Genomic DNA, 113,140 nt, shown 5'->3' on the forward strand with positions numbered 1-113,140 from the left:
ACGAAGCCGAACTTCACATCGACTCCTTCGCGAAGTAGGCCGCGGCTTTTTTCAAGATGTCGCGCTCCATCTTGAGTTTGGCCACCTCCTTGCGCAGCCGCGCTATCTCAGCGTCCTGTGCCTTTTGCTTGCCATTGCCGGGAAACGCCTCTTGCGGTTCTTCCCGCAGTTCGCGGACCCATTTACGCAGAACGTTCTCGTGAATGTCCAAATCTGTGGCCGCCTGGGGGACCGATACCCCACGCTGCGTGACCAGTTTCACCGCCTCAAGCTTGAACTCGCGGCTGAACTTCCTTCTCGTGACCATCTGCCACCTCCCGTTTCATCTTCCACCTTAACAAGGTGTCAGCGAAACCGGCAGCAGCCCAAACAGTACGTTGCGGTTTTCCAGATCGGCCTTCTTTGTTGGGTCGCCCACGTTGAGTAGGTCGGCGAACTTGGTTGGTTCAACTTTTTTCAGACTACCTCAGTATTGCATATGGCAGTTTTTTCCAAGTAATTTAGCTAGGCCTCAGCAGGTAAAAAACCATAGAATTCGTGGTAGAGACTTTTCTTGTTTAAATAGTCGCCTAGACAAGTAAACTCTCGCTCCAACTCCTTTCTCAAATATCCCGGAATTACCAAAAACTCTATTTCTTGACAGATATCAATACGCTCATCTAGTGAGGTTGATATACCATCCCACGTATCCATATCCCCCTCAATAAAACATTGCAACATCTTTTTAGGTGAAGCCGGCTCATAAGAAGTTTTTCCACGACAGAATATATCGGAGATGGCATAAGGGCCATGCGTAAGGGCTGTTTCCTTACCACTTCTATGCATACTCTGCACTACAACCTCTCCAAGCAATTCTGGTTGCCTAGTAATGATAAGATGGTAGATTGAGTAATGGATGTGATACTCATTCAAGAAACTTATTTGACCTAAGCCGTAGTCTCTAAATGGCGGATAATCCATATAGTCTTTATCGGATGTTTTCCACTTCCAGTATTTATCGATTTCACAATTAAAAATCTGCAGAATATTGGAATTTTGTTTTGCGTACAAAACGCCTAATTCAATACCATCTTTTGCTTCTTCAAAGTAATTGCGCCCTTTCTCGTCCCTACGGGTAAATGTTACGTTTGTATAGCCAGCCAACGAGGCGCCTGTTGAATAAATAAAATTCTTGTACAAGGACACTTCTTCAAAGTCATGCCTGAGAAAAATAGTGCTCGTATCTAGATAAACACCACCATATCTTTCTAAAAGCCTAAGCCTAATAATGTCACTATGATTTCCATGCTGAACACTAGGGTCGCCAGTCTTCTCTATCAGTTGATGGAAGTATGGCGGGAGGGATATGTAGTTTTCAATGTAATCAGGCGCGCGCTTGTCTAATGTGGTAACGATAACAATCCAATCACTGCCACTTAACCTGGACTCTAAATTTTTTATATTTAACGCATGACCGATAGGCATGTCCTCTTTAGAAGAGTGCCAGTATAAGAAAACGACTTTTTTATTTTCCAGCCTATCACTGTTCTTAATTCGGTTTAACGCATAATCGATATCTACGTTTTCGAATTGATTCATATCCTTAATGCTTCCAAAGTCAACCATGCCCTTACTTTGAATAACTTCAAGGTTTCTATCTGTTTTCGGTTGCCAAATATTAAAATACTTAGTCTCAGGGTAGATGGCAACAACACCTTTCTTTAATACCTTAGAAACATGGACAAGAGATGTATCTACTGAGATCAATAGTCCTGATTTGCGAATTATCGGAATAACGCTTTCAAAATCTGTTATTCCTTTTACCAACTCAACATTAGACAAACTCAAGTCATCAACCAACCGCGAGGCTGATATTACAGAATTAGGAGAGTGCATAACTCCAAAGCTACTATCACGATGAGACGTAGCTAGATGCCTTATAAGAGACTTAGTTTTGTCGATAGAAATTGACTTGTCTTCCCGACTCCCGTAAGGGTTGATCAGAAAATCATAGCTTTTGGAAAAATAGTCTTTCTCTACACAAAATGAAGCTCCAACCAAAGTGTTGTTCCCACTAATTGCCATATCGACAATCGACTGGTAAATTCCGTAGATATCATTGTTTTTCGACTTATCTATGAATACCTTACTTGACATCTTTAAGGCGCTATCTGTGCTAAAAACGACTCGAGGGTTCAAGAGGAAAACACACAGAGCATCCTTAACCCCAAGCTTGCCAAAGAGTGGGACAACTGCATCACACCTTTTTACATTGAATGCGACCTTAACTAGATCAAGCCATCCAAAATTTTTCTCAATTACGTGAACTGAATCTACTTGTATCACCGAGCAATAGAGCGCACGCAGTGGTTCGTTGGTAATTACACTAACTCTTACACCGCAGTGAGAGGTTAGGAATTCGATGATGGGAGCCGAAGCGATAGCGTCACCGTACTTCCCATTCCAGTTAACGAAAACAATATGCCTGACGTTGCTATTTTTTTTCGTAAGCCGCTTGATGAATACAAATGACCAATCAAAAAGCCGTACCAGGAGTTCACTAAGCACAGGCAATAGAGTCTTCATTTAGAGCTGGCTCCGGTTGTTAGGACAGTTCTTTCCTGGCCGATAAGTGGACGCCGGCGGGTAGTTGCCCAGTCCCGGACGATTAATTTCGCGTTCATTGAATAATGCGGCTTGTTTGTGCAGTCGAACGATCATGATTTCTTGGCCTTGAGGTTTGCCAGAAGATTACCTATAACAAAATCTCGCGTGCCGTTGCAATTTTCAGGATGCGGTGATAAATATGATCATACGGAACTAGACACCGCCTTTGGCTCGGATCGTCTATAGTCGGCAAGACGCTGGTCAAATTCGGCGCACCGGCAAGAAGGATATGAATGCGTTCTCGACTGAGGCTCTGTTGGACAATCTTCACGAGTTGTTAGCCATTACGCCCGAAACTGAGCGAATCCATTCGCTCAAAGCACGGCTAGTACCCGGCCTAGGCGTGGCGCAGGGAACTCTCGCTCGCCAGTTGCCACTGATCAGCCAAGGCTTTCCCGAGGTCGTAGGCTGTTACCCTGGGACCATAAATATGGAGCTCGAATGTCCTCTCGAAGTGACGCAGCCCGATCATCGTACTGCTCCGCTCGCTTGGACTCCGAGCGGACGAACGACTGAAGTATTCGACCTGGTACGTATTGAGCTCGAGTTCGGCCCACTACCGACGCGCGTGCCCGCATGGTTGTACATTGCCCACGCATCCCCTCACCGTGGCACCCCGACCGTACATGAGGTGATAACTCAGCAGTTAAACCTGAGTGAGATCAGTGAGTGCCAAATTCATCTGCGCGCAAGCGCAGTAACACTGACACCCACACATTAACAAACGGTGCCCATCAGCCGCTCGCTCTCTCCCAACCAATAGCCACGATCAGCCTCTATGTGCAGGCACAATTTGGCCAACAAGCCTCAAGGCAGCTGTTCACGGGTGAATCGCCATACCATTGGTACTTAACAACCCGGCATTTGTCAGGTACTCCCTCAGCAACACCAAGGAAGGAGCACATTGCGGCTGACTTAGAAACTCGTTACCCAAGGCGGACTTGTACAGACGCAGCCAAGTCGGCGCAGGCACCTTCAGCAGGAATGCTGCGAGCGACTCTCGGTTTTCTTCCCCGAACAACAGGCGCAGGGTGCGCAGGATTGGTTGATAGTCCCTCGCAGACAACAGCTCCGCAACGGTATCATCCAGCCGCTGCTCGACCACCACGCTATTCAGTCGGTCCTCGACTGAGGCATCGCCGAGCGCCACACGGGGATCAATCGCCACCGGGTAAATCGCGTGGAACGACTTGGCACCGCTACGCATGGATTCATAAAGCACTTTGTCGGCGGTAGATCCGGTGACCAGCACATCGTCGCCGAAAATCACATGCACACCGCCCCATCGGTAGAAATTCTCAGCCGGAATGACATGATCCTGGACCAGATTGACATGCTCGCGCTCGTCGGTGCTGAGGCTGGCGTAGTCCTCGCAGGGCGGCGCAATCCTGGGTAGCTTGACGTTGATGATGGTCGGCAACGCCATATGCGCCAGTTTGACGTTGACCTCCTCGACCACGAACTCATAGAGCACGTTCGCCGTGGACGGCACGTTGCGCCAACCAGTGGTCATCATCACCACGTTGTCACCACAGGCCTTGGCGTTTTGGAACAGGTGTGACCATTGCGAGTCTGGCCTATCCAGCTCGCCACAGAGGTAGTCGATCAGTTGTCTTGCGAAATACCGGATGTCATGCACACCGCCGTATTTTGCACGGCTGTAGATCCCAGCCAGTGCTGTGGCATCGCTGCCCGTGGCCATGTCGCGGAACAACCCCGACTCGGCAGGTGTAAGGCAGTACAGGGCAGTACCCCCAAAAATCGAAACATACTCGGTCATGCTGATCAGGTCACGTGCAAACAGCTCGGCCGCGAACGTGCGGAATCCAGTTTTCACATCATTCGCACGGGGCTGAGCGGAAGCCTGCCGAAACATCGCCAACTGGACATCAACCGGGCTCTTAAGTACCTCGAACCATAGCGGAGAATTTCCGGGGTAAATCATGTTCAAGGCCGTTCAAGTCCTGCTGTCAAAGTTGCAGGTGTGCCCGGTAACGCCAGGCTGTCGAGGGCGACATCGATTCGTCGGCGCCTCTCGTAGTAACTAATGCTCTTCAGCCCCAAAGGCCTCAGGGCCTCAAGTAGTTCGGCAATGCCCGCACCGGCATCACTCGGGTCATGGGCATCAGACCCAATCGTGAAGGGCACTTCGTGCGAGATGAGTTGTGCCACCAATTCCCGAGACGGATAAGACCAAAAGCCTTGGACCTCCCTGCCCGTTGCAGGATCCAGGCTCGACTTTCGAAGACCTGAGGCATTGAGTTCGAATGCGATACCGCTTCTGGCGAGCGGTGCCAGTAAAGGTTCGAAACGGCGCAGGAAGATGTCTTCCGGCACGCCACGCAGCAAGGTGTCAGCGTGCCCTACAGCATCGAACAACCCACTGTCTAACAGACCTTCGAGATTGGCGAAGTAGCGATCTAGAAACACCTGCCCGGCAAGGCGTGGCAGCTCCCAGACCTTCACCATCGCTTCATCTGGAACTTCCACGTAATGAATCGAGCCGATTACAAAGTCCATTGGGTAACGAGCAAGCAGCTCGCGATTGAAGGCGTCAGTGCCTGGCATGTAGTCGAGCTCCAGGCCACACAGGATGGTGATCTGCCCCTGATAAATCTCCCGCGCCCGCTCGATGTCGGCGAAATATCGATCAAGCTCGGACGCAAGTAGACGATTGTCCGTGTCCACGGGGAACGGCGCGTGGTCGGTGATGGTTAGGACAGTCACGCCTGCGGCGACCGAGGCGCGAACTAACTCGTCGACAGTACCGATCGCATGCTTCGAATAAGAGGTGTGGCTGTGTGAGTCGATCATGCAGCGTCCCACTGTTCAAGCAACCCAGCATGACCTGCCAGTTCCTTCATCAGCCAGTAGGGGTTATTTGCCTTGGCGATGATCGAACGAAGCAGGTCGGTGTTATCAAGCCGCCCCAGCAACTCGGTAAAGGGGTGCGTATAAAGTGCTCGGGTTAACGGTGTTTCCCGCACGTAATCGACCAGCCGTTGCCAGTCGATCTGGTCAAAGTGAATGTTTCCCAAGCGCTGATTCTCGATGCCATACAGGTATATGTCACCGCTAGGCTTCACCGTTACATCCAAGCCGTTGGCCTGTGGTGGTTTGTTCAGGCTGCCGAAGGTGAAGGGCTTGTTAACCTTTGACTCGATCGCCTCGATGTAGCCCAACATATCCAGATAGCCGGGGGCGGTTCCTGGAGCTGGGTGTACGAGGTTCTTGTAGTCGATGCCGAAGCACTCACCGCCTGCGACCAGTACGTCTTCCAGCACACTGCGTGGCTCAATGGCTGCCTCAAGCCCCCAGCAGGCCAGTTCGGACTTTAGGTACTCGCGAGTAAAATTGCGATCGGTATCGATTGAGCGGAACGAGAAACTCAGCCCAGACGGTCGCCGACGCCGCAGGAAGTCCAAGCTGAAACCATGGGCTCGCCATTTGACCTTCTCGATATGATGGCTGTCTGCACTGAGGCGGATGTTGCAGGTGTCGCCATTGGCCAAGACAATCCGGTTTGTCGTGTCGTAGAACTCCTCCATCTTGTCATGTGGGTAGAACCCACTGGTGATGAATTCGAAGCACTTGCCACCTTTGGACAACCCGAGAATCTCGTGGAACACTTTGGCGTTGTTGAGTGGCTCGCCTTCACCACTGATGGAGATGCGCTTGACCTCCGAAGCATTGATCAACCTGGCAAGGTTTTCCCGCGCCAACGTTGATAGCTCCATGCTAATGCCCACTTTGTGCTTGTCGGCGTACATACAGAAGGCACAGCCGATGCCACATATTTGTGTAATGTCGATGTATAGGAGGTGCCCCTGAAGATGCATTAAAAACCTCAATCCAACCTTGCGCCAATGCATAGGTTTTTGTTGTAAACAATTTTCAATGGCTGCGATGACGGATGAAATCTATGCAAACCAATACCGGGCACCTCGAAAAACCCCTGCTTTGACAAAAATCGACCACGTAACCTTTTGATTTGTATTGATGTCGTTTTCTAGAAATGAGGTTTTTCGAGGTGCCCTACCGTCTGTCAGCGCCAAATCATTCAGCGCAATACTTTTTCTGGCCATCCATTTATAAACATCGAGCCATCAGTTCTCAGACGAACTTCAAGCACACGTTCAACTTCACCATCAATTTCAATTCGATCGTCGTAACGCGCTGTCAGATAATGGAATTGTTGATTCGTAGAACCCGCCCAACGACGACTATGCTCCGGCAAATTCGCTTCATACGGGCCATCCACCAATACATCCGTATATTGAAGTAACTGAACACTGCCAGGCAACTGCTGAATCGGACACAGGCTCGGAACTGCGGAGAAAAAATCTGATCTCTATTTCGTACTCTTCTGGGAACAAAACAGTACAAAACAACATTAGCTTTTAGCGTTAGCGTTCCGGCGCCAATCGGCTTGCTTAGCCTCGGAATAGCTATCCATTTGACCATCAAATCTCGGCACTTCCCCAAGCTCAGCTCACTCGAAAAGTGCAACCGCCTCAAACCAGGTGTAGTTCCCCAGCAGCCCTGGCTCAAGAAGATCTCTGAGCGCTGCTGCCGCGTCAAGCATGTTTTTTTGCCGCTTCGAATGGTTCACTCGTGCCTCCCTGTCACCTCTACTCGCATCGTTCTTGCGAAAAGCCCCCTGGCAAGGCAAATACGGCGTCGTTGAGATTCACCACTGTTTCAACGAATGGTTCCGGTCAATTGCAGGACGCCCCGCCCACTTGGCGTTATACCTATGGAACTATCCTGTAGGCTTTCTGTACCATTCCCTGTTTACTTTCAGGATTGACAATAGTGCTGTTGATCCAGATTACCCCACCGCCGTGCCGCTCATGCAGGTGCCGCAGATGACCGCGCCGAAGATGCATCCGCGGACTGGCATGGGTGCCGGCACCGCCTTCACTTCCAACTGTGCCGGTGGTTGGCCCTACTTCAAGGACCTTGTATTCGAAGAAGGGAATTTTGCCCTTCTTGCGCCGCTTTTCATTGAGAAGACGGGGTGCTGACTCGCTGGCCACCGAGACATTTCGGCAATTGAGCACTGCCAGGGCTTCATAAACCACCAGAGTCTCGTCATTGGTATCCAACTGCAAGCTCTTCACGCCGGCATCATGGTCGATTTCCAGCAACTCAAAGAGAGTCGAGAAGCTCAGCGCGCCACGCAACATGGCATGTTTGGTCTTCTCCCGATCTTTTAATGTGGTCTGGGATACCTCTTCCATAATTCTGCGCTCTCTATCGCCCATCCCATTCATGATGGCGTCACGATCAGCACTGGGAGGCGGGCCATCGAGGTTGGTGAAGGCCAGTCCCAGAGACGTATTCCAGGTATTCATTTCAGGAGAATCAAAAACCGCCTGAATGGCAATGCAGCGGGCTGGCAAGGTGGAGACGACGTCATCCTCGCCACAAAGGTAGTTCAACAGCAACTTGCGGTCGAGCGACAGGGCATGCGGATCGAAGGCCAGTGCGATGCGGCGCTTGGAAAGGATCGTGCCTTCCGCCGGCACATGGGAGGAATCATCTGCCATGAACTCGAAAGCACAAATCGGGTAGGGCAGCCGCTGGAGGTCGAACATCCGGGGATCGTAGTCCTGATCCTCGAAAAGCATGCCGTTGTCGGGAAGCACGAATTTCACGGCATCAACCAGCATCCCGGTTAGCCATCCGTACAACGAACGGATAGGGAGAGGTAGCCGATCACTGCCGGTTGATGCCAGGAAAAATTCTGCGGCGTGTGTACAGTAATGAGGCAAGTTTTTCATGGATTTCATCTCAGAATTATCCATCCTTCGCAGGGGCTTCCCCTGCCGGTTACTGAAGCAGCCTGTTTGTCACGGCCCCCATCCAGTGCGGGAGAAGCCATCCGGCCACTTACGGAAAGGCCGGTACAATAGCATCGCTTTGTCATGGAAATTAATGGCGCCAGGTGTGGGGTCGGACAAAGCAGTGCTCAAGCGGCGCAGGCCATGGCCATCAGTTGCCGGGAAACCGACAAGGGCCGGTAGGCCGGGCTGTCGACGGTGCCGGCAAGTTCCTCTGCCGTCACCATCGCCACCGACCACCGCTGGCTCGCCTCCATCCAATTGTCCGGGGTATAGCGCAGGCGGAAATGGAGGGTGACCGTTTTCGTGTCCACCGTCTCCGTCTCGCTGACCAGGGACATCGCAGACCCGGCGGCGAACTCGACGCTGAAGAACGAGTTGTAACGTCCCCGCTTGCCCAGGAAGACGATGCTGGGGAACAGGCGGGCCAGGACGGCACGTAGGCGCTCCGGCGGTAGCTCGCTGTCGAAGAACCCTTCAATGGTCCCTCGCGGGTCGACCCGAAGCTGCGCCTCGACGGCCTGGGCGTCCAGCTTGACTATCCCCGCTTCGAGCCGCTGGAGTCGTGCCTTGGCCTCCCTCACTTGCTGTCGGCACTCCAGATAACGCTTCTCCAGCACCTCATCCTCGGTGTCGCCTGCCAGTAGCCGCGAGTAGCGTTCCTGCTGGGTCTCCAACTGCCGCAATCGCTTGCGTAGCGCCTCCAATTCCGGCTGCGGGTTGCCCTCGAGCTTTTGCCGTAACGAGGCCCGAAAGGCCTCGATGAATTCCGTGGTCAGAAAATAGCTCAGCGCTTCCTTCAGCAGGCGCTCAACCCCGACCGTCGCCACTGTCACCGTCTGCCGCTCCCCTTCATCGAAGCTGGCCTTCGCTACGGTGCATTGGGCACAGTAAAGAGAACGGCACCGCTTCTGGGTGCTCAGCACCAGGGTACTGCCGCAGCAGCCGCAGGTTAGCAACCCCGACAAGGCGTGCTTGCCGCCACCGTAGCCGGATCGGCTGATACCCCCAGTGTTGCAACGATACCAGGTCTCGTTGCTGACCAGACGCAGATGCGGGCGCGGGTAGGCCGTGACCTCATCATCCAGTCCTTTCTTCTTGGCCATGGCCTGGTAGTTCGCCGAGTTGTGCCATTGAAATTCTCCCCGATAGATGGCATTGCTCAACAAGCCGCGCACACGGGACGGGCGCCAGTAGCCGCCGCTGTTCTTACGCGCCTTGCGGCTGGTCGGCACTTGGTTTTCGTTCAACCAGCGGGCGATCTGGTGCATCGACTGCCCTTGTTCCCGGCGCGCGTAGATTTCGCGGACGATAGCAGCCTGGGCCTCGTTGACCACCCAGTGCGTGCCGACGCGGCGCCCAGTGCCGTCGTACTCGTGCTGGAGGTTGTAGCCGAAGACCGCCGAGGCCACCATATAGCCGCGTTCCAGTTGGCCGACCATGCCGCGTGTAACGCGGTACTGGGTGTCGCGGGTCGATTGCTGGCCCACCATGCCAAAAAGGGCGGCGACCAGCTGCCAATTTGGTAGGTTGGTATCCAGGCCGTTGCCGGTAATGAGTCGGATGCGGCGGTTGTCCTCCAGGCGCTGGACCATCTTGGCGTGTTCAACGCCCTCGCGGGTCAGGCGGCTCCATTCATCGACGATAAGTACATCGAACTGGCCGGCTTCCCAGGCCGCGATTAGCCGCTGATACTCGGTACGTTTGGCGTCGTCCTTGCCGGTGGCGGAGAGAGCATCGTCGGAAAAGACCTGGACTTGGTCGGTCGACAGGCCATAGCGGCGGGCCAGCTCGTGGCAACGCCGAAGTTGGTCCTCACAGGAGGTCGGGGATTGTTTGTCGCAGGAGTAGCGCAGATAGAACGCTATGCGGATTGCACTTAGTAATGTAGGTAGAGTCATGAAACTTCTCCTGGCCGCTCGGGATGCTGCTGCTCGGCGCTCTTAAGCCGGCGGAAGGCAATGTCGGCCAGCAATTCGGCCAGATCCTGCACGGCGGGTAGTAGTGGCTCCCGGGGCTGGCAGTTACCTCGTATAGACGATTTCTGGTTTTTCGGTAAAAAAGGTGGCGATCTCATTTGTCTTCGGTCCTGTAGAAAAGCGCATGGCTCAGCCTTGATGCCGAGCCATGCCAAAACAGGGGAAATGCCTACTTAGGCGCAGTGCTTGACGGTCGAGCGACCGAACAAGGAGATAACCTTGGCCGGTCGCGGCGAAGACGGCTGCTCAGGTTCACTTCCCTTGGCCGCCCCAGAGAGAATGGCTGTAACCTTCTCCACACGCCGACGGCGACCACGGTGAACGTAGTCCTTCGTGGTCCGTTCAGCAGCAATGCCATCCATCTTTTGGGCCAAGCTGCCACAGCAAAGATGGGCGTAACGCAGCAGCATACGGGTATCTCGATGCCCAGAAATAGCTTGCAGCTCGATGAGTTGAAACTGCCCGGATTCGGCTAGACGGCTGATTGCCTCGTGACGCAGGTCATGGAAGTGCAGGTCCTTGATACCACTGGCCGGCACAACTCGACGGAAGAAGGCAATCTTCAGGGCATTGGCGGAAATCTTGAGGAGCCGCTCGTCATCGGAGACACAATCGGCCATCAACGCGGCCACAACCCCCAACGCCCGGCTGGTCAGCGGCACTTTGCGCGGACGGCCATTCTTGGTTTCCCGCAGTAGGACATAACGGGCGTCGAGAAAAACATCGTCCTTGCGGATGGACAATAATTCGCCGCGCCGAGCCGCTGTTTCGAGAGCCAGGATGATGGCCGGTTCTACATAAGGATTCTCGTCGGCCTGCGCCGCTTCAAGCAGACTGCTTTCTTCGGAAGGCGTGAGCCGGAGGTCCCGTTCGTTGAAATATTTGGGGCGCCGCAAGCCGATGAAGGGACTCTCGACCGCGGCAATCTTCCACACATCCGCCGAATAGCGGATCACCTGGGAGAGGACATCCAGGTCGCGGTCTACGGTTGCTGGCGCGACCTCCGTCAGGCGGTCGGTGATGAAATCCTGAAGGTCCTCAGTGCAGAGCGCAGCGAGCTTCTTGTCCACAAAGGACTCGCTGCGCAACATGCGGTTGATGCGATTGCTTTCGACATCGGCTCCCTTGTGGCCAGGGACCACCTCATCCCGGTAACGGACCATGATGTCGCGCAGGGTTGTCTGGGCGGCACTCGCGTAATCGCGAATGATGGAGACGGACAGCTCCGATTCGATTTTGAGACGGGCCTGCTCAGCCTCTTCTCGGGTATCGAAGGTGATGAACTGCACCCGGGCCCCTTGGCGACGCAGCCGAAGTTGGAAGGAGGTTTCGAGCTGAATCAGTTTTGCTTTGATCCCCTGGTCGCCAAGCGACCGAAGGTACGCCTCGGCATCTTGCTGCCGGTTATAAGCGAACTGCTTGTCGAGATGGGGTTTTGACCGTGCTTGAACCCGCCAGGGAGAGCGGTTCTGGATGTTGCTTCCGATGGAAGACCTGGACGGCATTGCAGCAACTCCTTTATTGAGAGTCACCGTATAGGTCAAAAGTTGTTTTTGACGCACAGATTTGAACGGATCGTGCGCCGAACCTCATCGGATTCGATTGGAGCACAAGTGGAGCACAACCAAAAACTTATGCTCCAATGCAACGCAACAAAAGAAAAAAGGCCTTGATTATCAAGGCCTTTTTTCAGGTTTGTTGGTCGGGGAAAGAGGATTCGAACCTCCGGCCCCTGCGTCCCGAACGCAGTGTATTCGTGCTGTACACCTCCCCGTTTCGCGCGGTAAATCAAGGCGTTAGAAACAGAGGAGACTAGCCGGGGCACCCTACTTGTCACCCTACTGTCACCCAAGGACGGTAGATCATGGCAACTATTCGGCAGAGAGGAAGTAGCTGGCAGGCAATCGTAAAGCGCAAAGGCTACCCCACCCAGTCCAAGAGCTTTGAACTCAAAAAGGATGCGGAGAAGTGGGCACGACACCAAGAGCGCCTACTTGATGCGGGAGCCTGGGTAGATCAGACAGAAGCCAACCAAACCACCCTTGGCGTCCTTCTCGACAGGTACGCACGAGAAATAAGCATCACCAAGCGGGGGGCTGAGATTGAATCTATCCGGTTGAAGGCCCTTTGTCGGTCCAAGCTGGCCCAATACTCGGTAGCAGCCATTACCGGGCAACTACTGGCCCAATGGCGGGACCAACGCCTAACCACTGTCTCCCGTAGCACCGTCACCCGGGAGCTACAGCTACTGAGCCATGTCTTCACCGTAGCTATCCAAGAGTGGGGCTATGGACTCAACAGCAACCCCGTCAGCCTGATCCGTAAGCCCACCCCCAACAAGGCCAGGGACCGGGTGCTGTCCAATGCTGAGAAGGCGTCCCTGCTGGATGCCCTGGACTCCTGCCGTAATCCCTGGATCAAGCCTGTAGTCATCTTCGCCATGGAGACGGCAGCCCGGAGGGGGGAAATCCTCTCATTGACCTGGGACTGTGTTGATCTTCAACGTGGGACAGCCAAGGTTGATGGCAAGACCGGAGCTAGGGCCATCCCCTTGTCTCCATCCTGTGTTGCCCTCCTGAGAAGCCTTCCGCGCTCCCTTGATGGTCGGGTATTCCCGGTGACCGTCGAGGCCCTCAAGCAAGCCTACGAGAGGACTGTGGCCCGGGCAGGGATCAAGGATTTCACCTTCCATGACCTGCGCCACGACGCCCTTACCCGACTCGCCAAGAAGGGCCTATCGGTCTTGGAGCTACGGGCCATCTCAGGCCATACCACGGCCAACATGCTGCAACGGTATGTCTCCATTGATGCCGGAGAACTGGCCGAGAAGTTGGCCGCCTTTGGCTGATCCCCTGCCCTTCTGACTATCTGTAATTTTTCCCACTAACCTACTTTAGGAGACCCTGATGTACTGCAAGCTGTTCGGTGTCGAGTTCTTCTTTGATCGTCGCCTGGATACCACCGGCCCCAACTTCCACCTGTTGAAGGAAGGCCCCGGAGAACTGGAGTTCTTCGTCCCCGGGTGGAGTCTGGTAGTGAGCTACTGAGGAAGGGCCTGGGAATGAGCAGTAGCCCATAACCAACACCCCAGCACAGGAGGCCCCCTTAGTGGGGCCTTTTTGTTGCCCCTGGTGGGGAACACCATCACCCGGGAAACCGGCACCTATTGGATGGAGACGGCACCACGGAGCAGTCCCGCCGCCCCTTCCTGCATTCCCCCTTAACAACCCGGAGAGTCTCCCATGGCTGGCCCTGTGTCATGCCGTGGTGGCCTCCTATTGCTTGAAGAACTGATGATGATGATCGAACTACCTCCCCCGCACGTGTCCCGCTTGTTCATCCTGCCCATCCCCACCTTCGACTACCTCAAGCGGTATCAACGTGCTGTTGCTGCCAGGACTGGTCAGAAGTTGGACAACAGCCAAGTGATTACCCAACTCCTGGCTGAACATGAGCAGTTCATCGGCCTGACAGGGAAGCCCTCCGCTGCCCCCAAGGCTGCACTGTTGATGCCTCCCAAGGTGAGCGCCAAGGAGGGCCAGGAGTGAGCAATAGCCGGTCCTATGATGGCGATGGAACTACGGAGGATCGGCTGACGGACTTGGTGGTGCTCTCTTGCGAAAGGCGAGGAAGCAAACTCAACGTTACCGAGTATCTGGACCTAGCTACGGGTGAAGTTCTCAACACCGAGGAAGCAAGAAGCAGGGGTGTCACCAGCATACGCCCTGATGCGATGGTGAGACGGGAAAGGAAACTTGAAACCCTGAGAGTCGAACCCAAGAGATTTGCCCAGTTCCTTCTCAGGTTCAGGGATCAACGGTGTGGGTTCCTCGTTGGTGTTGATACCCTGGTGAAATGGTATTCACGCCTTACGGGGATGGCATCCAAGAACATCCGCCGATACTTCGATGCCCTTACCAAAGCAGGGATTCTTGACCACGACCACGTGCTGGACAGGGACTTCATGGTGAGGAATCCCAACGCGGGGAAGGTAGAAGCCCGAGGTGCCACCTTCAAAGCATCCTGCATGTTCTCCCTGATGCTGCTAGGAAGTGAGCAAACGGCTCACTTTTGACCACAACTTATCCTTTTATTTCAATTAGTTAATCAATTTTGCCTTTAGATATAAAGGAAACACCCAGGGAGTTCCTTCCCCAGGGCAACCTATAGAAAACACGAGGAAGCCCTTGGGAAGGTCCAGGGGAGAATTAACCTTGGTCATCTTCATCAATGGCAAGACAGGGCAAATCCTTCTCTGTTGAACACCAAGGATGATGATTGACCACGGTCATCCCCTGCTCAACTACAGGACAACCATAGGCACTCTCCCATCACCTCCCGATGGGGGAGTCCTATGGCTGTCGTGTAGTTAGCAGCCCTGGGGGGATGCCTTCTTCTGTGTTCAACAGCCAGACCGCCAGCCCCCCGATTACCTCTCGATCCTGCCCCCTGGTTTCCTCATGTTGTCGTGTCCCACCGTTCCCCAAATTGTGGGGACATTGTGGGTAATCCGGCACCTATTGTGGGTGGCTACTAAAGGTGTCCTATAGGAGTCCAGCGAGGCTGGCCTATAGGGCATTTTTCTTGTGCCCACCTCTTCAACCATCGCTTTTCAGTGAGGAAAACATGACCAACCAACTCATCACCATCGACAACATCACCATTCGCCAGGACAGCGAGGGTCGTTACTGCCTCAATGACCTGCACCGGGCAGCTGGCGGTCTGGAGAAGGACAAACCGGGTAACTGGCTGATGCTGGACAAGACCGTAAAGCTGGCTGACCTCGCTGGTTCAACTGCTGGGATTCCAGCAATTAGCTCGAAAGCTGGCCGCTATGGCGGCACCTTCGCTGTAAGGGAACTGGTCTATGCCTACGCTACCTGGATCAACGAGGGGTTCTACCTCAAGGTTCTCCGCTTCTTTGACCGGGGTGTGACCCAGGGTGTGGCCGTGGCTGACCACGCTGCTGCTGACCTCCTGAAGAACCCCCTCAAGTACCTGGAGGCCATCATCGGTCAAGCCAAGGAACTCCAGGCCCGTCTTGAGGTGGTTGAACCCAAGGCGGCAGTCTTCGATGCCACCGTGGCGGTACGGAAGGTGACCCTGGGGGACTTCGCCAGACGCCCAACATGACCAACAACGTGATCACCTTCAACTTCAACTCCCAGCCCATCCGTGTGGTGGAAATCGACGGGAACCCCTGGTTCGTAACTAAGGACATCACTATTGCCTTTGGCTGGACCTACCAGAACCTGAAGGCCCACCTGAGCCGTAACATTGGAGAGGACGAACGGGGGCAAACCAGGATTGCCACCCCTGGTGGGATTCAGAGTATGAGCATCGTTTCCGAGTCCGGCCTCTACAAGCTGGTGATGCGGAGTGACAAGCCCCAGGCCAAAGCCTTCCAGGACTGGGTGGCTCGTGAAGTGCTCCCTTCGATCCGTAAGACGGGGGCCTATGTGATGGGACAACCGAGCATCCAGCAGAACCCCACCATGGACCACTTGGAACTCGCTGCTGCCCAGGTGGTGGCCCTACAGAAGATCATTGCCCCAGGTTTCACCACAAAATTGGGAGAGGCTTCCTGATCGCGGTCTGGGATCAATTTCCCCCCTTGGCCCCCTCGCGATGACCCTGGATGGTCATGGCCCCAAGTCTCCCCTACCCCTTGGCCTTCTTCCTGACCTGCCCCTGGACTACGGGAGGCCATAAAGGACGCTCCCAGGCCCTACAGGAGCAGCCAGGGACAAAGGAAGGGGAACCCTACTGTGAATCCCCAGGCAGCCACTACAGGGCCACTACAGGGCCTTGGTGAGGCACCAGGGGGAATGCGGGGTGTTGTGAACGTGGGCGGTGTCGTGGTAGCTTGGAAAAAGGTAACAGGGGGTGATTGTGTCACCCTGCTGTCACCCGAGCGTCACCCTGAAACCCAAGTAGTGGGGACAGCGTAGTGACCCTGAGCTAACGGCACAAAAGAAAAAAGCCCTGATTTCTCAAGGCTTTTCTCTTCTCGAATTGGTCGGGGAAAGAGGATTCGAACCTCCGGCCCCTGCGTCCCGAACGCAGTGCTCTACCAGGCTGAGCTATTCCCCGTACAGCGGCGCGGGTGAAACTCGGGAAGGAGCCTCACCGCAAATCTTGCGGTTTTGACTCAATAAGACCGCGCAACTGCGAAGGACGACAATTCTAACAGCGAATCCTTGTAAGTGGAAGGGGGCAACGCAGCAATTGCTGCTTCTGCCTTGGCCACTTCCACTTTGGCCTGAGCCCGGGTGTGCTCCAGGGCGCCGGTGGCGCGGATGGCGGCGAGCACGGCTGGAAAATCATCCCGGCCGCCTTCCTCGATGGCATGGCGCACCGCCGCCGCCTGCTCGGTGGTGCCGTGCTGCATGGCATAGATGAGCGGCAGGGTCGGCTTGCCTTCGGCCAGGTCGTCGCCCAGGTGCTTGCCGGTCTCGGCTTCCTCGCCGGAATAGTCGAGCACGTCGTCGATCAGCTGAAAGGCGGTACCCACGTGCATGCCGTAGGCGGCGAGGCCGGCCTCGATCTCGGGAGACGCGCCGCCCAGGATGGCGCCGAGCTGGGTCGCCGCCTCGAACAGCTTGGCCGTCTTGTAGTGGATGACCTGCAGGTAGCGCACTTCGTCCACGTCGGCGTCGTGGCAGTTCATCAGTTGCAACACCTCGCCCTCGGCGATGATGTTGGTGGCGCTGGATAGCACCTCCATCACCCGCATGTTGCCCACCGTGACCATCATCTGGAAGGCTCGGGAATAGAGGAAGTCGCCCACCAGCACGCTGGCGGCGTTGCCGAACAGGGCGTTGGCGGTATCGCGGCCGCGGCGCAGGGAGGATTCGTCCACCACGTCGTCGTGCAGCAGGGTGGCGGTATGGATGAATTCGACCACCGCCGCCAGCTCGTGGTGGCGGGTGCCCTGGTAGCCCAGGGCGCCGGCGGACAGGAGGACCAGCGCCGGACGCAGGCGCTTGCCGCCGCTATTGACGATGTACTCGGCCACCTGGCGCACCAGCACCACGTCGGAATGCAGTTGCTGGCGAATGACGGCGTCCACCGCCTTCATGTCCGGCGCGATGAGCGCATAAAGCTGGTCGAGATTCACGATTGTTCTTCGAAGGAGCGGGCAAAGACGCCGAAACCGCGGGATAGTAGGCGGCCCGCCGCGCCAGCGTCAAGCACGCGGCCGGGAAAACGGCGGAAGCCTTTGACGCAGCTTGAAAAATACGTATAATCGCGGGTTCTTTGTCTGACCCCCGGCGCTCTTCATGGCGATTCGGGATTTTTGTTTGGAGTCCAACATGTACGCGGTCGTAAAAACCGGTGGCAAGCAGTATCGCGTGTCCGCCGGCGAAAAACTTAAAGTAGAACAGATACCTGCAGACGTTGGCGCCCAGATCACCCTCGACCAGGTCCTCATGGTAGGCGAAGGCGAGTCGGTGAAGATCGGCGCCCCGCTGGTTGCCGGGGCCAAGGTCACCGCCACCGTGGTTTCCCACGGTCGCCACGACAAGGTCAAGATTTTCAAGATGCGCCGCCGCAAGCACTACCAGAAGCACCAGGGCCATCGCCAGAATTACACCGAGCTCAAGATCGAAGCGATCTCGGCTTAATTAAGGAGCTACCAACATGGCACACAAAAAGGCAGGCGGTTCTTCCCGCAACGGCCGCGACTCAGAAGCTAAACGACTGGGCGTAAAGCGCTACGGCGGCCAAGTGGTTCTCGCTGGCAACATCCTGGTGCGTCAGCGTGGCACCCAGTTCCACGCCGGCGAAGGCGTGGGCGTGGGCAAGGACCACACCCTGTTCGCCCTGGTCGACGGCAAGGTGCAGTTCTCCGTCAAGGGTGAAAAGCAGCGCCGTTTCGTGAGCATCGTTCCCGCCCAGCAGTAAGCGGCAACCGCTCTGAAGAAGCCCTATCCTTGCGGTAGGGCTTTTTCGTTTCTACCTTTCCGCCCCCCAGCGTTCCACCGCTTCCCGCCGCCCCACTGGGGCCGCCGCGCACCGAGACCGACCTCATGAAATTCATCGACGAAGCCAAAATCGAAGTCATCGCCGGCAAGGGCGGCGACGGGTCCGCCTCGTTCCGCCGCGAGAAATTCATCCCCTTCGGCGGCCCGGATGGCGGCGACGGCGGCCGGGGCGGCAGCATCTACGCCGTGGCCGACCGCAACATCAATACCCTGGTCGATTACCGCTACACCCGCAAGTTCAAGGCCAACAACGGCGAACGGGGCCGCGGCTCCGACTGCTACGGCAAGGGTGCCGACGACCTGATCCTGCGCGTGCCGGTGGGCACGGTGATCTCCGACCTGAATACCGGCGAGATCGTTGCCGACCTGGCCAGCGACGGCCAGAAGGCGCGCATCGCCCGGGGGGGCCGCGGCGGCCTGGGCAACCTGCACTTCAAGTCCAGCACCAACCGGGCGCCGCGCCAGTTCACCCGGGGCGAACCCGGCGAAGAGCGGGAACTCAAGATGGAGCTGCGCGTGCTCGCCGACGTGGGCCTGCTCGGCCTGCCCAACGCCGGCAAGAGCACCTTCATTCGTTCGGTTTCCGCCGCCAAGCCCAAGGTGGCCGACTACCCCTTCACCACCCTGCACCCCAACCTGGGGGTGGTGCGCACCGACGAGAACCGCAGCTTCGTCATCGCCGACGTGCCGGGCCTGATCGAAGGCGCCGCCGACGGCGCCGGCCTGGGCCACCGCTTCCTCAAGCACTTGCAGCGCACCCGCATCCTGCTGCACCTGGTGGACCTGGCGCCCCTGGACCCGGAAGCCGATCCGGTGCACGACGCCGTAGCCATCGTCGCCGAGTTGGACAAGTACGACCGGCGCCTGGCGGACAAGCCCCGCTGGCTGGTGCTCAACAAGCTGGACCTGATCCCCGAGGAGGAGCGGGACCAGCGCGTCGCCGACTTCCTCGCCGCCTTCAAGGCCGCCACAGGCCAGGACGAGCTGGGCCCGGTGTTCCGCATCTCCGCCATCAGCGGCGACGGCACCCGTCCCCTGGTCTATGCCATCCAGGACACCCTGGACGCCATGGGCCCGGCCCTGGTCGAAGCCTGGGAAGAGAAGGACGACGATTACGGCGACACCCTGCCCGGCCCGATCGAGGAGCTGCCGCTGGACGACGAGGAGGATGCGGAATGAGCTCCGCCACCCGCCTCGCCGACGCCACCCGCCTGGTGGCCAAGGTCGGCTCTGCCCTGGTCACCGCCAACGGCCAGGGGCTGGACGAAGCCGCCATCGGCGAATGGGCGCGGCAGATCGCCGCCCTGGTGGCCAACGGCCGCCAGGTGGTGCTGGTCTCCTCCGGCGCCATCGCCTGCGGCATGCAGCGCCTGGGCTGGAGCAAGCGCCCCAGCACCGTTCCCGAACTCCAGGCCGCCGCCGCCGTGGGCCAGATGGGCCTGGCCCAGATCTACGAAAGCGCCTTTGCCAACCACGGTCTGAAGACCGCCCAGGTGCTGCTCACCCATGAAGACCTGGCCGACCGCACCCGCTACCTGAACGCCCGCTCCACCCTGACCACCCTGCTCTCCCTGGGGGTGGTGCCGATCATCAACGAGAACGACACGGTGGTCACCGCCGAGATCAAGTTCGGCGACAACGACACCCTGGGCGCCCTGGTGGCCAACCTGGTGGAAGCCGACGCTCTGGTCATCCTCACCGACCAGATCGGCCTGTTCACCGCCGATCCGCGCAAGGACCCCAACGCCACCCTGATCCGCGAGGCCAGCGCCGGCGACCCGGCCCTGGAAGCCATGGCCGGCGGCGCCGGCACGGCGGTGGGCACCGGCGGCATGATCACCAAGGTGCTGGCCGCCAAGCGCGCCGCCCGTAGCGGCGCCGCCACGGTGATCGCCAGCGGCCGGGAAAAGGACGTGCTCGCCCGCCTCGCCGCCGGCGAATCCATCGGCACCTTGCTGGTGGCCCAGCAGGCGCCCCTGGCGGCACGCAAGCAATGGCTGGCCGACCACCTGCAACTGGCCGGCCGTCTGCGCCTGGATGCCGGCGCCGTCAGCGCCCTGGCCGAAGGCAAGAGCCTGCTGCCGGTGGGCGTGATCGAGGTCGAAGGCGAATTCGAACGGGGCGCCGCCGTGGCCTGCATCGGCCCGGACGGCCGGGAAGTGGCCCGGGGCCTGGCCAACTACGGCTCCAGCGACGCCCGGCGCATCGCCCGGCGCGGCAGCCACGAGATCGCCGACCTGCTCGGCTACGTGGACGCCCCGGAACTGATCCACCGGGACAACCTGGTCACCCTCTGACCCCGGTCACTGCCGCACACCCGGATCAGGCGCCCGCCGCCGCAGTCCGGCCGGGCCGCGCCGCCCGATCCGGCGCCCCAGGGCGGCGGCGGGCAGTTCCACCCAGCGGTAGAACAGCCGAGCCAACGCCAGGCTGAGGCCAAAGGCCAGGCCCAGGGCGAGGACCGCCAGCTCCGGCGAATCCCATTCGAGCCTGGCCCACAGGGCGCCGACAAACACCAGCACCGGAAAGTGCACCAGGAAGAGGCTGAAGGAAATCCGCCCCACCCCCAGCACGGCCTTGTGCCGCGGCCAGCTGGCGCCCCAGCCGCGCCACTCCCCGTGCCACAGCAGCGCCCCCACCAGCAGGGCACTGAGCAACCGCCAGCGCCACTCGAACCCCATGGCGGCCACCAGCAACAGGGCATAGAGCCAGAAGGACCACGGCGAGCGGGCGCGATGAACCGCGTGGTGGATGACGATGCCCATGAAGAAATAGGGGAAGAAGTACAGCCACCAGCTATCCCAGTCGGGATTCAGGTTGAAGTGGAACAGGGAGAAGGCCGCCAGGGGCCAGCCGAGCAGCAGGGGCACGTTGAGACGCCCCCGGCCTGGGCCGTCCCGCAGCCACAGCCCGGCCGCATAGACCAGGGCCAGCTGGAAATTGACGCAGATAAACCAGAACCCCGCCGACAGGTGCTCGTAGCCGAGGATGGCCTGGAGGAAAAAGAGGTGGGCCAGCACCTGGGGCACGGTCACGGGGGCCCCGGTCAATTCCTCCGGCAGCCAATCCCGGCCGTACAGGTAGGCCAGCCCCACCAACCCCATGGCCGCCAGATAAGGCAGGCCCAGGCGGCAGTAGCGCCGCACCACATAGCGCCCCAGGACGGGCAGGCGCCAGTCCCGCCCGCTCATGCTCAAGGCCATCACGTAGCCGCCGACCACGAAGAACACCTGGGTGGCCCGGCCGTGATCCGCCAGCCAATCGAGCAGATTGCCCATCACCGGCGCCGCCCAATCCCTGAGCGGCGGGTAGAGGGCGAAGTGGTGCCAGGCAATGACCACGGCCGCCACGGCCCGCAGGGCGATGACGAAATAGCGGGTATCGACGGCCGACCGGGGCGGCGAGGCGTCGGCACAGGGAAGAGCGGCGGGGGGAGCAACCATGGACGTACAACCTGGCCGGTAAAACGAATGGGGCGAACTGGCCGACGATTCCGGCAGCGATTGGCATGGCTGGCACCACTGGCATGGCCTGGATGCCGATGGTCTACCCCGGTAAAAACGACGAAGCCTTCGCAATGGAAGGCTTCGTTGGTGGATCGCGCGCCCGGCAAGGCGCCGCGTTCAGCCCGTGCGGATCAGCTCCGCCCCAGGCTGCGGCGCGCCACCGCCGCCAGGGCGCCCACGTAACCGACGAAGGCCACCAGGGACCAGTGGGCCATGGACAGGCCGAGGAACACCCACTCCTTGCTGCTGCAAAAGCCGGTGGCGAGGAACAGGCGGGGCCAGCGTTCGCCCAGCCACTCCACGGTCTGCTCCATCAGGTTGGGGGGGCCAAAGCCGCACTCCAGGGCCGGGTCGGCCATCCATTGCAGCCAGCCCTGGTAACCCGCCGCGGCGATGCCGCCCAGGGCCGCCATCAGGGCGATCAACAAGCCCCAGGGGCGCAGGGGCCGCCCGGCGGCGGCAATCAGGGCGCCACAGCCGATGGCCAGGTAGAGCACCCGCTGGAAGATGCACAAAGGGCACGGGTTGAGGCGCAGGGCCTCGCCGAGGACCACGCCGACGCCCACCAGGGCGAAGGCGCCGAAGCCGAGCACCAGGCAGGCGGTCCGGTCCGAGATGCGGCCGCAGAGCGACGACAAAGACATGGGGGCTCCCAGGAAAGAAACGGGCGGCGCCAGCCCCAGCCGGGTCCTGGCGCCGCCCGCAGTGTATGCCAGATGGCGTGCTGGGCGCGTTACACCGCGTAACGGCGCAGGCGCAGAGCGATCTCTTCGAGCTGGCGGATGCCCGAGGCCTCGGCCCGCTGGCACCAGTCCTGGAGCTGCTTGACCAGCTGGTCGGAGGAGGCGCTGGTGCGCTCCCACACCTGGGCCAGTTCGTCGCGCATGGCGTGCAGGGTAGCCAGGGCGCGGCTCTCCCGCAGCAAGGTTTCCAGGGCGGCGCGGCGCTCGGCGCACAGTTTGGCCGGATCAACATTGAGCAGGCCGGCCAAGCCGGCAAAGCGCTTGGCTTCCTGCTTGCCCAGGCGCTGCCTGAGGGCTTTCAGCTCCTCGCCGTAGGTGCGGCGCAGGGATGCGGCGTAGCGCGACAGCAGGTCGTAGCGGTGGGTGATCACCGCCTGGAGGCTGTCCAGGTCGAGCACCGGCTTGGGCGCCACGAAGCGGGGCCTGGGGATGACTTTCTTGATGGTGGCCAGCTTGCAGGCGGACAGCACCCGCAGGTACAGCCAGCCCAGGTCGAACTCGTACCACTTGGTGGAAAACCGGGCCGAGGTGGCGAAGGAATGGTGGTTGTTGTGCAGCTCTTCGCCACCCACCAGGATGCCCCAGGGAATCAGGTTGGTGGAGGCGTCGGCGCAGTCGAAGTTGCGGTAGCCCCAATAGTGGCCCACGCCGTTGATCACCCCCGCCGCCCAGAAGGGAATCCACACCATCTGCACCGCCCAGATGGTCAGGCCGATCGGGCCGAACAACACCAGGTTTAGCACCAGCAGGATCGACACGCCCAGGGCCGAATGGCGCGAATAGAGGTGGCGCTCGATCCAGTCGTCCGGAGTGCCGTGGCCGTAGCGGCGCAGGGTTTCCTCGTTCTTGGCCTCGGCCCGGTACAGCTCGGCGCCTTCGAAGAACACCTTCTTCAGACCCTTGGCCTGGGGACTATGGGGGTCCTCGGCGGTTTCGCACTTGGCGTGGTGCTTGCGGTGGATGGCCGCCCATTCCTTGGTGACCATGCCGGTGGTGAACCACAACCAGAAACGGAAGAAATGGGAGACGAGGGGATGCAGGTCCAGTGCCCGGTGGGCCTGGTGGCGATGCAGGAAGATGGTCACCGCGGCGATGGTGACGTGGGTGAGTCCCAGGGTAACCAGCACGTAGCCCCACCAGGGAAGGTCAATCAGACCGGCGTACATCGACAACACCTTCTCGCCCGAAGGCGAAGTAACGAACAAGCCCCTGATTCTACGTGAAAACCCCGCCGCCAACCGTCCCTTGCGGAACGGTCATGACGGCGGGGCAAGGCCTTGCGGCGCAGGGCGCGGCAGCGCCCCTCAACGGGGCCGGCGCGTTACACGATGCCCTGGGCGAGCATGGCGTCGGCCACCTTGACGAAGCCGGCCACGTTGGCGCCGCGCACGTAGTCGCTACTGCCGTCGGTCCCGCAACCCTTGCCGTATTCCAGGCAGGATTCGTGGATGGCTCGCATGATCTCGCGCAGACGGCGGTCCACCTCGTCCCGGGTCCAGGACAGGCGCTGGGCGTTCTGGCTCATCTCCAGGCCGGAAACGGCCACCCCGCCGGCGTTGGACGCCTTGCCCGGGGCGTAGAGGATGCCGGCGCCAAGGAAGGCGTGGACCGCCTCCAGGGTGGACGGCATGTTGGCGCCCTCGGCCACGGCAGTGCAGCCGTTGGCCAGCAGGCGCTTGGCATCGTCGCCGTCCAGCTCGTTCTGGGTGGCACAGGGCAAGGCCACGTCGCAGGGCACGCCCCAGGGACGCTGCCCTTCCAGGTACTGGAGGCCGAAACGGCGGGCGTATTCCTCGACGCGGCCGCGCTCCACTTCCTTGAGGTAGTGCAGGGCCTGCCACTTCTCGGTAGTCATGCCCTCCGGGTCCACCACGGTGCCGCCGGAGTCGGACACGGTGAGCACCTTGGCGCCCTGCTCCATGGCCTTCTGGGCGGCGTACTGGGCCACGTTGCCCGAGCCGGAAATGGCCACCCGCTTGCCTTCCAGGGTTTCGCCCTGGGTCGCCAGCATCTCTTCGAGGAAGTACACCGTGCCGTAGCCGGTGGCCTCGGGACGGATCAGGCTGCCGCCATAGACCCGGCCCTTGCCGGTGAACACCGAGGTGAACTCGCCGGCCAGCTTCTTGTACATGCCGAACATGTAGCCCACTTCCCGGGCGCCCACGCCAATGTCGCCGGCCGGCACGTCGATGTCGGCGCCGATGTACTTGTGCAGCTCGGCCATGAAGGCCTGGCAGAAGCGCATCACCTCACCATCGCTCTTGCCCTTGGGATCGAAGTCGGCGCCGCCCTTGCCGCCGCCCATGGGCAGGGTGGTCAGGGAGTTCTTGAAGACCTGCTCGAAGCCCAGGAACTTGAGGATCGACAGGTTCACCGAGGGATGGAAGCGGATGCCGCCCTTGTAGGGGCCGATGGCCGACGACATCTGCACACGGAAGCCGCGGTTCACCTGGACCCGGCCGGCGTCGTCCACCCAGGGCACGCGGAAGGTGATCACCCGCTCCGGCTCCACCAGGCGCTCCAGCAGGCCCTGGTCGCGGTAGCGGGGATTGCCTTCGAGGAACGGCCACAGGCTTTCCATCACCTCCTTCACCGCCTGATGGAACTCGGGCTGGTGCGGATCGCGCTGCCGCACCGCGGCGAGGAAGGAATCGAGGCTCATCATGGAACTCCAGGAAAAATAAGGGAAAGGCGTTGACGGAAGCCGGCGTGGCGACGGCCACGGGCATCCCTTCCGCGCGGGAAAACGCACCATTTTAGTGCATTCCGTCCCTTTCCCCCAGGTGTGACAAAGTGCCCATCCGCACGCCGCCGGTTCCTCGCCCCCCTTCTTCTTCCCCGGCGGTTTGTTACACTGCACTCTTATATCTAATAGCGGGCGCCCCCAACGCCTTGCAGCACAACGATAAAAACCACCCGTACCGGGAGGAGACGTGACACCACCGCCGACGCTGCACCCCGGCGGCCAGACGGAACCCTTGCTGGCGGCCCTGCGCCGGGCCGGGGAACTGTCCTGCCGCGCCGTCGACCTGGCCGACCTGGCCCGCACCACCTGTGAAACCCTGCTCCAGGGCGGCCTCACCCTGGTCGCCCTGGCACGTCTCGCCCCGACCCTGCCCGAGCCGGTGCTGGTGGCCTGCCGCGACGCCCACGCCGCCGCCGTCGCCGGGCGAGGCCCCGCCGACAGCTGGTCCGACTGCGGCCGCCTGGCCAGCGAGCGCTCCTGGCAGCGCCAATGGCCGTGCAACTGGCGCGGCCGCACCCACGGCCTGCTGCTGATCGGCGGCGACGAGGCCGACAGCGCCGAACTGCCGCCCCGGGTAGTGGACGCCCTGGACACCCTGGCCGCCACCCTGGGCTCCGTCCTCGCCCTGCACTACTGCGAGGAAGAGTCGATCCGCCTGCGCCACGCCCTGGACCGGGGCGACCGCGCCACTGGCAAGAGCGAGACCACCGCCGAGGAGCAGTTGCGCCTCAAGACCCGGGCCCTGGAATCGAGCCTGAACGGGGTGATGATCACCTCCGCCGTGCTGCTCGACCACCCCATCACCTACGTCAACCCGGCCTTCGAACGCATCACCGGCTACCGGGCCGACGAGGTGATCGGCAAGGCGGGCTGCTTCCTGGTGCGCGACGACCTCAACCAGCGGGGCCTCAACGAAATCCGCGCCGCCCTGCGCGACAAGCGCGAGGGCCACGCCATCGTGCGCAACTACCGGCGCGACGGCAGCCTGTTCTGGAACGAGCTGCACATCGCCCCGGTGCGCGACGAATCGGGCACCCACACCACCCATTTCGTCTCGATCATCACCGACGTCACCGAGCGGGTACGCTACCAGGAACAGCTCGAATACCAGGCCCACCACGACGTGCTCACCGGCCTGGCCAACCGGGCCCTGCTGGCCGACCGCATCAGCCAGGCCATCGCCCAGGCCCGCCGCGACAAGAGCCAGGTGGCGGTGCTGCTGCTCGACCTGGACCGTTTCAAGCTGGTCAACGACGGTCTGGGCCACGGCCCCGCCGACGAACTGCTCAAGACCGTGGCCACCCGGCTGATGGCCTGTGTGCGCGACACCGACACGGTGGCCCGCCTGGGGGGCGACGAATTCGTCATCGTGGTGCGCGACATCCGCCACCCGGAAGATGCCGCCGGGGTGGCCGACAAGGTGCTCAAGTCCCTGGCCCTGCCGTTCACCATCGCCGACAAGGAAGTGTTCATCGGCGCCTCCATCGGCATCTCCCTCTACCCCCGGGACGGGGACCACGACGAGATCCTGATGCGCAATGCCGACGTGGCCATGTACCGGGTCAAGGAGCACGGCCGCAACAGCTACCGCTTCTTCCTGCCGGAAATGGGCGGCATGGCCCTGGGCAAGCTGGACATGGAAGGCAACCTGCGCCGCGCCCTGGAGAACGGCGAGCTGGTGCCCTACTACCAGCCCAAGGTGAACATCGCCACCGGCCGCATCGTCGGCGCCGAGGCCCTGGTGCGCTGGCGCCACCCCAAGATCGGCGTGGTCAGCCCCAACGAGTTCATCCCCCTGGCCGAGGAAACCGGCCTGATCCTGCCCCTCGGCGAACAGATGCTGGCCCAGGTGTGCCGCCAGATCCGCTGCTGGGACGACGCCGGACTACCGCGCATCCCGGTGGCGGTGAACATCTCCGCCCGCCAGTTCCGCCAGGACGACCTGGCCCAGCGCATCCGCCACGCCATCGAGGAATCCGGCCTGGACCCGGCCCGCCTCGAACTGGAACTGACCGAGAGCATGGTGATGCACGACGCCGACGGCGCCATCGGCACCCTGCGCGAACTGCGCCTGATGGGCCTGCAACTGTCCCTCGACGACTTCGGCACCGGCTACTCCAACCTCACCTACCTGAAGCGCTTCCCGATCAACACCCTGAAGATCGACCGCTCCTTCGTCTCCGACCTGACCACCAACCCGGACGACGCGGCCATCGCCGCCGCCGTGGTGGCCATGGCCCACCAGCTGGGCCTGACCGTGGTGGCCGAGGGGGTGGAGACCGCCGAGCAGCTCCAGCTGCTCGCCGCCAACGGCTGCGACCAGTACCAGGGCTTCCTCTTCTCGCGGCCCGTGCCCGCCGAGGATTTCGAGCAGCTGCTGCGCCGCGGCCAGAACGCCTGACCTGCGAAACCCCGCGCCCCTGGCCGATCTTGGCGATATGCCCGCCAGGATCGGCCAGGGGCGTGCCTTTTCCGCACAGCGATTCCGGATGCGGCCATGGGCGCGGACTTCCGGGTCATCCACCGCAGCCGGCCCGGCTCGCGTTACACTTCCCGGCATCGCAACTATTCCCGCCCACGCCATGGCACAGCGCATCCTGCTGGTGGAAGACGACGAACGTCTCGCCTCCCTCATCGCCGAATACCTGACCAAGAACGGCTTCGACGTGGCCATCGAGCCCCGCGGCGACACGGCCGCCGAGCGCATTCCCAGGGAAGCCCCGGACCTGGTGGTGCTCGACCTGATGCTGCCCGGCCTGGACGGCTTCGAGGTGTGCAAGCAGGTGCGCAGCAAGTTCGACGGCATCCTGCTCATGCTCACCGCCCGGGACGAGGACATGGACCAGATCCTCGGCCTGGAACTGGGGGCCGACGACTACATCACCAAGCCGGTGCAGCCCCGGGTGCTGCTCGCCCGCATCCGCGCCCTGCTGCGCCGCGCCCCGGCAGCGGGCGGCGAGGCCGGCGACGGCAGCGACGAGGTGATCGACATCGCCGACTTCCACATCAGCCAGGCCACCCGTACCGCCCACCTGGCCGGCGAGCCCCTGGACCTGACCACCGCCGAGTTCGACCTGCTCTGGTTGCTGGCCAAGAACGCCGGCTCGGTGCTGTCCCGGGACGACCTGCTGCAAGCCCTGCGCGGCATCGGCTTCGACGGCCTGGACCGCTCCATCGACGCCCGCATCTCGCGGTTGCGGCGCAAGCTCGGCGACGACCCGGACAATCCGGAGCGGATCAAGACGGTGCGCGGCAAGGGCTACCTGTTCAGCAAGGCCTGACCCGGCCCACCAGCCACGGCGCCCCCTGGGGCGCCGTTTTCGCGTTTTCACCCGCCCAGTTCCCCATGACCGCCGCCTCCGCCCCCAAGCCGGCCAAGCCCCGCATCCGCAGCCGCCTGCCCATGCTGCCCCGGGGCCGCTATTCCCTATCGCGCCTGTTCTTCAACTTCTACCTGTTCGTGATGGGGTCCTTCGTCCTCATCGCCTTCTTCGCCGACATCGTCATCAACACCGCCCTCCAGGGCATCACCGACGACTATGCCCGGCGCTTCATGCGCGGCACCATCCTGCTCATCGAAGAAGAGCTGAACCGGCACCCGGCCGAGGAATGGCCTGTCACCCTGAAGCGCCTCGACGATAAATTCTCCTACCGCCTCGCCCTGATCAAGCGCACCCAGTTGCGCCTGCCCGAATCCCAACTCGACCGGCTCGACAGCGGCGACATCGCCATCGACAACATCCAGGACGTGATGTACCACCGCCTCACCCGCCACCCGGACCTGGTGCTGGAGGTGGGGCCCCTGTCGCCGGACCGCAACCCGGAGGCCAAGCGCGCCATCCCCCTGGAACTGCGCATCCGGCTGCTCACCTGGAGCATCATCGGCGTCGGCTTCGGCGTGGTCGCCTGGCTGTGGCTGCGGCCCATCTGGCGCGACCTGGAATCGATCCGCGAAACCGCCAAGTCCCTGGCCGAAGGCGAGTTCGCCGCCCGGGCGCCGCTGCCGCGCACCCGCACCTTCGCCCTGCTCGCCCGTACCCTCAACGGCATGGCCGAACGCATCCAGCGCCTGCTGGCGACGCAGAAAGAAATGTCCTCGGCCATCTCCCACGAACTGCGCACCCCCATCGCCCGGCTGCGCTTCGCCCTCGACATGCTCGGCGAGACCGAGGAGCGGACCGAGCGTGAACGGCTGTGGGCCGGCATGGAAGCGGACCTGGACGAGCTGGACACCCTGATCGACTCCAGCCTCACCTACGCCCGCCTGGAACGGGAGCAGCCCGCCCCGGTGCTGGAACCCGTGGCCCTGCGCCCCTGGCTCGAAGACCAGCTCGCCGCCCTGCGCCCCCTGGCCGGCCCCCTGCAACTGGAACTGGACGCCCCCCTACTCGACGCCCGCCAGCGGGTGGCCTTCGACCGCAAGGTGATGCCCTTCGCCCTGTCCAACCTACTGCGCAACGGCATCAAGTACGCCCGCCAGCGCATCGTCGTTCGCCCCGAGCTGGACACGGTCAACGGCTGGGTGCGGCTGCACGTGGACGACGACGGTATCGGCATCCCGGTGGACGAGCGGGAGCACATCTTCACCGCCTTCACCCGCCTCGACCGTTCCCGGGACCGGGCGACCGGCGGCTATGGCCTAGGCCTGGCCATCGCCCGCCAGGTGATGGAAGCCCACGGCGGCAGCGCCAGCGCCGACGAATCCCCGGAAGGTGGCGCCCGCCTCACCCTGGCCTGGCCCGGCCTGTCCTGCCTGACCGACACGTCCCAATGCCAGGGCTGAACGGTCACATTACAAATCGTCACAACTCCTCACCCGCCGTCACCCCGGCGGCAACGAATGCCCATAGATGCGGGCGCCACCCCGGGCCTAGACTGGCCCCTGGTATCCCCCTGCCTGCACCGGAGTACGCCATGACCCATCCCGCCCGCCGCACCCTCCGCGCCGAATCCTTCCTGGCCCGGCTCAACCGGGCCCTGGGCGACTACCTTGGCCGCCTGATTTTCCCCGCTCCCCCCCCTGCCCTGCGCCTCCAGCCGGTGCGCGCCACGCAGCCGCAAAAACGCAACCGCCGGGTCTTCGCCACCCACGGCGAGTGGTAAGTGGCCGGCCGCCCCGCCGCCCGCCGAGCCGATCCTCCCGCGAGCGATTCCCCCCCCGAGACGCCGCCGGCCGCCGATACGCAGGCCGGCGACGCACCTAAATCCCGTTGCACCCACCCGATGCGCCTGCCGCGCCCCGAACTGCTCGGCATCGCCCTCGGCCTCTTGGCCTGGGAATGGCTCGACACCGGCGAGAACGAAGCGCTCCAGGTCGCCGTCATCGGCGTGGTCATCGCCCTGGCGGTAATGGTCTACCGCAAATGGAAGGAATGAGGCCGCCGCCTCCCCTTGCCGCATCGCCCCAGGCCCGCTCCGGCGGGCTTTTTTGCGTCCCAGGATTCCGTGCGGCCCCGTGCCCGCTCACACTTGGTTACAACCATGGCATGGGGCGTTACGCGAGCCCCACCCAATCGCCACAGACCCCTTGCCCGGACAAGGGGATACTGCAACGGTGCGTTTCACGCATGCAGACTCCCCCTGAGGCCCGCTCCCCGCGGGCATTCGAAGCCCGCATCCCCCTGCGGGCTTTTTTTTCGCCGGGAATTTTGCTCCCTGGAAACAGGCTCCGCACGGGAGCGGAAACGCCTCAACACCCCGGACGAAAATCGGCCCGAAGCCGCCCTCCCGGCCACCCATGCCATCGATTTACCTCCGGTTACAACCCGGGCATCGGGCGTTACGCGAGCCCCACCCAATCGCCACAGATATTCCCCGGCCAAACGCCGATACTGCGATTGTGCGTTACACGCATGCAGACTCCCCCTGAGGCCCGCTCCCCGCGGGCATTTCGAGGCCCGCACCCCCCTGCGGGCCTTTTTTTATGTCCACGCTCCGTAAGGCCCACGCGCCGGGGGAAGGGGGCGCCATCTCAGCCCGTAATCCCAGCCTGGCCTCAGGCGCGGCGCCGTTCCCAAGGCAGAAGGATGAAGCCGAACAGGGGCACGCCGCCCTCCCCGCCCCGGGCCAGGGCGACGCCGGGCAGGATCAGCGCCAGCCCGGCCAGGTGGAAGCTGTGGGGCGCTTCCCCCAGCAGCGGCCAGGCCAGCAGCGCCGCATAGACCGGCACCAGATACATCGAGGAGCTGGCCCCACCGGCGCCGGCCAGGGCGATCAGCCGGTCGTAGAGGAAATAGGCCCCCAGGCTCGGCACCAGGGCGAGAAAGCCCAGGGCGGTGTAAACCGCCGGGTCGCCGAAATCGGGCCGGCGGCCTGCCAGGGACTCACCCAGAGCGAAGGGCGACAAGGCCAGGACGCCACCCAGCATCAGGGCCAGCAGGCGCACGTCGCCGGGCAGGGGCGGCAGGGGACGGCGCCGCGACAGAAGGGTGTACAAGGCCCAGCCAGCCGCCGCCAGCACCACCCACAGGTCTCCGCTGCCGAATGCCAGACCCACCAGAGCATGGGCCTCGCCCCGGGTCAGGATCACCACCACCCCGGCCAGGGCCATGGCCAGCCCGGCCAGCACCCGGGGCCGCAAGGGCGCTTTCCACAGCAGGGTATCGAGCAGGATCACCAGCACCGGCGAGGCGGCGAAGATCAGGGCCACGTTGGTGGCCGTGGTCGTCCGGGCGCCGAGGTACTGGGGCGCCACCGCCAGGCCCATGCCCAGGGCGCTCAGCAGGGCCAGGCGCGGCGCGGCCTGGCCCAGGGTCCCCCGCAGCGCCCAGAGGCGCCGCCCGGACCAGGGCAGGAGCAGCAGCACCGCCAGCATCCAGCGTCCCCAGGCCAGGAACAGGGGCGGAATGTCGGCCTGTTGGGCCCAGCGCGCCGCCACCATGTTGGCGGCAAAGAGGGCCGGTGCGGCCAGCAGTAGAAGGGGCAGCATGGCCCCGGACGGGGCCGGCAGGACGGCCGGCAACACCGGCGCGAGCGGCGAAGGCGGACTGGCCAGGGAAGCGGGCCTGGAGGGCGTCGGAGCGGCAAGCATGGCGGCGATTTCTGGACGCAGGGTGTCCATGGGAGCGGGGATGACGCAAAAAGTGTAGGCCGCCGCCCCGGGAATAGGCTTCCAAACACTCTTCCAATACGCACTGTTACGAGAATTTCCACCTATCCATGCCACCATCCGCAGATAAAAATTCTTTTACCCGAGTAATCAAAAGAACATGACCCCCATCCCCACCGACGCCCGCCTGGACGAATACGACCGCAAGATCCTGCGCGAGCTGCGCCGCGACGGGCGCATCAGCAACCAGAAGCTGGCCGAGCGCATCGGCCTGTCCCCCACCCCCTGCTGGAACCGGGTGCGGGCCCTGGAAAAAGCCGGGGTAATCACCGACTACGTGGCCATCCTCGACCAGCGCGCCCTGGGCTTGCCGGACACGGTGATCATCGAGGTCACCCTGGACCATCACGACGACAACATGCTGGAGCGCTTCGGCCAGGCTCTGGCGGCCCTGCCGGAAGTGATGGAAGCCTTTCTCGTCACCGGCGAGTACGACTACCTGATCAAGGTGGCGGTGGCCGGTACCGAGGGCTACGAGCGCTTCCTGCGCACCAAGCTGTACAAGCTGCCGGGCGTGCGCCACAGCCGTTCCACCTTCGCCCTGCGCTGCATGAAGCGCTCCCACTCGGTCGAGCCCTGACCCCTGCGCCGTAAACGGCAACGCCCCGCACAAGGCGGGGCGTTCGTTGCGCGCGGGGCGCAGGCCGGATCGGGGTGACTCAGTTGGACGACTCAGCTGCCGCCGGCCTGGGCAACGGCCCGGGCCACCTCCGGCCCGGGAGGAAGGCCGCCCTCCCCCAGCACCCTCACTTCGCGCTGCGGGAAGGGGATTTCCACCTTCATCTCGTTGAAGCGGCGCAGGATCGCCAGGTTCACCGCCGAGCGGACGCTGCCGGTGCCGTTTTCCGGGTCGCCGATCCAGAAGCCCACCTCCAGGTTGATGCCCGAATCGGCGAAGGCCACCAGGTAGGGGAACGGCGCCGGGTCCTTGAGCACCCGGGGCACCGAGGCGGCGGCGTCCACCAGGGCGGCCATGGCCGCCTCCACGTCGGTGCCGTAGGCCACCTGGATGGCGTTCTTGAGGAAGACCCGGGAATCGGTGTAGGTCTGGTTCTGCACGATGGTGGTCATCAGCATCTCGTTGGGCACGATGAACTCGGTGCCGGCCAGGGAACGCAATACCGTGTAGCGGGTGGTGATCTGGGTCACCACCCCGCTGGTGTTGGCGTCCAGGGCGATGACGTTGCCCAGGCGGATCGAGCGGTCCATGAGGATGACGAAGCCCGACAGGTAGTTGCTGGCGATGCGTTGCAGCGAAAAGCCCAGGCCCACGCCCAGAGCGCCGCCGAAGATGGAGAAGGTGGTCAGGTCCACCCCCACCATGGAGATCGCCGCCAGCACCGTCACCACCAGGATCAGGGCCTGGAGGAAGCGGGACATCACCACCCGCACGCTGGAATCGAGCTTCTCGGCCCGGGCCAGGCGCAGCTCCACCAGGTTGCCGGCCCACATGCCCAGAATCAGGGCCATGCCGATGGTGAAGGTGCTGTGCAGGATGTCCCACAGGTTGAAGCGCTGCTTGCCCAGGGCGAAGCTCACCGACTCCAGCCCGTCGATCACGCCGGGCAGCAGGCCGGTGATGTGCAGGGCCACCCCCACCCACACGCAGGTGGCGATCAACCGCTCCCAGGGCGCCAGGGCGTTGGACTGGTCGAAGGCCTGGCGCAGCACGTAGATGGTCAGGCGCACCATCACCGCGGCGAGCAGCAGGGCCGACACCAGGTTGAGCAGGCTGACGTGCATCACGGCCTTGAGGAAGAAGGCCGACGCCGCCACCAGCAGGTAGGCCGTGGCCGGCATGGCCACCCGGGTGGCCACCGAACGCAGGCTCTCCCAGCGCACCGTACTGCCCTTGCTCAGGAAGCGCCGGTAGTGGTAGCGCACCATCCAGCCGACGAACAGGGACGACACCACCACCGCCAGCTGCCATAGCACCGTGGGTTCCTGGATGTCGCGGAAGACCTCGCGCAGGAGGCCCGGGAGCAGGTCCGGATTCATGGGCGGCGCGCTCCTTACTCGGGAGTTTCGGTGGCGGTATCGACAGTGTCGGCGGGTGCAGGTGCAGCCTTGACGGCCTCCGCCCGGACGAACACGGCGGCGAAGAAGCCGTCGCTGCCGTGGCGCTGGGGCAGCAGGGCGAGGCGTTCGCCGGCCTCGGGCACGGCGATGCCCTGGCGCGCCAGCACCTCGGCTGCCGACACCGGGGCGAAGTCCGGGTGGGCCGCCAGGAAGGCGTCGGCCACGGCGCCGTTCTCGGCGTCGAGCAGGCTGCAAGTGGCGTACACCAGGCGGCCGCCCGGCTTCACCAGCTTGGCCGCGGCGGCCAGGATGGCGCCCTGCTTGGCCGCCAGCTCGGCCACGTCGCTCTCCTGCTGGCGCCACTTCAGGTCCGGGTTGCGGCGCAGGGTGCCCAGGCCCGAGCAGGGGGCGTCCACCAGCACCCGGTCGAGCTTGCCGGCCAGGCGCGACAGCTTCACGTCCCGCTCATTGTCGATGCGGATCGGATGGACATTGGATAGGCCGGAACGGGCCAGGCGCGGCTTGAGGTTGGCCAGGCGCTTTTCCGACACGTCGCAGGCGTAGAGGCGGCCCAGGGATTTCATCTGGGCGCCGAGCATCAGGGTCTTGCCGCCGGCCCCGGCGCACAGGTCCATCACCATCTCACCGCGCTTGGGGGCCACCAGGAAGCCGAGCAGCTGGCTGCCCTCGTCCTGGACCTCGATGCTGCCGTCCAGGAACAGGGGATGGCGTTGCAGGGCCGGCTTGTCGGCCAGGCGGATGCCCAGGGGCGAATAGGGGGTGGGCTCGGCGGCGATGCCGTCGGCGCGCAGCCGCTCCAGCACGGCGTCGCGCTCGGCCTTGAGGGTGTTCACCCGCAGGTCCAGGGGGGCGGCCCGGTGCAGGGCGGTGGCCAGGGCGTCGGCCTCGGCGGTGCCGAACTGGGCGTCCAGGCGGGCGTCGAGCCAATCCGGCCAGTCGCGGCGCACCGCCGCGGGCAGGTCCGCGTCCCGGGACGCTTTCAGGGTCGGCAGCCACTCCGCCTCGCCCTTGGAAAGGCCGTTGCCCAGGGCCTCGGCCAGCTCCCGGGTGCTCATGCCCCGGTAGCGCAGCAGGGCGGCCAGGATCAGGCGGCGCGGCGTGGCGCCGCCCCCGTCGGCCAGGCAGGCCGCCTGGAGGCTGCGCAGGCGGCGCAGCACCAGGAACACGGTCTCGGCGATGAAGCCCCGATCGGCATGGCCCAGGGCCCGGTTCTCGCGGAAGTAGCGGGACAGCACCGCATCGGCCGGATAGGCGAAGGTCAGCACCTCGCCCAGCACCATGGCGGTGTGGGACATCAGGGCGACGGGCAGGCGGGCGCCGTCCACCTGCTGGGCCGCCGCATTGCGGCTGGTGGGGCGGCTGGAGCGGGCCTCGCCGGCGGCGCGGGCGCCCTGGCGGCGGGCGGTGTTGCCGGTCTTGCTGGGGTTCGATTTGCGGGTCGGTCGGTTCATGGCTGGGCGTCTGGAGTGGTCGGGGCCGCCCCGTTCGGGACGGCGGGCGGTGAGGCGGACGACGATGGCGCCGGAGTGGCGTCGCCGCTCCGGATATCCACCGCCAGTTGGTCGTAGCGGTCGCCGCGCCGGTCGGTGTAGCGCATCTTCACCGGCAGGGCGTGGTAGTCGAGGGCGAGCCACAGTTCGATGGGTTCGCTGTCCTCGGTCTTGACGTGGAGTGTACGGAAAGTGCCGGCGGGAAGCTCCACGGTTTCCTCGCCCTGCACCACGATCAGCTGCTCCGAGATCTTCTTGCCGGTGGCCACCGTCAGGGTGTACGAGGGCATCAGCGGAAAGCCGGGCAGCCAGGCAAACTGGAAGAACAGGCTGAGAAAGTCCTGGGCGCCCCGGGCCACGGCGGCGTCGCCCTTGGCGTAGCTGACCTGGGCCGTATCGCCGTCCGGGATGCCGGCCAGGGTGTCGCCGCCCCAGTCGAAGTCGGCCCAGTCCTGGCGCCGGCCGTCCCGGGCGGTGAAGAAATGGCGCGGCTTAAGGCCCTCGGGGGTCACGTCCCCCTGGCTCTCCTGGGTGACCCGGACCGGCTTGATCAGGGCCGCCAGGCCGGCGGTCTCGGTGCTCATCCAGGCCCGGTAGCGGCGCGGCCCGTCGGCCTGGGCCGGCGGGGGCGGGCTTTCCCAGTTCAGTTCGGTCTTGCCCAGCTCGAACCCCGGCTCGCCGCGGAACACGGCGTAGCGAATTCGCACCCGGTCGGGCAGGCTGGCGGCGGCCACGGCGTGAAGCGCATCCAGGGCCCCCGCCGAATCGCCGGAATCACCGCCGGCAGTAGCAGAAGCGCTCTCTGCGGCACATCCGGGGGCCTGGACATGCAGCGCCTCGTCCCTGGTGACGGCCGCCAGGGGCGCCGGGCGGGGCGGGTTGGCGCCGTGGGCGGGACGCCCCGAACGGCGCGGCCGGGCCGGCGCCCGGGCGGCGGCCGGCGGGGCGGCCGCCGGCGTCGGGGGCATCAGCTCGGCGCGCAGCGGCGGCGCCTGGGGGGATTCATCGTGCAGGCCGGGCAATTCCAGGGCTTCCAGGTCCGGACCGAACAGCACCGCCGTGTGCAGCCCCAGGGACGCAGCCAGGGCGATGAGCAGGGCGATGGGCATGGACGGCCGCGGACGGCGGGGCGGGGCTCAGGCCCCGCCGGGGGAATGGAAGGCGGCCACGGCGGTAGTCGGGCTACCGGCCACCCGGACCCGCCCCGCCTCCACCCGCAGGCGGTCCTGGGCGAACCAGGCCACGGCGCGGGGGTAGATGCGATGCTCCTCGGCCAACACCCGGGCGGACAGGGTGGCTTCGCTGTCGCCGTCCAGCACCGGCACGGCGGCCTGGAGGATGATCGGCCCGTGGTCGAGCTGGGCGGTGACGAAATGCACGGTGCAACCGTGCACCCGCACTCCTTCCTCCAGGGCGCGGCGGTGGGTGTGCAGCCCGGGGAAGGACGGCAGCAGCGACGGGTGGATGTTCACCAGCCGCCCCTCGTAGCGGGTCACGAAGCCCGGGGTAAGGATGCGCATGAAGCCGGCCAGCACCACCAGGCCCGGGGAAAAGCTGTCCACCGCCTCGGCCAGGGCGGCGTCGAAGGGCGCCCGGCCGGCCTCGCCGGCGGGAAAGTCCTTGTGGTTCACCACCCGGACCGGGATGCCCCGGGCCTGGGCCGTGGCCAGGCCGGCGGCATCGGGCCGGTTGGATACCACCCCCACCACCCGGGCCGGGTAATCGGGGGCGTCGCTGGCGGCGAGGATGGCCTCCATGTTGCTGCCCCGGCCGGAAATGAGGACGACGACGGCGAGCTTGGAACGGTCGGGGGAAGAAGCGGGGGCGGACATGGCAAAGAGAGGGAACGGCGGAAAGGTTGAGAAAAGACGGAAAGAACAGGGGCGGCCAATCGGCGGCCCCGGATCAGAACTTGACCGGCAGGAACACGGCAGAAGCCAGGGTCTGGGTCACCCGGGTGACGGAGCGGCCGCTCTTGTCGGCAACGATCCGGGACAGGGTGTCGAGCAGCCCCACCACCCGCCCCACCTCGCGCTCGAACGACAGGTTGCGCACCGGCCCATCCACGTTGGCGTGGAGCAGGGGCTCGCCGCCCGCATCCCGGGCGGTGTTGAGCTTCCAGGCCGCCACCTCCACGTTGCGGGCGCAGTTGTAGAGCTTCTGGGCGTCCAGGGAATCGAGCAGGTAGAAGGATTCCTTGTGCTCGAAGGCCCCGTCCACCATGTCCATCAGCCCGCCCATCAGGGCCAGCACCCGGTCGCCGGCGTAGTCCTCGCGGAAGGCCAGCAGGGCCGCCTCCCGCTCGCGCCGGCCGCCCAGGGCCTGGCGCGCCGCCGGCAGGTCGAAGACCAGTACCACCGCCGCCTCCAGGCTGGGCTGGCTGCCCTTGCGCCACTCCCGGGGGTTGCGCCGGTAGAGCTTGTCGGTGAGGCGGCGCAGGCTGGCGACCACTTCGGCCCGGTGCATTTCCACCACCCGGTCGATGTCGCCCTTGGCCAGCTGGGACGGATCGAAGGTCGTTTCGCGCCGGCCGTCCGGCAGTTGCCGGGTGGCGCAGGCCCCCATCCCCGCGGCGAGGAGCAAAACGCTCCCCAGCGCCATCAAGCCACGGCGTCGCGGAGGGGAGAAGGAGGCGCCAGCCATGCGGCATCATACCGCAGCGGCGCGCCCCGCTTCAGGCGCTGCGGGCGCGCCGCTGGCGCAGGTATTCCAGGCCGGCGGGCAGGAACGACACCAGGACGATGACCACGATCACCACGGACAGGTTGTTCTTGACCAGGGGCAGGTTGCCGAACAAGTAACCGGCCAGGGTCAGGGACACCACCCAGCCCAAGGCGCCGACCACGTTGAACAGGGTGAAGCGGGCCGCGTTCATGTTGCTCACCCCGGCGACGAAGGGCACGAAGGTGCGGAACAGGGGCAGAAAGCGCGACAGCACCACGGCCTTGCCGCCGTGGCGCTCGTAGAAGGCGTGGGTCTTGGCCAGGTTTTCGGCGTTGAGGAAGCGGCCGCCCCGGGCGAACACCTTGGGGCCGAGCCAGCGGCCGATGGCGTAGTTGGCGCTATTGCCGAGGATGGCGGCCAGGGTCAGGGACACCATCAGGGTCGGCGCGTCCATGCCGCCCACGGCGGCCAGGGCCCCGGCGACGAAGAGCAGGGAATCCCCGGGCAGGAAGGGGAACACCACCAACCCCGTCTCGGCGAAGACGATGAAGAACAGGATGGCGTAGATCCAGGGACCGTACTGCTGCACCAGCACAGCCAGGTGCTTGTCCAAGTGCAGGATGATGTCGACGAAGGCGGCGAGGAATTCCATGGAGGCGCGTCGCGGAAGGAGGGAAAAGCCGAAAAAGGCCGGAGAGAACCGGAAAACGGAGCGAAACCGGCGGCAAAGGGGGGCATTTTACCCGATCCGCCCCGCCGCCCTGTGACGGTGCGTACGTGCCGGAACCGGCCCCCTCGCCTGCTCGTGCGCCCCCTGCCCCCCTGCCCCCCTGCCCCCCTGCCCCCCTGCCCCTGCCTCCGGTCAAGCGCCGATGGCGGCGCGCACCCGGGCCTCGGCCGCCGCCGCCAGATCGGGGCGCAGGCAGTCGAAGGCCTCGTTGGCCAGGGTGTTGGTCAGCCAGGTGATCTGGCGCTTGGCCAACTGGCGGGTGGCGAAGATGCCCCGGTCGCGCAGTTCGCCCGGGGGGATGCGGCCGTCGAGCATGTCCCAGGTCTGACGGTAGCCGACGCAGCGCATCGAGGGCAGGTCCGGGTGCAGGGCGTAGCGGGCGCGCAGACCCTCCACCTCCCCCACTAGCCCGGCGTCGAGCATCTGGGCGAAGCGCTCGGCGATGCGCTGGTGCAGCACGCCCCGGTCAGAGGGCAGCAGGGCTAGGGACAGGATGCGGTAGGGCGGCGGATCGGCGGTCTGTTCGGCCAACAGGGCCGACATGGGCCGGCCGGTGAGGCGCAGGATCTCGATGGCCCGCTGCAAGCGCTGGGAGTCGTTGGGGGCGAGGCGCGCCGCCGTTTCCGGATCGAAGCGCGCCAGCTCGGCGTGCAGCGCCGGCCAGCCGTGGGCGGCAGCCTCGGCATCGATGGCGGCGCGCAGGGCCGGGTCGGCCTGGGGCAAATCCGACAAGCCTTCGAGCAACGCCTTGTAGTAGAGCATGGTGCCCCCCACCAGCAGGGGCACCTTGCCCCGGGCGGTGACGGCGGCCATCTCGGCCAGGGCGTCGCTGCGGAAGCGGGCGGCGGAATAGGCTTCCTCCGGGCTGATCACGTCCACCAGGGCGTGGGGGAAGCGGGCCAGGGTGTCGGCGTCCGGCTTGGCGGTGCCGATGTTCATGTCGCGGAAGACCAGGGCCGAGTCGACGCTGATCAGCTCCACCGGCAGGCGCTCGGCCAGGTGCAGGGCCAGGCCGGTCTTGCCGCTGGCGGTGGGGCCCATCAACAGGATGGCGGGCGGCAGGTCCTCCGGCCCGTTTGCCGGGGCGGCGTGGTGCGGCGCCATGGTTCAGCGGCCGTGTAGGAAGAAGGCGCCCACCTGCTCGGTGGTGAGCTGGACCCAGGTGGGCCGGCCGTGGTTGCAACTGCCGGCCCGCTCGGTGGCCTCCATGCGGCGCAGCAGGGCGTTCATCTCGGGCACGGTCATCGGCCGGCGGCCGCGCACCGCACCGTGGCAGGCGCAGGTGGCGAGCAGCTCGTTGCGCCAGGCTTCCAGCTCCCGGCCGGCGCCATGGTCGCCAGCCTGGCCGAGGGCGTCGAGCACCGCCCGCACCAGTTCCGCCGGGTTGGCCCGGCCGAGCAGCACCGGCACGGCGCGCACCGCCACCTCGCCGGGGCCGGCGGCGGACAGCTCGAAGCCGAAGCCGGCCAGTTCCTCCTGGTGTTCCTCGGCGGCCGCCACCAGCAGGGGGTCGGCGCGCACCACCACGGGAATCAGCAGGGGCTGGGAGGCCACCTGGCGACCATCGAAGGCGGCCTTCAGTTCTTCGTAGAGCACCCGCTCGTGGGCGGCGTGCTGGTCGACGATGACTAGGCCCTGGGCGTTCTGGGCCAGGATGAACATGTCCTGGAGCTGGGCCAGGGCGTAACCCAGGGGCGGCGGGGCGTTGTCGTCGGCAGCGGAGCGAACGGGAGGTGCGGCCTGGGCCGCTGCAACCGCACCATCCACGCCAGCGACGGCAGGGGCGGACGGGACGTCCGCCTGGGCCGGCACCGCCGGCTGTTCCTCCGCACTGACGTAGAGCGCCTCGGTGGACAAGCCCGAAGCGCCAATATCCACGCGGGTTTCCTGGGCGGCATGGACGAAGGCCAGGTAGGACGCGGCTTGCGCCGGGGTCGGCCGGGAGGCCCAGTCCTGGCGCGGGAGTTGGCCCGAAGGCTGGCCCGAGGCTTTCCCCACGGCACCGGCAGGACGGGGCGCATAGGCAGGAGCCGCCGGCTCCCGGATGCCCAGGGCGCCCTGTTGCGGTGCCGGAGCGGCAGGCACCGCCGGAGTCACGGGGGGCCGGGGCGCATAGGCCGCGCCGCCCTGGGCGGCGGCGTGCACGGCGGCCTGGGCGATGGGGGTGGCCAGGGCCTGGCGCAGGGCGTGGAAGACGAATTGGTGCACCGCCCGGCTGTCGCGGAAGCGCACCTCGGTCTTGGCCGGGTGCACGTTCACATCCACCGCCGCCGGGTCGATGTCGAGGAAGACGCACCAGGAGGGCTGGCGGCTGCCGTGCAGAATGTCCCGGTAAGCCTCGCGCAGGGCGTGCTGCAACAGCTTGTCGCGCACGTAGCGGCCGTTGACGAAGCAGTACTGGACCTCCTTGGCACCGTCCACGGCGGTGGGGCGCAGGGCCAGGCCGGTGACGCGCAGGGCGCCGGCATCGGCGTCCACTTCTACCGACTCGGTGAGGAAGGAAGCGCCGAGCAGGTCGGCGATGCGCTGCTTGGGCTCGGCCCGGGCCAGGCGCAGGACTTCCCGGCCGTCCCGGGTGACGGTGAAGGCCACGTCGGCGTGGGACAGGGCAACGCGCTTGACCGCCTCCAGGCAGTGGGCGGCCTCGGTGGCGGCGGCCTTGAGGAATTTCCGCCGCGCCGGGGTGTTGTAGTAGAGGTCGCGCATCTCCACCACGGTGCCGGCCAGCAGCGCCGCCGGCTCGGGCTCGCCCGCCGCGTCGGTCAGCTTCCAGGCGTGGGGAGCCCCCCGCTCCCGGGAAGTGAGGGTCAGGCGCGACACCGCCGCCACCGAGGCCAGGGCCTCGCCGCGAAAACCCAGGGTGGCGACCCGTTCCAGGTCGAGCAGGTTGGCGATCTTGCTGGTGGCGTGGCGGGTCAGGGCCAGGGGCAGCTCGTTCTTGGGGATGCCGCCGCCGTCGTCGGTGACCCGGATCAGGGCCACGCCGCCCTCTTCCAGGTCGATGCGCAGGGCGGTGCTGCCCGCGTCCAGGGCGTTTTCCAGCAGTTCCTTCAACACCGAGGCGGGACGTTCGACCACCTCGCCGGCGGCGATCTGGCTGATGAGGAGGTCGGGCAGGGGGCGGATCGGATTGCGCATGGGGCGGATTATACGTGGCCCCGCACCACCCGCCGGGGTGCCGGCCCACGGCGGTACTGACAGCTGTAACGCGGCGGTGGCAAACTGCCGGCTCCCCATTCCCCGCCATATAACAACATGACAATGTTTGCCTCGGCCCCCATCGGCCAGCGCCTCGGCCTCGGCTTCGCCGCCGTCCTCGCCCTCTTCCTGATAACCAACGGCCTCGGCCTGTGGGAGTTGCACAAGGTGGCCGAATCGACCCGGGTAATGATGGAGGCCCCCCTGCAAAAGGAACGCCTGACCAGCGACTGGAACCGCAACATCACCGCCGGAGTGGCCCGCACCACCGCCATCGCCAAGAGCAGCGACCCGGCCCTGGCCCAGTTCTTCGCCGAGGCCGCCGCCCAGTCCACCAAGCAGTCCAGCGAATTCCAGAAGGCCATCGAGGCCCTGCTCGCCAGCGACGCCGAAAAGGCCCTGTTCGCCGAGGTGGGCGAGGCCCGCAAGGTGTACCTGACGTCCCGGGACGCCATCATGAAGGCCAAGAAGGAAGGCCGCATGGAAGAGGCCGAGCGCATCCTGCAAGAAACCTTCATGCCCGGCTCGGCGCGCTTTCTGGAGAAGGTCCAGGCCCTCACCGAGATGCAGCGCCGGACCATCGACGCCAGCGCCCAGGAGGTCGAAGCGGCCAACGCCCGGGGCCGCCAGATGGTGATGGTGATGGCGGCCCTGGCCATCGCCCTGGGGGTCACCGTCTCCTGGCTGATCGGCCGTAGCATCCGCGGCCCCCTGGACGAGACCGTGGCCGCCCTGGAGCGGGTGGCAGCGGGCGACCTCACCGTCAGCCTGCGTGCCCACCCCACCCACCGGGACGAAATCTCCCGCCTGCAACGGGCCACCGCCACCATGGTGGGCGAACTGTCCGGCCTGCTGCGCGACCTGAAGCGCCAGTCCGGCCAGCTTTCCGATGCCGCCGGCACCCTGTCGTCCGCCTCGCACCAGGTCAAGCGCGGCTCGGAGCAACAGTCCGAGGCCACCGCCTCCATGGCTGCCGCCCTGGAAGAAATGAGCACCAGCATCAACCACGTGGCCGACCTGAGCCGCGACGCCCAGCAGATTTCCAGCGACTCCGGCCGCCAGGCCCGGGACGGCGCCGACACCATCCACCGCATGATGGACGACATCGGCCGCATCGCCGACAGCATCCAGCAGGCCGCCGGCACCGCCGCCGACCTGGGCGCCTCGTCCGAGCGCATCTCCGGCATCACCCAGGTGATCAAGGACGTGGCCGACCAGACCAACCTGCTGGCCCTCAACGCCGCCATCGAGGCGGCCCGGGCCGGCGAGGCCGGCCGCGGTTTCGCCGTGGTGGCCGACGAAGTGCGCAAGCTGGCCGAGACCACCCGCCAGTCGGCCCTGGAAATCACCGAGATGATCACCACCATCCAGCAGGGTTCCAAGGCCATGGCCACCCAGATGGACGTGTCGGTAGACCGGGTCGGCGAGGGCCGCGCCATGGCCGGCCAGGCCGGCGACGCCATCCACGGCATCAACGACGGCACCGGCAAGGTGGTGGACGTGATCGACGACGTGTCCACCGCCCTCAAGGAACAGGCCGCCGCCAGCCAGGAAATCGCCGGCCGGGTCGAGAACATCGTGCAGATGATCGAGGAGAACAACGCCGCCATGGGCGCCGTGGCCGACACTGCCCAGGAGCTGGACGCCCTGGCGGCCCAGCTCAAGCAGGACATCGCCCGCTTCCGCGTCGCCAGCTAACGGGGTTGCGCAGCCTCGACGGCCGCCACGGCGCCAACGACAACGGCCCCCGATTGGGGGCCGTTGTCGTTGACGTTTTTGCGGGAGGCGAGTGTGCGCCCGCCCCCTGGGTGGGCGCGGCATGCGGCCGCCGCTTCACCATCGGCAGACCGGAAAGGCGCCCCAATGCTCATTCTTGGCGCAGCCACCCTGAAGACTCGCGCCCATGGCCGCACTCCGGGCAGGCACCTCGCAGAGCCTTTATCCATGCGCCTTTTCAGCCCATACCCGCGCCGGCCGGGGCAGCCGCCTCACCAGCGCGCCCGCACCTCCGCCGGCCAGCGCATGGCGACGATTTCGCCGTCGCGGCTCAGGGCGTGGCAGCCGTCCACCAGGGGCGGCTTTTCCTCGCCGGACATGCCCTGCCCCGCCGCCTCGCGGCGTTCGGCCAGGAGCGGCCAGATGGTCTGGAAGGCAGTGGTGGCCACCGGGCCGAGCAGTTCGGTGAGGTGGGTACAGCCCTTCACCCCCGCGAACATTTCCTTCACCCGGCGGGTGAAGCCCGGGCCGATGCGCAGGCCCACCAGGGCGTCGTAGGCGGCATTGACCTCGCTGCACACCCGGTAGGGGCTCTGCTCGGTGAGGGCACGGGCGTCGCGGATGAGCAGGTCGTTGTCCACCGTCAGGCACAGGGTCATGCGGTGGATGCCCTCGCCGGCGGGAATGTGGCCCCGGTGCACGGTGTGGAAGGGGTAGGTCTTGGTATCGAGCAGGCTGCCCTCGATCTCCCACAGGCCATCCTCCCGCTCGTAGCCGCGGCACACCACTTCCCGGGTGTGGGTCAGGCGGCGGGGCACGTCCCGGGCGGGACGAGGCTGGGCGGCAGAAGTGGCAGGGGCGTCGGATCCGGCCACCTGGGCGGCCAGTTCCGGGGTGAAGCGAACCTTAGAATCCATGAAAACTCCCGAAGGCGGCCACCGGCTCCCGGGTGCTCACCAGGCGGTTGGCCGGTTCGTCCGGGTCCGGGTGGCCCAGGGCCATGGCGCACACCACGATCTGGTCGTCGGGGATCGCCAGGTGCTGGCGCAGGATGCGGTGGTAACGGGCGAAGGCCTGCTGGGGGCAGGTTTCCAGGCCGTAGGCGCGGGCGGCGATCATGGCGTTCTGCATGAACATGCCCAGGTCGATCCAGCTGCCCACCGACAGGTCCCGGTCCAGGGTGAATACCAGGCCCACCGGGGCGCCGAAGAAGCTGAAGTTGCGGCCGCGCTGGCGGTGCATCTTGTCGTTTTCGCCCCGGGCGATGCCCACGGCGCCGTAGAGGGCCCAACCCAGGTCGCGGCGCCGCGCCAGGTAGGGGTCGCGCCACTTTTCCGGGTAGTAGCGGTATTCGTCCCGGTACTGTTCGCCTGCCGCCGGATCGCCCGCCTCGGCGTCGTGGGCGGCGAGCACGTCGGCGCAGATGGCGTCGCGCACCGGACCGGCGCAGACGTGCACCTTCCACGGCTGGATGTTGGAGCCGCTCGGCGCCCGGCTGGCCACCGCCAGGATGGCTTCCACCGTTTCCCGGGGCACCGGGTCGGGGAGGAAGCCGCGCACGCTGCGCCGCGCCAGGATGGTGGAGAGCACCGCCCGCCCCTCGGGCGGGGCGGCGGACAGATCAAGGCCGGCCGGCAGCAATGCCGACAGGGCGGCCGGGTCGTGGGGATGGCCCATGGGGACTCCTTTGCTTCTGCTGGGGATGCGCCGCCGTGGCGGCGCTTGTAGTGGTTATGTGCAGCTAGGCGGCCGGCCCGGCGCGGAAGCGCTCCGGATCGATGCCGTGGCGGTGGAGTTTGTCGTAGAGGGTCTTCTTCGGCAACTGCAAGCGTTCGGCAGCCCGGGACACCTGACCGCCGCATTGGCGCAGGGCGGCCTCGATGCAGCGCTTTTCCACCGCGTCCATGCGCGCCGCCAGCCCCAGATCGGCGGCCGCCGGCGAGTCCGCAGCGTCGCCCATGCCGCCCATGCCATCCATAACGCCGCCCGATGCCGCATCCCGTGGTGCGGCCGGGGGCAGCAAGGCCGCCAGCCCCAGGGCCAGCCGGTCGGCGATGTTCTTCAACTGGCGCACGTTGCCCGGCCAGTCGTAGGCCTGCCAACGGGCCACCAGCTCCGGGTCGGGATCGGGCACCGGGCGGCCGTAGCGCTGGGCCGCCTGGCGGCAGAAGTGGGCCATCAGCAGGGGGATGTCCTCGCGCCGCTCGCGCAGGGGCGGCAGGTCGATGGTCACCACGTTGAGCCGGTAGTAGAGGTCGGCGCGGAAGCGCCCGGCGGCGCTCTCGGCCTCCAGGTCGGCCTTGGACGCGGCCACCACCCGGCAATCCACCGGAAACAGGGTATTGCCCCCCAGGCGCTCCACCACCCGCTCCTGGAGCACCCGCAGCAGCTTGACCTGAAGCGCCAGGGGCATGGATTCGATCTCGTCGAGGAACAGGGTGCCGCCGCTGGCGTGTTCGATCTTGCCGATGCGGCGCTTGCCCGCCCCGGTGAAGGCGCCGGCCTCGTGGCCGAAGATCTCGCTCTCGAACACCGATTCGGGCAGGGCGCCGCAGTTGAGGGCCACGAAGGGCCCCTTGCGCCCGCTGGCGGCGTGCAGGGCCCGGGCCACCACCTCCTTGCCGGCACCGGTCTCGCCGTTGATCAGCACGTCGACCCCGGTGGGGGCCACCGCCTCCACCAGCCGGCGCACCTGCTGCATGGCTGGGGACTGGCCGATCAGCCCGGCCAGGGGGTGGTTGTCCTGGTCCGCCAGGCGCTCCTTGAGGCGGCGGTTCTCCAGGATCAGGGCGCGCCGGTCCAGGGCGCGGCGGGCCGATTCCACCAGCCGGTCCGAAGGAAAGGGTTTTTCGATGAAGTCGTAGGCCCCCTGGCGCATCGCCTCCACCGCCATGGCCACGTCGCCGTGGCCGGTGATCAGGATCACCGGCAGGTCCGGGTCGCGCTGGCGCAGCTCGGCCATCAGGGACAGGCCGTCGCGGCCGGGCAGGCGCACGTCGGTGACCACCACCCCGACGCCGTAGGCCGAGGGGGCGGTCACCAGGGCGGCGAGGGCGGCCTCGGCGTCGGCGAAGCCCTGCACCGGCAGGTCGGCCAGGGCCAGGGCCTGCTCGCAGCCGTGGCGCACCACCGGGTCGTCCTCGACCAGGAAAACCGCAAGGGCGGTATCGGCGGATGGCGGGGGCAGGGAAACGGCGCTCATGCGGCGGGCAGCTCCAGAATGAATTCGGCGCCGCCCTCGGGGCGGTTGCGCGCCGCCAGGGTACCGCCGAAGCTCTCGGCGATGGTCAGGGAAATCGACAGGCCCAGGCCCAACCCTTCACCGGCGGGCTTGGTGGTGAAGAAGGGCTCGAACAGGCGGGGCAGCACCTCGGCGGGAATGCCCGGCCCCTGGTCGGCGATGGCAATGCGCACCAGGCTGGCGGGCGCCTGGCCCGGCGCGCCCTCCTCGGCCACGTCCCGGTAGGCGGGCACCCGGGCCACGGTCACCGCCAGGCGGCGCGGGGTGCGGGGCGCGGCTCCCTCCCCTTCGCCCTCGGCGGGCAGGTCGGCCAGGGCGTCCAGGCCGTTGCGCAGCAGGTTCACCAGCACCTGCTCGAGGCGCACCGGGTCGGCCAGCACCCGGGGGGCGGGGTCGGGCACGGCCAGGGTGATGGCCGCGTCCAGCTCACGGCGGCGCAGTTCGACGATGAACAGGGCGTGGTCCAGGGCCTCGCGCACCGACACCGGCACCAGTTCGTCCTGGCCGCGCCGGGCGAAAGCTTTCAGCTCGCCGACGATGCGCCCCATGCGCCCGGCCAGCTGGCTGATCAGGCGCAGGTTCTCCACCGCCCCCTCGGGCTTGCCCCGCTGCAAGAAGGCCACGGCGTTGTCGGACAGGGTGTTGAGGGCGGCCAGGGGCTGGTTCAGTTCGTGGGTGATGCCGGCCGCCATCTGCCCCAAGGCCGCCAGGCGGCCGGCCTGGAGCGCCCGGTCCTGGGTGGCGCGCAGGATGCGCTCGGCCTCGGCCTGGGCGTCGAGCTGCTCTTCGAGGCGGACGTTGGTGGCGGTGAGCAGGGCGGTGCGCTCGGCCACCTTGGCCTCCAGCTCGGCGTGGGCCCGGGCCAACTCGGCCCGGGCGGCGCGCCGCTCCTGCAAGCGCGAGTGGCGCTGCCAGGCGAAGAAGCCCAGAGCGAGCAGGAAGGCGGTGGCAAAGCCCAGGGCGGTGGCCCGGGCGGCCGCCAGGCCGTAGGCTCCGGCCAGGTCGGAAAAGAGCACCAGCCGCCAGCCCAGGGGGCCCACCGGCAGGGTCTGCATCAGGGCGTCGCGGCGGCCGCCGGCGTTGTCCCACAGGGTGATCGGCCGGGCTGGGCTGTCGAAGCTCAGGGCCTCGCTGGCCTTCACCGGCAGCAGGGGATAGGGGCCGTACTGGCGGGTTTCGCGCAGCTCGGCCTCCACCGCCGCCCCCAGGGGGGCCAGGGAGCGGTAGCGCCAGTCCGGCAGACTGGCGAGGAACAGCACGCCGTGGGCATCGGCCAGATTGAGGGCGTCGCCGCTCTCGCGCCAGGCGGCCTCGAAGGCGGACAGGCTGACCTTGACCACCACCACGCCACGGATCGTGCCCGCCTCCTGGACCGGCGCCGAGATGAAGTAGCCCGGGTCGCCGGTGGTGGCGCCGACGCCGTAGAAGCGGCCGGGGCGACCTTCCATGGCTTCACGGAAGTAAGGGCGGAAGGTGTAGTGCTGGCCGAGAAAGCTCTGGGGCGTGGCCCAGTTGCTGGCCGCCAGGGTCAGGCCGGCGGCGTCGATCAGATAGGCGGCGGTGACCCCGGCGCGGCCCTGGACCAGTTCCAGGTAGCGGTTGACCGTATCGACCCGGGCCGGGTCGGCGGGATGGTCGAGGAGTTCGTGGAGGCGGTGGTCCTGGGACAGGACGAAGGGCAGGGTTTCGTGCCGGGCCAGGGCGTTTTCCAGGCTGACGGCGTAGGCGCCCAGGCGCTGGGCGTTGGTGTGGGCCAGCTGGTCGAGCTGCCAGACCGCCAGCAGACGGTAGCTGCCCAGGCCCACGGCCAGGCAGACGGCCAGGGCGAGCAGGCCGGCCAGGGCGCTGCCGCTGGGGAAAAAATGCCTCCCCGCCGCGACGCCGCGGGCGGGGAGGAAAGGGGGTAGTCGGAAACGGGGATTCAAGGGGACGGACGGAAATCGGGGGGCCGGAGCGCCGGAACGCGAAGCAGTGGAGCCGGGCCGGAGCCAGGCCGTGAAGCGGCGATTTTACCGCCCCCCGGCCCCGGCGCCCCGACGCCCGTCAGTCCACCGCCGCCAGCTTCAGCTCGTCGGCGGCGTGGCGCTGCTGCTCTTCCATCACCAGGCGGCCCAGCTCGCGCTTCAACTCGTTGAAGGCCGGATCGGCCGGGTCCCGGGGACGGGGGATGTCCACCCACTGGTCGCGCTTGATGGTGCCGGGACGGTAGGTCATGACCACGATGCGGTCGGCCAGGTAGATCGATTCCTCGATCGAGTGGGTGACGAACAGGATGGTCTTGCCGAACGCTTTCCAGATGCGCAGCAGTTCATCTTGCAGGTTGCGCCGGGTCAGGGCGTCCAGGGCGCCGAAGGGCTCGTCCATGAGCATGATCGGCGAATCCAGGGCCAGCACCCGGGCGATGGCCACCCGCTGGCGCATGCCGCCGGACAGGTCCTTGGGGTAGCGGTTGCGGAAGTCCTTGAGGCTCAGGGTATCGAGCAGGCTGTCCACCTTGGCGGCGATCTCGGCCTTGCCCAGGCCCTTCACTTCCAGGCCGAAGGCGATGTTCTGGGCCACGGTCATCCAGGGGAACAGGGCGTACTCCTGGAACACCATGCCCCGCTCCGGCCCCGGGCCGGTGACGGGCACGCCGCTGGCGGTGATGGTGCCGCTGCTCGGCAGGGAGAAGCCGGCCACCGCGTTGAGCAGGGTGGACTTGCCGCAACCCGAGGGGCCGAGCAGGCAGACGAACTGGCCCGGCTCGATGGTGATGTTGATGTCCTTGAGGGCGACGACGTCCTTTTCCGGGGTGCGGAACACCTTGTTCACCCCGGTGACGATGATTTGGCTGGACATGGTTCTCTCTCCTCGGCCGATCAGTGTTCCAGGCCGCGGTGCCAGCGCAGCAGGTAGTTGTTGAGCGTGTTCATGGCCACGTCGAGGGCCAGGCCGAGCAGGCCGATGGTGATCATCCCGGCGATGATCTTGTCGGACCACATGAACTCGCGCGCCTCCAGGATGCGGAAGCCCAGGCCGTCGTTCACCGCGATCATCTCGGAGACGATCACCACGATGAAGGCGGTGCCGATGCCGATGCGCATGCCGGTGAGGATGTAGGGGGTGGCCGCCGGCAGGATCACCCGGGTGAACATGGTGAGGGGCTTGACCCCCAGGTTGCGGGCGGCGCGCAGGTAGATGCCGTCCACGTGGCGCACCCCGGCGATGGTGTTCATCAGCACCGGGAAGAAGGCGCCCAGGGAGATGAGGAAGAACGACGGCGGGTTGCCCAGGCCGAACCACAAGATCGCCAGGGGGATGTAGGCGATCGGCGGGATCGGGCGCAGCACCTGGACCAGGGGGTTGAACAGGTCGTAGATGCGCGGATTGGCGCCCATCAACAGCCCCGCCGGCAAGGCCAGGCCGGCGCCGATGGCAAAGCCCACCAGCACCCGGAACATGCTGGCGTAGGCGTCGTGCAGCAGTTCGCCGGAGAACGCCCAGGCCAGGTAGGTGCCGGCGGCCGGGTCGAAGGGCTGGGCCGGCAGCAGGGACTGCCACCACTTGAGGGCCACCGCCGACGGGGCCGGCAGCACCACCTCCGAGACCAGCCCGGCCCGGGCGCAGGCTTCCCAGATCACGAGCAGGATCACCGGCACGATCAGGCCGTGGAGGATCGTCTTGAAACGCTTCATGGGGTGCCGCTCCTTACTTGACCTTGAGGTCGGCCTTGGCCTTTTGCAGCAGGTCCAGCTTGACCCACTCGGACGCCTTGGGCGGCTTGCTCATGCGGCCCACGCCGTACTTCTGCATGAAGCCGGTGGTGGTGTCGATGTGCTCCAGGGACACGTCGTAGGTGTAGGCGGCGTTATCCATGGCGTCCTTGAAGTCCTGGGGCGAGATCTGACCCTTGAACATCTGCTCGCGCACGTACTTCTCGGCCAGGTTCATGTCCTTGTTGAAGGTGGCGGTGGACTCGACGAAGCACTTCATGACGCGCTGGGCCACGTCCTTCTTGTCGTTGTAGAGCTTCTCGGACATGACCAGCAGGCGGTACGGCTCGCCCATGGCGGTATCGTAGGGCTTGACCACCTCGACGCCGAACTTCTTGTTGATGGCTTGCGACGACTGGGGCTCGGACTGGCACATGGCGTCGATCTGCTTGGCGGCCAGGGCCTGGTTCAGGTCGGCGAAGGCCAGGTAGACGATCTGCACGTCCTTGCCCGGCTTGTCGGACCAGGTCAGGCCGTTCTTCTCCAGCTCGGCCAGCAGCAGCAGTTCCTGGGCGCCGCCGCGGGTCACGCCCACCTTGCGGCCCTTGAGGTCCTTGACGGTCTTGATGCCGGTGTCGGCGCCGGCCACGATGCGGGCGCCGCCCTTGGCGAAGCCGGCCACGGTGTAGATGGGCACGCCGTTGGCGCGGCCGGAGATGGCGCCGTCCGAGGCCAGGGCGGCGATGTCGATCTCACCGGCGACGATGGCCGGCATGATGTCCGGGCCCTTGGGGAACATGCGCTCCTCGATCTTGACGCCGTACTTGCCGCACACCTCCTTCATGTAGGAGACGGCGCCGTAGTGGGCGAACTTGAGGTTGCCCAGGCGCACCACGTCTTCGGCATGGGCGGCGGAAGCGGACAGGCCGGCGGCCGGCAGGGCGATGGCGAGGGCGGCGGCAATCGTGAGCTTGGCGTGTTTGCGCATGGAAATCCTCCTTTGGCGTTGTCTGCAATGTCGGGATAAGGCGCCCGGTTCACGTCCGGGTCGGCTCGACGGGAGGTTCATTGCACGGCCCGTGCCAGGTCTTATAGAAGAGGCACAGAGGATTGTTTCATAAGCATTTCCGTTTTCCTGCAATGCCCGGACCACAGGATTTTGACGCCCGGCGACGGGCGGAATTCCGCAAACCGCGTGCGGATTTCCGCACAACCGCACCGGCCGTGCGGATCGCCGCACGGTTTTTACCCGGGATTTACCCCCCTCATCGCCCCCGTCTTGCGACAGATCAAAACGCTGTCTTGCAAAACCTGGCATAAGCCCAGCAGGGCGATGACATCGCCATCCATACAAAACACTGGCCGAACACGGCCACCCGGGAGGAGACGCCCATGACCGCATTGCCCCCGCCGCCCCAGGGCGGCAGCCCCGGCACGCCCCGTGCCGGCGCGCCCCGTCCGAGGCGCGCTTCCGTTGCCGCCAAACTCAGCCTGATCCTGGCGGCCAGCCTCACCGTGCTGCTGCTGGCCGCCGCCTACGGCCTGTCCCAGTTCCTCAGCGCCAAGCTCGAAGCCCGGGCCCTGGAATCCCTCAAGGCCACCAACCGCACGGTGATCGACATGATCGACGCCTACAACGGCGGCCTGACCCAGACGGTGGAACGGCTCGGCCGGGTGTTCGCCAGCCACTACCCGGACGCCTTCTCCGTGGACGGCGACGGCGTCCTGCATCACGGCCGCACTCCGATCACCGCCCGGGACACCGCCATCCCCGACCGCTTCACCGCCGTGGCCGGCACCCCGGCCACGGTGCTCACCCGGCGCGGCGACGACTTCCTGCGCACCTCCACCTCGATCGCCGACGAAAAGGGCCAGCGGGCCTCGGACGTGCCCCTGGGCGCCAGCCACCCGGCGGTGCCGAGCCTGCTCAAGGGCCAAACCTACACCGGCAAGGCCAAGATGCTGGGGCGGGATTTCATGACCCACTACATCCCGATCAAGGATGCCGCCGGCCAGGTGATCGGCGCCTTCTTCGTCGGGCTGGACTTCACCGACGGCCTGGTGGCGCTGAAGAAAAAGGTGCTGGCGATCCGCATCGGCGACACCGGCTACCCCTACGCGGTGGATACCGCCGGGGGCCGGGCCGTGCTGTCGATCCACCCGGCCAAGGAAGGCACCGACCTGCACGATGCACGGGACAGCGACGGCAAGACCTTCATCCAGGACATGCTGCGCCAGGGCGACGGCGTCATCACCTACTGGTGGCAGAACCCGGGTGAGGCCGATCCGCGGGAAAAAGTGGTGGCCTTCGACCGCTACGCTCCCTGGGGCTGGACCATCGCCTCGGGCAGCTACCTCAACGAATTCAACGAAGAAGGCCGCCGCACCGGCCAGGGCCTGATGCTGGTGGCCCTGCTGTTCGTGCCGCTGGTCTTCCTGATCGTCTGGAGCGCCGCCCGACGCTGGGTGGCCCGTCCCCTGGAAGCGGCGGTGCGGGCTGCCAACCGGGTGGCCGAAGGCGACTTCACCGCCCGGGTCGAAGCCGCCGGCCGCGACGAGATCGGCGACCTGATGGCCGCCCTGGCGGCCATGATCAAGCGGCTGGGCGGCACCATCACCGGAGTGCACCAGGCCGCCGGCGCGGTGGCCAGCGACGCCGGCCAGCTGCGCACCTCCGCCGGCCGGGTGGCCCAGAGTTCGGAGGAGCAGAACGACGCCGCCACCTCCATGGCCGCCGCCGTGGAAGAAATGAGCGCCAGCATCGCCCTGATCGTCGAGCACGCCGAAGAGGCCCACGCCATCTCCAGCCACTCCGCCGAGGTCTCCCAGGAAAGCTCAGCCACCATCCAGCAGGCGGTGGGGGCCATGAACAGCATCGCCGATACGGTGCGCCAGGCCTCCGGCACGGTGGAGCAGCTGGGCCGGGAATCGGAGGACATCTCGGCCATCGTCAACACCATCAAAGAGATCGCCGACCAGACCAACCTGCTCGCCCTCAACGCCGCCATCGAGGCCGCCCGGGCCGGGGAAGCGGGCCGGGGCTTCGCCGTGGTGGCCGACGAGGTGCGCAAACTGGCCGAGCGCACCAGCCAATCCACCCACGAAATCGGCGCCATGATCGAGCGCATCCAGAACGGCACGCGGGCCGCCGTGGCGAGCATGAACCAGGGGGTAGACCAGGTGGCCGGCGGCGTGGAGCTGGCCGCCGCCGCCGACGCAGCCATCAACCGCATCCGTGAAGGCTCGGCCCAGGTCACCGCGGCAGTCGCCACCATCACCGCCGCCATCCAGGAACAGAGCAACGCCAGCGCCAGCGTCGCCCAGGGCCTGGAAAAGATCGCCGGCATGACCGAACGCAACACCACCGACGCCCAGCAAAGCGCGGCGGCGGCGGAAGAACTGAACGCCGTGGCGGCACAACTGCGCAGCACGGTGGAGCAGTTTCGGGTTTAGGCATTGCCAGAAGCGCGCCCCGGAAACCTAGGCAGGGCAAGGAGTTTCATGAGGTCATTTTGAAACCCCGCGCCAGTACTTGGTCTCGGGGCATATGCCCTGCAATGCCAATGGCAAATCTGGTAGCGTGCGCATATGCAGGTCTACATAGCGCGCAACCTCGCCTCCTTTGGTCGTTTGACGTCGCGACAACGCCGGATGGCACCGATTGGCCCTATGTCAGCCACTTCCTTATTTTCAGCTACGTTACTCGACTCATAACTATGTACTGTCCCCATTGCAACGCATCAACGCTTGATACAAGCCAAAAATGCCATCAATGCGGCATGAGCTTAATCGCATCTACAGTAGGCGGTTCAGAATCCATTCTTCTTCTGGACAGAAAAATCCACGCAAGACTAGGGAGAAGAATTGGTAGTTTTCTTGGGCCACTATTCTTCATCGCCTTATCCCAAACAGCTCTTGATTTTCTGTACTTAGATAGACCGCAAATCATTGCTGGAGCAACCGTTAGTGCCGCCATAGGTGCACTTCTTGGCCATTGGCTAGTTCACCGCCATTACCACACTAATTACCTGCTCTAAGCACAGCCAATCGCTCGTGCTCACTTACCCCCACTCTGCGAAACCCGGGGCGATTCGCACCTTCACGTTAGATACAACCAATGGCAATACATTTCTGGAACACACATCGAGTCGCATTGGAATTGGCAGCAGCCCATTCATCGTCACCCCAAGTTCCGGCTGGCTTTATTGGTATGAGTGTGTACTTGTCTTGGTTGTCACCGTATTTGGGCTCATCCGGTGCAGAGAGCAGTATCAAGAGGAGACTGGCACCCGCCTGCTTGAGGCGGTCACCATTCTAGGCGTCCCACTGGGCATCAAACTCATTGCTTTCACATGGCTAGCCTACGCTGGATTCGGCAGGGGACTATCTTGGTTAATCTCTGGAATTCAATTGGAACCAGATTCACCTCGGGCACTAATCGAGTTCTTTATTAAATCGGCCTACAGCTTCTACCCATTCTTAATCCCGGTACTCGGTGTTGCCGCTTACTACATGCGCTTGGCTACTCACCTAAAAACCATCACTACCAAAACCTACGGCACCTAACAATCCGATCAAGCAGACCTGCCGAACACCTACTTTGCGCTTCCTCCTGCACCTCGCACGGCAGTCCGCTTACCTCGGGCACTGAACATTGGCTTTTCCTGATCAGCCAGGTCCGCAGTGGGTCGCAAGCAATCGCCGGACTCAAATCTGAAGCCGTCATTCATCAATGGCTGGCCGCGTAAGGAGAGTGCCCGACCAGGGTCAGCCAGACTGGCAGCCAGCCCCTCCTATTTCTCCACCCTTCCCATCCCCGCCGCCTCAATCAACCTCTCGACGCCCCACCCCACCCCAAGCAGCAGCAATCGGGTGTGCAGTGCATCGCGCACCCGCGGCGCCACCACCCGGCCCAGATAGCGCGGCGGCTTGGTGGAAACGTCCACATAGCCCAGCGGATGGCGCCGAGCCAAGGCGTGCCACAGGGCATGGGCACCAGGGGATTGGCGGGCGCCGCTGAGGAGGCAGATGCCGCGCCCCAGGGCCCATTCGTAGACGGCGCTGCATAGCCCCTGGCGCTGGTAGGCCGGGGCGTATTTGGAGTGGGGGGAGCGCAGGTAGGGGTCGGCGCGGCGGCCCACTTCGATCAGCCGGTTGAACACGGTGTAGCCGGCCAGGCAGCCGTTGCGGGTGTCCTGCACGTAGACGTAGTGCTCGCCGTCGGCTTCCCGGTGGCGCAGCACCAGCCCGGGGGCGGGGCCGGGCAGGGTAGCGCAGTCGTGGAGGGGGTCGCACGGGGTGCCCAGGCGGCGGTGCAGGGCGTCGAGTTCGGCCACCAGGGTGGCCGGGCTGGGCTGCACGTCGATGCGCAGCTCCAGGGGTTTCCAGTCCAGACGAGCCCAGGGCGGCCAGGCGATGGGCAGGGGCGGCAGGGAGTGAAGAAAGGGCAATAGGGTCACGGGCAAGGTAGTCATGGCGGCTCCTGGCAGGGGAAAACAGTTTTGGGGGTTGCGGGGCGGCGATCCGGGGACGAGCGGCGGCGCCGGACCTGGGTCCGGGCGGGGCCGGGCAGTCCCATCGCCCGCCCCCAGTTCATCCCGCGCATCCCGTACATTTCGGACATTCCGCTCAGACCGGGCAGGCGCCGGCCCAGCAGCCGCTCATCAGGGCCTCGGGGCGGGTTGCGGCGCAGACCCGGGCGCTGGCGTCCCAGGCTTCCACCGCTACGTCCAGCCCGGCGAAGATGCCGAAGCCGCTGCCGGCGCGGATTTCGCCCAGGGCATGCAGGCTCTCACCGGCCCGGATCGCGCCCTCGGCCACCATGTCGCCGCCGGCCCGGATGCCCCAGCCGGCTTCCAGGTGCCGGGCGGCGCGGATGTCGCCGCCGGCGACGATGCCGCTGCCGGCGCGCACCGTGTCGGCCCCGGCGATGCTGCCGCCGGCGCGCAGGCTCTTGCCGCAATAGACCGGCCCGGCCACCACCAGGTCCTGGCCCACATGGGCGCTGCCGTCCACCCGCAGATCGCCCCCCACCTGGACGTCCCAGGCGGCGCGCAGGTCGCCGCCCACGGCCAGGTCGGCGGCGCAATCCACGCCCCATTCCACCCGCAGGTCGCCGCCCACCCGGGCCGCACCGTCGCAGCGCAGGCCGCCACCGGCCTTCACGTCCTCGCCGGCCACCAGGGCGGTGCCGGCGCGGATGCTGCCGCCAGCGACGATCGAACGGCCGGCCCGGATCAGGGTGTCGGCCTCGATGTTGCCGCGCACCTCCAGGGTGCCGGCGAAGACGATGGCGTCCGCCCCCAGGCTATCCACCGCCAGCACCCCGTCGGTGGGGCCGAACTGGTCGAGCAGCCAGCAGGCGTCGTTGACTCGGCCGGCGGCGACCAGGGCGTCGAGCAGTTCCTGGTAGTTGCTGCCCTCGTGGTGATGGCGGATGAACCAGCGGAAGCCGTCGGCGCAGGGGCGCTTGGCTTTGACGAAGTTCTTGGTGATGTCGAAGGTTTTGGCGAGATCCATGGCGGTCCCCGTAAGCCCGGTGCGCCGGCCAAAGCAAGGGGCGGCGCGGGGCGGGATGTGGCGGTGGGCAGCCCGGAAGGGATCGGGCGGATCGGGCGGGTCCGGATGGACGGGGGCCGTGGCGGCCAGGGCCGCGGCGATCCGGATCGGGGCGCCGGCGTGGCGGACGCTCCCAGGCTGCACGTTGAACAAGGGGCGGTGCGCGCGAAAGCGGCCGCGGCCTTGGGCAAGGCGCCGTGCGGGGGGAGATGCGGGCCGGTCAGCCCTGGTGGGTGCCCCGCACGGCCTTGGAAAGCACTGCGGGTGACCCTGGAGCGGCGAAGGCAGGTGCGGGGATGAGGCTCCACTGGCGCGGCCGGCGGCAAAGCTGGCGCCCACCGACCGTCACGCCGCGGCGGGCGTACCGGAGGTCGGTGGCAGGAGCGAGGGGCATCTGCGGAGTGAGAGGGGCAAAGCGGGTGAAGCGGAAGGCCGGAGTCTACGCCATCGGCGCCGTTCGGGCCAGCCGGCCCCGGCCATCCCGCCCGCCACCTCCCTAGCTACCCTAGCCGCGCTGCATCAGCTGCGGCAGCGACGAGGCCAGCAGGACCACCCCGGACAGGGCCAGCAGGCCCAGGACGATGCGGCGGAACAGGGCTTCGCTGATGCCGGCGTAGAGCCGCGCGCCCAGCAGGGTCGGCACCAGCACGACGGCAGCCACCACGGCGAAGAGCGGCACCATGCTGGGGGTGACGACACCGGTGGCCAGGTAGGTGCCCATGGTCACCAGGAGCACGGACAGGTTGAAGTTCTGGATGATCGACCGCTGCACGTCCTTTTCGTAGCCGCGCAGGGTGCACCACAGCGTCGGCAAGGTGCCGGAAAGCCCACCCAGGCCGCCCAGGATGCCGCCCGCCAGCCCCACCACGCCGTCGGCCAGGCGCCCGCCGACGCTGATGCCGGGCAGGCGGCCGATCACCAGCATCGCGGGGCTCCAGGTCACCAGCAGCGCCCCGAGGGCGACCTTGAACCAGAGCACATCCAGGCGCGGCAGCAAGGCCACCCCGAGGGGGATGCCCACCAGCCCGCCCAGCACGAAGGGCCACAGGCGCGTCAGGTCGAAACCGCGCCGCACGGTGACGGCAGCCAGAATCTGGCCGACGAGGGAGCCGAACACCACCAGCGTCGCCGCCAGCCGGGGGTCCAGCACCCAGACCCAGAACGACATGGCCACCAGCCCGAAGGCGAAGCCCGACAGCCCTTGCACGAAGCCGGCCACCACCGCGCCGATGACGACGACGAAAAATCCCGATTCCATGACCACTGTCGAATCTGTCCCCTGACCCCGTCCCCATGCCGCCGTGCCGTCCTGGCGCGGACCAGGCAAATGGAACCCCCGCATTCTGACATCCTTCGGCCGCCCCCCGCCGCCCCCGCCTTTGTGGCAGGCCGCGCCCCATACGCCCACAACTCGCCCACAACTCGCCCGCAGCTCCGTGGCCGGCATTGGGGCGGACTCGGTGCCCGGGGCCTGGACTCTCGCCCCGTCCCATTGCACCCCGCCCCATTGCCCCCAGCCCCCTGCGCCTCCGGTTTCAGGTGCCGGCGTCGCGGCCGGCCTCGGCGATGAACCAGGCCTTCACCGCCGCCGCCGCGGGCCGCAGGGCCTGGGTCCGGGGATGGACCAGGTAGTAGCCGTTAACCAGGGGCAGGGGGCAGTCGAACGGCTCGACCAGGGTGCCGGCGGCCACTTCCTCGCGCACCAGCAGGGGGCTGGTGAGGACCAGGCCCTGGCCCTGGCGGGCGGCCTCGATGGCGGTCAGGCTCTGGTCGAAGTGGATGCGCGGCAGGGCCATCGCCTGGGCGCCCCCCAGGCCGGCGAAGCGGGCCAGCCAGCGTTCCCAGTGGGCGTGCATGGTGGTCACCAGCAAGCTGGCCCGGGCCGCGTCGGCCGGCGCCGCCATGGCCAGGGCCGCCGCGTAACCGGGGGCGCAATACACCCGAGCCTCGTCGTCGTAGAGCCGGGCGGTTTCCAGGCGGTGGTCGTTGCCGTCGAAGTAGCGGATCGCCAGGTCGATGGCCTCCCGCTCGAAATCCACCAGGGCGGCGGTGGCGTTGAGGTGCAGTTGCAGGCCGGGGTGGGCGGTGAGCAGCCCGGCCATGCGGGCGGTGAACCACTTGGCGGCGAAGCTGGGGGGCATGGACAGCCACACCCCGGCGCTGCGGCTGTCGCGCAGCTTCTGGCTGGCGTCGGCGATCTGGGCCAGGGCCGGCTGGATGCGCGCCCAGTAGGCCAGGGCCTCGGGGGTGGGGTGGATGGCGCGCACCTGGCGGATGAACAGGGCGGCGCCGAGCCAGGCTTCCAGCTTCTGAATCTGCTGGCCGATGGCCCCCGGGGTGACCGACAGTTCCGCCGCGGCAACAGAAAAACTATTGCTGCGCATGACGGCATCGAAAGCTACTAAGGACTTTAGCGGTGGCAGCGGTTTCATGGCATAGAAAATCTATCGCATAACGCATATTAAATCAGTTGTCGCAGCGCACAACGGCCACCACAATCAGAGCGTCGCCTTCGCGGTTTTCGAGGTCCCCGCATGTTCCACTCACTGCGCCAGCCCCGCGTGCTGGCGGTCACCCTGGCCGCCGCCGGCATCCTCATGGTCACCATGGGCATCCGCCAATCCTTCGGCCTAATCGTCAGCCCCCTCAATACCTCCACCGGCCTGGGCATCGCCACCATCAGCTTCGCCCTGGCCCTGGGCCAGTTTGCCTGGGGGGCGATCCAGCCCATCGCCGGCGCCGTGGCCGACCGCTACGGCCCCCGGGGCGTGCTCATCGCCGGCATCCTCGTGCTCGCCCTGGGCTGCGCCCTCACCCCCTTCGCCACCAGCGGCTTCGCCCTGGCCGTGACCCTGGGGCTGCTCGCCTCCATGGGTTCCGGCGCCGGCAGCTTCTCGGTGCTGATCGGCGCGGCGGCCCAGCGCCTGCCGCTGGAATCCCGGGGGGCGGCCTCCGGGGTGATCAACGCCGGCGGCTCCTTCGGCCAGTTCGTCTTCGCCCCGATCCTGCAAAAGCTGATCCAGTCCTTTGGCTGGATGGGCGCCCTGTGGGCCATGGCCGTCGCCACCCTGGCGGCCCTGCCCCTGGTGGGCAAGCTGACTGGGCCCAGCCACGCCGCCGATACGGCCCACGGCCACGGCGGCGCCAGCCAGGACAAGGGCCTGGGCGCCGCCGTGCGCGAGGCTCTGGCCGACCGCAGCTACCTGCTGCTGCACGCCGGCTTCTTCACCTGCGGCTTCCACATCGCCTTCCTGGTCACCCACCTGCCCGGGGAGATCGACCTGTGCGGCCTGCCCCCCTCGGTGGCCAGCTGGTCCCTGGCGATCATCGGCCTGGCCAACATCGCCGGCAGCCTCTACGCCGGCGGCTGCATCGCCCGCTACCGCAGCAAGCACGTGCTGGCGGCCATGTACGCCTCCCGGGCGGTGCTGATCGGCGCCTACTTGCTGATGCCGCGCACCGAGTGGGCCTATTACCTGTTCGCCGCCGGCCTGGGCGTCACCTGGCTGGCCACCGTGCCGCCCACGGCGGCCATCGTCGGCAAGCTGTTCGGCACCCGCTACCTGGCCACCCTGTTCGGCCTGACCCTGCTCTCGCACCAGATCGGCGGCTTCCTCGGCGCCTGGCTGGGGGGCCTGGCGGTGACCCGCTTCGGCGACTTCACCTGGATGTGGTACGCCGACATGGTGCTGGCGGCCCTCGCCGCCCTGGCCAACCTGCCGATCAAGGAAGCCCCGGTGCTGCGCCCGGCGGCCCAGCCGGCCTGACCGTTCAATTCATCCCCGCCCCACCCCGACAGAGTTATAAGGAGACCCACCCATGAGCCGTCTGCGCCCCGAAATTTCCGTCGCCGAACTCAACGCCCGCGGCGGCGAGTACCTGCCGGGCTTCCTCGGCGTCGAGATGGTCGAGCTGGCGGAAAAGCGCCTCACCAGCCGGATGCCGGTGAAGAAGCTGCACTTCGCCCCCAACGACTTCCTCCACGCCGCCAGCATCGTCGCCCTGGCCGACACCACCTGCGGCTACGCCACCATCGCCCACCTCCCCGAAGGTGCCGAATCGTTCACCACCATCGAACTGAAGAGCAACCACCTGGGCACGGTGCGCGACGGCGCCGTGGCCTGCGTCGCCACCGCCCAGCACCTGGGCCGCACCACCCAGGTGTGGGACGCAGTGGTCTCCGACGAAACCACCGGCCGCACCATCGCCCTGTTCCGCTGCACCCAGATGATTCTTTGGCCGAAGGGGAGAGCTTAAAAACACTACAGCCTGGTCAGAAATAGATTAAAAAAACCCAACTCTTAGCAACCTGGCTATCAACAAGAGGGAAGACCTAATCTACTGCACCAATAACGGCAAAAAATCAGGAGCCCCTACCATTTTTGCAACCATTCTTTTTACTGCTGGGACATAAGCATCGGCAACCTCTTGGCAAGCTTTATAAGCACCAAAAGAAGAGGTTTTGAAGTCGTACTTCTCTCCGATATCAAATTCTTTCCCATTAGACGAAGTTACCTTCACCCTGACCATCCACCATGGATCCGAAAAAGCCCCGGTAGACGTAAAAGCCAACATTTTCACCTCACCAAACAACGCCACCTTCGCCCCCCTTTCATTCGCCAGACCAGAACGCCTAATCTCTTCAGCGAGAGCCGACTGAATGTATGACTCAAAGGTTGCCCTGTCAGGCGGAGCTATTTTTCCAGCAGCCCGACAATTATCATCAAAAAAGGGCGGGGCCTTAAACGGAGCAATTGTAATATTCTCAATGACAATAGGCTTTTCTATTGACTGACGGTCAACATTAAATCGCCTAGAGGGGGATGAGGAACATGCAGAAAGCACTGCCACAACCAAACACAGCGCCACCAATCTAATCATTTTACAGACCCTTTTAAATTGTCATAAAAAATCAAAACAGCTTCAGCACCAGAGAAAAATAAAAAATACTTCACCCCTCCAACCTCTTAACCCTCCAGCAAGCGCCATCGCCCTATAAAACACAAGCATAATTTTAAAGGCAAAGATGGTGCATCAGAACCACTCAAGGTCATAAATACTTAATCGTTTGATAAGTAGAAAAAACGCCAAGGGCGGCCCGGAATTACTTCCGGGCCGCCCTTGGCGTTTGGGGCGCTGCCACGCCGGCCAGGCCGGCGTAGCGTGCAGTCTTGGAGACTGCTTAGCGCACCTGGGTCTGGTGCTCGTCGCCGTTGCGGGCGCGGATGGTGCCGATCTGCCAGACGGCTTCGCCGGCGGCTGCCAGGGCGGCCTGGGCGGCGGCGGCCTGGGCGGCCGGGACCACGATCACCATGCCGATGCCGCAGTTGAAGACGCGGTGCATCTCGTCCTCAGCCACGTTGCCTTCGGCCTGGAGCCACTGGAACAGCTTGGGACGGGGCCAGGCGGACTTGTCCAGGTCGGCCACCACGTTGTCGGGCAGGACGCGGGGTACGTTCTCGGTGAGACCGCCGCCGGTAATGTGGGCCAGGCCCTTGACGGCCTCGGGCATGGCGGCAAGCAGGGCCAGCACCGACTTCACGTAGATGCGGGTGGGGGCCATGATGGCGTCGGCCAGGGTTTTGTCGCCGTCGAACTTGGCATCCACGTCCGGGTTGGAGCGGGCCAGAATCTTGCGCACCAGGGAGTAGCCGTTGGAGTGGGCGCCGGAAGAGGCCAGGCCGAGCACCACGTCGCCGGGGACGATGGTGGAGCCGTTGATGATCTTGGACTTTTCCACGGCGCCGACGGCGAAGCCGGCCAGGTCGTATTCGCCGTCCGGGTACATGCCCGGCATCTCGGCGGTTTCGCCGCCGATCAGGGCGCAGCCGGCCTGTTCGCAGCCGGCAGCGATGCCGCCCACCACCCGGGCGGCGGTGTCCACGTCGAGTTTGCCGCAGGCGAAGTAGTCGAGGAAGAACAGGGGCTCGGCGCCCTGGACCAGGATGTCGTTTACGCTCATGGCCACCAGGTCGATGCCCACGGTGTCGTGGCGGGCCAGCTCGAAGGCCAGCTTGAGCTTGGTGCCAACGCCGTCGGTGCCGGACACCAGCACCGGCTCCTTGTATTTCTTGGGCACCTCGAACAGGGCGCCGAAGCCGCCGATGCCGGCCATGACCCCTTCCCGCAGGGTCTTTTTCGCCAGGGGCTTGATGCGGTCGACCAGGGCGTCGCCGGCGTCGATGTCCACGCCGGCGTCACGGTACGAGAGCGAGGAGGAAGAGGAAGGAGTCTGTTGGGTCATGGCGAAGCGGACGAAAATGAAGTCGGAAGGGGCGCCGCGCGGGCGAGGCGCCCGGCGGGCTGACTGGATGGAAGGATGAACGTGGGAGGCGGGATGTTAGAATCCGGCCCTCGGCGCCCTTGCGGCCAGCCCCCTGAAAACGCGTGATTTTAGCTCAAAACCCCGCTCCCCCCCAGCCAGCCCTCCCCATGCGTCAACTGCTCCTCGACCTGATGCCCGCGGCACGGCCCACCTTCGACAACTTCGTCGCGGGCGGCAACGCCGAGTTGCTGGCCGGCTTTCACAGTTGGCTGGGCGAGCGCAGCCGGGAACCCCTGTTCTACATCTGGGGCGAGACCGGCAGCGGCCGCACCCACTTGCTGCGCGCCAGCGGCGCGGTGTACCTGGATGCCGCCGCCGACCCGGCCCTGGCCGTCTGGCCCGATGATGTTCCCTTCGTCGCCGTGGACAACGTGGACGCCCTGGACGCCACCGGCGAGCAGGCCCTGTTCAACGGCTTCAACCGGCTCAAGGCCGAAGGCGGCAAGCTGCTGGTGGCGGCCCACCAGCCCCCCGCCGCGGTGGGTCTGCGCGAGGACCTGCGCACCCGCCTCGGCTCCGGCCTGATCTACCGGGCCCAGGTGCTTTCCGACGCCGAGAAGGGCGCCGCCATCGCCGCCCAGGCCGCCGCCCGGGGCCTGGCCCTGCCCGATGGGGCGGTGGACTACCTGCTGCGCCACGCCCCTCGGGACATGGGCTCCCTGTCGGCCATCGTCGTCGCCCTCGACCGTTTCTCCCTGGAGCGCAAGCGCCCGATCACCCTGCCCTTGCTGCGCGAAGTGCTCCACTCGACCTGATTCAGACTCAACGCCCCATGGAACTTGCCCTCTTCGACCTCGACAACACCCTGCTCTCCGGCGACTCGGACTACGAGTGGGCCCAATTCCTGATCGGCAAAGGCGCCGTGGACGCCGAAATCCAGGAGGCCAAGAACAAGGCTTTCTATGAGCACTACAAGGCCGGCACCCTGGACATCGACGAATTCCTCGCCTTCCAGCTCGCCCCCCTGGCCCGTCACGAGCGGGCCGAACTGGACGCCTGGCACGCCGAATACGTGGCCAGCCGCATCCGCCCCCTGATCGGCACCCCGGCCCGGGAACTGGTGGCCCGCCACCTGGACGCCGGCCACCTGTGCGCCATCGTCACCGCCACCAATTCCTTCGTCACCGGCCCCATCGCCCGGGAATTCGGCATTCCCCACCTGATCGGCACCATTCCGGCGGTGGACGTGCCCAGCGGCCGCTTCACCGGCGCCCCCACCGGCATTCCCTCGTTTCAGGCCGGCAAGATCACCCGGGTCGAAGCCTGGCTCGAATCCCAGGGCCTGTGGTGGGGCAGCTTCGCCAAAACCTGGTTCTACAGCGACTCCCACAACGACCTGCCGCTGCTGGAAAAGGTCAGCCATCCGGTGGCGGTGGACCCGGACCCGACCCTGCGCGGCCGTGCCGAGCGGGACGGCTGGACCGTGCTCACCCTGCGCGGCTGACCCGCCGGGGTGCATACCGTGCTGCCCACATTGCCGCTTACCAAGCGCCCCGCTCCGGCGTACACTGCGCCCCATTTTGTGCACTGCACGGATCGGCCGCCCGTTACATGCTGACCGGCGCCCCACCGACCCAGAATCCACCACGATGATCCGCAAGCTGATTACCCGTGCCATCACCCGCATCCGCGGCCCGAAAGGGGCCACGGCCCTCGTCACCGAGGCCGCCCGGATTGGCCGGTCCTCCCACGGCATCGACCGGGACCAGCTCTCCTACGGCGGCCGCCGCGTCTGCGAGGTGCTCCAGGAGAACGGCTTCGAGGCCTTCGTCGTCGGCGGCGCGGTGCGCGACCTGCTGCTCAGGCGCGACCCCAAGGACTACGACGTGGCCACCAACGCCACGCCGGAACAGGTCAAGCGCTGCTTCCGCCGCGCCCGCATCATCGGCCGGCGCTTCCAGATCGTGCACGTGGTGATCCGCGACGAGATCATCGAGGTCACCACCTTCCGCGGCCTGCACGATTCCGAGACCGACGAGCACGGCCGGGTGCTGCGCGACAACGTCTTCGGCAGCCAGGCCGAGGACGCGGCGCGACGCGACTTCACGGTCAACGCCCTGTATTACAACCCGGCGGACGAAACCATCCTCGACTACCACCATGGCGTGGCCGACCTGAAGCAGAAGACCCTGCGCATGATCGGCGACCCGGCGGTGCGCTACCGGGAAGACCCGGTGCGCATGCTGCGCGCCGTGCGCCTGGCGGCCAAGCTGGGCCTGGTGATCGACCCGGCGGCGCGCCGGCCGATCCGCGAGATGTCCGACCTGATCGAGAACATCCCGGCGGCGCGCCTGTTCGACGAGATGCTCAAGCTGCTCACCTCGGGCCACTCGCTGCAATGCCTCAAGCAGCTGCGCGACGAGGGCCTGCACCACGGCCTGCTGCCACTGCTCGACGTGATCCTGGAGCAGCCCCGGGGCGAAAAGTTCGTCAAGCTGGCCCTGGAAGCCACCGACCGGCGGGTCAAGGAAGACAAGCCCATTTCCCCGGGCTTCCTGTTCGCCACCCTGCTCTGGCATGAAGTGCTGGCCCAGTGGGACAAGAACCTCAAGCGCGGCGAGCGGCGCATCCCGGCCCTGATGGCGGCCATGGACCAGGTGCTGGAAAAGCAGTGCCAGAAGCTCGCCATCACCCGGCGCATCGCCGGCGACATCAAGGAAATCTGGATGCTCCAGCCGCGCTTCGAATCCCGCGCTGGCAAGCGCCCCTTCCTGCTGCTCGACCAGCCCCGCTACAAGGCGGCCTACGACTTCCTGCTGCTGCGCACCGCCTCCGGCGAGGTGGAACAGGAACTGGCCGACTGGTGGAGCGCCTTCATGGCCGCCGAGTACGACGAGCAGCAAGCCATGCTGGTGCCCGACAAGAAGGGCGAGGGCGATGGCGCCAAGAAGCGCCGCCGCCGGCGCAGCAACAACCGCAAGGGCGGCGGCGACGGCGCCGGCTCCCCCGAGCAAGCGCCCCAGTGAGCCACGGCGGGGCCCGCGGCCCCGCCCGCCACCCGCAGCCCCTCCCCTCCGGCATTGCCATGGCCGATCTTTCCCTTTCTTCCCCGCTCCTGCCCCACCGGGCCTTCGTCGCCCTGGGAGCCAACCTGGGCGACCCGGCGGCCCAGGTGCACGCGGCCCTCGCCGCCCTCGACCAGTTGCCCGGCTGCCGCCTGGCGGCGGCCTCCAGCCTGTACCGCACCGCCGCCATCACCGCCAACCCGGGCGAAGTCCAGCCGGATTACATCAACGCCGTGGCCGAGCTGGCCACCGACCTGCCGCCGCAAGCCCTGCTGGCCGCCCTGCTGGCCCTGGAATCCGCCGGCGGGCGCACCCGCCACCACAGCCATCCGCGCTGGGCGCCGCGCACCCTGGACCTGGACCTGCTGCTCTACGACGGCCTGGCCGGCCTGTGGCCGGCGGTGCCCGCCCCGGCCACGGCGGAGGCGGCCTCCGCCGATAACGGCACCGACCTGGCGGCCGACCTCGCCACCGGCGCCCTGCCCACCCTGCTGCTGCCCCACCCGCGCCTGCACCTGCGCGCCTTCGTGCTCACGCCCCTGGCCGAGATCGCCCCGGACCTGGCCCTGCCCGGCCGAGGCACGGTCGCCGCCTGGCTGCCGGCGGTGCGCCTGCAACAGATCGAACGGCTGCCGGCATGACCCCGTTCCAGAACGCCGCCGCCCTGGTCATGGACGCCCCGGTGATCCTGCGCACCGTGCTGTTGCTGTCGGCGTCCAACGTGTTCATGACCTTCGCCTGGTACGCCCACCTGAAGAACCTGGCGGACCGTCCCTGGTGGCTGGCGGCCATGGTTTCTTGGGGCATCGCCCTGTTCGAGTACCTGCTCCAGGTGCCGGCCAACCGCATCGGTGCCAGCCAGCTCAGTCTGGCCCAACTCAAGATCCTCCAGGAAGCCATTACACTCACCGTCTTCGTGCCCTTCGTGGTCTTCTACATGAACCAGCCCCTCAAGCTCGACTACCTGTGGGCGGCCCTGTGCCTGTGCGGGGCGGTGTACTTCATCTTCCGCTCGTGACTGGAGCGCCCATGGCCGGAATCCACATCCCTTCCTCTCCTTCGTCTCCCCTTGCCCAGGCCCGCCACATCGTGGTGGAAGGCCCCATCGGCGCGGGCAAGAGCACCCTGGCCCGGCGCCTGGCGGAGCACCTGAACGCCCGCCCGGTGCTGGAAGACCCGGAGGCCAATCCCTTCCTCGGCCGCTTCTACCAGGATCGGCACCGCTACGCCCTGCCCACCCAGTTGCACTTCCTGCTCAAGCGCCACGACCAGTTGGCCGCGTTGCAGGAGCACCTGCTGCCGGCGGAGGCCACCCCGGTGGTGTGCGACTTCCTGGCCGACAAGGACGCCCTGTTCGCCCGCATCAACCTGAGCGACGAGGAACTGGCCCTGTACCAGCGCCTGAGCGAGCGTTCGCCCCTGCCCCAGGTGACGCCCGACCTGGTGATCTTTCTCCAGGCCGCGCCGGAAAACCTGATCGCCCGGGTGCGCCGCCGCGCCAGCGCCAGCGAACGCACCGTGGACGACACCTACCTGGTGCGCCTGGCCGACGCCTACAGCCACTTCGCCTACCACTACGACGCCTGTCCGGTGATGATCGTCAATTCCGACAATCTCAACTTCGCCGACCGGGACGACGATTTCCACCTGTTGCTGGAGCGGCTCGGCCAGCAGCGCAGCCACCGTGAATTCTTCAACCTGGGAGGTTGATCCATGTCCGTGCACGTCGATACCCGCCGCCTGACCACCGCCGACCTGGGCAAGATGAAGGCCGCCGGCGACAAGATCGCCATGCTGACCTGCTACGACGCCAGCTTCGCCCGCCTGTGCGACGACGCCGGCGTCGAATCCCTGCTCATCGGCGATTCCCTGGGCATGGTGCTGCAAGGCCACGATTCCACCCTGCCGGTGACCCTGGCCGACATCGCCTACCACACCGCCGCCGTGGCCCGGGGCTCGAAGCGCGCCCTGATCATCGCCGACATGCCCTTCGGCACCTCCCAGGTAACCCCGGAGGACACCTTCCGCAACGCCGTGCCCCTGCTCGCCGCCGGCGCCCAGGTGGTGAAGATCGAGGGCGGCGTGGAAATGGCCGCCACGGTGCGCTTCCTCACCGCCCGGGGCGTGCCGGTGTGCGGCCACATCGGCCTCACCCCCCAGTCGGTGCACCAGCTGGGCGGCTATCGGGTCCAGGGCAAGGGCGACGCCGCCGCCGAGCGGCTCAAGGCCGACGCCTTGGCCCTCCAGGAAGCCGGCGCCAGCCTGATCGTGATCGAAGCCGTGCCCGAGGCCCTGGCCCGGGAACTGACCGACCTGCTGGCCATCCCCACCATCGGCATCGGCGCCTCCGCCGGCTGTTCCGGCCAGGTGCTGGTACTGCACGACATGCTCGACCTGTCGCCGGGCAAGAAGGCCCGCTTCGTCAGGAATTTCATGGTCGGCCAGCCCTCGGTGGGCGCCGCCCTCGCCGCCTACGTGGCCGCGGTGAAGGATGCCTCCTTCCCCGGCCCGGAACACTGTTACTGAGCCGCCAGGCCGCTTTCACCACTTTCCATCATGCAAGTGATCTCCAGCATCCCCGCCCTGCGCGAAGCCCTCGCCGGGCGCGGCCGCATCGTCCTGGTGCCGACCATGGGCAACCTCCACGCCGGCCACATCTCCCTCATGGAGCAGGCTCGCGCCCACGGCGACACCGTGGTGGCGAGCATCTTCGTCAACCGCCTGCAATTCGGCCCCAACGAGGATTTCGACAAGTACCCGCGCACCTTCGAGGCCGACTGCGCCAAGCTGCGCGGGGCGGGCGTGGACATCCTGTTTGCCCCCACCGAGGCCGATCTCTATCCCGAGCCCCAGACCGTCCAGGTGGACCCGGGCCCGGTCCAGGAGCTGCTGGAAGGCGAATGCCGCCCCGGCCACTTCCGCGGCGTCGCCACGGTGGTGCTCAAGCTGTTCAACGCCGTCCAGCCCGCCGTGGCCCTGTTCGGCAAAAAGGACTACCAGCAGCTGATGGTGATCCGCCACATGGTGCGCCAGCTGGCCCTGCCGGTGACCATCGTCGGCGGCGACACGGTGCGCGCCGACGACGGCCTGGCCCTGTCCTCGCGCAACGGCTACCTGAGCGAGGCCGAACGGGCCGAGGCACCGCGCCTGGCGCACACCCTGAACGCCTTGCGCGACGCCGTGCTGGCTGGCGAGCGGGACTACGCCAAGCTGGAGCGTGAAGCCGCCGCCGCCCTGGATGCCGCCGGCTGGCAGACCGACTATGTTGCGTTGCGACAACAGTCCGATCTGCGCGCCCCGGCCCCCGGCACCGCACCAGGAACCGGCGCAAACGCCGCACCGCTGGTGGTTCTCGCCGCGGCCCGCCTGGGCAAGACGCGACTCATTGATAACCTTGAGATTTGATGAGGTTTTTTTGCAACAACTGAGCCGTTGACAGCGAGGGGTAGGCTATTACAATGCCCCCTCCCCAACCTTCGGCATAGGGAAACGCCATGCAACGCACCATGCTCAAGTCCAAGCTGCACCGCGTCACCACGACGCACTCCGAGCTCCATTACGAGGGCTCCTGTGCGATCGACGAGGATCTGCTGGACGCGGCCAACATCCGCGAATACGAGCAAATCGACATCTGGAACATCAACAACGGCGAGCGCTTCACCACCTACGCCATCCGCGCCGAACGCGGATCGGGCGTGATCTCGGTGAACGGCTCCGCCGCCCGTCGTGCCGCCCCCGGCGACCTGCTGATCATCGCCACCTTCGCCGTCTTCGACGAGGCCGAACTGGCCCGTCACGAGCCGGACCTGGTGTACGTCGATTCCCAGAACCGCATGGTGCGCCACAGCAAGCAGATTCCGGTTCAGGCCGCCTGAGCGCCGCCCGGCCCCGCGCCGGGAGACTCACCAGCGCCAGCCGCCCAACGCCCCGCCCCGTGCGGGGCGTTTGCTTTTGGGGATTCCACGCGTCAACGCGTTGCGGCGTCGGCCGGGGGAAAGCGGCCCGCGCCAAATGAGGCGGGCACAGCGAATGCCCAAGCCGCTCACGCCCCGATACTTGAAAAAAATTAATACATCCGACCCTTGGAAAAACCAAGGTCCGCGCCAGTAGCCGAGTTTCCCGAAGCGAGCCCCGGGAAACATGAAGAAAATTCAAGTATCCGGCGATACCCGAACCTGCGGGCGCACCCCGTGTGGGGCGCCCGGCTACGCGGCGCGCAAGGCGTCGACGATGTTCAGCCGGGCCGCCCGGAAGGCGGGCAGGAAGCCGCCGACGAAGCCCATGAACAGGGTGAAGGCCAGGCTCTTGGCGACGATGGCCGGAGTCAGGGTGAAGGAAAAGGCCAGCTCGGCGAAGGACTGCCAGTTCATGGTGGAGATGGTCACCAGCTGCATGAACGAGGCCAGCACCAGCCCGGCGGCCCCGCCCACCAGGGCGAGCAGCAGGGATTCGCCGAGGAAGGCGAAGAGGATGCTGCTGCGGCGAAAGCCCAGGGCGCGCAGGGTGCCGATCTCGCCGACCCGGCTGGCCACGGCGGCGTACATGGTGATCATGGCGCCGATCACCGCGCCGATGGAAAAGATCACCGACAGGGTCAGCCCGAGGATGCTGATGAACTTGGACAGGGTTTCCGACTGGTCGGCGTAGAAGCGGGTCTCGCGCTTGGCCTCCAGGGTCAGACGCGGGTCGGATTCGATGGCCGCCTTGACCGCGGCAAAGCGCCCCGGGTCGGCCAGCTTGAACACCATCGACGAGTAGGCGGTGCGGCGGAAAGACTGCATCAGGGTGTCGGCGTCGCCCCAGATTTCCGAATCGAAGCCGGTGCGGCCGGCGTCGAACACCCCCACCACGCGCCATTCCTGGCCGCCGAAGCGCAGCCGCTCGCCCAGGCCGGCGTTGGTGAAGCGCTCGGCGATGGCCCGGCCGGCGACGATCTCGTTGCTGCCTGGGCGGAACATGCGCCCGGCTACCAGGCGCACCTGGGGACGCAGCTCGTGGCCCAGGGGGCCGACGCCGCGGATGATGACGTTGGCCGGCTTGGTGGTGCCACGCTTGTAGAGGGAGATCAGCACCACCGATTCCTTGGACGCCAGGGACCGGCCGCCGGCCCCCAGGGCCACCTCGGGCAGGCTCTCGACGATGGCCGCCTGGACCCGCTCGACGCCGCTCTGCACCTCGGTTTCCGCCGAGCGGCGGATCACCACCACGTTGTCGTCGCTGCCGGTGGCCACCAGGGTGGTACGCAGGCCCTCGTCGAGCATCAGCACGGCGGCGAAGACGAACACCACTAGGGCCATGCCGCCGGCGGTGAGGGCCGTGGTCAGGCGCCGCGCCCACAGGTTGCGCAGGGAATAAGTGAGGGGCAGGGTCAGCATTCCACGTGCCTCACGCCACCGCCCGCAGGCCGTCCACGATACGGATGCCCATGGCCCGCCGCGCCGGCAGCGCCGCCGCCAGCAGCCCCACGCCCAGGGCGCAGAGCAGTTGCAGGGCCACCGTCTCGGCGCTGACGTTGAACACCGGGAACAGGGTGCCCACGGCCTGGGCGAACACCGCCGCCAGGGGGAAGGTCAGGGCCACGGCGATCAGGCCGCCGGCCAGGGCGATGGCCGCCGATTCGCCGACGATCAACCCGACGACGAAGCCGGGCGAAAAGCCCAGGGCCTTCAGGGTGGCGTACTCGGCGGTGCGCTCGCGCACGGTCATGGCCATGGTGTTGGCCATCACCGCCAGGATGATGACGATGACCAGGTAGGACACGGCGCGGATGGCCACCACGATGGCCTCGGTCATGGAGACAAAGGACAGCTGGAAGGCCTTCTCGGTCTCGGTCAGGGTCTCGGCGCTGGTGTTCTTGAACTCGGCGTCGATGCGGCTGCTGATCTCCGCCGCCCGGGCTGGGTCGTCGATCTTCACCACGTACACGCCGATCTGGTTGGCGCGGCGCGGAATCTGGCGGGTGATGGTCTCGTTCACATAGCTCCAGTGGAAGAGCATCTGGCTCACGTCGGTCTTGGCCTCGCGCCCGTGGTAGATGCCGCGCACGACGAATTCCCAGGTGCCGGGGAAGATGGTGCCCTTCAACTGGATGGTGTCCCCCACCTTGAAGCCGTAGGTGGCGGCCAGCTTGCTGCCGACGATGCAGCCCTTGCGGTCGCGCAGGAAGTCGCGCCGCTCGGCCTCGCTCAGCACGAACTCCGGGTAGAGGTCGAGAAAGGTGTCGGCCTCCACGGCGAACTGGGCGAAGAAGTTCTTCGGCTCCTTGTAGATACCGCCGAACCAATTGGAATGGGTGATGCCCACCACCCCGTCCACCCGGCGGATCTTCTCCCGGTAATTGACGGGCAGAGGGAAGACCAGGGAAATGGCGTTGCGCGTCACCAGCCGGGCGTTGGAGGCCCCCTCCGCCCCGGCGTACCAGGCGTCCACCACGGTGGACAACAGGCCGAAGGCGGTCACCGCCACGGTCAGCCCGGCCAGGGTCAGCAGGGTGCGCAGACGGTGGCGGAAGGCGTTGCGGAAGGCCAGGACGAGCAGCACGTCAGTACGCTCCCCCGCTGCCGTCGGAGGCGCCGGACAGCCCGCCGGCAACGCCATCCCCCAGCTCCTCCCGGGCCGACAGGGCGCCCTTCTCCAGGTGCATGATGGCGTGGGCGTGGCCGGCGGCGTGAGGGTCGTGGGTGACCATCACGATGGTCTTGCCCAGCTCCCGGTTGAGCCGTTGCAGCAGGCGCAGGATGTCGTGGGCCGATTCCCGGTCCAGGTCGCCGGTGGGCTCGTCGGCGACGATCAGCACCGGGTCGGTGATCAGGGCCCGGGCGATGGCCACCCGCTGCTGCTGGCCGCCGGAAAGCTCGCTCGGCGTGTGGTCCATGCGCTCGGCCAGGCCGACCATGGCCAGGGCCGCCGCCGCCCGCTCGCGCCGCTCGGCGCGGGAGAGGCGGGTGAGCAGCAGGGGCAGCTCCACGTTCTCCAGGGCGGTGAGCACCGGCATCAGGTTGTAGAACTGGAAGATGAAGCCGATGGTGCGCGCCCGCCAGTCGGCCAGTTCGGCCTCGCCGTAGGCGGCGATGTCCTCGCCGGCCACCCGGATCTCGCCGCTGCTGGCCCGGTCGATGCCGGCGATCAGGTTGAGCAGGGTGCTCTTGCCCGAGCCGGAGGGCCCCATCAGGGCGAGGAACTCGCCGGCGGCGATGTCGAAGCTGATGTCGGCCAGTACCGGCACCAGCTGCTGGCCGCGCCGGTAGGCCTTGGCCACCCGGCGCAGCTGCACCAGAGGCGGCGCCGGGGGCGTTACCGGGGGCAACGTTGCGCGCTCTTGCGTCACTTGGCTTCCACCTTGACCCGGGCGCCGTCCTTGAGGTCGGCGGCGGGACGGGCCACCAGCCGGGTGCCCGGCGCCAGCGCGTCGCCGCCCCGGGCGCTCACCGCCACCAGGTCGCCGTAGCGGCCGCCCAGGCGCACCGGCCGCTCCCGGGCCTGGCCGTCGCGCACCTCGAACACCACGGCGGCATCGCCCTCACCGCGCACCGCGTCGTGATGCACGGCAGTGAAAGGTTGGCGCTTGTCGTCCTTCATCTCCCGGGAGAGGAAGGCCACCTTGGCGGCCATTTCCGGCAGCAGGCGCGGGTCGGGCTTGCCGTCCGGGGTGACGAACTGGACCTTGGCCAGCACCGTGGCCTTGGCCCGGTCCACCGTCGGCACCAGCCGCGACACCCGGCCGCGCAGGCGCTCGTCGGGGAAGGCGTCGAGCTGGATTTCGCAGGGCTGGCCCACCTGGATCTTGGCCAGGTTGGCCTCGGACACGTCGGCTTCCACTTCCAGGCTGGCCATGTCGGCCATGGTCACCACCGCACCCTTGCTGTCGGTGGCCGAGGAGAAGGGGGTGATGACGTCGCCGACGTTGGCCGCCTTGGTCAACACCACCCCGTCGAAGGGCGCCCGGATCAGGGTCTGGTCCACCGCCACGTCGGCGGCGCGCTTGGCCGCCTGGGCCTGGGCCAGAGCGGCCCGGGCCTTGTTGAGCCGCGCCCGGGCGGTATCCACCGCCGAAGGCGAAATGAACTTCTTGGCGGCCAGTTCCTCGGTGCGGTGAAAGCTCACCTCGGCATCGGCCAGCTCGGCCCGGGCCGACACCACGTTGGCCCCGGCCTGGTCGGCCTGGGCGCGCACGTCGCTGTTCTCCAGCCGGGCCACCACCTGGCCTTCCTTGACCGGCGAACCTTCGCGCACCCCCAGCCATTCGAGCCGGCCGGTGGCCTTGGAGGCCACGGCGGCCTTGCGCCCGGCCACCACGTAGCCGGCGGCGTTGAGCACGGTGACCGCCTGGTAGGGGTAGGCGGTGGTCACCGACAGGGTTTCCACCGGCACGGCGCGCTGGCCGGCCAGGCCGACGGCCAGCACGGCGGCGACGGCCACGGCGCCGGCCACCCAGGGCCAGCGGCGGCGGCGCGGGCGGGCCGCCAGGGCGCCCCGGTCGATGGTCAGGCGGGAAAGGTCGAGCTTGTCGTCGGACATGAAAAGTCACCCGGGCGGGATCATGCCACCGCCCTGAAAGGGAAAAAAAGGGTAGGAAAAGCAGGTGCGCCGACTGCGGCGAAAAACCCTTCGACAAACCCGGGTTTTCCAGGCGCGGCAAGGCTTGGCGGCCCCCCAGCGGCGGCAATCGGCAGGGCTTCGGACGCTTTTGATGGGAGTCAAAGTCGCCGCCGGCCGGCCGGGGATACCGTTCGTTACCTTTCAATCTACAAGGGGGATTTTGTCATGAGTGGTGCATTCACCAAATCCATGGCGCGAAATATCTTCTACGGGGGAACAGTCTTTTTCTTCCTGCTATTTCTCGCCCTATCCTTTGACACCCACCAAGCATTGCCGAAACGCGACCACCGGGCCGAAATCACGCCCCAAATCGCCCACGGCAAGAAGCTGGTGGAGGTCAACAACTGCATTGGCTGCCACACCCTGATGGGGGAAGGAGCCTATTTCGCTCCCGAACTGGGCAACGCCATCGCCCGCCTCGGCGGACGCGAAGGCATCAAGGGCTTCATCAAGAGCCGGCCGGCCGAGGGCATTCCGGGCCGCCGCTCCATGCCCCAGTTCAACTTCTCCGACGACGACCTGGAGGCCATCGCCGCCTATCTTGAGCACGTGAACAAGATCGACGACGCCAACTGGCCGCCCAACATCCAGGGTTGATTCCGACCTCAGCCCCGAACCCATCAGGAGGGAAAGCAATGCCATTCCAATCCCAAGGGGTCGCCAAGTACTACTTCATGGCGGCCATCGCCCTGTTCGCCGGACAGATTCTGTTCGGCCTGATCATGGGCTTGCAGTACGTGTGGGGAGACTTTCTCTTCCCCGCCATCCCCTTCAACGTGGCCCGCATGGTCCACACCAACCTGCTCATCGTCTGGCTGCTGTTCGGCTTCATGGGCGGCGCCTACTACCTGATCCCCGAAGAATCGGAAACCGAGCTGTACAGCACCAAGCTGGCCATGCTCTTGTTCTGGGTCTTCCTGATCGCCGGCGCCCTGACCATCGTCGGCTATCTGGCCGTGCCCTACGCCACCCTGGCCAAGTACACCGGCAACGACCTGCTCGAAACCATGGGCCGGGAGTTCCTGGAGCAGCCGCTGATAACCAAGGTGGGCATCGTCATCGTCGCCCTGGGCTTCCTCTTCAACATCACCATGACGGTGCTGAAGGGCCGCAAGACCGCCATCTCGACGGTGCTGCTGCTCGGCCTGTGGGGCCTGGCGGTGTTCTTCCTGTTCTCCTTCTACAACCCGGTGAACGTGGTCGAAGACAAGTTCTTCTGGTGGTGGACCGTGCACCTGTGGGTCGAAGGCGTGTGGGAACTGATCCTCGGCGCCCTGCTGGCCTTCGTGCTGATCAAGGTCACCGGCGTGGACCGGGAAGTGATCGAGAAGTGGCTGTACGTGATCATCACCCTGACCCTGGTCACCGGCGTGATCGGCACCGGCCACCACTACTTCTGGATCGGCACGCCCGAGTACTGGCAGTGGTGGGGTTCCATCTTCTCCGCCCTGGAGCCGATCCCCTTCTTCGCCATGACCGTGTTCGCCTTCAACATGGTGAACCGCCGCCGCCGCGAGCATCCCAACCGGGCCGCCACCCTGTGGGCGCTGGGCACCGGCGTGATGGCCTTCCTCGGCGCCGGCGTGTGGGGCTTCCTGCACACCCTGGCTCCGGTGAACTACTACACCCACGGCACCCAGATCACCGCCGCCCACGGCCACATGGCCTTCTACGGCGCCTACGCCATGGTCGTGCTGTGCATGATCAGCTACGCCATGCCGATCATGCGCGGTCGCGCCGCCAACTCGAACAAGGCCCAGGTGCTGGAGATGTGGAGCTTCTGGCTGATGACCATCGCCATGGTCTTCATCACCCTGTTCCTCACCGCCGCCGGCATCCTCCAGGTGTGGCTGCAGCGCGTCTCCGACACGCCGCTGCCGTTCATGGTGGTGCAGGACAAGATCTCCCTGTTCTACTGGATGCGCGAATGGACCGGCGTGGTCTTCCTGATCGGCCTGGTGCTCTACATCCTCAGCTTCTTCGTCAAAGGCGAGGAGCAGGCCAAGGCCGCCTGACCCGCCCGGAAAAACCGGATCGATCCATCCACCCGTCCCGAAACCGGCCAGGGGCTCCATCCCCCCGGCCGGCCCCGGACTTGCCAGCGCCCCGTTGATCGGGGCGCTTTTTTTCTTTCGATCAAGGAATCGGGCCGGCGACCTGCCTATCGTTGGCGCCATGAGTACCGAATCCCTCGCCCTGCCGGCCACCACCGGCACCGCCCCTCCCGAACGCCGCCTGGCCGGGGACCTGGCCATCTGGGTCTTCATCTGTGCCGAGCTACTGGCCTTCGCCGTGTTCTTCGTCGCCTACGGGGTGGCCCGGGCCCGGCACGTGGACATGTTCAACACCGGCCAGCTGACCCTGGACCGCAACGCCGGGGCCCTCAACACCGTGCTGCTGATCACCGGCAGCTGGTTCGTCGTCCAGGCCGTGGCCCGCCTGCGCGGGGGCGACCCAGGCGGCAGCGCTGGGCGCCTGTTGCTCGCCCTGGCCTGCGGCGGCGGCTTCCTAGTGGTGAAGGTGTTCGAATACAAGGCCAAGTTCGCCCTGGGCATTTCCCTGTCCACCGACACCTTCTACATGTTCTACATCTCCCTGACCTTCTTCCACCTGATGCACGTGCTGCTCGGCATGGTCATCCTGGCCCTGCTGTGGAACAGCCTGCGCCGGGGCCCCGGGCCGACCACCCTGTCCAGCCTGGAGAGCGGCGCGGCCTACTGGCACATGGTGGATCTGGTCTGGATCATCCTCTTCCCCCTGGTCTACGTGATGCGATGAACGCCCCGGCCCTTTCCCCTGCCCCCTCCCCGGCGACGCCCCGCGCCGCCCATCTGGTCTATGCCTTCCTGCTCGCCGCCACCGGCCTCACCTGGTTCCTCGGCGAAACCGGCGCCGCCGGCCCGGCGGTGATGGCGGTGCTGATGGGTGCCGCCCTGCTCAAGGGCCTGGCCGTGGCCGGCGAGTTCATGGAGCTGCGCCACGCCCCGCGCCTATGGCAAGCGGTAGTGGCCGGCTGGCTGTTCTTCGTCACCGGCTGCCTGGCCGCCGCCTATCTGGCCTGACCCTTCCCGCCCGACGCTCACCTTTTCCGCGAGGCTTCCCATGAACGCCCCCCTGCCCTCCCAGGCCGCCACCGAGCTGCCCTTCTACGCGCCGGCCGGCAACGAGATCGAGCTGTTCGAGCACGCCTTCAAGAACCGCCTGCCGCTCCTCATCAAGGGCCCCACCGGCTGCGGCAAGACCCGCTTCGTCGCCCATATGGCGGCGCGCCTGGGGCTGCCGCTGCACACCGTGGCCTGCCACGACGACCTGACCGCCGCCGACCTGGTGGGCCGCCACCTGATCGAGGGCGGCGGCACCGTATGGTGCGACGGCCCCCTGACCCGGGCGGTGCGCCACGGTGGCCTGTGCTACCTGGACGAGGTGGTGGAGGCGCGCAAGGACACCACGGTGGTGCTGCACCCCCTGGCCGACGACCGGCGCATCCTGCCTATCGACCGCACCGGCGAGGTCCTGGAGGCGCCGGACGACTTCATGCTGGTGGTGTCTTACAACCCGGGCTACCAGAACCTGATGAAGAGCCTCAAGCCTTCCACCCGGCAGCGCTTCGTCGCCCTCACCTTCGACTTCCCCGCGGCCGAGCGGGAAGAGGCCATCCTGATCGGCGAGGCCGACATCGACCGGGACCTGGCGCGCCGCCTGGTGGGCATCGGCCGGGCTTTCCGCGCCCTCAAGGACCGGGATCTGGAGGAAGTGGCCAGCACCCGGCTGCTGGTCTACGCCGCCACCCTGATCCGCGCCGGCCTCTCGCCCCTGGCCGCCTGCCGCGCCGCCTTGGTGGAGCCCCTGTCCGACGACGCGGAAACCGTGGCGGCGCTGATGGAAATCGTCGCCGCCACTTTTGGCCGCTGAACCCTCCTCCCGTTCTGCCACCCCGACCATGTCCGCTCCGGACCATTCCGAGCCCAACGCCGATCCGGCCAACGATCCGGCCAACGACCCGGCGGCCGTCCCCGGCCTGCGCCTGGCCGTGGCCGCCGAGGGCCTGTTCCTCGCCAACCTGCTGGTGGCCCCGGGGCTGGCCTTCCTCATCCTCGCCGCCCTGTGGTGGCGCCATCGCCTGAGCGCCCCACCCCTGGCCCGCCAGCACCTGTGGCAGGCGGTGGCGGTGAGCTTCTGGGGCGGCGCCCTGCTGGCGACCGTCTCGACCCTGTTCATCGTCGCCGGCGGGCTGACCTGGGCCTGGACCTGGGTGGCGGTGATCCTCTATTTCACCTGCATCCACTCCACCCTGGTGCTGTTCGGCATGTTCGGCCTGTCCCGGGCCATGGCCGGTCAGCCCTACCGCTACCCGCTGATTGGGCCGTCCCGGTGATGAAGGACCGCCGCCAGACCCTGCGCGCCCTCACCCAGATGGGCTTCTTCGCCCTGTTCGTGGTGACGCCCCTGTTCGACCTGTTCCGTTACGACCTCACCGCCAACCACGCCTGGTTCCTCACCCTGCCCTGGCACCTGGGCATGGACGACCTGCTGGCCGGGCGCCTGAGCGCGGTGGAGGCCGGCGGACGCATCGTCCTCTTTCTCTTCGCGCCGATCCTGCTGCTCGCCGCCGCGGTGATCTTCGTCGCCTGGAAGTGGGGCCGCCTCTACTGCGGCTGGCTGTGCCCCCACTTTTCGGTGGTGGAGACCATCAACCGGCTGATGCTGCGCGCCACCGGCAAGCACAGCGTGTGGGACCGCCAGCCGGTTCCGCCCTGGCAGCCCGACGGCAGCCCGACCCAGCGCGACGCCCGCTGGTGGCTGCTCACCGTGCCGGTGGCGGTGGGCTTCGCCTTCACCTGGGCGGTGGTCTTCCTCACCTACCTGATGCCGCCGTTCCAGGTCTATGGCGGCCTGCTCGGCGCTGCCGGCCTGGGGGCGGGCGTACTCAGCCGCTACGAGTGGATCTTTCTCGCCGCCGCCACCACGGTGATCAGCCTGGAATTTCTCTTCGCCCGCCACCTCTTTTGCCGCTACGCCTGCGCCGTGGGCATCTTCCAGAGCCTGGCCTGGATGGGCAACAAGAAGGCCCTGGTGGTGGGCTTCGACCGCAGCCGCCTGGCCGAATGCGCCGATTGCCAGGGCGGCAGCAAGGGCAGCCACGGCAGCGCCTGCGACGCGGTCTGCCCGATGCGCCTCAAGCCGCGCAACCTCAAACGCTGGATGTTCGCCTGCACCCAGTGCACCCAATGCCTCACGGCCTGCGCCACCACCAACCGGGACAATCCCCGGGGGCCGCTCTTGACCTGGGTCCAGGACGAGGCGGCGCGGCAGAACGAAGCAGGTTTCAGCGCCCGGGACGGTGTCCGCGAGGACGCCCGCCCTCCCACACCGGCCGCGGAACAAGGCGAAAGGAACTGACATGGAAGAATGGGTCGGCGGCCTCTGGCACCGCTTCATCACCCGCCGCGCCGGCGGCCACTACCCGGAGGCGGCGGTGGCCCTGGGCGAAGTGGACAAGACCCTGGGCATCCTCTTTCGCGCCTTCGGCGGCGACGGCGGGCTGACCGTGAGCGCCGCCGCCCTGGAAAACCATGGCGCCCGCCGCACCTGGCTGAAGCGCCTGGCCGGCAGCGGCGAGCGCACCGCCCCGGCCCGGCGAGACGGCGAGGCCCTGCGCCTGCCGCCGGAGATCGCCTGCTTTCCGCTACGCGAGCACAACCGGGACCTGTACCTCTGGCTCGCCGGCCTGGCCGCCAGCCCCCATACCGAGGATTTTTCCCAACCCTGGATCGTGCGCAACCAGCGCGCCACCGTGGATACCCTGGCCCGCTACCCGGGCCTGCGCCCCCGCTACGAGGCCCTGGTGGCGGCCTGCCTGGCCGAGCGCATCGCGCCAGCGGACCTGCCTGCCGACGAAGCCGCCCAAGAGGCGGCCCTGCGCCAGGCCCTGGCCGACCCCGGCACGGTGGTCGGCCTGCCGCCGCTCACCTCGCGGCAGAGCCGTCCGCCCCAGCCGGTGCCCCTCTGGCTGGGCTGGCCCGGCGACACTCCGGACGACGGCAGCCGCCCCCCCGGTGCCCCCAGCGACGCCCTGCCGCCGGAAGGCGGCGGTGGCCACGGCAAGGCGGACGACGGCAAACGCCGGCACAAGGCCGAGCGGGAAGAGGCGCCGGACAACGAGAATTCGTTGATGCTGTGCTTCCGCGCCGAAAGCCTGCTCTCCTGGGCCGAGTACGTGAAAGTGAACCGGCCCACCGACGATGAGCCCGATCCCCAGGCGGCGCAGGCCGCCAACGACATGGATCAGCTCTCCGTCGCCCAGGACGGCCAGACCACCGCCGGCCGGGTGCGCTTCGACCTGGACCTGCCTTCCGCCGCCGAGGACGATGCCCCCCTGGGCCCGGGTATCCCCCTGCCCGAGTGGGACTACCGCAAGAACGCCCTGCTGCCCGGCCACGTGCGCCTGCAACCCCTGCTCGCCGCCAACGCCGCCCCGGCGCCGCTGCCCGAATCCCTGGTGCGTCCGGCGAAAAAGCTGCGCCAGCAGTTCGCCGCCCTGGCGCCGCAACGGCGCTGGCTCAAGCAGCAGCCCGACGGCCCGGAGCTGGACGTGGACGCCTGCGTGCGCTGGCAGGCGGACCGCCGCGCCGGCCATACGGGCAGCGGGCGGGATGGCCTGTACCTCGCCCAGGTGCCGCAAGCCCGGGAGCTGGCCTGCCTGCTGCTGGCCGACCTGTCCCTGTCCACCGACGCCTGGGTGAGCGACAGCCAGCGCATCGTGGACGTGATCCGCGACGGGCTGATGCTGTTCGCCGAGGCCCTGTCCGGCAGCGGCGACGCCTTCGGCATCTACGGTTTTTCGTCGTTGAAGCGCGGCAACGTGCGCTTCCATGTGCTCAAGGATTTCGCCGAGCCTTACGGGCCAATCCCCCGGGGGCGGCTGCTGGCGATCAAGCCCGGCTACTACACGCGCATGGGGGCGGCCATCCGTCAGTCCGCCAACATCCTCGCCGAGCGGCGCGAGAAGCAGCGCCTGCTGCTGATCATCACCGACGGCAAGCCCAACGACCTGGACGTCTACGATTCCCGCTACGGCCTGGAAGACACCCGGGCGGCGGTGTTCGAGGCCCGGCGCCTGGGCCTGCAACCGTTCTGCGTCACGGTGGACCGGGAAGGGGCAGACTACCTGCCCCACCTGTTCGGGCCGGCCGGATATACGGTAATCCGCAATCCCGACGACTTGCCCCGCCGCTTGCCTCTGCTGTACGCTCAACTCACCCGCCAACCTTAGCCAAAATACTGGCTTTCACAGGGGGGGACGGGTCCGCGCTGCCCCGCTGCCGGCCTCGACACCAATGCCAGATCCACGCCAGACGATAGGGACGCCCTTGGACGCCACCACCCTCAACATTCCCGCCCTGCTCGCCCGCATCCCCCTCTTCAACGGCCTGGCCGAACCGGAAATCGGCCGCATCGCCAAGGGCACCCGGGAAATGGCGGTGCCCCGCGGCGAAATCCTGTTCCACCCCGGGGACCCCTGCCAGGGCATCTTTCTGGTGGTGTACGGCCAAGTGAAACTGTCGGTGGTGTCGCCCCAGGGCAGCGAGAAGGTGGTGGAGATCATCGGCCAGGGCCAGACCTTCGGCGAGGCGGTGATGTTCCTGGAAAAACCCTACCCGGTGCTGGCCCAGACCCTGGCCGATTCAACCCTGCTGCACATCTCCCGCCAGGTGATCTTCGACGAGCTGGAGCGCGACCCGGCCCTGGGTCGCAAGATGCTGGCCGGCCTGTCGATGCGCCTGCACCGCTTCGTCGCCGACGTGGAGAGCTATTCCCTGCACACCGGCCGCGAGCGGGTGATCGGCTACCTGTTGCAGAAGGCCCCCCCTGCCACCGGCAACGAAACCACCGTGACCTTGTCGGTGAGCAAGGGCATCATCGCCTCCCGCCTCAACCTGACCCAGGAACACTTCTCGCGCATCCTCCACGACCTGTCCAGCCGCGAGCTGATCAAGGTGGAAGGCCGGCGCATCCAGATTCCCGACGTCGAGCAACTGCGCCACTTCGAGGGCTGAGGGCAGGCGGGCCTCCCCCCGCCCGCCATCCTGTGCCATATTTCGCTTTCCGGGGCAGCCCCGGGTCTCCTGCCGCCCGCCATATCTAGGGCCGGCAGGGTGCGGACCGCAGGGTTGCCCCGTGCCACCGATTTTGCAAACCCCGCGCCAGTAGGGCGTTTCCGGCCGACCTTCCTGGAAAGCCCATATTGGCGCGTCCTTCCTGAACCGCCGTCGCCGACCGTAATCCGGGAACCTGACTCCGCCCCGGGCACCAGCGCCCGACTCCGCGCCCCGCCACCCTGCCATGGCCACCGAAACCGAACTCAAGCTCGCCCTGGTCCCCGCCGGCATCCCGGCGCTGCTCGCCCATCCCCTGCTCTCCGCAGCGCCGCCCCGGCGGACCCGGTTGGCCAATACCTACTTCGACACGGCGGACCTGGGCCTCCTGGCCCGCCGCTTCGCCATCCGCCTGCGCAAGGCCGGGCGGCGCCGGCTGGTGACGATCAAGGGCGAGGCAAAATCCCCCGGCGGCCTGTCGCGCCGGGCCGAATGGGAAGCGGAAGTCCCAGGGGACGTCCTCCGCTTCGATCACGTGGACGCCCCCGAGCTGCGCGCCGAGTTGACCGCCCTGCTGCCCAGCCTGCGCCCGGTGTTCAGCACCGACTTCCTGCGCCTCACCTGGCAGGTCCGGCGGGGCGTGAGCACCATTGAGGTGGCCTTCGACCGGGGCCGCATCCTGGCCGTGCCGGAGGACGGCGACCCGGCCCACCCTCTGCGCGAAGCCATCTGCGAAGTGGAGCTGGAGCTGCTCGAAGGCCAGGACGACGACCTGCTTGCCCTGGCCGAGGCCTTGGCCGCCACCCTGCCCCTGCTGCCCGCCCCGGCCAGCAAGGCCGAGCGGGGCTACCGGCTGTACCGCCGGGAACGCCCCGTTCCCGTCAAGGTGCGCGGCAACGGCTACCTGACGGCCGCAACGCCTCTGGAGGCCTTCCGCGGCTATGCCTTCGCCTGCCTGGAATCCTTCAACCGCAACGCAGCGGGCTTTCTCAGCGCCCACGGCGGCAAGGGTGCCGGGGCGACCGATCCGGAATTCATCCACCAGGCCCGAGTCGCCCTGCGCCGCCTGCGCTCTGCCCTGCGCCTGTTCGCCGACGCCCTGCCGCCGGATTACCTGGCCCACTGGCAGCCGGCCCTGGCCGCCCTGGCCAACGCCCTGGGGCCGGCCCGGGAATGGCAGGTGCTGGCCGACGACCTGCGCCGCCATCCCTCTTCCGCCCAGCCCCCACGCCAGTTGGCGCGCCTGCTCGCCCACCTGGCCCGCCACGAGCGGCAGGCCCTGGCCCATGCCCGCCAAGTGTTGGCAGCAGCGGACACGACCCATCTGGTGCTCGGCTTTCTGCGCGCCACCCTGGCGCTGCCGCCCGATCAAACCGGGGTGCTCCCGGGAAAAACCACCGGCAAGGACGCCGCCCCTGGCGCGAGCCGTGAAACGGTCACCAGCCGCGCCCTGCGCCGCGCCGGAAAATCGGTGCAGCGCCGCCTGGCCCGGCTGCAAAAAGACGCCGCCAGCGCCGCCGACCGCCCGGAGGCCCTGGCCAGTGACTGGCACCGTCTGCGCATCGCCATCAAGCGCCTGCGCTACAGCCTGGACGCCCTCGCCTCCCAGGTGCGCCCCCGGGATCTCAAGGTATGGAACCGCCACCTGCTACCCTTGCAGGATGCCCTGGGCCAGCTTAACGACAGCGCGGTAGGCATCGCCCACCTGCGCGCAAGCGCGCCTCGCCCGGACGATTCCCTCGTCGCCCCAGCCATCGCCCGGCTGGAAGGCCGCGCCGATGCCTTGTTCCTGATTCTGCCTACGCTGGTAGCACCGCTGGCGAATCTGGAACCGCCTCGATTGAAGAAGTCCGGTGCGAAAAACAGCCTCAACACAGCCGGCTGATACGGGCGGCCACCCGGCTGGTGATCGACGATCAGGCAATCAGCGGAAAAAATGGTGCTGCATCGCAAGCAACGCACCGGTGCGGCTTGAGTGACGCGATGCCGTCGCCGCTTTGCTCTTTGGATGGAACTATATTGATGGCTTGCTGAACCGCCTCCAACGGAAAGACCACGGAGGCGCGGAGAGCTGGAAGAGATGCAAAAAGACTTTTCCCTAATGCTTGGGGCTTTCTCGGCCACTGCATTCAAGCCACTCTCGGCGCGCTCTTCTTTCCACAGTCTCGACGTTGAAAGTGGCTTGCTTTTACGGGCGGCAAGTCAAATACATGCTCCCTTGTGTGCGCCCCCTCCCCCTGCAGGCGCAAGAGAATTCGCATGGATCGACCTGCACACTGGAATCACGGCGAGCTGCCGCAGACGGCACCATAGCCCCCGCTGACACGAAACGCTTGAAGGCGAATCCGACCGGCCCCATGCGGTCGTAATACCCCCATAACCTGCCATGACTACCCTTGCGCCCGCTTCATCCCCTGCCACCGAACCGAACGCGCTCCAGCGCGAGGGAGTCATCATGGATTTGCTGCTCTGGCGCCACGCCGAAGCCGAAGACGGCCCGGTCGACCTGAAACGCCGCCTCACCCCCCGCGGCGAAAAACAGGCCGCCGCCATGGCCAAATGGATCAAGGCTCACGCCCCCAAAGGTCTGCGCGTCCTTGCCAGCCCGGCGGTCCGCACCCAGCAGACCGCCACCGCACTGGAAATGCCCTTCGAAACCCTGAACGCCCTGAAACCCAACGCCAACGTCGCCGACGTCCTGGCCGCCTGCGGCTGGCCAGACGGCAGCACTTACGGAAACGCGGTATTAGTGGTGGGACACCAACCGACCCTAGGCCGCATCGCCGCCCTGCTACTGGGCGGGCACGAGGCGGAGTGGAGCATCAAGAAGGGCGCGGTGTGGTGGTTGACCAAGCGGGTGCGGCAAAGTAAGGGGCAATTAGTACTTCGTTGCGTCATTGCCCCTGATCTCATTGACTCGGCAACTTGATAGGACGTTTGCAGCAAACTCAGCCTGGAGCAGTAAAAGGAGAAGTGAATCGCCCCGGCTTCAGCAGATACTCTCGAGCCGGTTGAAATACTGCTTCTCGAACTCGACGGGGGCCAAGCCGCCGGTGTAACCGTGGCGGCGCTTCGGGTTGTAGAAGAGCTCGATGTAATCAAAGACATCCCGCCGGGCTTCTTCGCGATCGGCGTAGATCTTCCAGCGAATCCGCTCCCGTTTGAGGAGTTGGAAGAAGCTCTCGGCGACTGCATTGTCGTAGCAGTTGCCGCGCCGGCTCATGCTGGCCACCAGGTTGTGCGCCTTCAGGAACGCTTGCCATTCATGGCTGCTGAACTGGCTGCCCTGGTCGGAATGGATCGTCACGGCCGATGTGGGCTGCCGGGCGCCAGACGGCCATCAGCAAGGCATTGAGCGCCAAGCCTGTCTCCATGCGCGCTTGCATCGACCAGCCAACCACCTGCCGTGAGAAGAGATCGAGCACGACGGCTAGGTAAAGCCAACCTTCGTGGGTCCGGATGTAGGTGATGTCCATGACCCAGACCTGATTAGGCGCTTCCACGTCGAACTGCTGTTCCAGCCGATTCGGCGCCACCACGGCCGGCTTGCCGTAGCTGACCTGCTCCCCAATTTAGTCTGCAATCGACATAGAGTCTGCGGTTAAGAAACTGTCTGCAAATTGATTAGGCGTCAGGTAGCCCAGCGAGCTGTGGGGGCGCTGGCCATTGTATTCCTGCCGCCAGTCTTCGATGACCTGCTGGGCATGGCGCATCGACACAAACCAGTGCTCGTTCAGGCATTCATCCCGGAATTTGCCGTTGAAGCTTTCGATGTAGGCATTCTGCTGCGGCTTGCCCAGCTCGATGAAGCTCAAGCGCAGCCCTTGGCTATAGGCCCATTCATCGAGCACCTTGCCGGCGAACTCGGGGCCGTTATCGACAGTGACCGACTTCGGCAGCCCTCGACTCTCTGCCAGCCGCTGCCAATGCGCTTACACTTTCGTTGGCGCACCATCAGGCCGGCTTCGTGATACACCCGGTACGTGCGCTTCCGGTTGATTTCCCAGCCTTCCCGGCAGAGCAAGACATGCAGACGGCGGTAGCCATAGCGCCGCTTCTGCGCCGCCAACTCGCATAGCCGCTCCTTGAGTTCCGCGTCGGCTGGCCGCTTGCCTTGATAGCGATACAGCGACCGGGAAATGCCGATCAGCCCACAAGCCCGCGTGACACCCATCTGCTGCGTTGCCATCAAATGCGAAACTGCTGCCCGCTTGGCTTGTGGGCCTACCACTTTCGGCCCACGACCTCTTTCAAGGCGGCGTTGTCCAGCATCGCTTCCGCCAGCAGTCGCTTGAGCCGACCATTCTCGGTCTCCAACCCCTTCAAGCGCTGTGCGTCCGACACGGTCATGCCGCCGAACTTCGCCTTCCAGTTGTAGTAGGTCGCCTCGCTGATGCCGTGTTTGCGACACAGCTCCGCCACCTTCAGGCCGACCTCGGCTTCCTTCAGGATGCCGATGATCTGTTCTTCGGTGAAACGCTTCTTCATGCTGCCTCCCTAGGAGGCAGACTCTACATCAAGGCCGGACTAATCTCGGGGAGCAGGTCAATGCTGGAAGTGACCCCTGTCCATCGCCGATCCTCCTCGTTTCCCCTTGTCCTTCAATTTAGGTAACCACTTGCAACTACGACAGAACCAAACAAAAATCCCTACGTAGCGGACGTCGCTACGTAGGGATCGACAGATACTTCTTCTTGCGCTGCTAGAAGCCCAGCAGCGCACGAGAGGAACTTAGATCAGGAGCTGGCGGCAGCAGCATTAACGGCATTCGGCAGGCAGGAACTTAGCGTTAATGCTAGAAGCACACGTCCAGCGCAGTTGACCGCTACCAACGTCCGCGGGGGTCAGAGTTACCGTGCCGGTAGCACCAGGAACCGTCGAAGTAATCGTAACGACACCAGTTGTATCCGTAATGGCCACGCCCGAAACATACTTGGTTGCGCCCGGGAAGGTATAGCCGGAGTTTGCGGCCGTAACCTGCGCCAGCCCGCCCAAAGAAGAACTCGTTTCGGCAACGGCAAGTTTGGCGGGCTCGCCCATCACCAAAACCTCGCTCATTTTGGCGCGGGTGGTGTAATCCTGGTAAGCCGGCAGAGCCACGGCAGCCAGAATACCGATGATCGCCACAACGATCATCAGTTCGATCAGGGTGAAGCCGGCTTGGGCTTTCTTCATCATGGTCATGACAGTTCTCCGTTTAGAAATTGGCCTCCGGGGAGGTTGCTTTTTCTTATGCAGCCTCCGTGCCAAGTACGTATCTATGTGAAATATTCCCTTGGAACAAGGGGCTCCGATCCGACACCAAGGGTCACCCTGTAATTTTCACCGCCAAACGTGACGTAAACCGTCACCCCCCCTAACGCATTACGTCACCCCCCACCCTCCAAATACGCGGCATAGCGCTGGGGAAGCCCGGCATCCAGGAAGAGCCAGACCAGATCGGGGTCCAGGTGGCCGTCGTCGCTGAAACGCTGGAGTATCCGCACCGCCTCGTCCATGGACATGGCGGGTTTGTAGGGCCGATCGCCGGCGGTGAGGGCTTCGAAGACGTCGGCGATGCCCATCATGCGGGCCTGCCAGCTCATCTGACCGCGGGTCAGGCCCCGGGGGTAGCCTTTGCCGTCCATGAGCTCGTGGTGGCCGCCTGCGTATTCGGGAACGTGGCTCAGGTGCTTGGGCCAGGGCAGGGCTTCGAGCATGCGGATGGTGGCAACGATGTGGTGGTTGATGATTTCCCGCTCGGCCTCGGTCAGGGTGCCGGGGGGAATCGTCAGATTCTCGACTTCGTCGGCGCTGAGAAAATCGCGCTGCCACCCGGCTGGATCGGCCCCCCCCCAATGGGTCGCCAGGGCGCGCACCCGGGCCTGGCCGGTATGGCTCATGTGCTCTCGCCGCCCCGGTTCGCCCCGCGCAGAAAATCCCGGGCGGAATCGATTTCCGCCACGTCCCGGGCCTGAATCTGCCGGGCCTCCACCGCGTCGGCGCCGGCGGCGATGGCGCGCAAAAAGGCGATTTCGGCATCGCGCTTGAGGACCTCGCAACGGGTCTCGATAAGCTCGATGCTGTCGAACAGGGTTTGCAGCTTGGTGACCTTGTCCACCACATGGACGGGGCTGGTGATCTTGCCGCAGTCGTGCAGCAGGGCGGCGATGCGCAGTTCGTAGCGGTCCCGCTCAGTCAAGTGGAAATCGGCCAAGGGCCCTTCGCCGGCCGCGTCCGCCGCCTCGGTCAGCATCACGGTGAGAATGGGCACTTGCTGGCGGTGGGCGCTGGTGTAGGGGCTCTTATCGTCGATGGCCTGGTTGATCAGGCTGATGAACGACTCGAACAGCTCTTACAGCTGGCCGACCAGTTGCCGGTTGGTCAGGGCCACGGCCGCCTGGGAGGCCAGGGATTTGGCCAGGCGCTGGTCGGCGGCGGTAAAGGGCCAGCACCGCCCGTCCCGGTCTAGGGCGTTGATGAGCTGGAGAACGCCGATCACCTCGTTCTCGTGATCCTTCAGGGGTGCGGTCAGGAAGGAGCGGGAACGGTAGCCGTTGCGCGCGTCGAAGTTGCGCGTGCCGGAAAAATCGAAGCCTGCGGCCGCATAGGCGTCGCTGATATTGACCGTGCAGGCGTTGAGGTCGCAGTAGACGGTCACCAGGTTGTCGTTGGGACTACCGTCGGCGCGGCGTAGCGGCAGATCGGGGAAACGCTCTCCGGGCGCCTCCCGGCGCTACCGCTGAAAGACAGACCCAGGGAGTCGTTACGCGGGATGGCAAAGCGCAGGCGACTGCGATCGTCCGAGCACAGGTAGAAGGTTCCGCCACCGGTGCGGGTGATGTCCTTGGCCGCCACCAGCACGCGCTCCAGCAACCCGGGCAGATCGGTTTGGCTGGAAAGGGCGGCGCCGATGTCGTTGAGGCGCTCCAGCCGGGCGCTCCAGATCGTCGTAGGCACCCACCGAAAGCGCCATATCTACTGGCGAAGCGGTGATGTGATTGCCCAGCTCCACCCGATTCCTCCTTCGTCATGCGCAACCAGTCCGCCAGTCCCCTTGGCCTGAATGCCGGCAAGCCATCAAGCCGGCCGCTTCCCGGGAGTAGTGACGCCCCAGGCTACAGATCGAACGCCTGGTTGTGCCGCAGCATGCGCGGCGCTACGGCGACGGCCAAGGACTCCAGTTCAGCCATGGTTTCCTCGATCTGGCCGCTCTTGAGGTGGGTGACGAAGACTTCGGCGCCCCCCGCGTAGTGCACCAGCTCCTCCGCCAGTAGGGCTGGGCAGAGATGCTTCGACAGTTCGGCCAGTTGCCGTTCCCGGTTGGGGAAGGCGCACTCGATGACCAGTACGCGCAGGTCGGCGATGGCATTCAGCAGAGGCCACAGGGCCGGATTGCGGGTGGTGTCGCCGGTGAACACTAAGCTGCCCCGGGTGCCGGCCAGATGGTAGCCGACCGTGGGCACGGTGTGCTCCGCCGGTAGGGCGGTAACGTGCCGGGCACCGTCAGACCAGGCTTCGCCCGCCTCGATGGGGGCGTAGCAAAGCATGGGAGCAGCCGCAGGAATGGTGGCGAAATCGGGCCACACCTCCCAGTTGAAGATGTGCCGGGCCAGGGTATCGATCACCGCCTGGGGGGCATGAACGGTGATCGGCCGGCCGTCGCGACGATCCATCACCGTGTCGAGCAGCAGCGGCAGGCAGGCAATGTGGTCCAGGTGGGCGTGGGTGAGGAAGACGTGGTCGATGGCCGCCAGTTCGGCCAGGGACAATTCGGCGACGCCGGTGCCGGCGTCGATCAGGATGTCGTGGTCCACCAGGAAGGCAGTGGTACGCAAGTGCCCCCCGCCGATGCCGCCACTACAGCCGAGCACGCGGACTTTCATGCCACACCGCTCCCGGAACCGAGGCGGAAGGCCATGCGCACAGCGGCGATCTCGATGATGTCGCCATTGGCCAGACGTTGGACCGGCGCAGTCACCGGCCGGTCGTTGACCAGGGGGTGGTGCGGGCCTTCCACGTAGCGGAGGGCGTAGCCATCGGGCTCGCGCAGCACCAGCACCACCTGGACCCCGGGCTTGCCCAGGGTGGTCTTGTCCTTGTCGAGCCCGAGCCGGCGCCCCTGGTTGTTGCCGTTGAGCACTTCGAGGTAGGCGCCGCCGGCCGTGGCCGCGCCGGGAGCGGTACCGCTCGGCTGCGATGCAGCCGCCGCAGGCGCAGAGGATTGGGCACGGGTCGTGTAGCTGCGGGCAAAGGCCGACTCGGTCGACTTGCCCTCGCCCCCTGGCACCTGGCTGTCCACCGCCAGGGCCTCGCCGTAGCTGGCCGGGTCGCCCGGCCCCGGCGGCGCATTGAAGAACTTGAGCTTGTACTTGCCCAGTTCGATCACGTCGCCGCTTTGCAGCACCACCTTCTTCACCGGCTGGCCGTTCACCAGAGTGCCGTTGGTGCTGTCCAGGTCTTCCAGAAAGGAATCGTTGAGCACGGTGACGATGGCGGCGTGCTCGCCGGAAATGGCCAGATTCTCGATCTGGATGTCGTTGCTGGGCTTGCGGCCGATGGAAATGCGCTGCGTGCTCAATTCCACTTCCTTGAGCACCAGACCATCCATGGAAAGAACCAGCTTCGCCATATTCCCCCGCTCCATCGGCCCCATGCCGTGCCGGAATTGTGGCAGCGCCCTTCCGGCCCCGTCAAACGGGGAGGGAGCGCCACTGTGCATTCCGTCGCACCGGAAAATTCCCAGTCTCTTCACCCGCGGCCCAGCGCCCGGTACCGCGGCCGCTCATTGTTTTACGCCCCGCTCTTGGCGGGGAGGCAGCCGCCGTTCAGCCCTCGTCGGCCTCTGCGGCGCGCACGTCCTGGCGCCACGCCAGCCAGCGTCCCAGGGCCACCACCAGCACGGCGCCCAGAGCACCACCCAGCCAGTGATGGAACGGCGCGCCAGGCGCCTCGGCGCCGAGCAATTTGTCCAGGTAGGGATGGGTCACCGGATCGGTGACCAGCATGGTGCCGGCCACCCAGCCGAGCAGGCCGCCGCCAGCCATGATGATGGCCGGGTAACGGTCCATCAGCTTCATCACCCCCTGGCTGGCTCCGATGATGAAGGGCACGCTGACCGCCAGGCCGAACACGATCAGGGGCAGACTGCCCTCGGCGGCAGCGGCCACGGCCACCACGTTGTCCAGGCTCATGACGAAGTCGGCGGCGATGATGGTGCGCACCGCACCCCACAGGTGTTCGGAGGCCGGCAGGTCGTGCTCTTCCTCGGTTTCCGGGACGATCAGTTTGATGCCGATCCACAGCAGCAGCAGTCCGCCGATGATCTTGAGGAAGGGCAGGTCGAGCAGGCTGGTGGCGAAGAAGGTGAACAGCACCCGCAACCCCAGGGCGCCGGCCACGCCCCACAGCACGCCGAGGCGGCGCTCGCGCTGGGGCAGGTTGCGGCAGGCCAGGGCGATGACCACGGCGTTGTCGCCCGAGAGCAGGATGTCGATGATGATGATCTGGGCCACGGCGGCCCAGAAGGCGGGGTTGTCGAGGGCGACGCTCATACGCGGAATCGAAGCCTGTTCGCGGGGGAATCGTAGGGATGGGGACAAGCCGGAGCCCGTCCAGGGCACAACGCGCGGCACAACGAAAAAGGGCAGGCACGACGGCCCGCCCTTGCGCGCACCGGGGCCCGTGGCCCCGGCTAGTCGCGATGTTACAGCAGGGACTTGAGCAACCGACCCATTTCGGACGGGTTGCGGGTCACCTTAAAGCCGCACTCTTCCATGATGGCGAGCTTAGCATCGGCGGTGTCGGCACCGCCGGAGATCAGGGCGCCGGCATGGCCCATGCGCTTGCCCGGAGGGGCGGTGACGCCGGCGATGAAGCCGACCACCGGCTTCTTCATGTTGGCCTTGCACCACATGGCGGCTTCCGCCTCGTCCGGACCGCCGATCTCACCGATCATGATCACAGCGTCGGTGTCGGGATCGTCGTTGAACATGCGCATCACGTCGATGTGCTTGAGGCCGTTGATCGGGTCGCCGCCGATACCGACCGCGGAAGACTGGCCGAGACCGATTTCGGTCAGCTGGGCCACGGCTTCGTAGGTCAGGGTGCCGGAGCGGGAAACCACGCCGATGCGGCCCTTGCGGTGGATGTGGCCGGGCATGATGCCGATCTTGATTTCATCGGGGGTGATCAGGCCGGGGCAGTTGGGGCCGAGCAGCAGGGTTTCCTTGCCGCCGGCGGCAACCTTGGCCTTCATCTTGTTGCGCACTTCCAGCATGTCGCGGACGGGGATGCCTTCGGTGATGCAGATGGCCAGATCCAGGTCGGCCTCGACGGCTTCCCAGATGGCGGCAGCGGCGCCGGCGGGCGGCACGTAGATCACGGAAACGGTGGCACCGGTGTCAGCGGCCGCATCCTTGACGGAACCGTAGATGGGGATGTCGAAGATCTTCTCGCCCGCCTTCTTGGGGTTCACGCCGGCGACGAAGCAGTTCTTGCCGTTGGCGTATTCCTGGCACTTCTCAGTGTGAAACTGGCCGGTCTTACCGGTGATGCCCTGGGTGATGACCTTGGTGTCTTTGTTGATCAGGATGGACATTCAATAACTCCTTACTTGACCGCAGCGACGATCTTCTCGGCCGCTTCGGCCATGGTGTCGGCGGCGATGATCGGCAGACCGGAATCCTTCAGAATCTGCTTGCCCAGGTCTTCGTTGGTGCCCTTCATGCGGACCACCAGCGGCACGGACAGCTTCACTTCCTTGGCAGCGGTGACCACGCCGGTGGCGATGGTGTCGCAGCGCATGATGCCGCCGAAGATGTTCACCAGGATGCCCTTGACCTTGGGGTTCTTGAGCATGATCTTGAAGGCTTCGGTGACCTTCTCGGTGGTGGCGCCGCCGCCCACGTCCAGGAAGTTGGCCGGCTCGGCGCCGAACAGCTTGATGGTGTCCATGGTGGCCATGGCCAGGCCGGCACCGTTCACCAGGCAGCCGATGTTGCCGTCCAGGGAGATGTAGGCCAGGTCGAACTTGGAGGCTTCGATTTCGTCGGCGTCCTCTTCATCCAGGTCACGGTAGGCGACGATCTCGGGATGGCGATAGAGGGCGTTGGAGTCGAAGTTGAACTTGGCGTCCAGGGCCTTGATGTTGCCGTTGCCTTCCAGGATCAGCGGGTTGATTTCCGCCAGGGAGGCATCGGTCTCCATGTAACACTGGTACAGCTTCTTGATCTCGGCCTGGGCCTTGGCGACGGAGTCGGCAGGCACGCCGATGCCCTGAGCCAGATTCAGGGTTTGCTGGTCGGTGATGCCGACCAGGGGATCAACGAATTCCTTGAGAATCTTCTCGGGGGTAGCGTGGGCCACTTCCTCGATGTCCATGCCGCCTTCGGAGGAGGCCATCACGGCAACCTTCTGGGTCGCGCGGTCGGTCAGCACGGCCAGATAGTATTCCTTCTTGATGTCGGCGCCTTCTTCGATCAGCAGGCGATTGACCTTCTGGCCTTCGGGGCCGGTCTGGTGAGTCTTGAGCTGCATGCCCAGGATCTGGCTCGCGTACTGACGCACTTCATCCAGGGACTTGGCGACCTTCACGCCGCCACCCTTGCCGCGACCGCCGGCGTGGATCTGGGCCTTGACGACCCACACCTTGCCACCCAGTTCCTCGGCGGCCTTGACGGCTTCATCGACGGAAAAGGCAGGGGTGCCGCGCGGCGTGGTCACGCCGAACTTTCTCAGGATCTCTTTCCCCTGATATTCGTGGATCTTCATGCGATTTCCTTGCTTGAGTTGAGTTGCGGAGCAAATGCAGGCGAAAGCTGTAGGTACCGCTTCCTACCCGACCGATTGGCAGCAGCGCGCCGGATCGTTGCCCGCCTCGCCCTTGCAGGCGGAACGGACCCCGGTCGCCGCGGCCGAAACTGGCGCTGGTTGTTGCAGGGCAACAGCCGAGAGCGAGGCGGAAGCCCCCGCCTCGGAAGGGAGGCCGCCCCGGTACCAGCGCGGATAGTAGCGCCGGACCACCGGGGAGGTGGTCTCCAAAGCATGACACCGGTCGAGCTGGAAAGGCTTCTGACCGGTGTCTTCGTTGTCGGTAATCTCGCTGGCGTAGGTTTGCAGGGCCGCGGTGGGAATCTGCAGGGCCAGCTCGGTGAGGTGGGAACAGCCGAGGGTGCCGCCCAAACGCTCCTTGACCGCCTGACGGAACCCCTGGAACAGGTTCAGGCCAACCAGGGCGCGATAGGCGGGCGTGATGCGGTCGCAGTCGCCCATGTAGGGCGTGGCGTCGGAGGAAGCCGCGGCATCCACCACGAAGAAGCGGGCATCGATGGTCAGGCGCAGCCACAGGTCGTGGACTGCCTCGCCTTGGCGGCGCACACCGGAGGACAACGCGTAGTCGTGGTCCTTGGTGTCGGTCAGGCGCGCCTCGATATCCCACAGGCCATCGTCACGCTTAAAGCCTTCCAGCACCACCTGGCGGAGGTGCATCCGCCGGCGTGGCGCGGACGGAGGAGGCAGGGGCATCGCGTCGATTCCTGGGGCGAGGGTGTTCGATTGGCCCGAAGCACCGGGCGCAAACGCCCTCCGGCCCCCGGGTACGGAGTCCGCCATTCTAACACAAGCCGAAAAACAACCCGCCTGTTTTTGTATGCATAATTATGGAATCAAATTACGCTAACAACATTTCCGTAGCAAAAGCGCCGCCATACTCCGGTCGGCATGCAATCCGCACGAAAAAAGGCGGCCGGCACCCCCCGGCGCCCCGGAAATGGGCGCTATTATTCGCCCTGCAAGCGGCCTGCCCTTCCTGCCCCGCACCGCCCAAGAACGCTCCATTCACGGGAAACAGCGCATGAAAACAATATTCCTGGTGGACGACTCCGCCACCATCCTGCTCAGCATCTCCAGCATCCTCACCAAGGCCGACCTGCTCATCACCGATCTCAACATGCCCGGCATGAACGGCATCGAGTTCATCAAGGAAGTGCGCAAGCTGCCGGCCTGCCGCTTCATGCCCATCCTCTTCCTCACCACCGAGTCGGAGCAAAGCAAGCGCCTCGAGGCCAAGGCCGCCGGCGCTTCGGGCTGGATCGTCAAACCCGCCACCGCGGACCAGTTGCTCAACACCATCAAGCTGGTGCTGCGCTAACCCCTGTCCGCCTAGGAGCTTTACCGATGCCCCAGTCCCTGTTCGGACGGATCACCCTGGTCTACCTGGCCGTGGCCCTGAGCGCGGCGATCATCGTCTTCTTCGCCCACGACTGGTTCCACGACCAGCTTCTGACCGGCCTCGGCATCGCCCAGCCCCTGGGCGACGCGGTGGGCACCGTGGTGATCCTGGCCGCGGCCTTTCTCGGCCAGCGCCTGGTGTCCATCGCCTTCTTCCGCGACTACGCCTACGGCATGGCAACCGCCGCCCAGGACATGACGGCCAAGGGCAGCGCCGTGCGCACCATCACCGACGAGGTGGCGGCCGAACTGGAAGGCGTGCCCGCCTTCAACGACGTGCTGCGCGGCCAACTCAAGGACGTGGTTGCCGAAACCGAGGGCGCCGCCTACCAGATCACCGAGCGGCTGCAATCCATCGACGATGTGGTGACCCGCCTCAACGACTTCGTCCAGGCCAGTTCCGACGAAGCGGCGCAGCGTATCGAGTCGGCCGAGGCCCGCATCTCCGACAACACCCACCTGATGTCGGAAATGCGCTCCTATATCCAGAACCGCCTGGAGGAGGCGGAACGGGACCAGCACCGGGTCAACCAGGTGGTCACCGACGCCCGAGAGCTGGGCACCCTCACCGGCCTGATCAAGGACATCGCCGCTCAGACCAACCTGCTGGCCCTCAACGCCGCCATCGAAGCCGCTCGGGCCGGCGAGGCCGGCCGCGGCTTCGCCGTGGTCGCCGACGAGGTGCGCAAGCTGTCCTCGGAGACCGAGGCCGCGGTACAGAAGATCAACCAGGGCATCTCCGGCGTGGCCGAATCCATCGCCACCCAGTTCCAGGACAAGCTTTCCAACTCCAGCTTGGACAAGGAGCGCAACGCCCTGGAAACCTTCGCCGAGCGGCTCGACGACCTGGGCAGCCGCTACGAGGAACTGATGCGCAGCGAGGCCGTGGTGCTCAGCACCATCCGCCAGTCCAGCGGCGAGCTGGCCCAGATGTTTGTCGAGGCCGTGGCCAGCGTGCAGTTCCAGGACGTCACCCGGCAGCAGCTCGAACAGATCGGCGAAGCCCTGAGCGAACTGGCGGCCCACGCCAAGCTGCTGTGCGAGCGGCTGCGCCAGTCCGACGACGAGACCCTGGCCTACCGCCCCCTGGCCGAACACCTCAACGACCTGTACGGCAAATACGTGATGCAGCGCCAGCGCGAAACCCACGCCAAGGCCCTGGGCCACGCTTCCACCACCGATGGCGGCAAGACCGCCAGCGCCCCGCCCCAGGTCGAGCTATTCTGACCCCCACCGACGCACGCCAAGGCCCGCCATGCCCGCCCCCCTGCGCCTGACCTTCACCGACGACATGACCATCTACAACGCCGCCGCCCAGAAGGCCCAGTTGCTTGAGGCCCTGGACGCCGGCCAGGACCTGGAAATCGACCTCTCCCTGGTGGCCGAAATCGACACCGCCGGTTTCCAGCTGCTGCTGCTCGCCAAGCGCGAGGCCTCCACCCGGGGCTGCGCCGCCCGCATCGTCGCCCACAGCCCGGCGGTGCGCGAGGTCATCGATTTCTACCGCATGGCCGCCCACTTCGGCGACCCCCTGATCATTTCCGCCCGGGAAGGAGAACCCCAGCATGGATGAACTGCTCGCCGTCTTCGCCCAGGAGGCCCGCGAACAGGTGGCCGCCATGGAGGCCGGCCTGCTCCAGCTGGAGGACAACCCGGCCGACCACGACCTGATCAACGGCATCTTCCGCGCCGCCCACACCGTCAAGGGGGGGGCCGGCACGGTGGAATGCACCTTCATCGTGGATTTCACCCATGCCGTGGAAGGCGTCCTGTCGCGCATGCGCGACAGCGAGATTCAGGCCAACGGCGACCTGGTGGCCCTGCTGCTGGCCTGCTCTGACCACATGGCCAGCCTGATCGGCGTGCTCGAGGCCGGCCAGGAGGCCCCGCCCGACGATCTGGCCCTGGAGGGCCGGGACCTGAAGCACCGCCTGGAAACCGACTGGCTGGGCGCCACGGCCGGCCACCCGGCCGAAAAGATCGACCCGGTGCACGCCTCCGGCGGCGGCCCGGTGGCCGGCAGCGACTGCTGGCACATCTCCCTGCGCTTCGGCCAGAACGTGCTGAAGAGCGGCATGGACCCGCTCAACTTCCTGCGCTACCTGGCCACACTGGGCAGCATCGACAGCCTGGAAACCCTGTCCGACGCCATGCCCCCGGCGGCCGAGATGGACCCGGAAAACTGCTACCTGGGCTTCGAGATCCGCTTCCGCAGCGGCGCCGGCAAGGCCGAGATCGAGCAGGTATTCGACTTCGTCCGGGACGAATGCGAACTGCGCATCCTGCCTCCCAACAGCCGCGTCAACGACTACATCGAGCTGATCGCCGCCCTGCCCGAGGACCCGTTGCGCCTGGGCGAAATCCTGGTGCGCATCGGCGCCCTGACCCAGGCCGAGCTGGACGAGGGGCTGACCCTCCAGGCCGCCCCGGCGGATACCGAAGCGGCACCTGCCCACCTGCCCCTGGGTGAAATCCTGGTCGAGCAGAAGCTGGTCCAGCCCGAAGTGGTGGAAGCCGCCGCCGCCAAGCAGAAACAGGTGGCCGACAAGAAGGCCGCCGAGGCCCGGCTGATCCGCATCCAGGCCGACAAGCTCGACCGCCTGATCGACCTGGTGGGCGAACTGGTGATCGCCGGCTCGGCGGTGAACCTGCTGGCCTCCAAGGCCGGGCTGTCCGACCTGGGCGAGGCCACCGAAGTGGTCAGCCGCCTGGTCGAGAACATCCGCGACCAGGCCCTGGCCCTGCGCATGGTGCAGATCGGCGAGACCTTCGGCCGCTTCCAGCGGGTGGTGCGCGACGTCTCCCGGGAACTGGGCAAGGACATCGAACTGGTGATCCAGGGCGGCGAGACCGAGCTCGACAAGAGCGTCGTGGAAAAAATCGGCGACCCCCTGATGCATCTGGTGCGCAACGCCATGGACCACGGCGTCGAATCCGCCGAGGCGCGCCTCGCCGCCGGCAAGTCGGCCCGGGGCCGGCTGCTGCTCAACGCCTTCCACGACTCGGGCAGCATCGTCATCGAGGTGGCCGACGACGGCGGCGGCCTGAATCGGGAACGCATCCTCAAGAAGGCCCAGGAAAAGGGCCTGGTGCCCCCGGGCCAGACCCTCACCGACAACGAGATCAACCACCTCATCTTCGAGCCCGGCTTCTCCACCGCCGACCAGGTGTCCAACCTGTCCGGCCGGGGCGTGGGCATGGACGTGGTCAAGCGCAACATCACCGCCCTGCGCGGCCGGGTGGACATCGAGTCCGAACCGGGCCTGGGCACCCGCTTCGCCATCCGCCTGCCCCTCACCCTGGCGATCATCGATGGCTTCCTGGTCGGCGCCGGGCGCGCCGCCTACGTGGTGCCCCTGGATGCGGTGGTGGAATGCCTGGAGTTGCAGATCGATTCCGACGCCCGCAACGTCATCAATCTGCGCGGCGAGGTGCTGCCCTTCATCCGCCTGCGCGACCTGTTCGGCATCGAAGGCCCCCGGCCCGTCCGGGAGAACGTGGTGGTAGTCAAGATCGCCGGACAGAAGGCCGGCCTGGTGGTGGACCAGTTGCTCGGCGAATTCCAGACCGTGATCAAGCCCCTGGGCGCCCTCTTCCGCAACCTGCGCGGCATCGGCGGCTCCACCATCCTGGGCAGCGGTGAGGTCGCCCTGATCCTGGACGTGCAGGCCCTGGTGCAGATCGCCAGCCGCACCGAGGAACAACGCCGGCCCGCCCCGGCCCGCCCCGACGCCCTGCCGGCGCTGGCGGCCAGCCCGGCCAGCCACTGACATCCGACAGTCCCCCTTCGTTTTCGCCTTACCCAGATTCCCAAACTTCTGATCGGAGCCCTTATGTTCGGAAACCTACGCATCGGTGTGCGCCTTGGCATTGCCTTCGCCACCCTGCTCGCCCTACTGATCGCCATCTCACTGCTGGCCGTCGGCAAGCTGAACCAGGTCAACGGCGAGATCAACCGCATCGTCAACGAGCGCTTCCCCAAGGTGGTGGCGGCCAACGCCATCATCGACCAGCTCAACCTGGCGGCGCGCACCACCCGCAACATGCTGCTGCTCGACAACCAGGAAGCGATCAAGCACGAAGCCGACCGCATCCCGCCGGCCAGCAAAATCATTTCCGAGCAGATGGCCTTCCTGGAGAAGGAAGCCCAGACTGCCGATGAAAAAGCCACCATCGAGAAGGTCAAGACCGCCCGGGCCGCCTACACCGAACAACTGCGCAAACTGATCGGCCTGATGGAAAAGAGCCAGCGCAGCGAAGCCCTGACGGTGATGATGGGCGACATGCGCGCCACCCAGCAGGCCTACTTCAAGGAGCTGGAAGCCCTGATCGCCCAGGAGACCAGGACGATGCAGGAGGCCGGCAAGGCCGCCGACGCCCTGGCCCAGGCCACCCGCACCCAGCTGATCATCGCCGCCGCCGTGGCCGTGCTGATCGCCCTGGTCTTCGCCGTGTTCATCACCCGCAGCATCACCCGTCCCCTGGGCGAAGCCGTGTCCGCCGCCAACCGGCTGGCCGAAGGCGACCTGACCCTGACCCTCGACGCCCAGCACAAGGATGAAACCGGCCAGCTGCTGTCGGCCATGGGCCACATGGTCGGCAAGCTGTCCCAGATCATCGGTGAGGTGCGCGGCGCCGCCAACGGCCTGTCCTCCGCCTCCCAGCAGGTTTCCGCCACGGCCCAGAGCCTGTCCCAGTCGGCGTCCGAGCAGGCCGCCAGCGTCGAGGAAATCACCTCCACCCTGGAACAATCCGCCGCCTCGGTGACCCAGAACTCCGAAAACGCCAAGGTCACCGACGGCATGGCCGCCAAGGCCGCCCAGGAAGCCGGTGAAGGCGGCGTCGCCGTGACCGAGACGGTGAGCGCCATGAAGAAGATCGCCGACCGCATCGGCATCGTGGACGACATCGCCTACCAGACCAACCTGCTGGCCCTCAACGCCGCCATCGAGGCGGCCCGGGCCGGCGAGCACGGCAAGGGCTTCGCCGTGGTGGCCGCCGAGGTGCGCAAGCTGGCCGAACGCAGCCAGGTGGCCGCCCAGGAAATCGGCGAACTGGCCGGCTCCTCGGTCAGCCTGGCGGAAAAGGCCGGCCGCCTGCTCGATGAGATGGTGCCCTCGATCCGCCGCACCTCCGACCTGGTGCAGGAAATATCCTCGGCCTCCGAGGAGCAGAACTCGGGCATCAACCAGATCAACCAGGCCATGAACCAGCTCAACCAGGCCACCCAGCAGAACGCCTCGGCCTCCGAGGAGCTGGCCGCCACCGCCGAGGAAATGGGCGCCCAGGCCGAACAACTGCAAGGCCTGATGCTCTTCTTCCGCGTCGCCGAGGACGGCCAGCGCAGCGCTCCGCGTAACACCGCCGCCAGCGCCCCGCGCAGCAGCGCGGCCCCCCGCGCGGCGGTTCCCACGGCCTCCCGCCCCGCCCCCCTCGCGCTCGACGAGCGCGACTTCGAACGCTTCTGAGGAGATCGCCATGGGCCAGATCGTTCCCCACGCCACCCTGCCCGCCCAGGCTCCCACCGGAGCCCTGGCCGCCGCCGGTGACGCCCACCAGGTGCTCACCTTCACCCTGGGCGGCGAGCTGTTCGCCATCGGCATCCTCAACGTCAAGGAAATCATCGAGTACGGCCAGGTCACCGAGATTCCCATGATGCCGGGCTTCATCCGCGGGGTGATCAACCTGCGCGGCGCCGTGGTACCGGTAATCGACCTGTCGGCCCGCTTCGGCGGTGCCCAGAGCACGGTGGGCAAGCGCACCTGCATCGTCATCGTGGAAGCCCCCACCGGCGAGGACGGCCTGCGCCACGACATCGGCGTGGTGGTGGACGCCGTGTCCGAGGTCCTCGACATCCCCGCCGGCGACGTGGAGCCACCGCCGGCCTTCGGCGCCCGCCTGCGCACCGACTTCATCGCTGGCATGGGTCGGGTGGCCGGCCGCTTCGTCATCATCCTCGACGCGGCCAAAGTGCTGTCGGTGGATGAACTGGCCCTGCTCTCCAGCCTGGACGGCGCCCCGGCCCAGGCCAGCCACGCCACTCACGATGCCTGAGGCTGCGGTCCCCCAGCCCTTCCGGGAGATCGGCGCCCTCACGGCCCGGGAATTCGCCCTTTTCCGCGACCTGATCTATTCCCTGGCCGGCATCGCCCTGTCGGACGGTAAGCAGGTGCTGGTATCGGGGCGCCTGATGCGGCGCCTCAAGGAACTGAGGCTGACCAGCTACGGCGACTACTATCGCCTGGTCACCTCGGGCCAGCACGCCGACGAGCAGCAGCGCATGGTGGATTTGCTCACCACCAACGAAACCTATTTCTTCCGCGAGCCGAAGCACTTCGACTTCCTCGCCCAGGTGGCCGCCGAGCACGGCAAGCGCCCCTTCCAGGTGTGGAGTGCCGCCAGCTCCTCGGGGGAAGAGGCCTACACCATGGCCATGGTCCTGGCCGAAACCCTGGGGCTCGACGCCCCCTGGCGCATCTTCGGCTCGGACATCAGCCGCCAGGTGCTGGCCCGGGCCGAGCGCGGCCATTACTCGCTGGACCGCACCGACGGCATCCCCCCCGGCCTGCTGCGCAAGTACTGCCTGAAAGGGGTGCGCAGCCAAGCCGGCACCTTCATGATCGGCCGGGAATTGCGCGAACATGTGACATTTCGCCCGGTGAACCTCATTGCTCCCCTGCCGGACGTACCCACCTGTGATGTAATCTTCCTGCGCAATGTCATGATCTACTTCGACCTGGAAACCAAGCGCCAGGTCGTGGCCAATCTGGCATCCAGGCTCAGGCCCGGCGGGCACTTCATCGTCGGACACTCGGAAACCCTCAACGGCATTTCCGAAACCCTGAAAAGCGTGGCCCCCACCATCTACCGCAAACCCTGACGTCCAGGCCACCGCCGCCCGTGCCCTTGCCCCCCGCCCGACATCCCGCAGAAAACACCGAGGCAGAACCACTGACCGAGGTCTTCCTCAATCCGGGGGAATTCCATTTCGGCGGCGGCCGGACCCGCATCCGCACCCTGCTCGGCTCCTGCGTGGCCATTTCCCTCTGGCATCCCCAGCGCCGCATCGGCGGCCTGTGCCACTTCATGCTGCCGACCCGGGCAGCCAAGGCGGCCATGACCGCCCAGGACGGCCGCTACGCCGATGGCGCCCTGGCCCTCTTCGACGCGGCCATCCGGCACGCCGGCTGCCGCCCCGACGAATTCGTCGCCAAGGTGTTCGGCGGCGGCAACATGTTCCCCGGCCGTGAGGCCAAGGCCGGGCTGGAAGTAGGCCAGCGCAACATCGAGCAGGCCGAAGCCCTGCTCAAGGAACGCCGCATCCCCATCGTCGCCCGCCACCTGGGCGGCGACGGCCACCGCAAGCTGGTTTTCGACATCTGGAGCGGCGACGCCTGGCTCGCCTTCCAGGAAGCCCCCCGCGATCTGCCAAGGACATCCCCATGAGCACTCCCATCAAGGTCATGATCGTGGACGACTCCGCCGTGGTGCGGCAAGTCGTCCGCCAAACCCTGACGAATGCCCCGGGCATCGAGGTGCTCGGCGCCGCCCCGGACCCGCTCTTCGCCCTGGAGCACATGCGCCGCCAGTGGCCCGACGTGATCGTCCTGGACATCGAGATGCCGCGCATGGACGGCCTGACCTTCCTCAAGAAGATCATGGCCGAGCGCCCCACCCCGGTGGTGATCTGCTCGTCCCTCACCGAAAAGGGCGCCCAGGCCACCATGGACGCCCTGGCCGCCGGCGCCGTCTCGATCATCACCAAGCCCAAGGCGGGGCTCAAACAGTTTCTCGAAGACGCCCATTCCGACCTGGTCGGCGCCGTCAAGGCCGCCGCCCGGGCCAACGTGCGCAAACTGATTCCCTCACTGCCAACCGTAGGAGCCGATGGCGTGCTCAAAGTGCCGCCCAAACTCACCGCCGACGCAATCCTCTCCCCGGGCCTGGGGACGGGGGCGGCCATGATCGGCACCACCGAAAAGATCGTCGCCATCGGCACCTCCACCGGCGGCACCCAGGCCCTGGAGGCCGTGCTGACCAGGCTGCCGGCGGTAAGCCCGGGCATCGTGGTGGTCCAGCACATGCCGGAAAAATTCACCGCCCTGTTCGCCGAACGGCTCAACAGCCTCTGCCAGATCGAGGTGCGGGAGGCCAAGCACGGCGACCGGGTACGCCCCGGCCTGGCCCTGATCGCCCCCGGCGGCAAGCACATGCTGCTGTCGCGCAGCGGCGCCCAATACACCGTGGAGGTGGTGGACGGCCCCCTGGTGAACCGGCACCGGCCCAGCGTGGACGTGTTGTTCCGTTCCTGCGCCAAGTTCGCCGGCAAGAACGTGCTGGGCATCATCATGACCGGCATGGGCGACGACGGCGCCCGGGGCCTCAAGGAGATGGCCGATGCCGGGGCCAACACGGTGGCCCAGGACGAAGCCACCTGCGTTGTGTTCGGCATGCCCAAGGAAGCGATTAAGCTGGGCGGCGCCAAGACGGTGCTGCCCCTAGAGAAGATTCCCGAAGCCATCCTGGCCTCGGCACGCTGATCCCGCCGCCGGCGGACCAACTCCCCGCCGGCCGGCTCCGCTCCTCAGGCCCCGGCCGTTTCCTGGAACAGGTAGGCGTCGCGGAAGGGTTCCGGCGCCACCGGCGGGCTGATCAGGTAGCCCTGCATGAAGTCGCAGCCGAGGCCGGCCAGGAAATCGCGCTGGTCCTCGGCCTCGACCCCTTCGGCCAGCACCAGCAGCTTGAGGGAGCGGGCCATGTTGACGATGGTGGCAGCAATGGTGGCATCGTCGGCGCTGCTGGCGATGTCGCGCACGAAGGTGCGGTCGATCTTGAGCTTGTCGAGGGGGAAGCGCTTCAGGTAGGCCAGGGACGAGTAGCCCGTGCCGAAGTCGTCGATGGACAGGCTGACGCCGCGCGCCTTGAGGCGGTGCAGCACCTCCACCGCCCGCTCCCCGTCTTGCATCATAATGCTCTCGGTCAGTTCCAGTTCGAGCAGTTCCGGCGGCAGGCCGCTATCGGTCAGAGCCTGGGCCACCGTCTCTTCCAGGCCGGCATGGCGGAATTGCAGGGCGGACAGATTCACCGCCACCGGCACCGGTACCAGCCCCCGGGCTTCCCGGTCCAACTGCCATGCCCGGGCCTGGCGACAGGATTCGCGCAGCACCCACTCGCCCAGGGCGATGATCAGGCCACAGTCCTCGGCCACCGGGATGAAGCGCCCCGGCGGCAACAGGCCCAGTTCCGGATGCTGCCAGCGCACCAGGGCCTCCATGCCCACCAGCCGTCCTTCCTCCCCGCGGCGCAGGCTGACCTGGGGCTGGTAGTGCAGGATGAACTCGTCGCGCTCCAGGGCGCGCCGCAGGCTGGTTTCCAGGGACAGGCGCTCCAGCACCCGCGCATTCATGTCGGCGGTGAAGAAATGGAAGGCGTTCCGCCCCGATTCCTTGCTGTGGTACATGGCGGTGTCGGCGTTCTTGACCAAGGTCGCCGCATCCAGGCCGTCATCAGGGAAGACGCTGATGCCGACGCTGACGGTCACCATCAGGTCGTGGCCGTCCACCGCGTAGGGCCGTCCCAGCGAGGTCAGCAGCTTGCCGGCCACCACCGCCGCGTCCTGGGGCGAGTCGATTTCCGGCAGCAGCACCACGAACTCGTCGCCGCCCGGACGAGCCACCGTGTCGGTGCTGCGCACCTCGGTCTGGATGCGCCCGGCCACCTGGCGCAGCAGGGCGTCCCCCACCTGGTGCCCCAGAGAATCGTTGATGTTCTTGAACCGGTCCAGGTCGAGGAACAGCACCGCCAGTTGCCGCCGATCCCGGGCCGCCTGCCCCAGGGCTTGGACCAGGCGGTCGGCCAGCAGGGTGCGGTTGGGCAGGTCGGTGAGGGGGTCGTGCTCGGCCAGGTGGCGAATGCGGGCCTCGGAATTCTTGCGCTCGGTGATGTCGGCGAACACCGCCACGTAATGGCGCCGCGCGGCGCTCCCGGAGGCGGCGGCCTGGCTGCCGGCTTCGTCGTCCACCACGAAGATCGACAGCCATTCCGGATACACCTCGCCGTCCTTGCGCCGGTTCCAGATTTCCCCCTGCCAGTTGCCCTGGTAGTTGAGGGACTGCCACATGGCGGCGTAGAACTCCGGGCCGTGACGGCCCGAGGCCAGGATGCGCGGGTCCTGGCCGATCACCTCGTCGGGCTGGTAGCCGGTGATGGCGGTGAAGGCCTTGTTCACCGACAGGATGCGGTTGCCGGTATCGGTGATGACGATGCCCTCGCCGGAGCCGGCGAAGACGGTGGCCGCCAGTTGCAGTTGGGCCTCGGCCCGGCAGCGGGCGGTGATGTCGTGGATGATCGAATAGGTGAGCCGCCGACCCCGCACCTCCATGACCCCGGCGTGCACTTCCACCTCGCGGATCTCGCCGTCGGCCAGGCGGTGGCGCAGGTGATAGTAGGGGCGCCCTTCCTGGTGGGCCAGGCGCTTTTCCGCCTCCACCTCCGCCGGTTCCAGGGCGCTGATGGTCCAGACCGACATGCCGGTGAGGCGGTCCCGGGAATAGCCGTAGAAACGGCACGCCGCCGGGTTGGCATCGACGATGCGTCCGGCCGCCGGGTCCGACAGCAGCATCACCGACGTATTGTTCTCGAACATCTGCCGGTAGCGGGCCTCGCTCTCGTGCAGCGCCTCTTCCCGGGAGCGGCGCTCGTCGATGTCCTCCACCATGATGATCAGCCCCTGGGCGGGCTGGGTCGCATCGAGCAGGCAGGCGTAGAAATTGGCCCAGAACACCTGGCCGGAACGGCGCCGGAAGCGCCGCTCGAACTTGGCCACCCCGCCATGGCCGAGCGCCGGATAGAGCTGCCGACCGAAGGATTCGAAATCCTCGCGGTCCAGGTAATAGGGTTCCACCGTCTGGTCGGCGGCCTCGGCCGGGGTCCAGCCGAACATGGTCTCGAACACCCGGTTGACCCGGATCAGGCGGCGGTCCTGGACCAGGCCGATGACGATGGGGCTGGCGTCGAGGATTGATTGCAGTTCGTTGGCCCGCTCCTCGGCCAGCCCGCGAGCCTCCGCCAGTTCCTGCAAGATCGAGCGGAACTCCTCGGCGATGCGGCCGATCTCGTCGCGGCTGGCCGGGGTCGGCGCCCCGGGGAACGCCAGGGGATGGCCCGGGTCCTCGCGCAGCAGGCGGACTTGGCCGCGCAACCGCGCCAGAGGCGCCAAGATGCGCCGGGCGCCGAACCACACCGCAATCCCGACCAGGGCGGTGCCCAGGACCAGGAAGGCCACCACGGTCCGTTGCAGCACGCGGATTGGCGCATAGGCTTCCTCCGTGGGCAGCACCGCCCCCACGACCCAGCCGGTGGAACGGACTGTGCGGAACGCCAGCACGGCCGGCTGGCCGTAGCTGGTGACGCCGTCGCGTACGCCTTCGAAGCCGTGCAGGGCCTGGTCGAGCAGCGGGTTGGCACCCACCGGCGCCGCCACCTTGAGGATGCGCTCGGGGAAACGGCTGACCAGAGCGATGCGGTTCTGGGTGACGACCGTGAAGTGGCCGGTCTTGCCTACTGGCCGGGTGGCCAGGCCGCCCAAGAAGTTGGGCTGGTTGACCCGCAGCAACCCGGCCAGGTAGCCGGCCACGCCGCCTTGGGGCGTCGGCACGGGTACCAGCACGGCCTGGATCGGCTCCTGAACGACCGGCCCCCGGTAGGGCGGCGGCACGATCACGCCGCCAGGAGTGGCGGCATCGCGGCCATAAGGCAGATAGGGGCGGAAGTTATCCCCGGGCAGGCCCACCCGCCCTTCCAGGGGCGGATAGTCGGCCATCACCGCGCCGTTGGGGGTGAGCAGCAGCAGGTCGTCGAAGAGTTCCTGGAGTGCCTTCTGATCGGCCAGGAAGGCCATGGCCCGGTCCTGGCGCAACGCCGTGTCGGCCGTCGCGGCGGCGGCGGTCAGGGCCGCGGTGCTGATGCGCATGCGCGCATCGACCTCGCTCGCCACCTGGGTCACCAGGGTGAACTGCTGATCGGCCAGAGTCTGGCGCAGGCGCTCCTGGGTCAGCTGCAGCTGGACCAGGGCGCCGATCCCAAGCAGCGCGGCAACGATCAGAGACAGGATCAGGGTGGACTGGGTCTTGAACCTCATGACGCCCCGGCGCCTCCCGGAAGGGCCGAAGGGAAAGCGGACAGGGCGTGGGAAGTCATGGCCCTATATACACGATGCCAGCACCGCCGCGGTATGACGGATGCCACACCGCGGCACAATTGGCACGCCGTTCACGCGCCGGGGATCAGGCAAAAGTCACGGTCAGGCCACCGACGCCCTCGACCCGCCCCTCCAGGCGGTCGCCCCGGACCACGGCGGCCACCCCGGCCGGCGTGCCGGTGAAGATCAGGTCGCCGGCACGCAGCTCCACCAGAGTGGAGAGGTTGGCGATGACTTCGGGAATGGTCCAGATCATCTGGTTGAGATCGCCCCGCTGGCGCGCCTGGCCGTTCACCGCCAGGGTGACGGCCCCGGCGGACGGGTGGCCGATAGCCGAGGCCGGCGCCAGGGCGGACACCGGCGCCGATTGGTCGAAGCCCTTACCCATGTCCCAGGGGTGGCCCTTTTCCTTGGCCCGGGCCTGCAGGTCGCGGCGGGTCAGGTCCAGGCCGACGCCGTAGCCGAACACCTTGCCCAGAGCCTGGTCCACCGGAATGTCCCGCCCCCCGTCGCTGAGGGCCACCACCAGTTCGACTTCATGGTGCAGGTCCTTGGTAGCCGGCGGATAGGCCACGGCCACCGCTGCTGTGGCAGCGTCGCAGGGCACCACCGCGTCAGTGGGTTTGTAGAAGAAAAACGGCGGCTCCCGGTCCGGATCGTGGCCCATCTCCCGGGCGTGGTCGGCGTAGTTGCGGCCGACGCAGAAGACGCGGCGCAGGGGGAAACGGCCGGTGCTGCCGGCCACGGCCAGGCTGGGGAATTCGGGACGGGGCAGGACGAAGCTCATGGGGGTTCTCCGTGGGGTCTTGGGGTGTTGTTGTGGGTCGGGCGAAAAAACCGGGACTCAGACCGGGTTGTCGATGTCGACGAATTCCCATTCCAGCCCGAACTGCTCCGCCAGCCTGGCGGCCAGGGCCTGGACGCCGTAGCGCTCGGTGGCATGGTGGCCGCAGGCCAGGTAGGCGACGCCGCTCTCCCGGGCCAGGTGCACCGTGGGTTCGGAAATCTCGCCGGAGATGTAAGCATCGGCCCCGGCAGCGATGGCGGCCTCCAGGTAGCCTTGGGCGCCGCCGGTGCACCAGGCGATGCGGCGCAAAGGCTTGTCCTCGCCGACCACCAGCGGTAGCCGGTCGAGGGCCTGTGCCGCCCGCCCGGCCAGGCCGGACAGGGTCAACTCAACGTCGGGGCGGCCGATCCAGCCGATATCCTGCTCACCGAAACGCCCTTCCGCCACCAGGCCCAGGCGCCGGGCCAGCTGGGCGTTGTTGCCCAACTCCGGGTGGGCGTCCAGGGGCAGGTGGTAGGCCAGCAGGTTGATGTCGTGGTCGAGCAGCGTCTTGATGCGCCGCTGGCGGATGCCCACCAGGGCCGGATTCTCGCCGCGCCAGAAATAGCCGTGGTGCACCAGCACCGCGTCCGCCCCCCGGGCCACCGCCGCATCGAGCAGCGCCTGGCAGGCGGTCACTCCGGCGACGACCTTGCCGATCCGGGGCCGGCCTTCCACTTGCAGACCGTTTGGGCAATAATCCTTGAACCGCGCCGCTTCCAGGGTTTCATCGAGGTAGCGGACCACGTCGGCGGTGGCCGCCGATGTTGTCGTCATCGCCATCCGTACACCTCCGGACGTCCCCGCATCGTCGGGGCCCGCGTCCCCATCATCGGCGTGGAGAACGACTCCACCCCTCTCGCTGTCTTCATTTCATCCATCTCGTTTTTTCCCCACACGCCCATGCGCAGGTTCTGGCTGATTTTTGCACAAACGGTGACCATCAGTCTTGCCGTTCTCTTCGTCGTTTCGACCCTCAAACCCGAGTGGCTGGGGCGCGGCAGCGGCATCGTCGCCCTGCGCGAGGTCGTGGCCGGCAGCGAACAGGTTTCGGCCGCCTCCGGCTTTCGCGAGGCGGCCCGGGTGGCCCTGCCGTCGGTGGTGCACATCTACACCACCAAGGAAGTGAAGACGCCGCGCCACCCCCTGCTCGACGATCCGGTGTTCCGCCACTTCTTCGGCGACCGTTTCGGCGACAGCGACAACGAACCGCAGCAAACCTCGGGCCTGGGCTCCGGGGTGGTGGTCAGCCCCAACGGCTACATCCTGACCAACTACCACGTGGTAGAGGCTGCCGACGACATCGAAGTGGCCCTGGCCGACGGGCGCAAGAGCAAGGCCCGCATCGTCGGCAGCGACCCGGATACCGACCTGGCGGTGCTGCAGGTGAAGGTGGACGATAAAGCCCCCCTGCCGGCGATCACCTTCGGCCAGATGGAATCGGTCAAGGTAGGCGACGTGGTACTGGCCATCGGCAACCCCTTCGGGGTCGGCCAGACCGTGACCATGGGCATCGTCTCGGCCCTGGGCCGCTCCCACCTGGGCATCAATACCTTCGAGAACTTCATCCAGACCGACGCGGCGATCAATCCGGGCAATTCCGGCGGCGCCCTGGTGGATGCGTCGGGCAACTTGGTCGGCATCAACACCGCCATCTACTCCCGCTCCGGCGGCTCCCTGGGCATCGGCTTCGCCATTCCCGTTTCCACCGCCAAGGCGGTGATGGAACAGATCATCCAGCACGGCACCGTGACCCGGGGCTGGATCGGCGTCGAGGTCCAGGACATCACCCCGGAGCTGGCCGATTCGTTCCGCCTGCCGAGCAACGAAGGCGCCCTCATCTCGGGCGTGGTGCGCGGCGGCCCGGCCGACGCGGCCGGCGTCAAGCCGGGGGACATCCTGATCGGCGTGGCCGGCAGGAAGGTGGACGATCCGGAAAGCATGCTCAACCTGGTGGCCGGCCTGCAACCTGGCCAGAGCGCGGCCTTCAAGCTGCGCCGCGGCCAGGGCGAAGTGGACGTGAACATCAAGGTCGGCAAGCGGCCGCCGCTGCGCCGCCCCAACTCGTCCGACGACGAGTAAGCCGAACTTCGCGGAGCCCGATTCCATGTGCCAGCTACTCGGCATGAACTGCAACGTGCCGACCGACATCTGCTTTTCGTTCACCGGATTCACCGCCCGCGGCGGCCTGACCGACATCCACCAGGATGGCTGGGGCATCGCCTTCTTCGAGGGCAAGGGCGTGCGCCTGTTCCTCGACCCGGAACCCTCGGCGGCCTCGCCGGTGGCGGAGCTGGTCAAGCAGTACCCGATCCGCTCGCGCAACGTCATCGCCCACATCCGCAAGGCCACCCAGGGCCCGGTCGGGCTGGAGAACACCCACCCCTTCCGCCGCGAGCTGTGGGGGCGCTATTGGATTTTCGCCCACAACGGCAACCTGCTCGGCTTCGACCCGGTGTTCACCGGCCCCTACCGCCCGGTGGGCGAGACCGACAGCGAGAAAGCCTTCTGCTACCTGCTCGAACGGCTGCGCCAGCGCCACGGCGACACGCCGCCCGGGCAGGACGCCCTGTTCGCCACCGTGGCCGAGGTGGCCCGGGAACTGGGGCGGCTGGGGGAATTCAACTTCCTGCTCTCCGACGGTCAGGCCCTGTTCGCGCATTGCTCGTCGCGCCTCACCCACATCGTCCGCCAGGCGCCGTTCGCCAAGGCGCACCTGACCGACGAGGACGTGACGGTGGATTTCAGTCAGTTGACCACCCCGGAAGACCGGGTGGCGGTGATCGCCACCACCCCGCTCACCGACGACGAGGTCTGGCATCCGCTGCCGCCCGGCTCCCTGTGGTTGTTCGTGGACGGCCAGGTGGCAAGCCGGGCCGACACCGTCCCGGCACCGCCAAAAAAAACCGCCTGAATCAGGCGGTTTTTTGTTGGCTGTCGTCTTCCGCGTCCCGTCGGCTGCCGACGAAGCGGGACATGAAGATGCCCAGT

106 protein-coding genes, 2 tRNA genes and 3 pseudogenes (1 of these 111 cut by a window edge) are annotated in these 113,140 nt (G+C 66.2%); 52 read left to right on the top strand and 59 right to left on the bottom strand.

The window, feature by feature from the left end:
• From LWW89_RS11215 to LWW89_RS11260, 10 genes and pseudogenes are all read right to left on the bottom strand, one after another.
• Positions 1-307, bottom strand: a pseudogene (locus LWW89_RS11215) (transposase); the annotation flags it as partial.
• Between the two features lie 197 nt (positions 308-504).
• The gene (locus LWW89_RS11220) at positions 505-2,565 is read right to left on the bottom strand and encodes a capsular polysaccharide synthesis protein (RefSeq protein ID WP_293264164.1); all 2,061 of its coding nucleotides are present in this window, start codon (positions 2,563-2,565) and stop codon (positions 505-507) included.
• A gap of 901 nt (positions 2,566-3,466) precedes the next feature.
• The gene (locus LWW89_RS11225; protein WP_293264166.1) at positions 3,467-4,597 is read right to left on the bottom strand and encodes a hypothetical protein; all 1,131 of its coding nucleotides are present in this window, start codon (positions 4,595-4,597) and stop codon (positions 3,467-3,469) included.
• Entirely contained in the window at positions 4,594-5,460 is an 867-nt protein-coding gene (locus LWW89_RS11230) for a histidinol-phosphatase (protein WP_293264168.1), read from the bottom strand. The genes LWW89_RS11225 and LWW89_RS11230 overlap by 4 nt, the downstream gene beginning before the upstream one ends.
• The gene (locus LWW89_RS11235) at positions 5,457-6,416 is read right to left on the bottom strand and encodes a hypothetical protein (RefSeq protein ID WP_293264170.1); all 960 of its coding nucleotides are present in this window, start codon (positions 6,414-6,416) and stop codon (positions 5,457-5,459) included. The genes LWW89_RS11230 and LWW89_RS11235 overlap by 4 nt, the downstream gene beginning before the upstream one ends.
• Positions 6,417-6,706: 290 nt before the next feature.
• A complete protein-coding gene (locus tag LWW89_RS11240; protein ID WP_293264172.1) occupies positions 6,707-6,949 on the bottom strand; it encodes a 4Fe-4S cluster-binding domain-containing protein in 243 nt (80 codons plus the stop codon).
• A 451-nt stretch (positions 6,950-7,400) separates the two neighbouring features.
• Positions 7,401-8,441, bottom strand: a complete 1,041-nt coding sequence (locus tag LWW89_RS11245; RefSeq protein ID WP_293264174.1) for a hypothetical protein — start codon at positions 8,439-8,441, stop codon at positions 7,401-7,403.
• A 179-nt stretch (positions 8,442-8,620) separates the two neighbouring features.
• The gene (locus tag LWW89_RS11250; protein ID WP_293264176.1) at positions 8,621-10,393 is read right to left on the bottom strand and encodes a recombinase family protein; all 1,773 of its coding nucleotides are present in this window, start codon (positions 10,391-10,393) and stop codon (positions 8,621-8,623) included.
• Between the two features lie 251 nt (positions 10,394-10,644).
• Entirely contained in the window at positions 10,645-12,033 is a 1,389-nt protein-coding gene (locus LWW89_RS11255; protein ID WP_293264178.1) for a tyrosine-type recombinase/integrase, read from the bottom strand.
• 137 nt (positions 12,034-12,170) lie between these two features.
• A tRNA-Pro gene (locus LWW89_RS11260) sits at positions 12,171-12,245 on the bottom strand.
• 90 nt (positions 12,246-12,335) lie between these two features.
• Between LWW89_RS11260 and LWW89_RS11265 the strand changes: the two genes are divergently transcribed.
• The 6 genes from LWW89_RS11265 to LWW89_RS11290 all read left to right on the top strand — a co-directional run bounded on the left by LWW89_RS11265 (position 12,336) and on the right by LWW89_RS11290 (position 16,059).
• Positions 12,336-13,319, top strand: a complete 984-nt coding sequence (locus LWW89_RS11265; RefSeq protein WP_293264180.1) for a site-specific integrase — start codon at positions 12,336-12,338, stop codon at positions 13,317-13,319.
• Between the two features lie 58 nt (positions 13,320-13,377).
• Complete coding sequence (locus LWW89_RS11270) at positions 13,378-13,518, top strand: hypothetical protein (protein WP_293264182.1); 141 nt, start codon at positions 13,378-13,380, stop codon at positions 13,516-13,518.
• Between the two features lie 246 nt (positions 13,519-13,764).
• Complete coding sequence (locus tag LWW89_RS11275; RefSeq protein ID WP_293264184.1) at positions 13,765-14,019, top strand: hypothetical protein; 255 nt, start codon at positions 13,765-13,767, stop codon at positions 14,017-14,019.
• Positions 14,016-14,546, top strand: a complete 531-nt coding sequence (locus LWW89_RS11280) for a hypothetical protein (protein WP_293264186.1) — start codon at positions 14,016-14,018, stop codon at positions 14,544-14,546. Before LWW89_RS11275 ends, LWW89_RS11280 begins: the two co-directional genes overlap by 4 nt.
• Positions 14,547-15,097: 551 nt before the next feature.
• On the top strand, positions 15,098-15,604 hold the full coding sequence (locus LWW89_RS11285) for a KilA-N domain-containing protein (RefSeq protein WP_293264188.1): 507 nt from the start codon (positions 15,098-15,100) through the stop codon (positions 15,602-15,604).
• Positions 15,601-16,059 carry a BRO family protein gene (locus LWW89_RS11290; RefSeq protein WP_293264190.1) on the top strand — a complete coding sequence of 153 codons (459 nt, stop codon included), beginning with the start codon at positions 15,601-15,603 and terminating at the stop codon, positions 16,057-16,059. Before LWW89_RS11285 ends, LWW89_RS11290 begins: the two co-directional genes overlap by 4 nt.
• Positions 16,060-16,487: 428 nt before the next feature.
• Here the strand turns inward: LWW89_RS11290 and LWW89_RS11295 are convergent.
• Positions 16,488-16,564, bottom strand: a tRNA-Pro gene (locus LWW89_RS11295).
• A 58-nt stretch (positions 16,565-16,622) separates the two neighbouring features.
• Positions 16,623-17,591 (bottom strand): octaprenyl diphosphate synthase, encoded by a 969-nt coding sequence (gene ispB / locus LWW89_RS11300; RefSeq protein WP_293264192.1) that lies wholly within the window; start codon positions 17,589-17,591, stop codon positions 16,623-16,625.
• 196 nt (positions 17,592-17,787) lie between these two features.
• Between ispB and rplU the strand changes: the two genes are divergently transcribed.
• The 4 genes from rplU (at position 17,788) to proB (ending at position 20,756) form a co-directional block, all read left to right on the top strand.
• A complete protein-coding gene (gene rplU / locus LWW89_RS11305) occupies positions 17,788-18,099 on the top strand; it encodes a 50S ribosomal protein L21 (RefSeq protein ID WP_054621233.1) in 312 nt (103 codons plus the stop codon).
• 16 nt (positions 18,100-18,115) lie between these two features.
• Positions 18,116-18,379, top strand: coding sequence for a 50S ribosomal protein L27 (gene rpmA, locus LWW89_RS11310; RefSeq protein WP_293264197.1), 264 nt, complete (start codon positions 18,116-18,118; stop codon positions 18,377-18,379).
• A 125-nt stretch (positions 18,380-18,504) separates the two neighbouring features.
• Positions 18,505-19,638 carry an Obg family GTPase CgtA gene (cgtA, locus tag LWW89_RS11315; RefSeq protein WP_293264199.1) on the top strand — a complete coding sequence of 378 codons (1,134 nt, stop codon included), beginning with the start codon at positions 18,505-18,507 and terminating at the stop codon, positions 19,636-19,638.
• Complete coding sequence (proB, locus tag LWW89_RS11320) at positions 19,635-20,756, top strand: glutamate 5-kinase (protein WP_293264201.1); 1,122 nt, start codon at positions 19,635-19,637, stop codon at positions 20,754-20,756. Before cgtA ends, proB begins: the two co-directional genes overlap by 4 nt.
• A gap of 6 nt (positions 20,757-20,762) precedes the next feature.
• Here the strand turns inward: proB and LWW89_RS11325 are convergent, their stop codons facing one another.
• The 4 genes from LWW89_RS11325 to gdhA all read right to left on the bottom strand — a co-directional run bounded on the left by LWW89_RS11325 (position 20,763) and on the right by gdhA (position 25,373).
• Positions 20,763-21,902, bottom strand: coding sequence for an acyltransferase (locus LWW89_RS11325; RefSeq protein ID WP_293264203.1), 1,140 nt, complete (start codon positions 21,900-21,902; stop codon positions 20,763-20,765).
• Between the two features lie 194 nt (positions 21,903-22,096).
• Positions 22,097-22,609 carry a disulfide bond formation protein B gene (locus LWW89_RS11330; protein WP_293264205.1) on the bottom strand — a complete coding sequence of 171 codons (513 nt, stop codon included), beginning with the start codon at positions 22,607-22,609 and terminating at the stop codon, positions 22,097-22,099.
• Between the two features lie 89 nt (positions 22,610-22,698).
• Positions 22,699-23,874, bottom strand: coding sequence for a fatty acid desaturase (locus tag LWW89_RS11335; protein ID WP_293264537.1), 1,176 nt, complete (start codon positions 23,872-23,874; stop codon positions 22,699-22,701).
• Between the two features lie 155 nt (positions 23,875-24,029).
• Complete coding sequence (gene gdhA, locus LWW89_RS11340) at positions 24,030-25,373, bottom strand: NADP-specific glutamate dehydrogenase (protein ID WP_365781531.1); 1,344 nt, start codon at positions 25,371-25,373, stop codon at positions 24,030-24,032.
• 268 nt (positions 25,374-25,641) lie between these two features.
• On the opposite strand from gdhA, the gene LWW89_RS11345 reads away from it, so the two are divergent.
• From LWW89_RS11345 to LWW89_RS11365, 5 genes are all read left to right on the top strand, one after another.
• Positions 25,642-27,855 carry an EAL domain-containing protein gene (locus LWW89_RS11345; RefSeq protein WP_293264207.1) on the top strand — a complete coding sequence of 738 codons (2,214 nt, stop codon included), beginning with the start codon at positions 25,642-25,644 and terminating at the stop codon, positions 27,853-27,855.
• Between the two features lie 181 nt (positions 27,856-28,036).
• Complete coding sequence (locus tag LWW89_RS11350; RefSeq protein ID WP_293264208.1) at positions 28,037-28,735, top strand: winged helix-turn-helix domain-containing protein; 699 nt, start codon at positions 28,037-28,039, stop codon at positions 28,733-28,735.
• A gap of 65 nt (positions 28,736-28,800) precedes the next feature.
• Complete coding sequence (locus LWW89_RS11355; RefSeq protein WP_293264209.1) at positions 28,801-30,237, top strand: ATP-binding protein; 1,437 nt, start codon at positions 28,801-28,803, stop codon at positions 30,235-30,237.
• Positions 30,238-30,368: 131 nt separating this feature from the next.
• Positions 30,369-30,557 carry a hypothetical protein gene (locus tag LWW89_RS11360; RefSeq protein WP_293264211.1) on the top strand — a complete coding sequence of 63 codons (189 nt, stop codon included), beginning with the start codon at positions 30,369-30,371 and terminating at the stop codon, positions 30,555-30,557.
• Positions 30,558-30,830 carry a hypothetical protein gene (locus tag LWW89_RS11365; RefSeq protein ID WP_293264213.1) on the top strand — a complete coding sequence of 91 codons (273 nt, stop codon included), beginning with the start codon at positions 30,558-30,560 and terminating at the stop codon, positions 30,828-30,830.
• Between the two features lie 619 nt (positions 30,831-31,449).
• On the opposite strand, the gene LWW89_RS11370 is transcribed toward LWW89_RS11365, so the two are convergent.
• The gene (locus LWW89_RS11370) at positions 31,450-32,382 is read right to left on the bottom strand and encodes a DMT family transporter (RefSeq protein WP_293264215.1); all 933 of its coding nucleotides are present in this window, start codon (positions 32,380-32,382) and stop codon (positions 31,450-31,452) included.
• A 280-nt stretch (positions 32,383-32,662) separates the two neighbouring features.
• Between LWW89_RS11370 and LWW89_RS11375 the strand changes: the two genes are divergently transcribed.
• Positions 32,663-33,142, top strand: coding sequence for an Lrp/AsnC family transcriptional regulator (locus tag LWW89_RS11375; protein WP_293264217.1), 480 nt, complete (start codon positions 32,663-32,665; stop codon positions 33,140-33,142).
• A 92-nt stretch (positions 33,143-33,234) separates the two neighbouring features.
• Here the strand turns inward: LWW89_RS11375 and LWW89_RS11380 are convergent, their stop codons facing one another.
• The 8 genes from LWW89_RS11380 to mutL form a co-directional block, all read right to left on the bottom strand.
• The gene (locus LWW89_RS11380) at positions 33,235-34,560 is read right to left on the bottom strand and encodes a mechanosensitive ion channel domain-containing protein (protein ID WP_293264219.1); all 1,326 of its coding nucleotides are present in this window, start codon (positions 34,558-34,560) and stop codon (positions 33,235-33,237) included.
• A gap of 14 nt (positions 34,561-34,574) precedes the next feature.
• Positions 34,575-35,897: an RsmB/NOP family class I SAM-dependent RNA methyltransferase gene (locus tag LWW89_RS11385; protein WP_293264539.1), complete on the bottom strand. Its 1,323-nt coding sequence runs from the start codon at positions 35,895-35,897 to the stop codon at positions 34,575-34,577.
• A 152-nt stretch (positions 35,898-36,049) separates the two neighbouring features.
• On the bottom strand, positions 36,050-37,201 hold the full coding sequence (locus LWW89_RS11390) for a DUF3108 domain-containing protein (protein ID WP_293264221.1): 1,152 nt from the start codon (positions 37,199-37,201) through the stop codon (positions 36,050-36,052).
• Between the two features lie 27 nt (positions 37,202-37,228).
• On the bottom strand, positions 37,229-37,924 hold the full coding sequence (gene purN / locus LWW89_RS11395) for a phosphoribosylglycinamide formyltransferase (protein ID WP_293264223.1): 696 nt from the start codon (positions 37,922-37,924) through the stop codon (positions 37,229-37,231).
• A 73-nt stretch (positions 37,925-37,997) separates the two neighbouring features.
• The gene (locus LWW89_RS11400) at positions 37,998-38,675 is read right to left on the bottom strand and encodes a hypothetical protein (RefSeq protein ID WP_293264224.1); all 678 of its coding nucleotides are present in this window, start codon (positions 38,673-38,675) and stop codon (positions 37,998-38,000) included.
• Positions 38,676-38,766: 91 nt separating this feature from the next.
• Complete coding sequence (locus LWW89_RS11405; RefSeq protein WP_293264226.1) at positions 38,767-39,408, bottom strand: DedA family protein; 642 nt, start codon at positions 39,406-39,408, stop codon at positions 38,767-38,769.
• A 210-nt stretch (positions 39,409-39,618) separates the two neighbouring features.
• Positions 39,619-40,590, bottom strand: a complete 972-nt coding sequence (gene miaA / locus LWW89_RS11410; RefSeq protein ID WP_293264228.1) for a tRNA (adenosine(37)-N6)-dimethylallyltransferase MiaA — start codon at positions 40,588-40,590, stop codon at positions 39,619-39,621.
• A gap of 3 nt (positions 40,591-40,593) precedes the next feature.
• Positions 40,594-42,624: a DNA mismatch repair endonuclease MutL gene (mutL, locus tag LWW89_RS11415; RefSeq protein ID WP_293264230.1), complete on the bottom strand. Its 2,031-nt coding sequence runs from the start codon at positions 42,622-42,624 to the stop codon at positions 40,594-40,596.
• A 117-nt stretch (positions 42,625-42,741) separates the two neighbouring features.
• Between mutL and LWW89_RS11420 the strand changes: the two genes are divergently transcribed.
• Positions 42,742-44,382: a methyl-accepting chemotaxis protein gene (locus tag LWW89_RS11420; RefSeq protein ID WP_293264232.1), complete on the top strand. Its 1,641-nt coding sequence runs from the start codon at positions 42,742-42,744 to the stop codon at positions 44,380-44,382.
• A gap of 290 nt (positions 44,383-44,672) precedes the next feature.
• Here the strand turns inward: LWW89_RS11420 and LWW89_RS11425 are convergent, their stop codons facing one another.
• From LWW89_RS11425 to LWW89_RS11455, 7 genes are all read right to left on the bottom strand, one after another.
• Positions 44,673-45,317: a DUF2889 domain-containing protein gene (locus LWW89_RS11425; RefSeq protein WP_293264234.1), complete on the bottom strand. Its 645-nt coding sequence runs from the start codon at positions 45,315-45,317 to the stop codon at positions 44,673-44,675.
• Positions 45,307-46,077: a nitroreductase gene (locus tag LWW89_RS11430; protein WP_293264236.1), complete on the bottom strand. Its 771-nt coding sequence runs from the start codon at positions 46,075-46,077 to the stop codon at positions 45,307-45,309. The genes LWW89_RS11425 and LWW89_RS11430 overlap by 11 nt, the downstream gene beginning before the upstream one ends.
• Before the next feature lie 64 nt (positions 46,078-46,141).
• A complete protein-coding gene (locus LWW89_RS11435) occupies positions 46,142-47,602 on the bottom strand; it encodes a sigma-54 dependent transcriptional regulator (RefSeq protein WP_293264238.1) in 1,461 nt (486 codons plus the stop codon).
• Positions 47,599-49,566 (bottom strand): ATP-binding protein, encoded by a 1,968-nt coding sequence (locus LWW89_RS11440; RefSeq protein ID WP_293264240.1) that lies wholly within the window; start codon positions 49,564-49,566, stop codon positions 47,599-47,601. The genes LWW89_RS11435 and LWW89_RS11440 overlap by 4 nt, the downstream gene beginning before the upstream one ends.
• A 118-nt stretch (positions 49,567-49,684) precedes the next feature.
• Positions 49,685-50,479: an ABC transporter ATP-binding protein gene (locus LWW89_RS11445; RefSeq protein WP_293264242.1), complete on the bottom strand. Its 795-nt coding sequence runs from the start codon at positions 50,477-50,479 to the stop codon at positions 49,685-49,687.
• A 20-nt stretch (positions 50,480-50,499) separates the two neighbouring features.
• Positions 50,500-51,315 carry an ABC transporter permease gene (locus LWW89_RS11450; RefSeq protein WP_293264244.1) on the bottom strand — a complete coding sequence of 272 codons (816 nt, stop codon included), beginning with the start codon at positions 51,313-51,315 and terminating at the stop codon, positions 50,500-50,502.
• 13 nt (positions 51,316-51,328) lie between these two features.
• Positions 51,329-52,321, bottom strand: a complete 993-nt coding sequence (locus LWW89_RS11455) for an ABC transporter substrate-binding protein (RefSeq protein WP_293264246.1) — start codon at positions 52,319-52,321, stop codon at positions 51,329-51,331.
• Positions 52,322-52,725: 404 nt separating this feature from the next.
• Between LWW89_RS11455 and LWW89_RS11460 the strand changes: the two genes are divergently transcribed.
• Both LWW89_RS11460 and LWW89_RS11465 read left to right on the top strand, forming a co-directional pair.
• Positions 52,726-54,786 (top strand): methyl-accepting chemotaxis protein, encoded by a 2,061-nt coding sequence (locus LWW89_RS11460; protein WP_293264248.1) that lies wholly within the window; start codon positions 52,726-52,728, stop codon positions 54,784-54,786.
• A 600-nt stretch (positions 54,787-55,386) separates the two neighbouring features.
• Complete coding sequence (locus tag LWW89_RS11465; protein WP_293264250.1) at positions 55,387-55,899, top strand: hypothetical protein; 513 nt, start codon at positions 55,387-55,389, stop codon at positions 55,897-55,899.
• Between the two features lie 227 nt (positions 55,900-56,126).
• On the opposite strand, the gene LWW89_RS11470 is transcribed toward LWW89_RS11465, so the two are convergent.
• The 4 genes from LWW89_RS11470 to LWW89_RS11485 all read right to left on the bottom strand — a co-directional run bounded on the left by LWW89_RS11470 (position 56,127) and on the right by LWW89_RS11485 (position 60,323).
• On the bottom strand, positions 56,127-56,807 hold the full coding sequence (locus tag LWW89_RS11470; protein WP_293264252.1) for a hypothetical protein: 681 nt from the start codon (positions 56,805-56,807) through the stop codon (positions 56,127-56,129).
• 154 nt (positions 56,808-56,961) lie between these two features.
• Entirely contained in the window at positions 56,962-57,852 is an 891-nt protein-coding gene (locus tag LWW89_RS11475; RefSeq protein WP_293264254.1) for a hypothetical protein, read from the bottom strand.
• A gap of 544 nt (positions 57,853-58,396) precedes the next feature.
• Positions 58,397-59,149, bottom strand: a complete 753-nt coding sequence (locus LWW89_RS11480; protein WP_293264256.1) for a sulfite exporter TauE/SafE family protein — start codon at positions 59,147-59,149, stop codon at positions 58,397-58,399.
• 277 nt (positions 59,150-59,426) lie between these two features.
• Entirely contained in the window at positions 59,427-60,323 is an 897-nt protein-coding gene (locus tag LWW89_RS11485) for a LysR substrate-binding domain-containing protein (RefSeq protein WP_293264258.1), read from the bottom strand.
• 102 nt (positions 60,324-60,425) lie between these two features.
• Here LWW89_RS11485 and LWW89_RS11490 point away from each other — a divergent pair, with 102 nt between their 5' ends.
• Both LWW89_RS11490 and LWW89_RS11495 read left to right on the top strand, forming a co-directional pair.
• The gene (locus LWW89_RS11490) at positions 60,426-61,658 is read left to right on the top strand and encodes an MFS transporter (RefSeq protein ID WP_293264260.1); all 1,233 of its coding nucleotides are present in this window, start codon (positions 60,426-60,428) and stop codon (positions 61,656-61,658) included.
• 52 nt (positions 61,659-61,710) lie between these two features.
• Entirely contained in the window at positions 61,711-62,148 is a 438-nt protein-coding gene (locus LWW89_RS11495; protein ID WP_293264262.1) for a PaaI family thioesterase, read from the top strand.
• 81 nt (positions 62,149-62,229) lie between these two features.
• On the opposite strand, the gene LWW89_RS11500 is transcribed toward LWW89_RS11495, so the two are convergent.
• Positions 62,230-62,772 carry a hypothetical protein gene (locus LWW89_RS11500; RefSeq protein WP_293264264.1) on the bottom strand — a complete coding sequence of 181 codons (543 nt, stop codon included), beginning with the start codon at positions 62,770-62,772 and terminating at the stop codon, positions 62,230-62,232.
• A 301-nt stretch (positions 62,773-63,073) separates the two neighbouring features.
• Positions 63,074-64,135 carry a phosphoribosylformylglycinamidine cyclo-ligase gene (gene purM / locus LWW89_RS11505; RefSeq protein ID WP_293264266.1) on the bottom strand — a complete coding sequence of 354 codons (1,062 nt, stop codon included), beginning with the start codon at positions 64,133-64,135 and terminating at the stop codon, positions 63,074-63,076.
• A 188-nt stretch (positions 64,136-64,323) separates the two neighbouring features.
• Between purM and hda the strand changes: the two genes are divergently transcribed.
• The 9 genes from hda to panD all read left to right on the top strand — a co-directional run bounded on the left by hda (position 64,324) and on the right by panD (position 71,096).
• Positions 64,324-64,971, top strand: a complete 648-nt coding sequence (gene hda, locus LWW89_RS11510; RefSeq protein WP_293264268.1) for a DnaA regulatory inactivator Hda — start codon at positions 64,324-64,326, stop codon at positions 64,969-64,971.
• Positions 64,972-64,988: 17 nt separating this feature from the next.
• The gene (locus LWW89_RS11515; protein WP_293264270.1) at positions 64,989-65,660 is read left to right on the top strand and encodes an HAD family hydrolase; all 672 of its coding nucleotides are present in this window, start codon (positions 64,989-64,991) and stop codon (positions 65,658-65,660) included.
• Positions 65,661-65,805: 145 nt separating this feature from the next.
• Complete coding sequence (pcnB, locus tag LWW89_RS11520; RefSeq protein WP_293264272.1) at positions 65,806-67,182, top strand: polynucleotide adenylyltransferase PcnB; 1,377 nt, start codon at positions 65,806-65,808, stop codon at positions 67,180-67,182.
• Positions 67,183-67,241: 59 nt separating this feature from the next.
• A complete protein-coding gene (gene folK, locus LWW89_RS11525; RefSeq protein WP_293264274.1) occupies positions 67,242-67,862 on the top strand; it encodes a 2-amino-4-hydroxy-6-hydroxymethyldihydropteridine diphosphokinase in 621 nt (206 codons plus the stop codon).
• Entirely contained in the window at positions 67,859-68,239 is a 381-nt protein-coding gene (locus LWW89_RS11530) for a DMT family protein (protein ID WP_293264276.1), read from the top strand. The genes folK and LWW89_RS11530 overlap by 4 nt, the downstream gene beginning before the upstream one ends.
• 11 nt (positions 68,240-68,250) lie before the next feature.
• Positions 68,251-68,931 carry a deoxynucleoside kinase gene (locus tag LWW89_RS11535; protein WP_293264278.1) on the top strand — a complete coding sequence of 227 codons (681 nt, stop codon included), beginning with the start codon at positions 68,251-68,253 and terminating at the stop codon, positions 68,929-68,931.
• Between the two features lie 3 nt (positions 68,932-68,934).
• Positions 68,935-69,747 carry a 3-methyl-2-oxobutanoate hydroxymethyltransferase gene (gene panB, locus LWW89_RS11540; protein ID WP_293264280.1) on the top strand — a complete coding sequence of 271 codons (813 nt, stop codon included), beginning with the start codon at positions 68,935-68,937 and terminating at the stop codon, positions 69,745-69,747.
• 30 nt (positions 69,748-69,777) lie between these two features.
• On the top strand, positions 69,778-70,626 hold the full coding sequence (gene panC / locus LWW89_RS11545; protein ID WP_293264282.1) for a pantoate--beta-alanine ligase: 849 nt from the start codon (positions 69,778-69,780) through the stop codon (positions 70,624-70,626).
• A gap of 89 nt (positions 70,627-70,715) precedes the next feature.
• Entirely contained in the window at positions 70,716-71,096 is a 381-nt protein-coding gene (gene panD, locus LWW89_RS11550) for an aspartate 1-decarboxylase (RefSeq protein WP_293264284.1), read from the top strand.
• A gap of 330 nt (positions 71,097-71,426) precedes the next feature.
• Here the strand turns inward: panD and LWW89_RS11555 are convergent, their stop codons facing one another.
• The 4 genes from LWW89_RS11555 to LWW89_RS11570 are packed head-to-tail and all read right to left on the bottom strand — an operon-like array spanning position 71,427 to position 75,738.
• On the bottom strand, positions 71,427-72,596 hold the full coding sequence (locus LWW89_RS11555; RefSeq protein ID WP_293264286.1) for an ABC transporter permease: 1,170 nt from the start codon (positions 72,594-72,596) through the stop codon (positions 71,427-71,429).
• Positions 72,597-72,606: 10 nt separating this feature from the next.
• Positions 72,607-73,761 (bottom strand): FtsX-like permease family protein, encoded by a 1,155-nt coding sequence (locus tag LWW89_RS11560; protein ID WP_293264288.1) that lies wholly within the window; start codon positions 73,759-73,761, stop codon positions 72,607-72,609.
• A 1-nt stretch (position 73,762) separates the two neighbouring features.
• Positions 73,763-74,548 carry an ABC transporter ATP-binding protein gene (locus tag LWW89_RS11565; RefSeq protein WP_293264290.1) on the bottom strand — a complete coding sequence of 262 codons (786 nt, stop codon included), beginning with the start codon at positions 74,546-74,548 and terminating at the stop codon, positions 73,763-73,765.
• On the bottom strand, positions 74,545-75,738 hold the full coding sequence (locus LWW89_RS11570; protein WP_293264292.1) for an efflux RND transporter periplasmic adaptor subunit: 1,194 nt from the start codon (positions 75,736-75,738) through the stop codon (positions 74,545-74,547). Before LWW89_RS11570 ends, LWW89_RS11565 begins: the two co-directional genes overlap by 4 nt.
• Before the next feature lie 246 nt (positions 75,739-75,984).
• Between LWW89_RS11570 and LWW89_RS11575 the strand changes: the two genes are divergently transcribed.
• From LWW89_RS11575 to LWW89_RS11625, 11 genes are all read left to right on the top strand, one after another.
• Positions 75,985-76,416, top strand: coding sequence for a cytochrome c (locus LWW89_RS11575; RefSeq protein ID WP_293264294.1), 432 nt, complete (start codon positions 75,985-75,987; stop codon positions 76,414-76,416).
• Between the two features lie 38 nt (positions 76,417-76,454).
• Positions 76,455-77,834, top strand: a complete 1,380-nt coding sequence (locus LWW89_RS11580; RefSeq protein WP_293264296.1) for a cbb3-type cytochrome c oxidase subunit I — start codon at positions 76,455-76,457, stop codon at positions 77,832-77,834.
• Between the two features lie 160 nt (positions 77,835-77,994).
• The gene (locus LWW89_RS11585) at positions 77,995-78,597 is read left to right on the top strand and encodes a cytochrome c oxidase subunit 3 family protein (protein ID WP_293264298.1); all 603 of its coding nucleotides are present in this window, start codon (positions 77,995-77,997) and stop codon (positions 78,595-78,597) included.
• Complete coding sequence (locus LWW89_RS11590; protein ID WP_293264300.1) at positions 78,594-78,881, top strand: cytochrome C oxidase subunit IV family protein; 288 nt, start codon at positions 78,594-78,596, stop codon at positions 78,879-78,881. Before LWW89_RS11585 ends, LWW89_RS11590 begins: the two co-directional genes overlap by 4 nt.
• Positions 78,882-78,921: 40 nt before the next feature.
• On the top strand, positions 78,922-79,731 hold the full coding sequence (locus tag LWW89_RS11595) for a CbbQ/NirQ/NorQ/GpvN family protein (protein WP_293264302.1): 810 nt from the start codon (positions 78,922-78,924) through the stop codon (positions 79,729-79,731).
• A gap of 28 nt (positions 79,732-79,759) precedes the next feature.
• A complete protein-coding gene (locus LWW89_RS11600) occupies positions 79,760-80,194 on the top strand; it encodes a hypothetical protein (RefSeq protein ID WP_293264303.1) in 435 nt (144 codons plus the stop codon).
• The gene (locus tag LWW89_RS11605; protein WP_293264305.1) at positions 80,194-81,219 is read left to right on the top strand and encodes a 4Fe-4S binding protein; all 1,026 of its coding nucleotides are present in this window, start codon (positions 80,194-80,196) and stop codon (positions 81,217-81,219) included. The genes LWW89_RS11600 and LWW89_RS11605 overlap by 1 nt, the downstream gene beginning before the upstream one ends.
• Before the next feature lies 1 nt (position 81,220).
• The gene (locus tag LWW89_RS11610) at positions 81,221-83,092 is read left to right on the top strand and encodes a nitric oxide reductase (protein WP_293264307.1); all 1,872 of its coding nucleotides are present in this window, start codon (positions 81,221-81,223) and stop codon (positions 83,090-83,092) included.
• A 97-nt stretch (positions 83,093-83,189) separates the two neighbouring features.
• Positions 83,190-83,876, top strand: coding sequence for a Crp/Fnr family transcriptional regulator (locus LWW89_RS11615; protein ID WP_293264309.1), 687 nt, complete (start codon positions 83,190-83,192; stop codon positions 83,874-83,876).
• 286 nt (positions 83,877-84,162) lie between these two features.
• Positions 84,163-85,800 carry a CYTH and CHAD domain-containing protein gene (locus LWW89_RS11620; protein ID WP_293264310.1) on the top strand — a complete coding sequence of 546 codons (1,638 nt, stop codon included), beginning with the start codon at positions 84,163-84,165 and terminating at the stop codon, positions 85,798-85,800.
• 570 nt (positions 85,801-86,370) lie between these two features.
• Positions 86,371-86,844, top strand: a complete 474-nt coding sequence (locus tag LWW89_RS11625; RefSeq protein ID WP_293264312.1) for a histidine phosphatase family protein — start codon at positions 86,371-86,373, stop codon at positions 86,842-86,844.
• 60 nt (positions 86,845-86,904) lie between these two features.
• Here the strand turns inward: LWW89_RS11625 and LWW89_RS11630 are convergent.
• The 13 genes and pseudogenes from LWW89_RS11630 to LWW89_RS11690 all read right to left on the bottom strand — a co-directional run.
• A pseudogene (locus LWW89_RS11630) lies at positions 86,905-87,466 on the bottom strand (IS3 family transposase); the annotation flags it as partial.
• 21 nt (positions 87,467-87,487) lie between these two features.
• Positions 87,488-88,403: pseudogene (locus LWW89_RS11635) on the bottom strand (IS3 family transposase).
• Positions 88,404-88,673: 270 nt separating this feature from the next.
• Positions 88,674-89,090, bottom strand: a complete 417-nt coding sequence (locus LWW89_RS11640; protein ID WP_293264541.1) for a pilin — start codon at positions 89,088-89,090, stop codon at positions 88,674-88,676.
• Positions 89,091-89,284: 194 nt separating this feature from the next.
• A complete protein-coding gene (locus LWW89_RS11645; protein WP_293264314.1) occupies positions 89,285-89,797 on the bottom strand; it encodes an HD domain-containing phosphohydrolase in 513 nt (170 codons plus the stop codon).
• Positions 89,794-90,168 (bottom strand): HD domain-containing protein, encoded by a 375-nt coding sequence (locus LWW89_RS11650; protein ID WP_293264316.1) that lies wholly within the window; start codon positions 90,166-90,168, stop codon positions 89,794-89,796. The genes LWW89_RS11645 and LWW89_RS11650 overlap by 4 nt, the downstream gene beginning before the upstream one ends.
• Positions 90,169-90,249: 81 nt before the next feature.
• Complete coding sequence (locus LWW89_RS11655) at positions 90,250-90,555, bottom strand: GAF domain-containing protein (RefSeq protein WP_293264318.1); 306 nt, start codon at positions 90,553-90,555, stop codon at positions 90,250-90,252.
• A complete protein-coding gene (locus tag LWW89_RS11660; protein ID WP_293264320.1) occupies positions 90,552-90,854 on the bottom strand; it encodes a hypothetical protein in 303 nt (100 codons plus the stop codon). Before LWW89_RS11660 ends, LWW89_RS11655 begins: the two co-directional genes overlap by 4 nt.
• A gap of 158 nt (positions 90,855-91,012) precedes the next feature.
• On the bottom strand, positions 91,013-91,780 hold the full coding sequence (locus LWW89_RS11665) for a 3',5'-cyclic-nucleotide phosphodiesterase (RefSeq protein ID WP_293264322.1): 768 nt from the start codon (positions 91,778-91,780) through the stop codon (positions 91,013-91,015).
• Positions 91,777-92,526, bottom strand: coding sequence for an FHA domain-containing protein (locus LWW89_RS11670; RefSeq protein ID WP_293264324.1), 750 nt, complete (start codon positions 92,524-92,526; stop codon positions 91,777-91,779). Before LWW89_RS11670 ends, LWW89_RS11665 begins: the two co-directional genes overlap by 4 nt.
• A gap of 196 nt (positions 92,527-92,722) precedes the next feature.
• The gene (locus LWW89_RS11675; protein WP_293264326.1) at positions 92,723-93,448 is read right to left on the bottom strand and encodes a TerC family protein; all 726 of its coding nucleotides are present in this window, start codon (positions 93,446-93,448) and stop codon (positions 92,723-92,725) included.
• 152 nt (positions 93,449-93,600) lie between these two features.
• Positions 93,601-94,494, bottom strand: a complete 894-nt coding sequence (gene sucD / locus LWW89_RS11680; protein WP_293264328.1) for a succinate--CoA ligase subunit alpha — start codon at positions 94,492-94,494, stop codon at positions 93,601-93,603.
• 11 nt (positions 94,495-94,505) lie between these two features.
• On the bottom strand, positions 94,506-95,666 hold the full coding sequence (sucC, locus tag LWW89_RS11685; RefSeq protein ID WP_293264330.1) for an ADP-forming succinate--CoA ligase subunit beta: 1,161 nt from the start codon (positions 95,664-95,666) through the stop codon (positions 94,506-94,508).
• Between the two features lie 63 nt (positions 95,667-95,729).
• Entirely contained in the window at positions 95,730-96,383 is a 654-nt protein-coding gene (locus tag LWW89_RS11690) for a DUF2889 domain-containing protein (RefSeq protein WP_365781575.1), read from the bottom strand.
• A gap of 364 nt (positions 96,384-96,747) precedes the next feature.
• On the opposite strand from LWW89_RS11690, the gene LWW89_RS11695 reads away from it, so the two are divergent.
• From LWW89_RS11695 to LWW89_RS11735, 9 genes are all read left to right on the top strand, one after another.
• Positions 96,748-97,044, top strand: a complete 297-nt coding sequence (locus LWW89_RS11695) for a response regulator (protein WP_293264332.1) — start codon at positions 96,748-96,750, stop codon at positions 97,042-97,044.
• A 26-nt stretch (positions 97,045-97,070) separates the two neighbouring features.
• A complete protein-coding gene (locus tag LWW89_RS11700; RefSeq protein WP_293264334.1) occupies positions 97,071-98,351 on the top strand; it encodes a methyl-accepting chemotaxis protein in 1,281 nt (426 codons plus the stop codon).
• Between the two features lie 28 nt (positions 98,352-98,379).
• The gene (locus tag LWW89_RS11705) at positions 98,380-98,697 is read left to right on the top strand and encodes an STAS domain-containing protein (RefSeq protein ID WP_293264336.1); all 318 of its coding nucleotides are present in this window, start codon (positions 98,380-98,382) and stop codon (positions 98,695-98,697) included.
• A complete protein-coding gene (locus LWW89_RS11710; RefSeq protein WP_293264338.1) occupies positions 98,690-100,894 on the top strand; it encodes a chemotaxis protein CheA in 2,205 nt (734 codons plus the stop codon). The genes LWW89_RS11705 and LWW89_RS11710 overlap by 8 nt, the downstream gene beginning before the upstream one ends.
• 63 nt (positions 100,895-100,957) lie before the next feature.
• Positions 100,958-102,592 carry a methyl-accepting chemotaxis protein gene (locus LWW89_RS11715; RefSeq protein WP_293264340.1) on the top strand — a complete coding sequence of 545 codons (1,635 nt, stop codon included), beginning with the start codon at positions 100,958-100,960 and terminating at the stop codon, positions 102,590-102,592.
• Positions 102,593-102,602: 10 nt separating this feature from the next.
• A complete protein-coding gene (locus LWW89_RS11720; RefSeq protein WP_293264342.1) occupies positions 102,603-103,178 on the top strand; it encodes a chemotaxis protein CheW in 576 nt (191 codons plus the stop codon).
• Entirely contained in the window at positions 103,171-104,004 is an 834-nt protein-coding gene (locus tag LWW89_RS11725) for a CheR family methyltransferase (RefSeq protein WP_293264344.1), read from the top strand. The genes LWW89_RS11720 and LWW89_RS11725 overlap by 8 nt, the downstream gene beginning before the upstream one ends.
• 20 nt (positions 104,005-104,024) lie before the next feature.
• Positions 104,025-104,570, top strand: coding sequence for a chemotaxis protein CheD (locus LWW89_RS11730; protein WP_293264346.1), 546 nt, complete (start codon positions 104,025-104,027; stop codon positions 104,568-104,570).
• Positions 104,567-105,664: a chemotaxis response regulator protein-glutamate methylesterase gene (locus LWW89_RS11735; RefSeq protein ID WP_293264348.1), complete on the top strand. Its 1,098-nt coding sequence runs from the start codon at positions 104,567-104,569 to the stop codon at positions 105,662-105,664. The genes LWW89_RS11730 and LWW89_RS11735 overlap by 4 nt, the downstream gene beginning before the upstream one ends.
• Positions 105,665-105,708: 44 nt before the next feature.
• On the opposite strand, the gene LWW89_RS11740 is transcribed toward LWW89_RS11735, so the two are convergent.
• From LWW89_RS11740 to LWW89_RS11750, 3 genes are all read right to left on the bottom strand, one after another.
• On the bottom strand, positions 105,709-109,263 hold the full coding sequence (locus LWW89_RS11740; protein ID WP_293264350.1) for an EAL domain-containing protein: 3,555 nt from the start codon (positions 109,261-109,263) through the stop codon (positions 105,709-105,711).
• A gap of 145 nt (positions 109,264-109,408) precedes the next feature.
• Positions 109,409-110,110 carry a fumarylacetoacetate hydrolase family protein gene (locus tag LWW89_RS11745; protein ID WP_293264352.1) on the bottom strand — a complete coding sequence of 234 codons (702 nt, stop codon included), beginning with the start codon at positions 110,108-110,110 and terminating at the stop codon, positions 109,409-109,411.
• A gap of 57 nt (positions 110,111-110,167) precedes the next feature.
• Positions 110,168-110,932 (bottom strand): Nif3-like dinuclear metal center hexameric protein, encoded by a 765-nt coding sequence (locus tag LWW89_RS11750; RefSeq protein ID WP_293264354.1) that lies wholly within the window; start codon positions 110,930-110,932, stop codon positions 110,168-110,170.
• 120 nt (positions 110,933-111,052) lie between these two features.
• Here LWW89_RS11750 and LWW89_RS11755 point away from each other — a divergent pair, with 120 nt between their 5' ends.
• Positions 111,053-112,231, top strand: coding sequence for a Do family serine endopeptidase (locus tag LWW89_RS11755; protein ID WP_293264356.1), 1,179 nt, complete (start codon positions 111,053-111,055; stop codon positions 112,229-112,231).
• 25 nt (positions 112,232-112,256) lie between these two features.
• Positions 112,257-113,063: a class II glutamine amidotransferase gene (locus LWW89_RS11760; RefSeq protein ID WP_293264358.1), complete on the top strand. Its 807-nt coding sequence runs from the start codon at positions 112,257-112,259 to the stop codon at positions 113,061-113,063.
• A 1-nt stretch (position 113,064) separates the two neighbouring features.
• On the opposite strand, the gene tatC is transcribed toward LWW89_RS11760, so the two are convergent.
• A protein-coding gene (gene tatC / locus LWW89_RS11765; protein WP_293264360.1) for a twin-arginine translocase subunit TatC crosses the window boundary here: on the bottom strand, positions 113,065-113,140 show its 3' end. Its footprint extends 689 nt past the window's final position; 76 of the gene's 765 nt are visible here — the last part of the coding sequence; the start codon falls outside the window, past its right edge; it ends in the stop codon at positions 113,065-113,067.

It is taken from the genome of Oryzomicrobium sp., from assembly GCF_021287045.1.
Classification (GTDB): Bacteria; Pseudomonadota; Gammaproteobacteria; order Burkholderiales; family Rhodocyclaceae; genus Oryzomicrobium.

Bases quoted from the DNA above. Each gene is read 5' to 3' on its own strand.
- LWW89_RS11220 (WP_293264164.1), bottom strand. From the start codon at position 2,565: ATGAAGACTCTATTGCCTGTGCTTAGTGAACTCCTGGTACGGCTTTTT.
- LWW89_RS11230 (WP_293264168.1), bottom strand. From the start codon at position 5,460: ATGATCGACTCACACAGCCACACCTCTTATTCGAAGCATGCGATCGGT.
- LWW89_RS11235 (WP_293264170.1), bottom strand. From the start codon at position 6,416: ATGTACGCCGACAAGCACAAAGTGGGCATTAGCATGGAGCTATCAACG.
- LWW89_RS11245 (WP_293264174.1), bottom strand. From the start codon at position 8,441: ATGAAATCCATGAAAAACTTGCCTCATTACTGTACACACGCCGCAGAA.
- LWW89_RS11250 (WP_293264176.1), bottom strand. From the start codon at position 10,393: ATGACTCTACCTACATTACTAAGTGCAATCCGCATAGCGTTCTATCTG.
- LWW89_RS11265 (WP_293264180.1), top strand. From the start codon at position 12,336: ATGGCAACTATTCGGCAGAGAGGAAGTAGCTGGCAGGCAATCGTAAAG.
- LWW89_RS11270 (WP_293264182.1), top strand. From the start codon at position 13,378: ATGTACTGCAAGCTGTTCGGTGTCGAGTTCTTCTTTGATCGTCGCCTG.
- LWW89_RS11275 (WP_293264184.1), top strand. From the start codon at position 13,765: ATGATGATGATCGAACTACCTCCCCCGCACGTGTCCCGCTTGTTCATC.
- LWW89_RS11285 (WP_293264188.1), top strand. From the start codon at position 15,098: ATGACCAACCAACTCATCACCATCGACAACATCACCATTCGCCAGGAC.
- LWW89_RS11290 (WP_293264190.1), top strand. From the start codon at position 15,601: ATGACCAACAACGTGATCACCTTCAACTTCAACTCCCAGCCCATCCGT.
- rplU (WP_054621233.1), top strand. From the start codon at position 17,788: ATGTACGCGGTCGTAAAAACCGGTGGCAAGCAGTATCGCGTGTCCGCC.
- rpmA (WP_293264197.1), top strand. From the start codon at position 18,116: ATGGCACACAAAAAGGCAGGCGGTTCTTCCCGCAACGGCCGCGACTCA.
- cgtA (WP_293264199.1), top strand. From the start codon at position 18,505: ATGAAATTCATCGACGAAGCCAAAATCGAAGTCATCGCCGGCAAGGGC.
- proB (WP_293264201.1), top strand. From the start codon at position 19,635: ATGAGCTCCGCCACCCGCCTCGCCGACGCCACCCGCCTGGTGGCCAAG.
- LWW89_RS11325 (WP_293264203.1), bottom strand. From the start codon at position 21,902: ATGGTTGCTCCCCCCGCCGCTCTTCCCTGTGCCGACGCCTCGCCGCCC.
- LWW89_RS11330 (WP_293264205.1), bottom strand. From the start codon at position 22,609: ATGTCTTTGTCGTCGCTCTGCGGCCGCATCTCGGACCGGACCGCCTGC.
- LWW89_RS11335 (WP_293264537.1), bottom strand. From the start codon at position 23,874: ATGTACGCCGGTCTGATTGACCTTCCCTGGTGGGGCTACGTGCTGGTT.
- gdhA (WP_365781531.1), bottom strand. From the start codon at position 25,373: ATGATGAGCCTCGATTCCTTCCTCGCCGCGGTGCGGCAGCGCGATCCG.
- LWW89_RS11350 (WP_293264208.1), top strand. From the start codon at position 28,037: ATGGCACAGCGCATCCTGCTGGTGGAAGACGACGAACGTCTCGCCTCC.
- LWW89_RS11355 (WP_293264209.1), top strand. From the start codon at position 28,801: ATGACCGCCGCCTCCGCCCCCAAGCCGGCCAAGCCCCGCATCCGCAGC.
- LWW89_RS11360 (WP_293264211.1), top strand. From the start codon at position 30,369: ATGACCCATCCCGCCCGCCGCACCCTCCGCGCCGAATCCTTCCTGGCC.
- LWW89_RS11370 (WP_293264215.1), bottom strand. From the start codon at position 32,382: ATGCTGCCCCTTCTACTGCTGGCCGCACCGGCCCTCTTTGCCGCCAAC.
- LWW89_RS11375 (WP_293264217.1), top strand. From the start codon at position 32,663: ATGACCCCCATCCCCACCGACGCCCGCCTGGACGAATACGACCGCAAG.
- LWW89_RS11380 (WP_293264219.1), bottom strand. From the start codon at position 34,560: ATGAATCCGGACCTGCTCCCGGGCCTCCTGCGCGAGGTCTTCCGCGAC.
- LWW89_RS11385 (WP_293264539.1), bottom strand. From the start codon at position 35,897: ATGTCCCACACCGCCATGGTGCTGGGCGAGGTGCTGACCTTCGCCTAT.
- LWW89_RS11390 (WP_293264221.1), bottom strand. From the start codon at position 37,201: ATGCCCATCGCCCTGCTCATCGCCCTGGCTGCGTCCCTGGGGCTGCAC.
- purN (WP_293264223.1), bottom strand. From the start codon at position 37,924: ATGTCCGCCCCCGCTTCTTCCCCCGACCGTTCCAAGCTCGCCGTCGTC.
- LWW89_RS11405 (WP_293264226.1), bottom strand. From the start codon at position 39,408: ATGGAATTCCTCGCCGCCTTCGTCGACATCATCCTGCACTTGGACAAG.
- miaA (WP_293264228.1), bottom strand. From the start codon at position 40,590: ATGGCGCCGCACCACGCCGCCCCGGCAAACGGGCCGGAGGACCTGCCG.
- mutL (WP_293264230.1), bottom strand. From the start codon at position 42,624: ATGCGCAATCCGATCCGCCCCCTGCCCGACCTCCTCATCAGCCAGATC.
- LWW89_RS11420 (WP_293264232.1), top strand. From the start codon at position 42,742: ATGACAATGTTTGCCTCGGCCCCCATCGGCCAGCGCCTCGGCCTCGGC.
- LWW89_RS11425 (WP_293264234.1), bottom strand. From the start codon at position 45,317: ATGGATTCTAAGGTTCGCTTCACCCCGGAACTGGCCGCCCAGGTGGCC.
- LWW89_RS11430 (WP_293264236.1), bottom strand. From the start codon at position 46,077: ATGGGCCATCCCCACGACCCGGCCGCCCTGTCGGCATTGCTGCCGGCC.
- LWW89_RS11435 (WP_293264238.1), bottom strand. From the start codon at position 47,602: ATGAGCGCCGTTTCCCTGCCCCCGCCATCCGCCGATACCGCCCTTGCG.
- LWW89_RS11445 (WP_293264242.1), bottom strand. From the start codon at position 50,479: ATGTCCAGCCAAATCATCGTCACCGGGGTGAACAAGGTGTTCCGCACC.
- LWW89_RS11450 (WP_293264244.1), bottom strand. From the start codon at position 51,315: ATGAAGCGTTTCAAGACGATCCTCCACGGCCTGATCGTGCCGGTGATC.
- LWW89_RS11455 (WP_293264246.1), bottom strand. From the start codon at position 52,321: ATGCGCAAACACGCCAAGCTCACGATTGCCGCCGCCCTCGCCATCGCC.
- LWW89_RS11460 (WP_293264248.1), top strand. From the start codon at position 52,726: ATGACCGCATTGCCCCCGCCGCCCCAGGGCGGCAGCCCCGGCACGCCC.
- LWW89_RS11470 (WP_293264252.1), bottom strand. From the start codon at position 56,807: ATGACTACCTTGCCCGTGACCCTATTGCCCTTTCTTCACTCCCTGCCG.
- LWW89_RS11475 (WP_293264254.1), bottom strand. From the start codon at position 57,852: ATGGATCTCGCCAAAACCTTCGACATCACCAAGAACTTCGTCAAAGCC.
- LWW89_RS11480 (WP_293264256.1), bottom strand. From the start codon at position 59,149: ATGGAATCGGGATTTTTCGTCGTCGTCATCGGCGCGGTGGTGGCCGGC.
- LWW89_RS11485 (WP_293264258.1), bottom strand. From the start codon at position 60,323: ATGAAACCGCTGCCACCGCTAAAGTCCTTAGTAGCTTTCGATGCCGTC.
- LWW89_RS11490 (WP_293264260.1), top strand. From the start codon at position 60,426: ATGTTCCACTCACTGCGCCAGCCCCGCGTGCTGGCGGTCACCCTGGCC.
- LWW89_RS11495 (WP_293264262.1), top strand. From the start codon at position 61,711: ATGAGCCGTCTGCGCCCCGAAATTTCCGTCGCCGAACTCAACGCCCGC.
- LWW89_RS11500 (WP_293264264.1), bottom strand. From the start codon at position 62,772: ATGATTAGATTGGTGGCGCTGTGTTTGGTTGTGGCAGTGCTTTCTGCA.
- purM (WP_293264266.1), bottom strand. From the start codon at position 64,135: ATGACCCAACAGACTCCTTCCTCTTCCTCCTCGCTCTCGTACCGTGAC.
- hda (WP_293264268.1), top strand. From the start codon at position 64,324: ATGCGTCAACTGCTCCTCGACCTGATGCCCGCGGCACGGCCCACCTTC.
- LWW89_RS11515 (WP_293264270.1), top strand. From the start codon at position 64,989: ATGGAACTTGCCCTCTTCGACCTCGACAACACCCTGCTCTCCGGCGAC.
- pcnB (WP_293264272.1), top strand. From the start codon at position 65,806: ATGATCCGCAAGCTGATTACCCGTGCCATCACCCGCATCCGCGGCCCG.
- folK (WP_293264274.1), top strand. From the start codon at position 67,242: ATGGCCGATCTTTCCCTTTCTTCCCCGCTCCTGCCCCACCGGGCCTTC.
- LWW89_RS11530 (WP_293264276.1), top strand. From the start codon at position 67,859: ATGACCCCGTTCCAGAACGCCGCCGCCCTGGTCATGGACGCCCCGGTG.
- LWW89_RS11535 (WP_293264278.1), top strand. From the start codon at position 68,251: ATGGCCGGAATCCACATCCCTTCCTCTCCTTCGTCTCCCCTTGCCCAG.
- panB (WP_293264280.1), top strand. From the start codon at position 68,935: ATGTCCGTGCACGTCGATACCCGCCGCCTGACCACCGCCGACCTGGGC.
- panC (WP_293264282.1), top strand. From the start codon at position 69,778: ATGCAAGTGATCTCCAGCATCCCCGCCCTGCGCGAAGCCCTCGCCGGG.
- panD (WP_293264284.1), top strand. From the start codon at position 70,716: ATGCAACGCACCATGCTCAAGTCCAAGCTGCACCGCGTCACCACGACG.
- LWW89_RS11555 (WP_293264286.1), bottom strand. From the start codon at position 72,596: ATGCTGACCCTGCCCCTCACTTATTCCCTGCGCAACCTGTGGGCGCGG.
- LWW89_RS11570 (WP_293264292.1), bottom strand. From the start codon at position 75,738: ATGTCCGACGACAAGCTCGACCTTTCCCGCCTGACCATCGACCGGGGC.
- LWW89_RS11575 (WP_293264294.1), top strand. From the start codon at position 75,985: ATGAGTGGTGCATTCACCAAATCCATGGCGCGAAATATCTTCTACGGG.
- LWW89_RS11580 (WP_293264296.1), top strand. From the start codon at position 76,455: ATGCCATTCCAATCCCAAGGGGTCGCCAAGTACTACTTCATGGCGGCC.
- LWW89_RS11585 (WP_293264298.1), top strand. From the start codon at position 77,995: ATGAGTACCGAATCCCTCGCCCTGCCGGCCACCACCGGCACCGCCCCT.
- LWW89_RS11590 (WP_293264300.1), top strand. From the start codon at position 78,594: ATGAACGCCCCGGCCCTTTCCCCTGCCCCCTCCCCGGCGACGCCCCGC.
- LWW89_RS11595 (WP_293264302.1), top strand. From the start codon at position 78,922: ATGAACGCCCCCCTGCCCTCCCAGGCCGCCACCGAGCTGCCCTTCTAC.
- LWW89_RS11600 (WP_293264303.1), top strand. From the start codon at position 79,760: ATGTCCGCTCCGGACCATTCCGAGCCCAACGCCGATCCGGCCAACGAT.
- LWW89_RS11605 (WP_293264305.1), top strand. From the start codon at position 80,194: ATGAAGGACCGCCGCCAGACCCTGCGCGCCCTCACCCAGATGGGCTTC.
- LWW89_RS11610 (WP_293264307.1), top strand. From the start codon at position 81,221: ATGGAAGAATGGGTCGGCGGCCTCTGGCACCGCTTCATCACCCGCCGC.
- LWW89_RS11620 (WP_293264310.1), top strand. From the start codon at position 84,163: ATGGCCACCGAAACCGAACTCAAGCTCGCCCTGGTCCCCGCCGGCATC.
- LWW89_RS11625 (WP_293264312.1), top strand. From the start codon at position 86,371: ATGGATTTGCTGCTCTGGCGCCACGCCGAAGCCGAAGACGGCCCGGTC.
- LWW89_RS11640 (WP_293264541.1), bottom strand. From the start codon at position 89,090: ATGAAGAAAGCCCAAGCCGGCTTCACCCTGATCGAACTGATGATCGTT.
- LWW89_RS11645 (WP_293264314.1), bottom strand. From the start codon at position 89,797: ATGAGCCATACCGGCCAGGCCCGGGTGCGCGCCCTGGCGACCCATTGG.
- LWW89_RS11665 (WP_293264322.1), bottom strand. From the start codon at position 91,780: ATGAAAGTCCGCGTGCTCGGCTGTAGTGGCGGCATCGGCGGGGGGCAC.
- LWW89_RS11670 (WP_293264324.1), bottom strand. From the start codon at position 92,526: ATGGCGAAGCTGGTTCTTTCCATGGATGGTCTGGTGCTCAAGGAAGTG.
- LWW89_RS11675 (WP_293264326.1), bottom strand. From the start codon at position 93,448: ATGAGCGTCGCCCTCGACAACCCCGCCTTCTGGGCCGCCGTGGCCCAG.
- sucD (WP_293264328.1), bottom strand. From the start codon at position 94,494: ATGTCCATCCTGATCAACAAAGACACCAAGGTCATCACCCAGGGCATC.
- sucC (WP_293264330.1), bottom strand. From the start codon at position 95,666: ATGAAGATCCACGAATATCAGGGGAAAGAGATCCTGAGAAAGTTCGGC.
- LWW89_RS11690 (WP_365781575.1), bottom strand. From the start codon at position 96,383: ATGCACCTCCGCCAGGTGGTGCTGGAAGGCTTTAAGCGTGACGATGGC.
- LWW89_RS11695 (WP_293264332.1), top strand. From the start codon at position 96,748: ATGAAAACAATATTCCTGGTGGACGACTCCGCCACCATCCTGCTCAGC.
- LWW89_RS11700 (WP_293264334.1), top strand. From the start codon at position 97,071: ATGCCCCAGTCCCTGTTCGGACGGATCACCCTGGTCTACCTGGCCGTG.
- LWW89_RS11705 (WP_293264336.1), top strand. From the start codon at position 98,380: ATGCCCGCCCCCCTGCGCCTGACCTTCACCGACGACATGACCATCTAC.
- LWW89_RS11710 (WP_293264338.1), top strand. From the start codon at position 98,690: ATGGATGAACTGCTCGCCGTCTTCGCCCAGGAGGCCCGCGAACAGGTG.
- LWW89_RS11715 (WP_293264340.1), top strand. From the start codon at position 100,958: ATGTTCGGAAACCTACGCATCGGTGTGCGCCTTGGCATTGCCTTCGCC.
- LWW89_RS11720 (WP_293264342.1), top strand. From the start codon at position 102,603: ATGGGCCAGATCGTTCCCCACGCCACCCTGCCCGCCCAGGCTCCCACC.
- LWW89_RS11725 (WP_293264344.1), top strand. From the start codon at position 103,171: ATGCCTGAGGCTGCGGTCCCCCAGCCCTTCCGGGAGATCGGCGCCCTC.
- LWW89_RS11735 (WP_293264348.1), top strand. From the start codon at position 104,567: ATGAGCACTCCCATCAAGGTCATGATCGTGGACGACTCCGCCGTGGTG.
- LWW89_RS11740 (WP_293264350.1), bottom strand. From the start codon at position 109,263: ATGAGGTTCAAGACCCAGTCCACCCTGATCCTGTCTCTGATCGTTGCC.
- LWW89_RS11745 (WP_293264352.1), bottom strand. From the start codon at position 110,110: ATGAGCTTCGTCCTGCCCCGTCCCGAATTCCCCAGCCTGGCCGTGGCC.
- LWW89_RS11750 (WP_293264354.1), bottom strand. From the start codon at position 110,932: ATGGCGATGACGACAACATCGGCGGCCACCGCCGACGTGGTCCGCTAC.
- LWW89_RS11755 (WP_293264356.1), top strand. From the start codon at position 111,053: ATGCGCAGGTTCTGGCTGATTTTTGCACAAACGGTGACCATCAGTCTT.
- LWW89_RS11760 (WP_293264358.1), top strand. From the start codon at position 112,257: ATGTGCCAGCTACTCGGCATGAACTGCAACGTGCCGACCGACATCTGC.